We start from the raw sequence: 115,343 nt of genomic DNA, 5'->3' as shown, positions 1-115,343 counted from the left end.
GACCAGCTTGAACTCGCCGGCTGCAGCCAACCCGAAACTGACTCCAATGAGCATTGTCGTGGCCTGCGAGGAACCAGTGATGGCCAGACCTTCCACGACATAGCGCGGCCAGAGGTCCCGCTGCGTCCTGCACCAGGAGAGGGAGGCGCCGACACGAGGCATGCACCGGAGGGTGGCGAGTCCGGTCAGACCCGCGATCGTCGCTGCTCCACCCCATGCAAGGAAGAGTTGCGCGGCGGTCGGTTGAGGTGTCGCAAGGGCCAGGACGAAGCCGGGCACGAGAAGGACGGCCCAGAGCAGGTCGTTGATGAAAGCCCTCCGACCCTGCCCGAGGGCGAAGAAGATCAGCCGCACGGCATCCTGGACGAGGAGCCCCGGCAGGATGAATCCCAGCACCAGGACGAGCCCGGCCGTCGGCTCGGGCAGAAGGAACGAGCTGAGGACGAGGCCTGCTCCCAGAAGGACACCGAGGGCGGCCGTCGTGCCGAGGCCCGCTTCGAGGGCTCTTCTCGGATCGTCTCCCGGCGACGCCTTCGTGAAGCGAACGGCGAACGGCTCTGTCACCAGCGCACGGGACACTGAAAGAACGATGCAGAACAGAGCGAACACGAGCGCGTAGGCGCCGAATTCGTCGATCGGAACGGACCGCGCAATCAGGATGCCCACCGCGAAGTTCGTGAGGCTCGACACCGACTGGTCCGCCAGCCCCCAACCGATCCTGGTCACGACGCGAGGCGGCCTCACCCGGACCATGGACCTCACGGAGACCTCGTGAGTCTGGGCGGTTCCATGATCGAACGGGCGACGAAGAGTGGGATGTTTCGGAAGTACCGACGCCAGAGCCGGCGCGGTTCCTTCGCCAGACGGTAGGACCATTCGAGGCCGCTGCGCTGCATCCAACGCGGTGCACGTGCAACCGCGCCTGCATGCATGTCGAAAGCGCCGCCGACACCGATGAGGATGGGGGCATCGAGCCTGGTGCGATGGCTCGCCATCCACCTCTCCTGCTTGGGCGCACCCAGACCCACCCACACGATGTCCGCTCCACTGGTGTTAATGCGGTCCATCAGGTCCTGTTCCTCGGTATCGGACAGAGCCCGGAAAGGGGGACTGTAGTGCCCGGCGATGCGCAGGTCCGGGAAGTCCCGCCTCAGGTTGGACACCAGCGTGTCATTGGTCTCCTGGCTTCCACCCATGAAGAACGAGGACCATCCGTGACGTTCTGCCTCTTCGAGGAGGCGCGGCATCAGGTCGGGTCCGCAGACTCGCTCGATGGTGTCGGATCCGGCGCGCCGCCCCGCCCAGACGAGCGGCACGCCGTCGGGAAGGGTCAGGACCGAATCGTTGAAGACCTGCCGGAGTTCCGAGTCCGCGCTTGCGTGCAGCAGTGCGTTGACGTCGCTGACACAGACATAGCCCTTCTCGTCCGATTGGATCGCATGGGTGATGCGCTTGACGGCCATCGTCATGTCGACACAGCTGACATGCACGTCCAGGATGGAGACGCGGGAGATCGCATCGACGGTCATCCTCGCGCCTCCATCAATCCCGATGCTGCGCCCTCGTGGCGGGAGGAAGAGGCCTCCAGTGCCTGACGCAGGAGGGAACTCGAGGTGTGGAGCGTGTAGGGGAAGTACTCCACCCGCACGCCGAGTGGCTCGAACTGTCGTTCCAGGGCCTCACCCTTGTCCGTATTGCGCCAGTCGTCACCTTTGAAGAACACGTTGAACCCGAGCTGACGCCAGCTGTCGACCTTCTGGAGATTGTCGTCCGCATAGACCTGGTCGACCGTGCGGATACCTGCGACGATCCGAAGCCGTTCGGCCAGAGGGATGACGGGCGCACGGCCCTTCGTCACCATCAGGATCTCGTCCGAGACGACACCGGCGATCAGGTAATCGCAGCGCGAGCGTGCGTTCTCGAGCAGGTTCAGGTGGCCGATGTGGAACAGGTCGAAGGCGCCGGCCGCGTATCCGATACGGATAGCCATGGTTGCCCCCTTTCTAAGTCGTGGACGAGGAGATCGTCGAGTGTCTGGGCAGTTCGGCGGCCATCAGTAGGCACCATCGGGCTTCAGCATGACCTTGAAGGTCCGCCACATGATGATCAGGTCGCCGGTGACGGACCAGTTCTCCACGTAGTAGAGGTCGAGGCGGACGCTTTCCTCCCAGTCGAGGTCGGACCGTCCGCTGACCTGCCATAGACCGGTAAGACCCGGCTTGATCAGGAGGCGTCGATGTGTGTGCTCCTCGTAACCGGAGACCTCGCTGACCAGAGGCGGGCGGGGGCCGACGAGGGACATGTCCCCCCGCAGGACGTTCCAGAACTGGGGTAGTTCGTCGAGCGAGTACTTGCGGATGATTGCGCCGACCTTCGTCACCCGCGGATCCTCACGCATCTTGAAGAGGACACCGCTGCCCTGGTTCAGCTCCTTGAGCAGTTCCAACTCGTCCTCCGCGGTCGTGACCATCGAGCGGAACTTGAACATCTTAAAGGCGCCCGAATCTTTCCCTGCGCGCTCCTGGACGAACAGCGCGGGCCCGGGCGTATCGCGGCGGATGACGATGGCCAGCAGGATGAACAGTGGCGCCAGGATGGCCAGAGCAGAACCGGCGACGGCTATATCCATGGCCCGCTTCAGGACATGACGGCCACCCGTGAACTGCGGCAGCTCCACGTGCATGAGGGGGAGTCCTTCGACGGGCCTCATCGTGATGCGGGGGCCGGCCACGTTGGTCAGCGCCGACGCGAGGACCAGCTCCGTGTGTGAGGCTTCGAGCCGCCAGCCGAGCTCCCGAATGTAGGAGCTGCCCTTCCGCAGGTGGCCGGCAACGATCACTGCATCCGCGCCCGTGTGCGCCACGAAGTCCTCGATCTTCCGGAGTCCGCTCACCACCGGGACGAGTCGATCACCGGTATGGAGGGCAGCCGGGTTCGCCCTGCCCTCGTAGACCGCGCCGACGACGGCATAGGCGGCACCGGATTTCTTCGCGAGCTGTGCAGCGACATAGCGGACATCCTTGGGCCGGCCCACGACCACGACCTTCGAGAGGTGGTGACCGAGCCGGCTCTGGTGGAGAAGCCACTGCCGCCAGAGCCACCGGCTGGCGAGAAGCAGCAGCGTTCCGAAGGGCAGCGCCAGCAGCAGGAGGCTTCGGAAATGCTCGAGGTCCAGGAGGACGACGACCACCGCCGTCAGGGCGAAGGTCCCGGTGCTCGCCCGCAGGACCTTCTTGTACTCACCCGCGCCGGTGCCGACGAGCCTGGAATCCCGCGTACGGAACAGCGCCATCATCATCATCCAGCCGATGGCGATCGTTCCGCCGAGCCCGAGGATGTCGGCGATGTGCGCCGCGCTCGTGTCGAGCGTCACCAGATTGACGGTGAGGAGGATGATTCCGAGGATCAGGACCGAGTCGGTGGCGAGGAGCGAGACCTGGTATCGACGCCGCCAGGCCACACCCGACAGGGGAAGTGGTTCGTGCAGGGCCGAAAGTCCTGCCGTCGCTGCAAAAGGACCGATGGCGCTGTGTGTCTGTGTCACTGCGCGCCCCCTCTCCTGCGGGCAGCGAACGAGCTGCCCATCGGGCGAAGCTGGGGAGCCGACGACGGCTGGGGACGGACCTCGGTCTCAGAAGGTCCTGACGTCGCCGGCTCCGATTGTGGGTGCGGCGAGGCTGCAACGGCAGACCTTCCGCAGATGATCGGGCGGATCGTGACCGTAGGCCGGTCGCCCCCCGATCGCGGGAGCAAGTGGTGGAGAGTGCCTACCTGGGTGGAGTGGCTGATGCCGCAGGATGGACGACCCATGAATGAGACCCGATTCTTCAAAAATTTCCCCAGCTTTGCTGACAAAGCTCTTGCGGAAACTCTATGGATCGGTTCAGGCCCGCACACGAGTAAGCCCTACGTGTTTGCTGCACCGTGCTTACGCGTGGACTACCTGTGCACTACTCGTCCCTACTACGTGCCAGTACCCTCGCCTACGTGGATCAGGCGCTCAGGCGCCTCGTAGGTCCTCTCTACGGTTGACACCGAGCTTGGCGAAGATGCGATAAAGATGTCCTTCGACCGTGCGCACGGACACGCCCTTGGCCTGGGCGATCTCGCGGTTCGAGCGTCCATCCTTGACGAGCCCGACGATGGCCCGCTCGGTCGGGGTGAGCCTGGGCGACGTGGCCGCGGGCGAGACCGCCGCGAGCGGACGTGGTACGGGGCCCTCGCGCAGCTCGCCCAGCGTCACGATACGCCGTTGGATGGATCGTGCCCTCCGGCCGGCTCCCTGTTCGCCCATGAACTGCAGCGCGAGCGAGAGCCCTGCGAACTCGAAGGCAGTATTGCCCCGCGCCCCCGCCATGGTTGCGGCAGCAACCATGGCGTCGGCGTCCTTCGCCTTCGCGGCGGCGGCGAAGGCGAAGAGGTCCGCGGCGCCGCTGCCTTCGATCCCCTGCAGCACGGTCAGCAGAGGGTCCACGGCGCTGGTGTCGCCCAGCAGGAGTGAGAGCCGGAGCGCTGTTCCGGCAAGCTCCAGCATGCCGTCCCTCCCGGCCGTCTCGGCGATGGCGATGAGATCGGCGCGGGCACCCGGCGAATCGCCGAGCAGGGCGGCAGTCGCCGTGACGAAGACCCGTCCCCCCAACCGCACTGTCCTCGATCCACGGTCCGGAGTCCGCTCGAAGTCCGCCACGAGCGCTCGGGCTCGCTCCTGGTCACCGGCAAGTGCACTCGCGTAGGCGGCCATGCCGGTCAGCAGGGTCATCACCTGCGGGACGTCCGACTCCCTCAGCGCCTCCAGGGCGAGCATGAACCGGTCCCGAGCCTCCCGGTTCCGGGAGGCTCGCAACGCGATGATGCCATCCACGACATCCCCCCACCCTGCGAGGTGGACGATGCTCCTGGGGTGCACCCGGGAGTGGGCCCGGAGCACGGACTTCGCCTCGGCCCCGCGTCCGATGTTGGTGAGCAGGAGGACGTGCCGTGCCGCTGCGGATTCGCGGTGTCCGAGCAGCGCAGCTCCTCCGGCCTCGATGAGTTCGAGGGCAAGCGCGGAGTGCGCGCTTCCCTCCTCGGACCGCCCCATGCTCCCGAGGAGCTCGCTGAGGAGGATCATGCTGGCCACGCGGGTGTCGTCCGTACCATCCGGGTGGTTCATCACGTCCAGGAGGTCGGACTCCAGTCCGTCGAATCGTCCTTCCAGGAGCAGGACATGGCTCTCGAGCACACGCGTGCCCAGGTGGGCCTGCTCCAGCTCGGCGTCACTCGGCTGGAATCCGTCACTCGACTGCATCCGCGTGACGAGTGATCTCCAGCGATCCACGTCCACGCGCAGGTCCTCGGAGGGCGAGCCCGACTTCAGCTTGAGCTCCAACGAGAGCCGGATGGCGTCCCTCGCGACCGGGAAGTCCTTGCATGTCCGGAGGGCCTCGTCCACCAATTCGCGTGCGTGGGACAGGTTGCCGCGGCCAGCCTGGACCCGGGCGACCTCCGTCAGGACACGTCCACGGAGGCCGGGAGTCGATACTGCCCGCACCGCACGCAGCGCGAAGTCGTGGTCACGCAGTCCGTTGGCGACCATGGCTGCCCTGAGCAGCGTGGTGTCGTCCGGCCGGTCTCCGCAGTCGAGGCCCCACGAGACGGCGCGGAGGAATCCCTCCAGGGACTGATCCTCCGCGCCGAGCGCGGCGAGCACTCGCCGGCGTACGTCGATGCTTCGGGCCGCGGGCACGTGGGCGCGAAGGACGTCTCCGTAGAGCGGCTGCTCCAGCGTGACAGGTCGGCCGGGCTCCGTACCGACGGCGAGGAGGCGGTCGTCCCGCAACCGCTCGAGTGCAGTGGCATCCACGCACGCGGCGAGGGCAGCCAGGGCGATGGGCTCGGCGAGGGCAACCACCTCGAGCGCCTCCATGTCCTCGTGGCTCCTCGCCCGAAGCTGCGAGCGGATCAGGTCACCGAGGCGGAGATCGATCCTCGGCTGCTCGTTCGTCAACCGCCACACACCGTTGCGCTGCTGCAGGTATCCCTGGCTCACTCCCTGCTCGAGCAGGGTCCTCAGGAACAACGGGTTGCCGCCCGTCGTCATGGCGAGTGCCTGCACGGAGCCGGTGAGCACTGGACCGCCCAGAACCTGCGAGCACAGCTCCGTGATGTCGTCCGGGTCCAGCGCCCTCAACTCGAAGCGCTGAAGGAGCCCATCGGATCCGAAGGCCCTCAGATCGGCTGGAATGCTAGGCCTCTCCCGCATCATCACGAGCAGCTTGGCTCGTCGGGCGCTGACGAGCTGAGCGAGCAGGGCACTGGTGCTCGCGTCCAGCTCGTGTGCATCGTCGACGACGACGAGGGGCGGACGCTGCGATCGCGTGGGAGCACCGGCGGTCAGATGGCTCATGACGGCGCGCAGGATGGCCACGGGAGATTCCGCCTCGGCAGCGGAGAGCGTGTGCAGGTAGGGAGCGAGGGCTCCGAACGGAATCGCGCGGAGAGAGGCCCCACCGGTCACCCGAAGGACGGCTGCCGGCCAGCGGAGCTGCTCGAGCACTGCCCGTGCGACCGACGTCTTCCCTACCCCGGCCTCCCCGACGATCATCGCGCCGAAACTTCCCACGTCATCGAGCGCGGCCGCGACCTCCTTGAGTAGCCGTGCGCGCCCGACCAGTCCGGTCGTCGCTCCTGCCGCACTCACTGCGACTGCCCGAAGATCAACGAGAGCTGCTTGCGGCTCGAGAGACCGAGCTTTGACATGATCTGGTGCACGTGGCCCTCGACCGTCCTCGGCGAGATGTGTTCCTGCTGTGCGATCTCCTTGTTGGGCACGCCGAGGGCGACCTTCCGCGCGATGGCCCGCTCGCGTTCGCTCAGGAGCTTCCTCCGTACGTGCCTGCGGGCCGGCGTCGATGTCCGCCGGAGGATCTGCTCGGCGTGAACCCTGATCATCGGGTCGTCCGTCTCGGCGAGGTGCTCGATGCTCAGGGCGGCGATGTCTCCTGCGAGATTGTGGTTCCCGAGCTCCACCGCCCGCCGTGCCAGCTCCTTGAGCGCGGCGGGATCACGCGCGGTGAGCGCGGTGCCGAAGTGCTCGAGGAGCCGCGCGAAGGGCCCGTCCGACGCCCCTGCTGTCGTCGTCAGGACATCGGCCGACTCGTGTCCACCCAGTTGCACGGCCTGGCTCACGAAGAAGAGCTCGGCCCCCCGACGGCCCGAGGCGCCCAGTTCGAGGGCGTGCTCGCGGAACTTCGAGGCGACGTCCTCCGTGCTCTCGAGCCACGCCTCGACGAGGAGCGTGAAGTAGGTGACGGCCTCGCGGATGTGCCACGGGTACCGGTGGGCGTCCAGGTCGATCGCCTTCAGGTGGTCCTCCGCGGCATCGGGAGCATTCTCGAGTACCTGCGCGTAGGCCGCGGCGGCCTCCGCAAGCGGTAGGAATCCGTGCCGGTCACGGATGCGGAACTGGCTGATCGCCGGCATCAGGAGATTGAGCGCCTCGCTGCTGCGACCCAGGTAGGAGAGCAGGACGCCCTGCGCGAACTCCGAGACCGATCCTCCGTACAGGATGGCACCCGACCGTCCCTCCCGGCGGTTCGCGAGGTCCAGACACTCGGACCAGTACCCTGCCATCAGGAGAGTTCCATAGAGGTGGACCGAAGCGGCGTCGCGATCGAGCGGAGCGATCTCGCCGCAGACCGGTACGTCGAGCCGCGACGCGACGTTGCGCGCGATGGTCACCGCCTGTTCCTGGGATCCACGGGTCGCTTCCGCCACGCCGAGGAGGCTCCGCACCCTGATGCTCCATGGCGTGTCGTCCGCCCATTGCGCCAGCAGTTCCGGCGCGCGGGCGCAGACCGTGTCCACTTCACCCTCGAAGACGAGCAGTTCCAGCCGCACCACCTCGGCCTGCTCCCGGAGCGCGAAGGGGTCGGTCGAGGGATCTTCGCGCGCGAGCCGGGCGTCCACCTGCTCGAGCAGTTCCGCGACGTCCTGCTCCCTGCCCTGGGTGCCGGCCCTGAGGCGCGCCGCCAGGAGCCTCGCTTCCACCCATGCACGAAGCTGGGGCTCAGGCAGGTCCTCCTCGAGGAGGCCCTCGATCGTCCGGAGTGCCTCGGCGACGTGGCCGTCAGCTAGATGCTGGCGTGATCGCTCCACGACGGCCGCCGCTTCGACCACCGTTCCGGGCGCCGGGTCGACGGCATCGAGGAACCGTGCTGCCGCACCGTCGATCCGGTGATCGTTGGCAGAGCGCGCAAGGCCCACGAGTGCGGCCGAGTCGAGCTCGAGACCCTGGTCGAGCGACCAGGCCGCGAGCGACGTCCGGGCCCGCACTGTGACACCAGGTTCGTCCCGGAGGGCGCTGACCGTCTCGAGCGCATCCCTTCCGCGCTCGGAGAGCACCTGCGACCGGACGACATCGGCGAACACGTCGTAGGTCAGTCTGACCAGCGGGGTGGAGGCTCGGTCGACGGTGATCATCCGCTCCCGCTGGAGAGCGTCGATGGACCCCGGCGGCACCGCGTGCAGCAGGATCGGCACCGGGAGAGTCCCTGCCACGGCGAGGGTCTCGACCGTCGCGCGGTCCGCGCTCGGCAAGGCAACCAGCGTCGACGTCGTCCAGTCGCTGAAGGAGCGTCCGGACTCGGGGCGGTGCGTGTCCCTGCAGACCCATACGCCGTCGCGCGGGAACAGGTGACCGGAGGCGACGTCGGCCTTCGTGGCGATCTGCAGGTACTTCGGATTCCCGTCGCTGGAGAGCCACAGTTCCTGTGCCGCGGAGCGGGAGATCGGGCCCCCCAGCGCCGCAGCGAGGACTTCCGTCGTCGCGTCGAGGGTCAGTGGCTCGATGTCGAAACGGCTGAGCACCCTGTCCTTCCACAGGTCGAAGAACTCCACTGGCGCCTTCAGCAGGTCCTCGCACGTGATGAGGAGCCGCACCGCCCGGACCCGCGCCAATTGTGCGATCACGGTGGCCGACAGTTCATCGATCTCCTCGACGCCGTCGATGTGCATGAGGGTTCGCCGTTGCGTGGGATCCGTGTCGAATCGCCGCTGGAGGGCACTGAGGACGAGCAGTGGACTGCGGGCGGTGTCCTCGTCGAGTTCGGCCAGGAGGACATTGAGCGCGCCATAGGGAGTGGACGAGTGGGCGGCGGATCCGCGGATGTAGATGTGGTCCACCTGACGCGACAACGACGAGACCACGTGCTGGGCGATCATCGTCTTACCGATTCCCGAGGGCCCGACCACCACGACGCCCCTGGCCGCTTCGTCGCCGATGGCGGCGGCGATGGCGGCGGCTTCGGCATCCCGACCCGCGAAGGGCCACCGTCCGTCGACCACGGTCACAGGGCACGACCGAGGGGTTGTGCGGCCGGCTCCCATACCGGCACCACCGGTCCCGGACCGGGTTCACATCTCCACTCCAGCATGAATTGCGCCCCATAACGCTTGTCCCGAGGGGCTCACTTTACAGGCAGGCGGACCCTGCAGCCGGCTCACTGGCCTGCACGACGCGCTGTGTCTGCGCAGGATCTGCGCGGGATCTCCCCCGCATCGGATCAGCCGCCATGCTCCTTCTGAGGGTGGAAGCGTTGCTGAGCAGCGAGGAGACCGTCCGTGATGACCTGTTCGACGGCGTCTGCGGCGTCATCGACGAGGAACGGGAGGTCCTTCTTCTCCACGGTGCCGAAGTCCTTCAGCACGAAGTCGGCGGCGTCCTGGCGGCCGGGCGGCCGGCCCACGCCGACCCGCACCCTGTAGTAGTCCTTGGTGCCGAGCGCCTTGCTGATGTCACGGAGGCCGTTGTGCCCGCCCTCTCCCCCACCCAGCTTCACCTTGATCGTGTTGAACGGGATGTCGATCTCGTCGTGGACGGCGATCACGTGGTCCGGCTCGATGCCGTGGAACCGGGCGAGCCCGGAGACGGGTCCGCCCGTGAGGTTCATGTAGGTCGACGGTTTCGCGAGGACGACGCGCGGTCCGCCGAGACCGAGCCTGCCCTCGAGGGTGAGGGCCTGGACCTTCGACGTCGTGAATCTGCCACGGAGGCGTCCGGCGAGCACATTGAGGACCATCTGCCCGACATTGTGCCGGTTGCCGGCATAGCCGGGCCCGGGATTCCCGAGCCCGGCTACCAGCCAGGTGTCAGTGGACACCGTGCGGATCCTGCCTACTGCTCGTCGGCGTCGGTGATGACGGCGTCGGCGTCGGCGTCGGCCGCGGTTGCGCCCTCGGACGTGCCCTCGACGTCGTCGTCCGTCTCAGGGGTCTCGCCGAGGTCCTGGACCACGGGGGGCATGAGGTTGACGATCAGCGTCTCGGGGTCGGTGAGCAGGGTGACGCCCTGCGGCAGGACGATGTCCGAGGCGAGGACGTGCTGTCCGACCTCGCGGCCCTCGATGCTCACGGTGAGCGTCTCGGGCAGGTGGGTCGCCTCGGCCTCGACGAGGACCGTGCTGGCCTCGAGGTTGGAGACGACGTCCGCTGCAGGCTCGCCCTCGATGTGGATGGCGACATCGACCTCGACCTTCTCGCCGCGACGCACGGTCAGGAGGTCGAGGTGCTCCACGATCTGCTTGATCGGGTTGCGCTGGATGTCCTTGACGAGCGCGAGGTGGTCCTCACCAGCGACGTCGAGCGTGAGGAGGGCGTTGGCGGTGCGCACCGCGAGGGTCGTCGCCTTGGCGGGAAGGAGGACGTGGATGGGGTCCGCGCCGTGGCCGTAGATGACCGCGGGGATCATGTTGGCGCGGCGGGCCTGGCGGGCAGCGCCTTTGCCAAATTCGGTCCGGACGTGCGCTGCGAGCTTCTGGTCGGTCATGGGTTCTCCTCGGTGACATGGGCGGCAGTCCGGTGGACCGCCGTCGGGACTCAAGCCGCGGCGGGAGGAACGCGCTTCGGGCTGGTCCAGGAAACCGCTCGGCTGCTCACTGCAGTCCGGGAGACGTCGCTAGCCACCGTCGATCACGGAGTTCGCCGCACGATCGCCGGACTGACCGGGATCCGCAGGCCGCTCCCTCGCCTAGGCATCGGCATTAATCCTACCGCACGCCGCGCACCGCACCGGCCATGGGCCTGCGATACTGGTCGATGTCCCAGGGCGCCGCGACCGTCATCGCCAGCCCCCGTCCGAAGGATCACCGCACTGTCCGCACCTCTGCCCTCGGCGCGTTACCGACGCATCGCCCTGGTGGTGTGCATCCTCTGGCTGGGCGTGCTCGGGCTGGTCGTGCTCTCACCACTGCCCGTGGACCGGGATGGCGGGACGGCCCTTCGGGCAGCCCTCGCCGACCTGCACCGCGCAGGGTGGCCGTCCTGGCTCGGCTACCGATTCGTCGAGTCGACCTCGAACGTCATCCTGTTCGTTCCCTTCGGCATGTTCTTCTTCATCCTTGCGCCGCGTGGATTACGTCGATTCGGCCCGGTGACGGGCTTGGCCCTGTCGGTGGGCATCGAGCTCGCACAGCTCATCGCCCTTCCCCAAAGGGTGGCCAGCCTCTCCGACATCGCGGCGAACTCCCTCGGCGTCGTGATCGGATCAGGTGTCGCCTGGACCGCGACCAGGGTGCGCGACGGCGTGGCGGCGGACCGCACCGGGGCGCCTCCCGCTGCCACCGATGGAACTTGACCTACGCAGGCCGTCGTGTCAAGGGATCGCACCCCGCCACGTACAATAAAAATCTCACGCATCCCGGGTGCCACTTCCAGCTGGACCGACGACTAGATCATCATGGGGAACACTATGCCTAAACGCGCTCTCATCACCGGAATCACAGGCCAGGACGGGTCGTACCTCGCCGAGCTCCTCCTGCACAAGGGCTATGAAGTGCACGGGCTGATCCGAAGGGCGTCGACCTTCAATACGTCGCGTGTCGACCACCTCTACGTGGATCCACACGATCCGTCGGCCAAACTCTTCCTCCACTACGGCGATCTCAGTGACGGCTCGCGGTTGGTCACCCTCCTGGCGGACATCCGGCCGGACGAGGTGTACAACCTTGCGGCGCAGTCACACGTCCGCGTCTCCTTCGATGAACCCGAGCACACGGCCGACACGACGGGCATGGGGACGGTCAGGTTGCTGGAAGCCGTCCGACTCGCAGGTATCGACACCAAGTTCTATCAGGCATCGTCCTCGGAGATGTTCGGCGCTACTCCCCCGCCCCAGAACGAAGACACGCCGTTCTACCCGCGATCGCCCTACGGGGCCGCCAAGGTCTACAGCTACTGGATCACGAAGAACTACCGCGAGGCCTATGGCATGTACGCGGTCAACGGAATCCTCTTCAACCACGAGTCCCCTCGCCGCGGCGAGACGTTCGTGACGCGGAAGATCACGCGAGCCGTCGCCGCCATCAAGGCGGGCCAGCAGGATCACGTCTACATGGGGAACCTGGACGCGGTGCGCGACTGGGGCTACGCGGCGGAATACGTGGAGGGCATGTGGCGAATGCTCCAGGCCGACGAGCCCGACGATTTCGTCCTCGCAACGGGGGGCGAGTACACCGTGCGGGACTTCCTGCGGATCGCCTTCGAGCACGCAGGATTGAACTGGGAGGACCACGTCCGGTTCGACGAGCGCTATCTGCGACCGACCGAAGTGGATGCGCTCGTGGGCGATTCCTCGAAGGCGGAGATGAAACTCGGCTGGAAGGCCACCATCCATACCCCCGACCTGGCTCGCCTCATGGTCGACGCCGACATCCAGGCTCTCGATCATGCAGGCCGTACATGGATCGACACGGTCGACCTCGATTGCTGGAAGAACTGACATGGCCTCGTTCATCCCCCAGCCCCTCGACCGGTCGGCGGCCTTCTACGTCGCCGGCCATCGTGGCTTGGTCGGTTCCGCCATCTGGCGCAAGCTCGAAGCGGAAGGTTTCTCCGATCTCCACGGACAGTCGTCGCTCGAACTGGATCTCAAGGACCGCGAAGCCGTCTTCGAGTACATGGCGCGGGTCAAGCCGCGGTACGTGGTCCTCGCAGCAGCGAAGGTCGGCGGAATCCTGGCCAACGCCACGTACCCCGTGGACTTCCTGACCGAGAATCTTCAGATCCAGGTCAACGTCCTCGATGCCGCTCGGGAGCAGAACGTCGAGAGAGTCCTGTTCCTGGGGTCCTCTTGCATCTATCCGAAGCTGGCACCCCAGCCGATCCGTGAAGAGGCGCTGCTCACCGGGCACCTCGAGCCGACCAACGATGCCTACGCCATTGCTAAGATTGCCGGCATCATGCACGTCCAGTCGGTTCGCCGCCAGTATGGCTTGCCGTGGATCTCGGCCATGCCGACGAACCTCTATGGGCCGGGCGACAACTTCTCGAGTCAGGGATCCCACGTTCTTCCTGCTCTCATCCGCCGCTACGACGAGGCGGTGGAGTCGGGAGCCGATTCCGTCCAGAACTGGGGCACGGGTTCACCACGACGGGAATTCCTCCATGTGGACGACATGGCGGCCGCCTGTCTCCATCTGCTCGAGAACTACGACGGTGCGGAACACGTGAACGTGGGAACCGGTAGCGACATCACGATCAAGGAGCTCGCCGAGATCGTTGCTGACGCAGTCGGGTACACCGGGAGGATGCAGTGGGACACGAGTAAGCCCGACGGCACTCCGCAGAAACTCCTCGACGTCTCTAAGCTCGCTGGAGCAGGATGGACCGCGAGTATCTCCCTCGCCGACGGTATCCGCAGCACGGTGGACTGGTACCGCGAGCACAGTGGGAACGTGCGTACCTGAGGTCGCGCGCAGGACCTGTCCCCTCGCGGGCGGCCCTGCGCGTCCATCGGCGGACTCCTGAGCGCGCACACACGAATTGACCCCCTTTCTCAGGAAAGGGGGTCAATTCGTTAGCTTCACGCCTGCCGAAGACAGGATTCTGCAGATACAGTGAGTGAGGGTCGGCGGCGGCTGGGGACGAAGTCCTGGTCTCAAGAGAACTCCTACGCCGCCGACCCAGTACATGGGCGGTCCAGGGTGACCGCTGATCTCTCGGCATCCTGTCCAACACATACAACTCTAGGTCTCCGACGGAGATCGATCACGAGTAGTACCGACCCTATTCCGTCGTCGAACTACTCGTATCAATCCCCGGAATTACCTATTCGCGGCTTGTCTCCCATGAAGTGCGGACAACCTCGCCGTGGTCGGCAGTGAGTTCCTCGCGACGGCTGATGCCGAGCTTGACGAAGATGCGGTACAGGTGGCCCTCGACGGTCCGCACGGACACGGTCAGTCTCCGTGCGATCTCCCTGTTGGACAGGCCCTCGACGGCGAGGAGCACGAGCTCCCGCTCCCTGGCGGTAAGGGGTGTCACGCCGTCTGCATCGTAGGACCCATCGGCAGGGCCGCCGTCGATCCGGCTCCGTCGCCGCCGGAGAACTGTCGCCAGGGCGCGCTGGGACCGGGTATCGCCGCGTCGTGCGTACAGGTCCATAGCCCGACGGCAGGCATCGGTCGCGACCAGGTATTTCTCTCGGAGCTCGGCGCCGTCGCCCGCCGCCACCAGGGCGGACGCATCGCGTGTCACCACGGCAGACGCGTAGCCGTGAAGGATTTCTGCTTCCGCTCCCTCGAGGGATGAGGTGGTGTCCTTCAGCAGGACGGGCGCCGCTTCATCGCCGAGCACGGTAGCGAGCTCGAGGATGTCCTTCTCAGCACTGGCCCATCCGTTCCGACGAGCGATCGCGGCGAGCTCCACCAACCGGGATGCGCCGGCGTCCTGGTGGAGCAAAGAGCGGGAAGCGGCCTCGAAGGCGTGTCCGAGAAGCGCGTTCTGGCGATTCCCGTGGATCCCGACAGCCGCGAATTCCCTCGAGCACTGGTTCGCCAAGCCCGTCTCGCCGAGGGCCGCCGCGGTCCACGCGGCCACCCCCAGTGCGTAGGGCAGAAGGGACTCCTGATCCGACAATCTGAGGGATGCGAGGGCCGGGCGCAGCTGTACGAGTGCCGCGCGGAAGGAACCGCGTCGGGCCTCGAGCACGGCTCCGAGCACGGCGAACCCGCCGCCGACGAACGAGTAGTCACGATGCTCACCGGCAGCATAGGTCGCCAGGGCCCTTTCTGCCGCACGAAGATCCCCGCTGTGCACCAGCAGGTGCACGTGACGGAAGAAGGCCGTGCGGTGGAGGTCCGGCGCGTCCTGCTGGTGCCGCTCTGCTGCAGTGAGGGCGGCCGCGCCGTGCTTCTGGCCCTCGACGCTCCGCCCGAGCGCACCGAGGGCTTCAGCCAGGATCGCCCCGGCGAGGACGGTCGGACGCAGGCCGGCATCCTCCGCCGCAAGGAAGGGGCGAAGAACATCCACCGTCCTCTCGTACTGACCCAGGGCGTTGTAGGAGAAGGCCCGAGCCACGACGAGGTGGTGCTCACAGTCCCGTATCGCGTCGTCGGATGGTGTCAGCGGTCCGCACACCGCCTTCGGCCCGGACCCCGGCATGTCCTGACTCCGCCGTGGCGGGGCGATGAACTCTTCCGGCTCCCGCCGATCCTGTCGCCAGGAGCGGATACGCCTCGACCACCACTCGATGACCTCGTCGGCAGCGGCCGTCTCCTGGCCGTCGGCGACGATCAGCCGGACCTTCAAGAGCCCGGCGGCCGTCACCTCCTCCGGCATGGCCGTCGCCTGCGGATAGCCGTCCGCCGCGATCCGACACTCCTCCATGCGGCCGAGCTCCAGGAAGGCTGTGGCACGGAGGATGCGGGCCGGGTCGAGCAGGTGAACAGCCCGGACGGCACCTGCATATCGCAGGGCGGCCTGAGGATCGAGGGCGGTCAGCGCGAGCTCCGCCGCCTTGAGGAGACGCTCGTCGGCTACCGGCTCTCCGCAGTCGAGACTCCACTCGACATCCCGAATCGCAGCTGTAGCGGACAGGTCCGTGTCGGGACCCACGACCGACCTCATCTCGGCGTGCAGGATGCTACTGCGGCCGATCGGGACGAGGGACCTGCCGATTTTCCCGTAGAGCGAGTAGGCGTGCACCGCATGGGCGGGGGTCTGCTGAACGCTTCTGATGAGCCCCTCGTCGAGCAGCGCGGTCACCGCAGCCTCGCTGGTGAGCCGCACGAGGTCGGAGAAAGCCACGACACCTGCCAGCGCCACGAGATCGAAGGCCTTCCTGCCGTGCTCGTCCAGGCCGAGGGTGACCGACCGGACGAGATCGACGAGCGAGGCGGGAAGGGCGACCTCCTCGTCGTCGAGGGTCCACACCCCGTCCGGACGGGCAAGGCTTCCCCGGGCCAGTGCCTCGTCGAGGATCGCCTTGAGGAACAGTGGATTCCCTGAAGCCTCATCACGCAGGCGGTCACTCGCGCCCCGGACGATCGTGGACCCGAGCACCTGGCAGCACAGGTCGTAGGCCTCGTTCGATGCGAGGGGACTCATATCGAACCGTTCGAGGAGTCCGTCCCGGCACAGCGACGCGAGTTCATCGGAGACCGGAGTGACGGGACGGGCGAAGGCGACGAGGCTGATGGTCCTCGACGTGACGAGCTGCGCGAGGAGGTGGCAGCTGTCGTCGTCGAGCAGGTGGGCGTCGTCCAGCAGGACGAGGACTCGACGATCCGCGGCCCTGCTGCGGAAGAAGGCCATGATCCGCCGCAGGACGCCGAGTGAGGAGGCCATGTCGTCGGCCGATGCATCGATGAGGAAGGGCGCGAGTGCCCCGTAGGAGATGGTCGCCAGGGCTGATGCCGGCGTCACCAGGAACGGGATGAAATCCCCACGAAGTGACGTGACCAGATGACGGGCAATGGCACTCTTGCCCGTGCCGGTCTCACCGTAGACCAAGGCTCCGTAGACGTCGTCCTCGCGGACGGCCTGTCCGATCCCCTCGATCAGCACCGACCGGCCGACGAGCGGCACATCACCGGACAGTGCCGAGAACATCAGGAACCGATCTCCGTCGGGAACAGCTCGGCGAGTTCGGTGCGGGTGGTGATACCGAGCTTCGAATAGACCTGGTAGAGGTGCCCCTCCACAGTCCGCACCGACACGAACATGCGCTGCGCGATGGCGCGATTACTGCTGCCCTGGGCTGCAAGCGCCGCCATCTCCCGCTCCCGTGGAGTCAGCAGTCCCTGGGCCGCCACCCCCCGCCCATTCCGCAGCGCTTCGGGCAGCACGTCTCGCAGCCGGCGGTGAATCAGACGGAAGGCTGCCCGGTCGTCCTCAGCCAACGCCTGATCGCCTCCCGATCTCGCGATGTCGGCGGCCAATTGGTAGTCGCCGGATGCTGCCGCCCCCTCGACGGCCTGAATGATCAGATCGACATCCGACGCCAGGAGCGCCCGCGCGTAGAGGAGGTAGACGTCTGCGAGAGGCGCGTCGAGGTTCTTGGACAACGCCTCCAGCTCCGTGGCGGCCCGCATGCTGCCGAGCCGCAAAGCGGAGACCAGGCTGATGACGGCCCACATCGCTGCTCCCCGACCGAGATCGCCCTGGACTCGCTCCTGGAGCTGCAGGGCAGCCTCGGCGCGGCCACCGGTCAGGGCGTACGACAGCAGCTTGTAGTGCCGCACCGCGCGGCGCACCATCCAGGGGCTCCGCTGCTTCTGGCCCGACACCGGCAAATGCGACACCCGACGATCCGGTGGTCGGGTCAGGGCATGGCAGTAGGTGAGGACGGCGCCGGCCAGGGACAGCAGTCCATGGGGATCGGCGACGCGTAGCTGCTCGACGACAGGCCCGAGCAGCGCAGTCGCATCCCGCGCGCGGTCGCGTGCTATGAGATCCAACGCGACGGTGAGATCGGCGAGCGAACCGCGATGGAGCGACCATGTTCTGGAGGAAGGCCGGAAGTCGGAGAAGATCTTCCGCCCCTCAGTCCAGCTACCGGCGATGAGGAATGCGACCTCGACGCGGAGGAGCACCGCATCGGCCGCCTGGTGCGAGACCTCGGGATGAGCCAGGTTGCGAGCCAGTGCCTCGGCGAGTCGCAGCGCATCCTCCGTCGGAGCCTGCAGGACCATGGCCTCGAGCAGCAGGGATTGGAGAGCCACCTGCGACTCACACTCCTCGCGATCGCTCGACGAGGACAGTTCGGCCCGGAGGGCCCCCTCGAGGTCGGACAGATTGTCGCGGTACCGGCCCTCGAAGGACGCCAGTTCGGCACGGGCGACGCACACATGTCGACGAAGGCTCATCAACTCCGACCGGTCCCGCCCATCTACCGTGGGCTGGCCGATCCGATCGCGTTCCCAGGACACGAGCAATTCCTCGGCCCGGTCCAGCGGTGCGGCCGGTTCAGCGACGGCCTGGAGCCGACGAAGGTGACTCTCCTCCACCAGATGCCTGATCAACACCTCCCGGTCGAGTTCGTTCTCGGAAGCAGAGAGCGTCGCGGATGCGGCGGTGGCGTCCTTGAGATGTCCTTGACCGAGGGCAGCGATCATCACTTCGAGGGTGAGCGCATGTGACTCCTGTCGGAGGACGATCCTGCGGAGGAGATCGCCCGCGCGCCGGTGCTGCCCGTTCCGGTTCAAGGTCCTGGCGGCCGTGACACCCAACTGGGCGTCGACGGGGAGGCCGGCCTGAATCAGCCAGCCCACCTCGCGGGCCGGATCCTCGGCGAGAAGGCGGGCAGCTGAGGACCGGGATCGGATGTCCCGGTACAAGCTGGCCGCCTCGTCCTCGGGGACCTGTTCGGCCACCGCCTCCGCCAGGCCCCTGGTAGCGAGCAGCACACGGGGTTCGGGATGCGCCGACACCACCAGGACGCCGGCATCCTGCAGCGCGTCGAGCTCCGACGTGTCCGTGAGCCGAGCGGCGTCCCTCCACGGCAGCCCGCCGCTCAGCGCCACGAGGTCGACGATCCGCCGCTGGTTGCGGGTGAGGGTGCGCAGAAGCGGCGATGTGCTCACGACGTCGTCTTCGATCCCCTCCCGCCCGGGCAAGAGGACCCACGCCTCTCCGCGCCGCGCCAGCACGCCGCGCTGGACGAAACTCTGCAGTGCAGCTCGAGTGGCCTGCGCGTTCCCACCGCCGACGGACCACAGTGCCTCCACCCCCTCGCGGCTGACAGGAGCTCCGAGCTCCGAGGCGACGAAGAACACCGTGTCCTCGAAGGAGAGCGGCCCGAGGTCGATTCGACGGAGCGAGTTGGCCCGCCAGAGGCTCATGAAGACCGGATCCGCCCGCGCGAAGTCAGTCACGGTCATGACGGCGGAGGCTCTATTGCCGGCGAGAAGCTGACCGATCAGCGTCGATGACGCCCTGTCGAGGTGCTCGGCGTTGTCGATGGTGAAGACGATGCGCCGGCCGCCCGCCTCCTCCCGCAGATGTGCCGCGACCGCCGAGAGGACGAGCGCCGGGTGCATCACGGTACGTGGTAGCTCGGAGAGCAGGAAGCTGAGCGCACGGTAAGGGAGAGACGCAGCCGAACGCAGTCCTCTGAGGCGGACCACGTAGCTGCCCGCCAAGGAGAGCTGCAGCTGGTGCAGCAGCGCGGTCTTCCCTACGCCAGCGGCCCCCACGACGACCACGCCCGACGAACCCGGACTGCCGAGGGCCGCCAGGGCCGACTCCGTCTCCGCTGCTCGTCCGATGAAGCGCACAAGGTGCTCCGGTGGCGCCTGGACCGGGCTCTTCCAGGGCGCCCTGGCTGCAGCAGGCGGGGGGACAAGGGCGTGTACGAGACTGTGAGACCGCATGAAAGACCTACTTCTTCCCAGCTTGTGACAGATGTCAGCCTCAGCCTAGGAAGGCCAGGAAGGCTCAGCACGAGTGGGCGCTACGGGATCGTCAGCACTCTTACTTGTTTTTCACACCTAACTTTGAAGGAGCACTACTCGTCTTCCGCCATTTCCCTACGCGTTCGACCTTCTCGTCCTTGCACGTATCAGCAACGCCCACGGCGAAGCCCATCGTGGGCATCACCGGTGGACCCGGCACCGGTCAGGCGTTGCCGTCGAAGAGGCTCGTCACCGATCCGTCGTCGAACACCTCGCGGATGGCACGGGCGATCAGGGGTGCGATCGACAGGACCGTGAGCTGGGGGAAGCGCTTCTCGGAGGGTATCGGCAGAGTATTGGTGACGACGACCTCACGGGCCCCGGACTCGGCCAGTCGACGCGCCGCCGGATCGGAGAACACCGCATGGGTCGCCGCGATGATGACATCCTTGGCCCCGGCGTTCTTCAGCACCTGCACGGCCCCGGAAATCGTGCCCCCGGTATCGATCATGTCGTCGATGAGCACGCAGGTGCGGCCCTCGACCTGGCCGACGACCTGCTTGGACACGGCCTGGTTCGGAACCGTGAGATCGCGGCTCTTGTGCACGAACGCGAGGGGTGCCCCCCCGAGCCGCTCGGCCCACTGCTCGGCGACGCGCACCCGTCCGGTGTCGGGCGAGACGACCGTGACATTGTCGGCATCGACCCTCGTCCGGATGTAGTCGGCGAGGAGCGGGATGGCCATGAGGTGGTCCACGGGGCCGTCGAAGAACCCCTGGATCTGGGAGGTGTGCAGATCCACGGACATCAGGCGGTTCGCTCCCGCCGTCTTGTACAGGTCCGCGACGAGGCGGGCGGAGATCGGTTCACGTCCGCGCCCCTTCTTGTCCTGCCGCGCATAGGGGTAGAACGGCGAGACGACGGTGATCCGCTTGGCCGAGGCCCGCTTGAGCGAATCCACCATGATGAGCTGTTCCATGAGCCAGTTGTTCAGGGGCGCCGGGTGGGCCTGGATGACGAAGACGTCGGTACCACGCACGCTCTCGCCGGAGCGCACGTAGATCTCGCCGTTGGCGAAGTCGTAGGCGGAGACCGGCAGCAGTTCGGTGCCGAGCCAGGACGCGATCTCCTCGGCCAGTTCGGGGTGTGCACGCCCGGAGGCGAGCACCAGTTTCTTCTCGCCGCGTGCCGTGATCTCGCTCATGACTGACCGCTTTCCTGTGGTTCCTTCGTTGCCTGTGGGCCTGATGTGTCGGTTCCGGCCATGCTCGCGCGCGCCGCCTCGTCCGCAGCTGTGCCGGGTCGCTTCTCCGAGGTCCAGCCCGGGACGTTGCGCTGCGCCACGACGCTCAGTCCGAGCGCCCCGGCGGGGACGTCCTTGCGGATGACGGCGCCGGCACCGGTGTAGGCGCCGTCGCCCACCGTGACCGGCGCGACGAAGACCGTGTTCGAGCTGGTGCGGACGTGGGACCCGATGACGGTGCGGTGCTTGTCGACACCGTCGTAGTTGGCGGTGATGTTGCCGCAGCCGATGTTGGTGTATTCGCCGATCTCCGCATCGCCTGCATAGCCGAGGTGCGAGAGTTTCGAGCCGCGGCCCACCACCACGTTCTTGGTCTCGTAGAACGCGCCGATCTTGCCGTCCTCGCCCAGCACCGTTCCCGGCCGGAGGTAGGTGAAGGGACCGACGCTGGCCCCGTCGCCGATCCTGGCGCCGCTGCCGTGGGTCCGGGTCACGTGGGCGCCCTGCCCGACGGACACATCCGTCAAGGACGTGTCGGGACCCACGACGGCGTCCCTGGCGATCGTGGTGGTGCCGTGCAGCAGCGTTCCCGGCAGGACCGTGACATCCTCGGCCAGCTCCACGTGGACGTCGATCCAGGTGCTGCCGGGGTCGACGATACTCACGCCCGCGCGCATCCACCGTTCGAGGATGCGGCGGTTCAGCTCGGCGGCAAGATGGGCGAGCTGGACGCGGTCGTTGGCGCCCTCGACCTGCCAGCGGTCCTGCACGATCAGTCCTGCCACCCTGCCGCCGTCGTTCCGTGCGATGCCGAGCACATCGGTCAGGTACAGCTCGCCCTGGGCGTTGCCGGCGTCGATCCGGCCGAGCGCATTGCGCAGGACGTCGGCGTCGAACGCATAGATCCCCGAGTTCACCTCGCGGATGGTCCGCTGCTCCTCGGAGGCATCCTTGTGCTCCACGATGCCGAGTACCGTGCCGTCCGGACTCCGGACGATGCGCCCGTAGCCGGTGGCGTCGTCGAGCTCGGCAGTGAGCACGGTGACGGCGTTCCGGTCCCGGACGTGCACCTCGACGAGGTCCCGCAGGGTCGCGGCCTCGAGCAGGGGTACGTCGCCGTAGGTCACCACCACGGTGCCCCCGATGGTTCCCTCCCTCGCGTCCAGGGCCTGGAGGGCCACCTGCACCGCACGGCCGGTCCCCGGGACGTCGTCCTGGTCGACCAGCAGGGCCTCGGGATCGACACCCGCGACGTGCGCGGCGACGAGCTCGCGCTCGTGCCGGACGACGACGGCGAGGTGGTGGGGGTCCAGGCCCCGCGCCGCGGCGAGCGCGTGACCGATCATGGACCGACCGCCCAGCGGGTGGAGGATCTTCGGTGTGCGGGACTTCATGCGGGTCCCGGCTCCCGCGGCGAGGACGATGACCGCCGCCGGCTTCTGGGCGGTGGACGCCGCCGGCGTCACCGTCTCTTCACTCTGGGGGCTCACGAAGCGGGCACTCCTACCTGTGGTGTGGTGGCCGGATCCGCCGTCCGCGAGGGACCGGTACCGGGGCTTGCGCCGTTCCGCCCATAGGATTCGAACCTATACTCCACAGCTCCAAAGGCTGGGGTGCTGCCATTACACCAGGGCGGACCATGCGGCAGCTGGACCCCGGCGCGGGGCACCTGCGCACGGTTATCTAGTTTGCCACGCCCCGCACCCTTCGGCGAGCCGATCACCCGCCGGCGGCGCCGGCCTACTCGCCCAGGACCTCGGCGGCTTCCATCCACTGGCCTTCCAGGTCCTCGATACCGGCCTGGAGCTCTTGAAGGCGCGTGTTGAGCCCCGCGATCACCCCGAAGTCGGCGTCGGACTTCGCCCCGGCCTCCTCCATCTGTGCCTGCAGCTTGCCCTTCTGGGCATCGACCTTGGAGATCTGCCGTTCGATCCGTGCGAGGTCCTTGCGCGCCTGCCGGAGATCCGCTTCGGACGACGTCCCTGCCGATCCACCGCTGACGGCCGGGGAGGCGGCGCTGCCGGTGGCGGTCATCGGGCCCGCGGCGTTCCGCAGGTCGAGGTACTGGTCGACGCCGCCGGGGAGGTCGCGCAGGCGCCCGTCGCCGAGCAGCGCCATCTGGGAGTCGGTCACGCGCTCGAGCAGGTAGCGGTCGTGGGAGACCACCACGAGGGTCCCCGGCCAGCCGTCGAGGACGTCCTCGATGGCGGAGAGCGTGTCGGTGTCGAGGTCGTTGGTCGGTTCGTCGAGCATCAGCACGTTCGGTTCGCCGACGAGCAGGCGCAGCAGCTGCAGGCGACGGCGCTCGCCGCCGGACAGCTCGCTCACCCGCGTCCACTGCTTCTCGTTGGTGAAGCCGAGCTGCTCCACGAGCTGGCTCGCCGAGACCTCCTTGCCCCCGACGGCGAACACGCGCTTCTCCGACTCGATGACCTCGATGACCCGCAGGTCGTTCACGTCGTCGAGCTCACGGACCTCCTGCGACAGGACCGCGGTCTGGACGGTCTTGCCCTTCTTGACCTTGCCCGCCGTCGGCTGCAGTTCGCCGTTGAGCAGGCGCAGCAGGGTGGTCTTGCCCGAACCGTTCACGCCCACGAGCCCGAGCCGCTGCCCCGGCGCCAGGCGCAGGGTGATCCGGTCGAACAGCGTCCGGTCCCGGCCTTCGCCGTCGGTGATGGCGAGGCTCACGTCCTCGAGATCCAGCACGTCCTTGCCGAGCCGGGACATGGCCATCTTGCTGAGCGCCAGGGAGTCACGCGGCTCGGGGACGTCCGCGATCAGTTCGTTCGCCGCCTCGATCCGGAACTTCGGCTTCGCCGTGCGGGCCGGTGCGCCGCGCCGCAGCCAGGCCAGTTCCTTCTTGACCAGCTGCACGCGCTTGGACTCGACGACGGACGCCATGCGGTCACGTTCGGCCCGGGCGAGGACGTAGGCTGCGTAGCCGCCGTCGAAGTCGTCGACCATGGCATCGTGCACCTCCCACGTGTGGTTGCAGATCTCGTCGAGGAACCAGCGGTCGTGGGTCACCACGAGCAGCCCACCCTCGGTGGGGCGCCACCGCTGCTTCAAATGCTTCGCGAGCCAGGCCACGCCCTCGACGTCGAGGTGGTTGGTGGGCTCGTCGAGCATGATGACGTCGTCGTCACCGATGAGGAGCTTCGCGAGCGCCACGCGGCGCTTCTGCCCGCCGGACAGGGAGGAGACGCGGGCGTGCCAGTCGACCTCCGAGACGAGACCGCCCATGACATCGCGGATCTTCGGATTGGAGGCCCACTCGTGGTCCGCCTGGTCGCCCACGATCGCGCGACCCACCTCGAGGTCGCCGTCGAGCACGTCCGACTGGTCGAGGTAGCCGACGGACACGTCCCGCCGCTTGGTGACGCGGCCTGAATCGGGCACGCTCCGCTGGGCGAGGAGGCGCATGAGCGTGGACTTGCCGTCGCCGTTGCGCCCCACCATGCCGATACGGTCGCCGTCCTCGAGCCCGAGGGACACGGTGTCGAGGATGGTGCGGGTGACGAAGGCGACGCTGAGGGATTCCGCGCCGAGGAGGTGTGCCAAGAAGATGCTGCTTTCGGTTGAGCGGTGTGGTGTGCTGATCCGGGGGTGGCCCGGGTCAGCCCTGGGGGTCCTGCGAGATGCGGGCCCCGTGGGCCGGACCGTGGACGGACGTCGCCTGCAGCCCCTCCGATGCGAGGAGCACCTCGAGCTCGGCTGCGTGACCCGAGCTCTGGGTGAGGAAGGCGACGGTGGGCCCGGATCCTGACACGATCCCGGCCAGCGCTCCGGCGGTCCTGCCGGTCTCAAGGATATCTCCCAGGGCGGGAGCGAGTTCGAGCGCGGCCTGCTGGAGGTCGTTGTGCAGCAGGGGCGCCAGGCCCGATGCGTCCCCGGCCCGCATGGCGCCGAGGATCGCGGGATCGATGCCGGGCTGGGAGTCGGGCTCCACACCGTCCCGCAGCCGGATCGCGTCGAGAGTCCGGTAGACCTCCGGCGTGGACAGCCCGTAGTCGGAGGTGACGAGGACCCAGTGCAGCGGCGTCTTGGAGATGGCCGGCGTGAGCTGGTCCCCCACCCCGAGGCCGACGGCTGTGCCACCGACCAGCGCGAACGGCACGTCCGCACCGAGGTCCACGGCGATCTTCGCGAGTTCGTCCCTGGAGAACCCGCTGCCCCACAGGGCGTCACACGCGAGGAGGGCCGCGGCGGCATCGGCCGATCCTCCGCCCATTCCGCCCGCGATCGGCACGCGCTTGGTGATGTCCAGCTGCACCCCGGTGTGGCCGGGGCTCACCTCGGCCAGCAGCTCGGCCGCGCGCACGGCAAGGTTCCTGCGGTCCAGCGGGATGCTCGCCGCGGGCAGGTTAAGCGTGCCCTGCCCGTTCACGGTGACGCTGATCCCCTGACCCGGGGTCTCGGTCGCCAGCACCTCCTCGTAGAGGGAGACGGCGAGGAACACGCTCGCGATGCCGTGGTAGCCGTCCTCCCGGGGAGGGCCCACCCGGAGCGAGACGTTGATCTTGCCAGGGGCCTTCACCCGGACGGAGCGCGCACGGGCGAAGTCCGTGCGCATGTCGAGAGTTCTGTCCGAGACCATGTCCACCAACCTAGCCGACGGCGTCAGCCCGCAGCGGACGCCTCGGGTGGCCCCGGCGCGGTCGGCGCGGTCGGCGCGGCGTCGGTGTCGGGTCCGGCGTCGACTCCGATGTCGACCGTGGTGTCGACCTTGGCCTCGGCGATGCGCGCGAAAGCGGTGATGTCGAGCACCTCGCCCCGCGCGGTGGGGTCGACGCCCGCGGCGCGGAGGACCTGCTCGGCCAGCACCGGGGACCCTGCCCAGCCGGCGAGCGCCGCCCTGAGCGTCTTGCGCCGCTGCGCGAACGCCGCGTCGATGACCGCGAAGACCTGCTCCCGGGTCGCCGTCGTGACCGGGGGCTCGCGCCGCGTGAACCGGACGAGGCCGGAGGCGATCTTCGGCGCCGGCCAGAAGACGTTCATCCCGATCACCCCCGCCTTCGTCATGCTGGAGTACCACGCCGCCTTGACCGAGGGCACGCCGTACACCTTCGACCCCGGCGGGGCTGCCAGCCGGTCGGCCACCTCGTCCTGCACCATCACGAGGCCGTGCCGGAGGGTGGGGAAGCGCGCGAGGAGGTTGAGGACCACGGGGACGGCCACGTTGTAGGGCAGGTTGGCGACCAGGGCGGTCGGCGCGTGCGGCAGTGCCGTGACCCGCAGGGCGTCCTCGAGGACGACGTCGAGGGCCGCCGTGCGGTCCGGCCGCCACTGCGCGATCGTCCCCGGGAGTTTCCCGGCCAGCACCGGATCGATCTCGACGGCGACGACCCGCTCCGCGGCGTCGAGCAGGCCCAGGGTCAGGGATCCGAGCCCGGGTCCCACCTCGAGCACCGTCTCGTCCGGAGCGAGGTGGGCCGCCGTGACGATCCTGCGGATGGTGTTGCCGTCGATGACGAAGTTCTGGCCGAGGGTCTTGGTGGGGCGGATGTCCACCTCGGCTGCCAGTCGGCGGATGTCGGCGGCGCCGAGGAGGGGCGCGGGCTGGCCCGCGGCAGGGGTCGAAGTCACTCCGCCATCGTATCCGGCCCGGCGGACGGCCCGGCGGACGGCGGCCATCCGCTTCGGCACCCGCCGGTATCCGGCCCCGGGGCCGGTGGGGGCCGAAGCGGACGGTCGAGGGCGGGTGAGCGGAGATCCGGTGGAGGGAGTCGGCGACGCCTGATGGGAACCCTGGTCTCAGGAGGGTGCCCGGCGCCGCCGACCCGCTCGGGAGCGGCCTCCTCGCTGGGAAGGGAGGCCACCGTGTGCGCCGGCCCTTCCGGTCTCAGAAGAAGGGCGGCGAGGGGACACCCGCCGGCCGGCGTGCTGGCACAGGCGAGCGGGAGTCCCTGCATCGAGGCTACGGAGCGCGTGTGCGGCGTGGCACGAGTGCCGCCCACCCGCCTTCTGCGGGGTGCTACTCGGTTCGCCGGATCGGGCTACTTACGTCGATCATCCGCCGACTCCTCCGGTGATGCGACCCGCCGGCCGGGCTCGGAGCAGCATGGCCGTCACGGAGCGTCCCAGCTCCCGTACACCGCTTCGGTGTTGGCGGTGAGCCGGGAGCACAGGGCGTCCACGCCGGAGCCGACGACCTCCGCCATCGCCCGCACGGTGTTCGGCATGACGTAGCTCGCGTTCGGACGGCCGCGGTGGGGATGCGGCGTCAGGAACGGGGCATCGGTCTCCACCAGGACGAGCCCCGGGTCCGCGACGAGCAGGGCCTCCCGCAGGTTCGCGGCATTCCTGAAGGTGACGGTGCCTGCGAAGGACATGAACCAGCCCTGCTCGTTGCAGACACGGGCCAGGTCGGCATCGCCCGAGAAGCAGTGCAGCACCACGCGGTCGGGTGCCCCATCGGACAGCAGGGTGGCCACGACGTCGTCGTGCGCCTCCCGATCATGGATCTGGAGCGCCTTGCCGAGGCGCTTGGCGATGTCGATGTGGGCTCGGAAGGACCTCAGCTGGCCCCCGCGTCCCTCCTCCCCGGTCCGGAAGTAGTCCAGGCCGGTCTCACCGAGGGCCCGGATCCTGTCGCCCGCCGCGAGATGCTCGATCTCCGACAGCGCGTCGTCGAGCGTCCCTCCCTCGGCGAGGAGCGGGGCGTCGTTGGGGTGCAGCGCCACCGCGCCGAGCAGGCGGGGATCCTGCTCGACGACGGCGGCCGTGAACCGCGAGGACTCCAGATCGGTCCCCACCTGGATCGCGCCGCGGACCCCGGCCGCCTCGGCCGCGTCGAGGGCCTCGCCGATCGGGACCATGACGGCCCCGTCCCGGACGTCGAAGTGCGTGTGGTTGTCGATCACCGGTACTGCGAGCGGCTCCGGCAGGGGCGGGAAGCCACCCTTCCGTCGCCGTCGCACCTCCCCCGCGGGCTCGCCGGAGCCGGACGCGTCGGACCCGGACGCGTCGGCCTCCTCGGGCTCCCGATAGGCGGGCGGGGTCTCCCCGACGGTCAGGCCGCGGCCGGCCGCGTTCGCACTGTCACACATACCTTCAAGCCTAGCCAGCGCGCGGAACTTATCGCCCCGGGGACAAGTTGAGCTAGTAATCTGTTGAATCCAGCAGCCCGGTCTGTCCTGCCCCGCGCCGGATCGGTCGCGGCCGTCCCCTGTGTCGTCGATCCCGGCCGCCCCGGCCGACGGTCCCGGTGCAGGCTCTCGCGTGGAAGGTACCCATGGACGTCCAGCACAACATCGCCGAGGTCGCCGACGATCCGCGATCGGCGGCCCAGGACGTCCCGGACGTCTCGGGAGCAGGATTCCACGAGATCAGCACCCGCATCCTCGATGCGATCGACACCGTGATCGACGGCAAGCCCGAAGCGGCGAGGCTGGCCCTGACGGTTCTGCTGGCACAGGGCCATCTGCTCCTCGAGGACGTCCCGGGGGTGGGCAAGACCATGCTGGCGAAGACCCTGGCGCGGACGATCGACTGCACCGTGAACCGGATCCAGTTCACCCCCGACCTGCTGCCGTCCGACGTCACGGGCGTCTCGATCTTCAACCAGGACTCGCGGCGTTTCGAGTTCCGGCGCGGACCCGTGTTCGCGAACATCGTCATCGGCGACGAGATCAACAGGGCCTCCGCCAAGACACAGTCCTCGCTGCTCGAGTGCATGGAGGAGCACCAGGTGACCGTCGACGGCCACACGCACCCGCTCGGGGCGCCGTTCATGGTGGTCGCCACGCAGAACCCCATCGAGATGGAGGGCACCTATCCCCTGCCCGAGGCCCAGCGGGACCGTTTCATGGCGCGCATCTCGATGGGCTACCCCGATGCGCGGGCCGAGGCGGACATGCTGGAGACCCACCAGTCCGTCTCGCCCCTCGAGGCGATCAGGCCGGTGGCGAGCGTCGCGGACATCGCGGGCATGATGCGGCAGGTGCGCGGTGTCTATGTCTCGCCCGCGGTCAAGGACTACACCGTCTCGATCGGCCGCGCCACGCGCGAGCACCCCAGGCTGCGGCTCGGCGCGAGCCCCCGCTCCCTGCTCCAGCTCCTCCGCGCCGCGAAGGCGGGCGCAGCCCTCGAGGGGCGCGACTTCGTCCTGCCCGATGACATCGCCGCGATCGCCGACGCCGTCCTCGCCCACCGCCTCCTGCTCGACCGCAAGGCCACCAGTGCCGGAGACACCGCATCCACCATCGTCGCGGACGTCCTCGCGCGCGTCCCCGTGGCCCGCGAGGTGCAGCGGCGATGACGCGTCCGACCCCCGACTCGGTCCCCTCCTAGGTCCGGCGGATCTCCGATGGCCCTCCTCGACAAGCTCCCCTCGCGCATCCTGACCGTGCGCGGCTGGAGTTTCGTCCTCACCGCGATCGTCTCGCTGCTGGCGGCGCAGATCCTGGGCCGGCGTGACCTCCTGTACGTGGGCGTACTGCTGCTCGCCCTGCCCCTGGCCTCACTGATCGTCCTCCGGATCGTCAAGCCGCGCTTCACCGTGGCGCGACGCTTCCAGCCGCAGTCCATGGAGATCGGGGCGACGACGACCGTCACCCTCTCGCTGACCGCTTCGGTGGCCGGCGGTGCGACGGTTGCGATGGAGGAGCAACTCCCGGCCCGCTTCGGGCAGGCCCCCCAGTTCACCTATCCGTCACGCAACCCCACGCGCGACGGCGTGTCCCTCTACGAGTACCGGCTCAGATCGGCCTCCCGGGGCGTGTACGGGATCGGGCCCGTGACGGCCGAGTTCACGGACCCGTTCGGACTGTGCATCTCGCGCCATGTCCTCGGCGGCAGCGATCCGCTGGTCGTGACGCCAGCGCCGGTGGACCTGCTCGGCACCGCGCTGTCCGGCTCGCGGGGCAGTGACGGCATGGCGGCGACCAGGCGGCAGGCCAACCCCAGCGACGACGACGTCATGACGCGTGAATACCGGCACGGCGACTCGATGCGGAGGGTGCACTGGGCCGCCACCGCCCGCCACAGCGAACTGATGGTCCGGCAGGAGGAATCAGTGACCACGCCGCAGGCAACCCTGCTGATGGACCAGCGCCACCACGGTTTCGCCACGGGGTTCAGTGCCGCCTTCGGCAGCGGGGACGGCACGGGCCTGACGACGTCGCCGACGTTCGAGTGGGCGGTCACCGCTGTCATGTCCATCAGCGCGCACCTCCTCGAGCGTAACTACGCCCTGCGCTTCCTCGACCACCACGGGGCGCCTGCACTGCTGCACTCCGCCTCCGCGCCGTTCCCGTCCGACGAGGAGCACCACGGCCAGGGCGCGGTCGCCGGCATCGCCGAGGGCCTGGCCGCCCTGGAACTCGCGCCGGAAACCGGGCGGCGGTCCTCGGCAGAGGACGGCACCGGTAGCAGCGCGGTCCGGGCCGGCGAGGCCGCGCGGGCGGCGGCACGACGCATCCGGCGGTCGACGGCGGAAGCTGCCCAGACAGCCCATCACGCGGCGTACGGCGACGATCTCCTGGACAAGCTCGCCGCGACGCGGCACCGCGGCCCCCTCATCGCCGTCGTCGGGGTCCTGACGACCGAGGAAGCGAAGGCGCTCGCCTCTGCGGCGGACGGCAGTTCCCCGTCGTACGCCATCATCGCGACCGAGCGCCCCGCGGACTCCCGGAGACAGATCGACATCCTGCGCGATGCGGGCTGGCATGCGACCGCGGCGTCACCCATGGCATCCCTTCCCACGGTCTGGGCCGGTCTCGAGCAGCCCGCCGGTCCTGTTCCTTCCGGAGCAGGCGCCGCCCCGGGCGCCGGGCGCCCGTCCGAGCAGCACCGACCCGCACGCGACATCTCCAGGGGATCAGCATGACCTCGACTCTCACCCGCCCCGCGACGGCTCCGGGCACCGCGTCGGCCGTTCCCCGACGGTCGCCGTCGGCCGACCCGTGGCACTGGGCCGTGACGGGTGCCTGCCTCCTCGCGGTGCTCGCGGCGGCGACGAGCCTCAACGGTGTCGTCGAACCCTGGACGTGGCTCGCGCCCGTGGTCGGCACCCTCGTCCCCGTCCTGGTGGCGATGGCCGCCACGCGGGCGCTCCGCCTCGGCAGCATCATCACCGCTCTCGTGGGGGTTCTCGCCCTCATCGGGTCCCTGACCGCCCAGTTCTTCCCGCGCCAGAGCATCCTCGGGGTGGTACCCGGTCCGGGCACCTCGCTGGAACTGCAGCGCCTGCTCGCCCAGGCCGAGGAGACGGTGGTGTCCCAGGTCGCTCCCGTCCTGCCGAGTGCAGGGATCTTCCTCATCGTCTGCGCCGCGCTCGGGCTCATCGCGATCGTCGTCGACCTCTTCTCGACCACCCTGCGCATGCCCGCAGCCAGCGGCCTGGCCCTGATCACGGTCATGATCTCGCCGGCCGTCGTGAAGCCCACCGGTGTGGGCATGTTCGCCTTCATCACCACGGTCCTCGCGTTCCTGCTCCTCCTCGCCGTCGCGCAGTGGCGGGGGAATCGGCTCGCGTCGGGCGGGGCGCGAGCGTCCTCGGGCTTCGCCGGGCGCAGCGCGATGATCGGAGCCGCGGCCCTGGCCGTCGCCGTGGTCCTGCCGATGTTCGTGCCCGGCTTCACCTCGGGAGCCTTCCCGCAGGGCGCGCGCCTGAACCTGTGGGGCAATGCCACGGGGCTGAATCCCGCCGTCACCCTCGGCAACGACCTCCGGAACCCGACGGGCTTCGGGCGCATCGCCTACTCCACCAACGCGGACACCCCGGTCTACCTGCGGGCCGTGACGCTCGAGAACTTCAGCGGACGCCGCTGGGAGCCGGACGAGCGGAGGGGCGAACGCGAGGCGGGCGTCGAGGAGATCGGCGCGGAGACGGGGGCGCCTGCTGCTGGCGCCGGTACCGAGCAGGTCTTCACGCGCATCACGACGCAGAGCTATGCGAGCCCCTGGCTGCTGTCCCCGTACGCACCCGTCGGTGTCTCGAACCTCGCGGGCAGCTGGGCCTGGGATCCGGCGAATCTGTCCATCCTCGCGACGGATGGCGGCTCGACGGCCCGGCAGGAGTACCTGGTGGAAACCCGCTCCGCGGCGCTCACGCGGGAGGGGCTGGGGGCGATCGGGCCGTCGGACAGCGAGTCCGTTCCCGCGATCTTCAGCGAGCTGCCCGACGACACCCCGGAGATCGTCCGCACCAGGACCGACGAGATCACCGGGGAGTACGTGAACCCCTACGACAAGGCGATGGCCATCCAGAACTACCTGCGGGGACCGGAGTTCACGTACTCGGTCGAGGCCCCCGTGGAGGGCGGGTACGACGGCAGCGGCATGGATGTCATGGCCCGCTTCCTCGACTCGAAGTCGGGATACTGCGTGCACTACGCGGGGACCATGGCCGTGATGGCCCGGGCGGCCGGCATCCCCAGCAGGGTGGCCGTCGGCTACACGCCGGGAAGCCCGACCGGCGACACCGAGAAGGGCCCCGACGGCACCGAGCTCAACGAGTTCGTCGTCGACTCCCGCAATGCCCACGCCTGGCCCGAGCTGTACTTCGAGGGGATCGGGTGGGTCCAGTTCGAACCGACGCCGTCCCGTGGCGTGGTGCCGACCTACGCGCAGCGGGCCTTCTCGCCGGTGGGACCCCGTGCGGACGACTCCGACGCCCTGAACCCGGGAAGCCTTCCCCGGGTCGGAGCGGAGGCCGAAGCGTCGGCGGAACCCTCGGATGCTGCGGCGGGCGGCCCGGGTGCCGGACCGCAGAACGAGGCCTCGCCCGGCGCCGGCGCGGCCGCTCTCGGCGGGATCGCCCTGCTCGCCCTCGTCCCCCTGCTGCTGCGCACGGCCAGGACCCGGTCACGCCGCCGGACCGTCGCCGTCGCGGACGTGTCGGCCGTCGACGGAGCCGCGACCGCGGCCTGGGCCGAGACGACGGAGATCGCCGGCGACTACGGACACCCGCTCGACGAGACCGACACCCCGCGCACCTTCGCAGCCCGCCTGACCCGCGAGGCGGATCTCGCGGGCGAGCCTGCGGAGTCGCTGGCCCGGCTCAGGAATGCCTACGAGCACGAGGAGTACGCCGAACGGATCCCGGCGGCGGACGGAGCGATCCCGCCGGTCCGGCGGTTCGGCGCGGGCGGCACCGGTGGCTCGGCCAGGCTCGCGCGTCCCTCCGCACCGCGGTGGGACGACGTCGATATCGTCACCCGTGCGCTGCGGCGTGGAAGCCCCTGGTCCACGAGGGTCAAGGCCCGGTTGTTCCCGCAGTCGCTGCTCAACGGCTTCCGGTCCGGTTCGCGCCGCGGGTAGCCGGGCCGGCCCGCCGGCAACGCATCTCCCGCAGAGACGGACGGGTGGAACCGGGCCCCATGGTGACGGAGGCCGGCACCCCCTCTCGGGGAGCCGGCCTCCTGACGCTCAAGGAGCGCGGAGTCAGGACGCGTACGGGTCCGCGATACCCACGTACTGGGTGTACAGGTACTCCTCGATGCCCTCTGCGCCGCCCTCGCGGCCGAGCCCGGACTGCTTGACACCGCCGAAGGGAGCCGCGGCATTGGAGACGACCCCGGCGTTGAGGCCCATCATGCCGGTGTCCAGCCGCTCGCCGATGCGCAGTCCGCGGTTGAGGTCCTTCGTGAACACGTAGGCAACGAGGCCGTACTCGGTGTCGTTCGCCAGGTCCACGGCTTCGTCCTCGGTGCTGAAGGTGACGATCGGGGCCACCGGCCCGAAGATCTCCTCCTTCAGGATGCGCGAGGAGCGGGACACGTTGGTGAGGACGGTGGCCTCGTAGAAGTAGCCGTCACCCGTGATCGGGCTGCCACCGGTGACCGCCGTCGCCCCGTCGCCGACGGCGGAGGACACGAGCTCGTGCACCTTGTCGCGGCTCCTGCGGTCGATCAGGGGACCGAGGGTCGACCCGTCCTCGGTGCCACGGGCAGGGGTCACGGCCCCCATGCGCGCGGCCAGCGCCTCGGCGAAGCGGTCCGCGACGGACTCGTGGACGATGAAGCGGTTGGCCGCCGTGCACGCCTCCCCCATGTTGCGGAGCTTCGCGAGCATGGCGCCGTTCACCGCGGCATCGAGATCGGCGTCCTCGAACACTAGGAACGGGGCGTTGCCGCCGAGCTCCATGGAGGTCCGGAGCACGTTCTTCGACGCGGCAGCCAGCAGGCTGCGTCCCACGGGCGTGGACCCCGTGAAGGAGAGCTTGCGCAGGCGCGGGTCCTCGATGAGCGGCCCGGTGACGTCACCGGCCGTGGTGGTGTTCACGATGTTGAGCACCCCGTCCGGGAGCCCGGCTTCCTGCAGCACCGTCGCGAAGAGCGAGGACGTCAGCGGCGTGAGGTTGGCGGGCTTGAGCACCATGGTGCAGCCGGCGGCGATGGCCGGGGAGATCTTGCGCGTGGCCATGGCCAGCGGGAAGTTCCAGGGGGTGATCAGCAGGCATGGGCCCACCGGCTTCTTGCTGACCAGCAGTCGTGACCTGCCGTCCGGTGCCATCGAGTAGCGGCCGTTGGCGCGCACGGCCTCCTCGGAGAACCAGCGCAGGAACTCCGCGCCGTAGGTCACCTCACCGCGTGCCTCGGCCAGCGGCTTGCCCATCTCGAGTGTCATGAGGAGGGCGAACTCGTCCGCCCTCGCGGTCACGAGGTCGAAGGCCCGCCGCAGGATCTCCCCGCGCTCACGCGGTGCCGTGCGTGCCCACTCGGCCTGTGCTGCGACGGCGGCGTCGAGCGCGGCCATGCCGTCCTCCGGCGTCGCGTCGGCCAGTGTCAGGAGCGTCCTGCCGGTCGCGGGGTCCTCCACGTCGAAGGTGGCCCCGGACGAGGAGTCCCGCCACTGTCCGCCGATGAGGAGCCCCGTGGGCACCTTGTCGAGTACTGCCTTCTCCTGGTCGGCGGTGACGGCCATGCTGGTTCTCCTTCGCGACGGTGGGTGGGTATGCCACGAGGGGCATTCCCGCTCACGCTAGACCTGGCGTCGGAGGGGTGTCCAGTGGAGGCTGCACCCCGCTGGGGCACTTCCTTTGGACGAATGCACAGAGCTCAGCGTGCGGCGATCACGGCGGCGTACAGCTCCCGCTTGCTCACCTGTCCGTTCGCGGCCACGGCGGCCACCGCGTCCTTCAGCCGCATCCCGCCCTGGATCAGCGCATTCACACTGCCCACGTGGTCCTCGGGCCTGGTGGGCGCCGTCTCGGGAGCGCCGGACACGACGACGGCGACCTCGCCGCGTACCTCACCGGCTTGGGCCCACTGCAGCAGTTCCAGGAGCGGACCACGCACCACCTGCTCGTGCACCTTGGTGAGCTCTCTCCCGACGGCGGCCCGACGGTCCGATCCGAAAGCCTGCTGCAGGGACCGCAGCATGGGTTCGAGCCGGTGCGGTGCCTCGAAGAAGACCATGGTGCGGCGCTCACTGGCGAGATCGGCGAGCCGGCCCGCCCGCACGCCCGGCTTCCGCGGGAGGAAGCCCTCGAAGCAGAACCGGTCCGTCGGCAGACCGGACAGCGCGAGCGCCGCCAGCACCGCGCTGGCTCCGGGCACGGAAGTCAGGTCCAGCCCTTCCGCGACGGCGGCCTCGACGAGCCGGTAGCCCGGATCGGAGACGGAGGGCATGCCCGCGTCCGTCACCATGAGGAGGGTGGCGCCGTCACGCACGAGGTCCAGCAACTCCGGGGTGCGCTCGACCTCGTTGTGCTCGTGATAGCTGATGACCCGCCCGGTCACGGTCACGCCGAGCGCCTGGACGAGCCGGTGGAGACGGCGCGTGTCCTCGGCTGCGACGACGTCGGCAGTGTGGAGCAGGCCGATCAGGCGCTCCGTGGCATCGCCCATGTTGCCGATGGGGGTCGCGGCGAGCACGATCCGACCGCGGCCGCTTCCGTCCCCCGCCGTACCGCGGTACGCGGTGATGGGCGCGCGGGCCACGGTGGTCCCGTCGTCGGGCCGCGCGTCGTCGTCCTGGTCGTCCTGGTCGTCCTGTCCCTGAGGCTCCTCCTGCACGTCCTCCTGCGCGTCGGCGCCAGCTCCGGCGGACTCCTGCCCGGTCTCGTCCCGGGCGGTGTCGACGGCGATCCCCTCGGTGGCGTCGTCGGACGGGTCGGACACGGAGTCGTCGTATGGCTGGTTCACGGCCCCAGCCTAGCCGCACCGCAGAGGCCCTGACGGTGCCGCCGCGGGACGCACCACGACGGGAGATGCCGCGGTGTCCTCCGCACCTCCCGGCCTGCCGGGAGCGTGCAGGCACCGCCGGTAGCATGACAGGGTGAGCCCTACCGCCGTCCGTCCCCGAGAGGACTCTCCGCACCGCGGCGTCTCGTGGGTCAGGCCCCCGGCTCTTGCTTTCGGGTACGGCGCGCTGAGCAGCCGGCTCCTCGGCCTCGCGGCGCCCGGCGGGGCGCACCGATGGATCCTGCCCCTGATCATGGCGCTGCTCGGCGGCGTCCTCCGGTTCGTGCGCCTGGGCGAGCCCGGCACCCTGGTCTTCGACGAGACGTACTACGTCAAGGACGCCTACTCGATGCTGCAGTCCGGCTACGAGCGCGCGTGGCCCGAGGACGCCAACGACTCCTTCAACGCGGGGAATCCCGACGTCCTGCTCGACTCCCCCAACTACGTGGTCCATCCGCCGGTGGGGAAGTGGATGATCGCGTTCGGGATGCTCCTGTTCGGCTCCGACAACGCCTTCGGGTGGCGCTTCTCGGCCGCCCTCGTGGGGACCCTCTCGGTCCTGGTGCTCGCCCTGGTCGCGCAGCGCATGTTCGGCTCGGCCCTGCTCGGCAGCGCAGCGGGGCTGCTGCTCGCCGTGGATGGTCACCACCTCGTCGAGTCCCGGACCTCGCTGCTGGACATCTTCCTGAGCTTCTGGCTCCTGCTCGCCTTCGCCGCGCTCCTGCTGGACCGCGACGACGGACGACGGCGCCTCGCGCGCCGCCTCGCCTCGCTGGCAGGACAGCGCGACGACGGCGTCCCCGCCCCGCGGCACCTCGCCTACGGACCGTTCCTCGGGCTGCGTCCGTGGCGGGTTGCCGCCGGTATCTGCCTGGGCCTGGCGCTCGGCACCAAGTGGTCGGCGATCCCGTTCATCGCGGCCTTCGGCCTCCTGACCGTCGCCTGGGACATGAGCGCCCGGCGTATCGCCGGAGTGCATCACTGGGTGCTCGGCGGAGCGCTGAAGGACGGGTTGCTCGCCTTCGTGTCGCTCGTGCCGGTCGCGCTGCTGACCTACCTCGCCACCTGGACCGGATGGTTCCGCTCCACGGACGCCTACGACCGTACCTGGGCCGCGACGAACCCCGCCGATGGCTGGGGCTGGGTGCCGGACGGACTGCGATCCCTCGCCGAGTACCACCGCAGCGCCTACACGTTCCATCAGGGCCTCGGTTCCGACCACCCCTACGAGGCGAGCGCCTGGTCGTGGCTCGTGGTCGGGCGCCCCACGTCGTTCTTCTACGAGACGCCCGGCGGATGCGGCACCGACTCCTGCTCGCAGGCCGTCACCGTGCTCGGCAACCCGCTGATCTGGTGGAGCGCCGCGCTCTCCCTCGTGGTCCTGCTCTTCTTCTGGATCGGCCGCCGCGACTGGCGGGCCGCAGCCATCCTGACGGGCGTCGCTGCAGGGTACCTGCCGTGGTTCCTGTATCCGGAGCGCACCACCTTCTACTTCTACGCGGTCGCCTTCGAGCCGTTCCTCGTGCTGGCGCTCGTGTACTGCCTCGGCCTGGTCCTGGGGGGACCGGGAGCGGATGCGGCCCGACGCCGCCGGGGTATCGTGCTGGTGGGGGTCTTCCTGGCCGCGGCCGTCGCGCTGTCGGCCTACTTCCTGCCCATCTGGACAGCCGAGATCATCCCCTACGACCAGTGGCGATCACGCATGTGGCTGCCCAGCTGGATCTAGGACCGACCCCTCCCCTTGCCTGCGGAACGAAAGCGAGCCCTGGTGCGCGAAGCCATCACCGACCTCCTGGTCGACCTCCCCCCGACCGGCAACGTGACGGACCTGCTCCTGCGGACGCACGACGCCGATCCGCAGCGCCCGCTCTACGCACGGCGGACCGGTGGTACGTGGACGGACGTCTCCGCCGCGTCCTTCCTCCAGCAGGTCGCCGCGGTGGCGAAGGGCCTGATCGCGCACGGCGTCCAGCCGGGTGACGCCGTCGCCGTCATGTCGAGGACGCGGTACGAGTGGACGCTCGCCGATGTCGCCATCTGGTTCGCGGGAGCCGTCACGGTCCCCGTGTACGAGACGTCGTCAGCGCATCAGGTGGCCTGGATCCTCGAGGACGCCCGGCCCGCCGTCGTGCTCGTGGAGGACCGGGCCAAGGCGGAGGTCGTCCTCGACGCCGCGGCGCGCAGCGGCCGCACGGAGACGACGGCCGTCGTCCGGCTGACCCTGGGCGCCGTCGATCCGGGCGAAGGCGACGGCGACGCGCAGGTCGATCCTGCCACCCCGACGCTCGGCACCCTGATGGCGGACGGTGCGTCGGTTGCCGACGGACGGCTCGAGGACGCCCGCTCCTCGCGGGGTCTGGCCGATGCCGCGTCGATCGTCTACACCTCCGGGACCACCGGACGGCCCAAGGGCTGCGTCATCACGCACGGCAACTTCGCCCTCTTCGCCGTCAACACCCTCGAGTTCCTGCCGGAGTTCCTCAAGCAGGAGAACGCCCGGACGCTCATGTTCCTGCCGCTCGCGCACGTGCTGGCCCGTGCCGTCCAGGTGGTCTGCTTCACCGGCGGTATCACGCTGGCCCATTCCGGGTCGGCCGCCCAGCTGCTCGAGGACCTGACGACGTTCAGGCCGACGTTCCTCCTCGCCGTCCCCCGCATCTTCGAGAAGATCCACGCGATCGCTGCCCAGCGGGCCGAGGAGTCCGGCAAGGGCCGGCTCTTCGCTGCGGCCGAGCGCACCGCCGTCGCCTACTCACGCGCCCTCGATGCGCGCGGTCGGGGCGGTCGCGGTCCCTCCCCCCTCCTGCGCGGCTCCCACGCGCTGTTCGACCGCATCCTCTACCCGCGGCTTCGCGCCGTGTTCGGTGGCGAGGTCACCTACACCGTGTCGGGGGCGAGCCCGCTCAGCGAGCACCTGGCACACTTCTTCCGCGGCGCGGGCATCATGATCCAGGAGGGCTACGGACTGACGGAGAGCACGGCGCCGTGCACCGTGAACACGGTGGCGCTCACGCGCGTCGGGTCCGTCGGCATCCCGATGCCCGGCACGAGCGTCCGGCTCGACGACGACGGCGAGGTGCAGGTGCGGGGCGCGGGGATCTTCGCCGGCTACTTCCGGAACGACGAGGCGACGGCGGAGGCCTTCACCGAGGACGGCTACTTCCGTACCGGTGATCTCGGATCGCTCGACGAGGACGGCTTCCTCACCATCACGGGCCGGAAGAAGGACCTCCTGGTGACCGCCGGCGGCAAGAACGTGGCACCCGGTCCGCTGGAGGAGAGGCTCCGGGAGCACCAGCTGGTCGCACAGGCCGTGGTGGTGGGAGAGGGCAGACCCTTCATCGGAGCGCTCGTCAGCCTCGATCGGGATGCACTGGACAGCTGGGCCGCGGGCCGCGGCAGAAAGGGACTGACCGTCGAGGAAGCCGCACGGGACGCCGAGGTGCGCTCGGAACTGCAGACCGCCGTCGACGCCGCGAATGCGACGGTGTCACGTGCCGAGCAGATCCGGCGGTTCACGGTCCTGGCGGCGGAGTTCACCGTCGAGTCGGGCCACCTGACACCGACGCTGAAACTGAAGCGGGCCGCCGTCGTCGCCGACCACGCAGCAGCACTCGACGAGCTCTACGCGAAGCGCTGACCCCCCTTTCGGGGCCCGCGGCCCCGAAAGGAGGGGTCCGCCCTGTCCACGGCGGAGTCCGGCCGGGTCCGGCACGCGGCGTGCCACGTCCGGCGAGGACGACGGGTCAGGACTTCTCCAGCGCCTCGCGGTACCTGGCCTGGGCGGAGTCCTGGGCGAGCATCGAGCGATCACGGCGCGCCTTCGTCGGCCACGTCGCCACGAGCGTGAGGATCGTCGCCGCGAGGACGAGGACCGCGATGGTCACGGCCGAATCGGTCCAGAACTGTTCGGGGAACAGGCGGATGAGCGTGTCGTCGACCCGGAACGTCCACGTCCCGTCAGCGAAGAACAGGGCGTGCACCTGGGTGAAGAACGTCTGCCATCCGATGACCGCCAGCACCGTGAGCGCGACGATCCCGACCAGCGTCAGGACCGCCCCCGAGAACAGCGCTCGCCTGATGCCGCCCTTGTACCGTCGGGCGAGATACACGCACGCGATCACGGCCAGGACGAACATCACCAGCGCGATGAAGAAGGACAGCCCGAGGACCCCCTTCACATCGGCCATGTGCCCGACCTCCGACTCGAGGAACAGCGGTTCCCCCTCGGGCGTCACGAGCCCGCCGAGGTAGCGGGGCGGCGCGAAGTTCAGGACGTAGTCCAGCGCGTAGGAGCCGTACGTCATCCGATCGTCGAGCGAGAACCCGAACTGGTCGGCGGGGAACCCCGGCCGGTTGTACTCGAGCCACAGGAAGGACGACGTCGCGACGGCGCGGACGGCGGCAGCGACGACGATGACGGGGAAGAACAGGGCGACGACGACCTGCAGGAAGCGCGGGAGGGCCGGCTTCGCCGAGACGGCCTGGTCCCGGACCGCGGCCCGGCGGGCGACGTCCTCGTCCGGTGGCCGGACCGACAGCGCACCGGTGTCGGTCGTGGGCTCGACCCTGGATCGGGGCCGCTCCCGACCGGCCGGCGAGTCGTCCGGCGAGTTGTCCGGCGAATCGTCCGGTGCAGGCTGTGCCGCAGCCGTCGATGCACGGCCCGTGTCGGACGAGCCGCTCACGGTCCGACCTGCAGCAGACGACCCGGCGACCGGGGACCCGGTCGCAGGCGACCCGGTTGCGGGCGACCCCGCGGCCGTCGATGCACCGGCGATGGACCCTGCCGCCGCCCCTGCAGCGGTCGGAGCGACGCCGGTCCCGCCGGCCGTGTGGCGGTCGTCAGCCGGCGGCCCCTCCCGTGGGGCGTCGCCCGACGACGTTCCCTCGCCGGCAGGATCGACGGTCGGAGTGACGGCTGTCGACGGGGACGCGTCCATGGCCGACGCATCAGCCGGAACGGGGATACCGGACGCCCGCTCGCGTTCCGCCTCCCCGTCGTGGCTGCCCGGGACGTCGGGCATGGTCGACGCCCTCCGCATGGGCAGGGTGTGACGCTGGGCGATCCCGCCGGAGTGGGACACCGATGCATCGGTGGGGCCGGAACGCGGACCGGTGGACGAGGCATCGTCGGCACCGGGACCGGCGCTGCGGTCATCGCCGGCCGCGGACGAGGCCTCGTCGGTGCCGAGACCCGCCCCGGCGTCGTCGTGGTCCGGTCGCCGCTCGCCGGCCGCTGCTCGGGTACTCTCGGTCTCTGCCACTGCGCTGTCTCCTCGTTCGATGCCCGCCGGCACTCGGTCGGCGTCATCCGACCATACCGGGCATGCCCGCGCGCGGCCCGGAGACTCCCCGGCACTCCACTGCGGTGGGATCAGGCGGTGATGACGGCGTCTCCCCGGTCGACGACGCCGAGGTCTCCGCGGTGCCCGGCCGCGACGGCCCGTCGTCCCAGGATCAGCGTGTACGCCCAGTAGGCGGCGAAGACGAGGAACCCGATGCCGAGGCGGAGCCAGGCAGGCAGGGGGCTCGGTGTCACGAAACCTTCGACGAGGCCCGAGACGAGGAGCACGAGCACCAGCCCGAGCGCCACCGTGATCAGGGCGCGCCCCTCCTCGGCCAGGGCGGCGGAGCGGGGCCGACGGCCGGGTGCCACCCACGCCCAGAAGATCCGGAGGCCCGCGGCGGCGGCGATGAAGACGGCCGTGAGCTCCATGAAGCCGTGCGGCAGGATGTAGACGAAGAAGACGTCGAGCCGATCGTAGGAGGCCATCATGCCCGCGGCCAGACCGATGCCCTGGGCGTTCTGGTACAGGATGAAGGCAGGCCAGATCCCCGTGACGCCGAAGGCCACGGCCTGCAGGGCGATCCAGGCGTTGTTGGTCCAGACCAGCCCGGCGAACGAGGCCGCCGGGTTCTCGGAGTAGTAGTTGACGAAGTCCTCCTCGACGAACTGTCGGAGGTCCTCGTCCGTCCCGAGCGCGGGGATGACGCCCGGCGTGTTCACCACCCAGGCGGCGTAGAGCCACGTGACGGCGATGAAGATCACGCCCACCGCGGCGGTGAGCCAGCGGATGCGGTAGAAGGCAGCAGGCAGGGAGATGACGAAGAACTGCGCCACGTCCTCCATGACGTTCGAGCGGGCACCCGTGAAGCGGGTCCTGGCCCGCGAGAGCCGGGTCGAGAGCGCACCGGACAGCGCACTCTCCGGATCGACGGACCGGATGATCGACAGGTGCGTCGACACGCGCTGGTAGAGCACCAGCAACTCGTCCGACTCGGCCCCGTCGAGCCGCCGGCGACGCACGAGGTCGTCCAGGCGTTGCCAGTCGCTGCGGTGCACGGCGATGAATGCGTCAACGTCCATGCGCCCACCCTATAGCCCGCGGACGCGCGGGCCAGGGGGTCGCCGGCGAGGGCACGGTGGCGCCGTCGGCGGCGCCGCTAGGCTGGGTGCACACGCCGCGTCCGCGGCCGGTGATCAGGGGGTAGTCATGAGTTCGGTCGTCACCGGGGAGGCCGTCGTCCTCGAACTGAAGCCGGCAGGATTCGCGGCGCGGGGACTGAGCGTGCTCATCGACATCATCGCCCAGTTCGTCGTCGCGATCCTCCTGGTCCTCCTGGTGGGCAACGTCTTCGGGGGTGTGCTCGACGAGGCGCTGACCACGGCCCTGCTGCTCGTCCTCGTGGTCATGCTCCTCGTCGTCGTGCCGGTGACCGTGGAGACCCTGACGCGCGGCAAGTCGCTGGGTCGGCTGGTGATGGGGCTGCGGATCGTGCGCGACGACGGCGGGGCCATCCGCTTCCGGCACGCGTTCATCCGGGGCATGCTGGCGATCCTTGAGATCTACATGCTGGGTGGCTCGCTCGCGTTCCTCGTCTCGCTGTTCAACGAGCGCTCGAAGCGGATCGGTGACCTCCTGGCCGGGACCTACGCCATGCGGGAGCGGGTTGTCGCGAGGCCACGTGCCCTGGCGGTCACGCCGCCGCGGTTGCAGGAGTGGTCGGCGACCGCGGACATCGGGCGGCTGCCCGATGCCCTCGCCCGCCGGATGTCGCAGTTCCTCTCCCAGGCGCCCAAACTGACCCCGCAGGCGCGGCACACCCTCGCACTCGACCTGGCAGCCGAGGCGAGCCACCACGTCTCCCCGGCACCGCCGTCGGACACGCACCCGGAGGAGTTCGTGCACGCCGTGATCGCGGCGCGTCGGGACCGGGACTACGCCTCGATGCTGCGCCAGCGCGAGCGGGCGGAGGCGACAGCGAGAAGGCTCCACACGCTGCCGTTCGGCGAGCGCGCGGAGCCTTCCGGCAGGACCGTGGACGGGTCCTAGGGCTGGTTGACCCACTCATTCCACGGGACGTTCCAGTCGCCGAACCCGTCCCACACGTACATGGGTCCGTAGTCGGTGTTCAGGATCTGCACCACGTCGCCCGGGCCGAAGGTGTTGTAGAAGTACTCGGCGCCCTCGGGCGACATGCCGATGCAGCCGTGTGAGACGTTGATGCTGCCGAGCGCCACCTGCGCGGCGGGGAGCGCTTCGTGCACGAAGGCACCGCCCAGGCTGAGCCTGCTGGCGTGGTTCACCACCGTCGGCGGGTAGTAGGCGGGATCGCCCGGCTTCAACCCGATCGACTCGGCCGTGAACCTCGTCGACTCGTAGTGTTCCATGACCACCATGTAGCCCTCGGTGGACGGCCAGTCCTCGGTGCCGAGCGTCACGGGGAAGGTGCGGTCCAGCGTCCCGTCGAGGTAGACGTTCATGGTCTTCGTGGCGTTGTCGACGACGGCGAGCCGCGTGTTGTGGGTCTTCACCGTCATGGCGGTGTCACCGTTGCCGATCATGCCGTTGCCGAGGTCGACACCGAAGAGGTTCGCGGTGACCGTGATGGTGCTGTTCGGGGCCCAGAAGGTCTCCGGCCGGTAGCGGACCTTGGTGTCGGAGATCCAGTAGAAGGCGCCCGGCTGGCCGCTCGTACTCGTCACGGTGATGGCCTTCTCCACCTCGGCCCGGTTCACGACGGGCTCGCTGAACGTGAATTCGAGCGGCTGGCCGGTGCCGACGGTGCTGCCGTCACGCGGGAACATCGCGGCATCCGCTTCATTGGCGGGTTCGACGGTCACGAAGGACGAGGTCTGCCGTTGGGACCGGCCGGCGGAGTCGCGGACCGTGTAGGAGAACACGTACTCGGTGTTGAAGGCGAGGCGCTCGGTCGCCGTCCAGGAGCCGCCCTCCGCGGAGATCTCGCCGGCGACAGCGGTTCCGCCCGCTCGCGGGACGAGCTCGACCGCCTCCAGGGTGCCACCCGTGACGGTGATCGCGGCGACGGTGGCCGGATTCACGGAGTAGGCCTGATCGGTCGGGGTGAGACCGACGATGAGCTGCGCGGCGTCCGGTGCCGGGGCTGCTGTGGTCACCGAAGGGTCGGCGGGCTTCGGCGAGGTGCCGGCCGTGGGATCGGCACCGGCTCCGGCCGAGGTGGGCGATGTCGACGAAGGTGCTGACGAGGGGCCGGACGAGGACGACGGCGTCCCGTCGTCCCAGGGCGACGCCGTGGCGATGCCCACGCCACCGCCGATCACCACGACCGCGGCAGCGCCGATCGCCGCGACCTTCCAGCCCTTACGGCGTGCCGCATCCCTGCCGGACTCCTGTTTCATGCGCATGCGTGTGCCCCTCACCGTAGCTGCCCCCAGCGATTTTACGCGACGGCCGCTGCCGGGTTCCGCAGGTACCGGCCCGTTTCCGACAACGATTCGGCCGCTGCCAGAGCCCTCGGACTCCGGCGGCTGCCGACCCGTCGATACGCCGGACGGATCCGGCGATCAGTAGCGGTACTGCTCCGGCTTGTACGGCCCGGCGGCATCGATGTCGAGGTACTCGGCCTGGCCCTTGGTGAGTTCCGTCAGCTCGACCCCGAGTGCGTCGAGGTGGAGCCTGGCGACCTTCTCGTCGAGGATCTTCGGCAGGACGTACACCTCGTTCTCGTACTCGCGCTTGCCCTCGGCGTCATCCTGCTCGAACTTCGTGTACAGCTCGATCTGCGCGATGGTCTGGTTGGCGAAGGAGTTGCTCATGACGAACGAGGGGTGGCCGGTCGCGTTGCCGAGGTTCAGCAGCCGACCCTCCGAGAGCATGATGATCGAGTGCTGCTCGACACCCTCGGCCTCGTTCGCCGGGATGACCCACTCGTGCACCTGGGGCTTGATCTCGATCTTCTCGACCCCGGAGATGCGGGCGAGCCCGGCGATGTCGATCTCGTTGTCGAAGTGGCCGATGTTCCCGACGATCGCCTGGTGCTTCATGCCCGCCATGTGGCGCGCCATGATGACGTCCTTGTTGCCCGTGGTGGTGATGAAGATGTCGCCCTGGTCGAGGACCTTCTCGAGCGTGGTCACCTGGTAGCCGTCCATCGCCGCCTGCAGTGCGCAGATCGGGTCGATCTCCGTGACGATGACGCGGGCGCCCTGGCCACGCAGCGCCTCGGCTGCGCCCTTGCCCACGTCACCGTAGCCGCAGACGACGGCGACCTTGCCACCGATGAGCACGTCCGTCGCCCGGTTCAGCCCGTCGGGGAGCGAGTGGCGGATGCCGTACTTGTTGTCGAACTTCGACTTCGTCACGGAGTCGTTGACGTTGATGGCCGGGAACAGGAGCTTGCCCTGGGCCGCGAGCTGGTACAGGCGGTGCACGCCCGTCGTCGTCTCCTCGGTCACGCCCTTGATGCCGGCGGCGATCGTCGTCCACTTGTGCGGCTCCGACTCGAAGGTCGAGCGGACGGTGTCGAGGAAGACGGTGTACTCGTGGGAGTAGTCGGCGTCGCCCTCCTGCGGGTTGGCCGGAACCGCCCCGAGTGCCTCGAACTCCGCGCCCTTGTGCACCAGCATGGTCGCGTCCCCGCCGTCGTCGAGGATCATATTGGGGCCGAGTCCCTGCGCCTGGCCGGGCCAGGTGAGGATCTGCGTGGCGGTCCACCAGTAGTCCTCGAGGGTCTCGTTCTTCCAGGCGAACACGGGGACGCCGGCGGGCTCGTCCGCGGTGCCCGTTCCGACGACGACGGCTGCGGCGGCCTCGTCCTGCGTCGAGAAGATGTTGCACGAGGCCCAGCGGACCTCGGCACCGAGGGAGGTCAGCGTCTCGATGAGGACGGCGGTCTGCACGGTCATGTGCAGCGAACCAGCGATCCGCGCGCCGGCGAGGGGCTGCGCGTCGGCGAACTCCTCGCGGAGGGCCATCAGGCCCGGCATCTCGTGTTCCGCCAGGCGGATCTGGTGGCGCCCCGCCTCGGCGAGCGAGAGGTCGGCAACTTTGAAGTCGAACGTCATGGTCTGCGGTTCCTAGCTGTGGTTCGGAGTGTGCGGGGCCGTGCTGCTCACGGGGATGCTTCCGTCGTCAGGAGCGGGCGGCACCGTCCAGTAGTTCGGCGCGGAGAAGCACCGGGATGCCTTCGTCGAGCCCGTAGGTAGGGGTCTCGCCGTCGGGCCCCGGCGAAGCCGACCTGAGCACGTCACCGTCCTGGATGAGCTTCGCGCCCGTCACGGGACACCGGAGGACGTCGAGCAGCCGTGCTGGGAGATGCGCCATGGTTCAGCTTTCGCTCGGGGATGGAGACACTCCGTCGATTCTACCGCGGGGCCTTCCGACGGCCTCAATCGACGGACTCCTTGTCCGACGACCGCGGGACCTGCCTCAGGGCTCCCGGAGGATCCTGAGGTGGCCGCGGCGGGGACCGGCGCCCGCGGGCGGTTCCATCGGGGCCCTGCTGCCCCGCTGCTGGGGTACGGCCGGCTCGGCGGTTGGCTCCGCCGCGGCTTCGCGGACGGCGTCCGCGAGCGCCAGCAGATCGTCCGAATTGTGCTCGGGCACGGCATCGGGAAGGGTCAGTCGGACGACCTCCCATCCGCGCGGGACGGTCAGTCGTTCAGCGTGGATGGCGCAGAGGTCGTACGTGTGCGGCTCGGCGTAGGTGGCCAGCGGGCCGAGGACGGCGGTGGAGTCACCGTAGACATAGGTCAGAGTGGCAACCGCCGACCGCTGGCAGGCTGATCTGGAGCATTGACGGAGTGATCCCACGATCGGCAAGCCTACCGGCCTGCGAGATCATCGGCCGCCACCGGCGCACCCGCCCGGTGTCCGCCGACCGATGGAGTGCGGGCCCGTGATCGAAGGCTTAGAGTCTTTACATGCAGGATGAGCCCACTTTTTCGGTCAATCTGACCGATCCGTCGTCCGCCGAGGGACGTCCCGCGAGGTCCTTCTACGAACGCCGCCGTAACCGGCGGGGCCGTGGGATGCGCGGGACGCTGCTCCCGCCCCACCTCCCGGGATCACGCTCCCGGTCCGAGCAGTTCGACGACTGGGTGATGGAGTCCGCGCAGCGACTCGAGCGGCTGTGGGGCGAGCGTATCCACGACCTCCAGATCGTGGTGCAGGAGATCCCGGACGGCCTCGAGGAGATGACCGCCGACGAGCTGAAGGACCTGCTCGGCTCGTGCACCCCGGCCGCTCCCGGCCGGCCCGCCGTCATCACCATCTACCGGCACCCGGTCCTCATGGCTGCCAAGTCGCTCATGCCGGTCAACGAGCTGGTGCACGATGTCGTGGTGGAGCAGACCGCGGAACTCATGGGTCTCTCTCCCGAAGCCGTGGACCCGGCCTACGGGCGCTCGCAGGCCTGAGTCCACCGGCGCCCGGCTACCGCTTCCGCCGGCACGCGGGTCCCCCGCCGCACCCGGAGGGCGTCACCAGGACCGCTTCCGTGCGCGATCACCCGGTCAGTAGCCCAGCTCCACGGGAATGCTCAGCGGTCCGCTGGCACTGGGTGCGACGCTCGCGACCGAGAGCCCTGCAACGGCGCCCCGCGTCGTCATGACCTGCGCGCCGTACACCGGATCGCCCGTCGCGTTGATCACCACTCCCGCCGCCGTCGCGCCGAGCGCGGACGAGGGCACCGTGATCGAGGTACCCCCGGCGATGCCGATGACGATCGGCTGACCGAGCGCGCCGTCGGCCGAGACGGGCGTCAGCGTCACCTCTCCCCTGCCCGTCGGTGCCCCCAGCACCAGAGCGGTGTCGACCCCTTCGGCCAGGGCCACGGCATGGTCGCTACCGAGCCGTACGGCCGAGCGCGCTCCCGCGAAGTCGACCGCGTCGCCGTCGTCGATGCCGCGCGTGACCCTCGCACCGGCGACGATGGAGACGTCCGCGGTCACCGCGATCGTGTAGTTGCCCTCCGGCAACGCGGCGAGCTCAACCGTGGTCACGGAGCCGGCAGCGGCGGTCGCGACACCGCCGTCGGGCAGGGGCACCTCCCCGTCCGGGCCGTACACCTTGATGTCGAGCACCGCGTCGCTCGACCCCGGGACGAGCACCTGGAGCTCAGGGGCGGCGGTCGCGTAGCCCTCCTGCTCGCGGATGCGCCGGGCCGTGTCCGGATCCTGGACGACGACGCCGGGTACCACCTGCGTGACCCCGGCGGTGGCGGTCGGTGACAGCAGTTCGATACCGCCGGGCGTGAGTCCGCGGAGCACGCTCTGCTGGATGATGCCGGCGATGCGTCCGCCGTCGCTGCGGACGCGCAGTGCAACATGGTCCTGGTTGCCGGCGAGTCCCGCGAGCACGACCTGCCGTGTCTCGCCGGGGGCGACGAGCTGGCCGCGCAGGCCGGCCGCATCGATGGGGCCCTCCCGTCCGAACAGCTCGAGAGTCACCGTCGCGGGGGTGACCGTCGGGTTGGTGAGGGTGAGCACGGAGGTCTCCCCCACCGTCGTCGACGCCCCCATGAGCCAGAAATCGTTCGACGGCACCTGGCACGCGGTGGCTGCGAGGCCGCGCAGGTCGCCGTCCTTCGCCGAGTAGGTGGTGGTCGCCGCCGCGACGGGCGTGAGCCCACCCTGGGGCTGGGCCCGGAGGACCGACGGTGCGTCGACCGCCACCGCGCCCACCGTCCCAGCGATCCGGGTCGTGAGTCCGTCCTCACCGCTGCTGGCGGGCGCGTCGCCCACCTGCGAGGACTCCGACGCGAACGGCTGGATGAGCGCGAGCGGCTCCTCACCGCCCACCGGCACCAGTCCGCTTCCGGTCACGGTGGCACTCAGGTCGCTGAGCACCAGGCCCGACGCCGTGGTCTTCGCGGTCGAGGACGCCGGACTGAACTGCGGATCGCCGCCGTCCACCGTCGCCTCGAGGAGACGGGGCGGCGCCGGGCAGACGGCCGAGTAGTCGCCCGCGGGCACCGCAGCGGCCGGGACGGCCAGGGTCTGCGCCGAGGGACGCGGGAGCACGTCTCCCACGGCGCCGGACGCGATGCCAGCCGTCGCGGCCAGCAGGACGACGCCGGTCGCGGCACCTGCAGCGACCCCGAGTCGGGCCCGGCGACCGGCGGCGGTGCCGGTTCCTGCCGCCCTGTCCCGGGCGACGGCGCGCGCGGCCACCGCGGAGTCGACCGGTGGGGAGGGGGTTCCAACGGTCCGGGGCTCGACGACGGGGAGCTCCGGAGCATCGGGGGCGTCAGGGTCACGGTCGGCGACGGGCTCGACGGCGTCATCAACGCGCCCCACGGGCCCGGCGACGGGCTCGGCGACGGGCTCGGCGACGGGTTCGACGGCGGACGCGACACGGTCAGGGGAGGTGGCTGCAGGATCAGTGGCAGTGCCGTTTACCGCCGCACCAGACGACGGGATCGTCGACGCGGCCGTCGCCCCGGTGCCCGCTGGCGGGCGGTCCGCTGCTGAATCCTCGGTCCTTCCGCCAGGAGCCTGCGCATCACTTCCCGAGCGAGCGTCGCCTGTCGGCGCGGCCTGCCTCTTGCGTCCCCACATCACACGGACCCACTTCCACTGGCCACCGGCTGGACCCTGTCGTCATCGCGTCCCGCACCGTCGCCGTCGGGTTGGCCGTCGGATGTCCGGGCGTCACGGTCCGCGGGTCGGGATCCGGGGCGTCCGTCCACCGGTGGGCGGGCGGAATTCCTCCGGGCGCCGCGCGCGCTCCGGGTCTTCGTCACCGGTTGCCTCGTCGGGAGCGGGATCGCAAGGAGCAGCGTCAGGCCGATCACGACGGCCTGGACGGCTTCGGACCACGGCTGGTACGGGCTCGCGTAGGTCACCCGGAGGTCCCCGCCCTCGGCCGGCAGCGCGAAGGACTGGCGCCAGCCATCGGACGAGCGCTCCAACGGTCGACCGTCGAGCGTCGCCTGCCACCCCGGATCGGCCTCCTCCGCGATGGCGAGCGTCCTGCCCGCGGGCCCGGGATCGATGACGCCTTCTGCCTGGAGCGGGCCGGAGGGTACCGCGGCAAGGGTGAGTCCGTCGGCGTCGAGCACCCGGACACGGGCCGTGCTGCCGCCGGCATCCTCGGTCCCGTCCTCGAGCGTGGCGGGCGTGACACGCCACAGCCGGCCGGAATCCGTGTCCCCCACGGCCGTGAGGCCGGGCACGGAGTCGATCCGGGCACTCAGGAAATCTCCTGCGGTGTCGGACTGCTGGAGGACCACGAAGCCGACTCCCAGGTCCCGCAGGTCGTTCCGGGGATCCGCGCCGGTGGCGCCGACGATCATGGCGACGCTCGTGCGGAGGATCCGTGCCGACGCGCTGTCCTCGCGCACGGTGACGGGGCCGCCACCCTGCAGGTCCCTCGCGGCGTACAGCGGGTTGAGCGCGTCCAGGGTCGTCCCGGCACCACGCATCAGCGAGGCGCCCACCGTGTCGTCGTCGTCGACCGTGATGACCAGCGTGCGCGTCCGGTCGGCCCCGGTCCCGCGGTCCGAGGCAGTGGCGGGCAGCGGACGTTCGGCTGCGGATTCGAGGCCGAGCGCGGTGCCGAAGGCGGTGGTGCCCGGCCCGGGCAGCGGCGCCGCCTCGGTGGGGCTGCCCGGGATGACGACGGGTTCGACGACGCCGGCGGGTGGACCCGCGAGCTCCGGGGCGAGCCACAGCCCGAGGCTGAGTGCGGGCCCGACAGCGAGGGCGAGCCCTCCCGCGACAGCAGCGAGGCGGCGGCGTCGTGCAGACTCCTGGCGCGGAGGAACGACGTCGTCCGGCCGCCCGGGCAGGCCCGACAGGGCCGCAGCGAGCAGGCACAGGACCAGGACGGAGGTCAGCGGTCCGGGGAAGATCCCGATCAGGCTGGTCGCACCGGCGGCCACGGGCAGGGCGGACGAGGCCACCGCGAGCGCGAAGGCCAGCACCGCGAGGACCCAGAACCACCGGACCGCCGTGCCGCGTCCCCCCGGGAGGAAGAGGGCGGCCGCGGCCAGGAGCACCACCGGTGCACCGATCAGGACAGCCGCGACGAGGGCCCAGGGACCCTGCCCGAGGAGATCCGCTCCGGCGAGCGGCAGCATCGGGTCGAAGTCCACGGGGAACCCGAGGAGCTGCTGCCAGGGCGCTGCCGCCTCGAAGGGCGTGGGGACGCCGGGATCTCCGAGCAGCCCCCGGGGATCACCGATCGCCGACAGCACGTAGGGCAGATGCAGCGCGACCATCGGGAGCAGCGCCCACCAGAGCGTGCGGGTCCGTCGCCGTCCGATCAGCAGCGCACAGGCCAGTCCGACGGCCACGAAAGGAATCAGTGAAGGGGCGGACGCCGTCGCGAGCGCCAGGAGCAGACCGGTCGCCGCCCCGGCGGTCCAGCTGCGGACCCCGCCGGTCCCGGGCGCGGAGACACCCTCCGGAACAGGACGCGACCCCAGCGCGGCGCCGACGGCCCGGACCGCCCCGAGGAGCGCCAGGGGCAGCAGGATGTGCGCGATGAGCGCACCGAGGCGGCCACTGCCGAGCGCCACCTGCAGGGTCGGCGCGGCGCCCCAGAGCAGCGCCGCCCACAGCCGGAGCCCTCGTGACCTCGTGAGCCCGCCGGCGGCGAACCAGGCGGAGAGGCCCGCGAGCGGCAAGGCGCACACGACCAGGACCACCACGGCAGTGTTGGCCGAACCGAGCGCGAGCAGGGACAGCAGCCACAGCACGAACGCGAACGGGGACGCGTGGGCAGCCATGCCGGTGCCGAGGACCGTCCACCACGACGTCGCACTGTCCCAGACGGCACCCGGTGTCGCCGCGACGGGGAGCAGGGCGCCGCCGGCCAGCGCCGGGGCACCGATCAGGCTGTGCAGGCCCACGAACGCCGTGACGAGCAGCAGCACCACGGCGGCCACCGCTCCCAGGCCCACCCAGGGCCTCGCAGGGGCCGCGAGGGCGGCGAAGTCGTCATTGCTGTCGCCCGACGGGACGTACTCTTCCAGGTGCTGGGGCGCCTGCTGACCGCCGGCGGCACCGCGCGACGTGAAGGCGTCCAGAACCGATCTCCGATGGGACCAGACGTCGCGACGCGCAGTGATCAGGGGCCTGACGATGGAACGGGGCCGACGCCGCGTGCGGGCCACGGAGCGCCTCGAACGGAACAGGAGGACGGGCCGCGAGACGCCGGCGAGGCTGCCCAGCAGCTGCCCTGCTCCATGCGCCGGGTCCTTGGCCAGAAGGCCGAGCAGGAATCGTCCCACGCCGCCGAGTACGGCGCCGGCGGCGAGGAAGGGAACGGCCCAGAACGGTGCGTGCTTGAGCCTGAGGTACACCTCGGCCGAGCGTGCGGCGTGCGGCGTCGAGACGGGATGGGGCCTCGCGACCCCGTGGCGGACTGTGGCGGAGGGCACCACGACGACGCGGTGACCGGCGAGGCGGTTCCGCCAGCAGAGGTCGACGTCGTCGCCCACGCCGTGGAGTGCGGGATCGAAGCCGCCGAGCTCGTCCCAGACGTCGCGGCGGACCAGCATGCCGGCGGAGTTCACCGCGAAGACATCGCTGCGGGCGTCGTACTGGCCCTGGTCATGCTCGTCCACGTCGATCAGGGTCAGGCGCTCCGCCCATCTGCTGATGGACAGTCCGACGTCGACCAGCTCGCGTCGATCGTCCCAGGCGACCTGCTTCGCCCCCGCCACCGTCACGGACGGCGCGCGCTCGACGGCGAGCAGCATCTCGGCGAGGGCATCCGGTTCCGGGGCCGCGTCGTCGTGCAGCAGCCAGAGCCAGTCGTCATCGGCTTCCACACCGGACGGGCGGGAGGGGATCTCGGCGACCGCCGAGCGGACGGCCGTGCCGAAGCCCGCTCGCGCCGGGGCGCCGACCACGGGGCTCCCGACCGGCAGGTCGAGCTGCAGGATCGAGGCGGAGCGGTCCGTTGATCCGGCGTCGACGCCGACGCAGAAGTCGGCCGGGCGGCTTTGGCGTTCAAGTGCCTCCAGGGTCTCCGGAAGGTACTCGGCACCGTTGTGGGCTACGACAACGGCGGTGACGCGGAGGTTGTGCCGGATCAGACCGCTCGCTTCCGCAACCTGCGGCGCTCGCGCTCCGAGAGACCGCCCCAGATGCCGAAGCGCTCGTCGTTCTCCAGGGCATACTCCAGGCACTCGGACTTCACCATGCAGGACCCGCAGACCTTCTTGGCGTCACGCGTGGAGCCGCCCTTCTCGGGGAAGAACGCCTCGGGATCGGTCTGCGCGCACAGTGAGTCTGCCTGCCACGACAGCTCGCCGTCGTCGTCGACGTTGCCCGGCGCGAGGGGAAGCCCGATCCAGGTGGGGCGGGCTGCCGGTGCGGCCGACGGCGTGGCGTCCTCGCGGACGCCCGGAAGGACAGGAGAGGTGGCGGGACCCGGGGTCGGCAGGACGAGCAGGCTGCTGGGACCCTCCTCGATGTCCGGGAGGTCGGCGAGCGCCTCGTGGGCGGCGAGGAAGGCGGTGGCCTGGTCCTCCAGCGTGGACAGCGAGCCCGCCCGGTAGCGATCGCCGGCGAGCGGATCTGCGGGATCGAGGAACCAGTCGGCAGGAACACCCCTGGAGCCGTAGCGGGCAGAAGCCTGCGCTGCGATGTCTGGTCGTTCCTGTGTGCGTTCTGCCTGCCCCATGGTCAGCCTTCCCGGTGTTGCCGTTCCAACATCAAGCATGGGTCGACCCTCGCGCCCCGCTGCTGGAACAAATCCGATGTCTAATTACACGGGTGTAAGTCGATGCACGTCAAGCGACGGGGGTGATCTTATAGAGTCGGATCCGGAGAATCACGGGCGCCACGCCGACCCGACTACCTGTTCTGGCGGGCGCGTCGGACGAACGGTCCGGCCCCTCCCTGCGCCGGCCCGCCGCCGTCGACCGACCCTTCCGAAAGAGGCTCTCATGCCACGCACACCCGCCGACGTCCTGACCAGGATGCGGTCCATCAGCACCTCGTCACCCCGGCTCGTCTGGCACGGTACCGACGGCCGGATCGAGCTGTCCGGCCGTGTCTTCGACAACTGGGTGGCCAAGAGCGCCAACCTGCTGGTGGACGAGCTCGATGCCACCGCGTCCACCAGGATTGCGCTCGACCTCCCGCCCCACTGGAAGACGCTGGCGCTGGCCTTTGCGTGCTGGCAGGTCGGGGCGGTCGTCGTCCTCGGTGCCGAGGAGGCGCGCGACGGCGGTCCGGCGACAGGCAGTGGCCCGGACGATGCGGACATCGTCATGACCTCGCGTGAACGCTCGCCGCTCGATCCGCCGAGGCTGCTGGCCTGCGTCGCGCTGGGATCACTCGCCCTGCGCTGGGACGGACCGCTCCCCCGCGGAGCGGTCGACTACGCCGCGGAGGTCCGCTCCCACGGGGACGTCTTCTTCGGGGATCCGATGTCCTCGCAGGATGACGACGCCGTCGATCCCGTCCTGGTCGTCCACGCGGGGAGGGCGATCACGGCTCCGGAACTGCTGGCGCCGGCCGGCATCCCTACCGCGGACCGGTCGGCGGGCCCGGCCACGGTGCTCCTCGAAGCCGGCACCGATCCGCTGCGGTCCCTCGCCGTCGCCCTCGCGGTGTGGCAGGAGGAAGGGACTCTCGTGCTGGTGGAGGAAGGCGTCCCCGTCACCGACCGCATGCTCGCCGGCGAGCGGGTCACTGACCGGCTGGGGCCTTCCTGACCGGGCGGTGATCGCCCTGCCGGGTCGCCTCCGGGGTGGATGGGGCAGGTGCGGCGTGCGGGTGCAGGATCTCCTTGTCGTGGCTGAACTCGGGTTCCTCGTCGAGTTCGACGTTGAAGACCCAGAAGCGGTAGGCGACGAAGCGCACGAGCGTTGCGAGGACCGTGCCGGCGATGCCGACGACGAAGATGGTCCTGGTGTCCGACACCGAGAAGCCGTACTTCGCGATCGCCACGCAGCCGGCGGCGATGCCCATACCGATGACATTGATGAAGACGAACATGACGAGCTCACGCGCCGCATTCGGCTGACGCCGCCGACGGAAGGTCCAGTACCGGTTGGCCACCCACGCGAAGATCGTCGCGACGCCGGCCGAGACGAAGCGTGCCTTGACCTCGCTGCCGCTCATCGGCCCGTGGATCAGATACCAGTACAGGCCGTTGTCGATGACGAAGGCCACACCTCCGACGGCGCCGAACTTCGCCACCTCGCGCCAGAAGAGGGACGCGAGGCCCCTGATCCTGTCCATGATTCCTGCCACTGCTTACCTCCGCGGTCTGGGGACGAACACCGTGCACCGCCGGAAGCGTGCTGCTCCTGCGCTCCCCTGGATCGATCGACATGGGGGTCGGCTGGGCTGACCGCCCGGCTGACCCTTGCATGGCGTGTTTCGGACCATTTTACGGGCATCATGACATCGCCGCGTCAGGAATCGGCCGGACACCGGCTGGGAGCTCACCGGGAGCCGCCCCGCCCCCGCCCGCACTGCCGCCCTCCGACAGTGCATGCGCCGGACGCCCGATGAAGGCGTCCGAAGACTGCGTGGGTACCCTGTGATGGTGACTTTTCCCGTGATCGGCGTGGTGGGCGGCGGCCAACTCGCTCGCATGATGTCAGGCCCCGCCACAGAACTCGGCCTCGAACTCCGTGTCCTCGCGGAAGGACCGGACGTCTCCGCCGTCGCCGCCGTGGCGCGTGCGGAGATCGGCGACTACCGGGATCCTGATGCCCTCCGCTCCTTCGCCGCCGGGGTGGACGTCGTGACCTTCGACCACGAACACGTCCCGGGCGAGCTCCTCGAGGAGCTCGCCCGGGAGGGTGTGGTGATCCATCCGTCGCCTGCCGCGCTCCTGCACGCGCAGGACAAGCTCGTGATGCGCCGGGCGGTCGAGGAGCTCGGGCTGCCGAACCCGCGCTGGCGTGCGGTGACGGGAACTGCGGAGCTTGCGGCGTTCGCCGCCGAGTCCGGCTGGCCCGTGGTCCTCAAGACCCCACGGGGCGGTTACGACGGCAAGGGCGTGCTGGTCCTCCGCGACGAGGAAGCCCTGACGGCGGCGGAGCCGTGGTTCACGGGCGGGGAACTGCTCGTCGAGCAGTTCGTCCCCTTCAGCCGCGAACTGTCCGTCCTCGTGGCCCGCCGACCCTCCGGCGAGGCCGTGACCTGGCCCGTCGTCGAGTCCATCCAGGTGGACAGCGTGTGCGACGAGGTGCTCGCCCCGGCGCCGCACCTCCCCCAGGGCATCGCGGACGCCGTCACCAGGGCGGCACTCCAGCTCGCGGAACAGCTGGGGGTCACCGGGGTGATGGCGGTCGAGCTGTTCGAGACGCCTGGTACGGACCCCGGTTTCCTGGTCAACGAGCTCGCCATGCGTCCGCACAACTCGGGCCACTGGACCATGGACGGCTCCCTGACCGGCCAGTTCGAGCAGCACCTCCGCGCCGTCCTCGACCTCCCCCTCGGATCGACCGATCCGGTGGCGGAGCACACCGTCATGAAGAACGTCCTGGGCGGGGAGAACACGGACATCTACGCCGCCTACGCCTCGGCACTCTCCTCAGGACCATCCGCTAAAGTGCACTTCTATGGCAAGGGCGTCCGTCCGAGCCGCAAGATCGGCCACGTGAACGCGCTGGCGAGCCCGGGGGAACCGCTCGCCTCCGTCCGTCAGAGGGCCACGACGGTCGCCGCGATCCTCCGCGACGGCACGGCGCCGCCCTCGACCCACCAGGATTGACCGAAGGGAACGCAGTGACGAACGCCCAGGTAGGACTCGTGATGGGCTCGGACTCGGACTGGCCGGTCATGGAGGCCGCAGCGGCCGCCCTCGCCGAGTTCGGCATCCCCTACGAGGCAGACGTCGTATCCGCGCACCGCATGCCCACGGCCATGATCGAGTACGGGCGGACCGCCCACGAGCGCGGCCTGCGCGTCATCATCGCGGGCGCCGGCGGCGCGGCACACCTCCCCGGGATGCTCGCCTCCGTGACTCCCCTGCCCGTGATCGGCGTCCCCGTCCCGCTGCGGTACCTCGACGGCATGGACTCACTGCTCTCGATCGTGCAGATGCCGGCAGGGGTCCCCGTGGCGACGGTATCCATCGGGGGGGCCCGCAATGCGGGCCTCCTCGCCGTCCGCATGCTCGCGGCCGGGACCGACGCCGAGGCGCGTATGCTCCGTGACCGCCTCGTCAATTTCGCGGACGCCCTGCGCGTGAGTGCGGAGGAGAAGGGCGCCGCGCTCAGGACCCGGATCGCCGGCTCGACGGCGGAGGGCGCATGATCGCCGGGACGCGGGTCGAGGGCTCCCCCGGCACGGGGACGAGGGGGCTCACCGACCCGGTGCGGTACCCGCAGTCCGCGCCACCGGCCGTCCGCACCAAGCGGGCGTTCGTCCTGCTCGTCATGACCCTCGTCCTGCCGGGCTCGGCACAGATCGTCGCCGGTGACCGGCGGCTCGGACGCCGCTCCCTGAGGACCACCTTCGCGGCCTGGGCACTCCTCGTCCTCGGACTGGTGCTCGCGGTGACGGACCGGACCCTCGTCGTCGGGATCGTGACCCACCGCTGGTGGTCCCTCGTCCTCATCGTCGTCCTGCTCGGCATCGCCCTGGGCTGGGCGCTCGTGTTCGTCAACACGCTGCGGCTGATCCGCCTGCCCCTGCTCGAGCGCGGGGTCCGTCCGCTGGTCGCCGCCACCCTGGCGCTCCTGATGCTGCTGACCAGCGGCTCACTCCTCTACGGCGCCTATGTCCTCACCGTCGGCCGGTCGACAGTGGGCTCCATCTTCCAGTCCGGGCCGGCCTTCGACCCGGTGGACGGCCGGTACAACTTCCTGCTGATGGGCGGGGACGCCGGGGAGGACCGGACGGGGCGCAGACCCGACAGCATCTCCGTGATCAGCGTCGACGCCGAGAGCGGATCGACCGTCACCTTCAGCATCCCGCGCAACTTCCAGAACGCCCCGTTCTCCGCCGACTCCCCCCTGTGGGACGTCTACCCGGACGGGTACAACTGCGGTGACCCCTGCATCATCAACAGCCTCTACACCGAGGTGGCGCAGAACTACACGGACCTCTACCCCGACGCGGCGGACCCCGGGGCCGAGGCCATGATGGACGCCGCGAGCGGCGTGCTGGGCATCGACCTCCAGGCGTACCTCCTGGTCGACATGGGCGGCTTCGAGCAACTCGTCGACGCGATGGGCGGCATCCGGATCGATGCCGGCGGGTGGGTCCCGATCACCGCGGGCGAGATCCCCGGCACCGATCCGATCCGCCACTACCCACCGGACGGCTGGATCAAGCCGGGTGTGCAGACGCTCGACGGCTACCACGCGCTCTGGTACGCGCGGTCGCGGGAGTTCGTGACGGACTACGACCGCATCGCCCGCCAGCAGTGCGTCCAGCAGGCCATGATCGCGCAGCTCGACCCCGCGACCGTCCTGACGCGGTTCCAGTCGATCGCCGCCGCAGGGACGCAGATCGTCGAGACCGACATCCCCCAGGACCAGCTGGCGAGCTTCGTGGACCTCGGACTCAAAGCACAGGGCCAGGAGACGAGGCGCCTCACCATAGGCCCGCCCGACTTCGGCACCCCCGCGGAGAACTTCGTGACCTACCCCGACGTCGACGCCATCCACAGCCGCGTGCAGGACATGTTCGCGCAGGGGGCCGACTCCGCGGCCATGGCGCCACTCCCCCTGGAACGGGCCGTCGTCGTCTCCCGGGTACCCGCTCAGGTGCCCGCGCAGAGCACCGACGACGGCATCACCGAGGAGTATCTGCAGGAACTCGCGACGATCGGCGACGACCTCACGCTGGGCGAGCTGCTCTCGGACAACGGGCAGTGTTCCCCGGCATGACGGCCGCCCACCGCGGCATGCCCTTTCCGAGCGGCTGACCACCCGCCGCAGCCCGCAGCCCGCAGCCAGCTCAGCCGTCGTCGCCGAGACGCCGCACGACGCCGCCCGACCCACCAGCCGAAGGACCCCCGACGATGCACCTCCTCGACAACACCCTCCGGCCCTACGCCTGGGGCTCGGAGCGGGCCATCGCGGATCTGCTCGGCCGTGAGCCGTCGGGCGGCCCCGAGGCAGAACTGTGGATCGGCGCGCATCCCGACTCCCCTTCGGCCGTCGTCGGCGCGGACGGCTCGCGCCGCGGCCTCGACCACCTCATCGGCGAGGATCCCCGTGCACTGCTGGGCGACGACGTGGCGGACCGGTACGACGGCAGGCTGCCCTTCCTGCTCAAGGTGCTCGCCGCCGGCTCCGCGCTGTCGCTGCAGGTCCATCCGAGCCTCGAGCAGGCAGGCGCAGGGTTCGACGCCGAGGAGGCCGCCGGGATCCCCTCCGACGCGCCCCACCGCAACTACCGCGACCGCAACCACAAGCCGGAGATGATCTACGCACTCTCGCCGTTCGAGGCGCTCTGCGGGTTCCGGCCCCTGCCCGAGTCCGTCGGGATCTTCACCGTGCTCGCCGCCGCCGTCGCGCCGGGCTCACGCTCGCACGACCTCCTCGACGCCGTCTCGGCGCTCCTCGCCACGGGCGGCGAGACGTCGCTCCGCTCGGCGTTCACCACACTCCTCGAAGCGCCCGCGGAGATCGTCTGGGACGTCGCCGCTGCATCCGCCCGCCGGGCGGCCGGCACCGGATCCCCTGCGGAACCTGCAGGCGCGGTGGACCGCGACCTCGCGACGATCGCAGAGCTCGCGGAGCAGTACCCCGGTGATCCGGGCGTGCTCGTCGCCCTGCTGCTCAACCGCGTCTCCCTCCATCCGGGCGAGGCCCTCTACCTCCCGGCAGGGAACATCCACGCCTATCTCAGCGGCCTGGGGATCGAGGTCATGGCGTCGTCGGACAACGTCCTGCGCGGCGGGCTCACCCCCAAGCACGTGGACACCGGCGAGCTCCTCGCCACCGTGGTCTTCGAACCGCTCGCGCCGCCGTCGCTCGTGGCCGAGTTCACGCTGCTCGATCAGGAGCTGTACCGCCCGCCGTTCGACGAGTTCCAGCTCCAGCGGATCCTCCTGACCGATCCCTCGGCAGGTCCGGGAGGACGCTCGGCCGACGGCGCCGATGACGGCTCCGCCACCAGCGCGCTGCCGGCGGGCGAGAGCCTCACCCCCGCGCACGTCCCGGTCGTGCAGAACGGGCCCGTGGTGGTCCTGGCGGTCAGCGGGGCCGTCCTGCTCGACACCCCGAACGCGACGCTCCTCGTGCCCCGTGGCGCCAGCGCCTTCGTTGCCGCCGGCGAGGCCCCCCTGATCGTTCGGCCGGCCGCCGACGCCCACGGGTCGACGGACGGCCCGGTCCTCGCCTTCGCCGTCACGGTCGGAGACAGCCGGGACCTGTAGGACCTGCCGGCGGCGGGCCGCGGCGCTCTACCGGGACCGGAGGCGTCAGCCACTCTCGTCGGAGCGGATCCGGCCCAGGGAGGCCTTAGGAGCGGATCCGGAGGTCGACGGATCTGGTCCATCGCCCCGGCGCGGAGGTCCCTGCTCCTAGCGCCCGGCCCGGACCTTGCGGACCGCTTCCAGCGCTCGGGACGCCTGGCGCCGCCCCACCTGCATGCCTCGCTTGGCGAGCGGCAGGGCGCGGCTGAAGACGGGGTAGAAGGGCGAGAGCGGCAGGTCCCAGGTGCCCGCGAGCTGGTTCTCGTGACCCGCCCAGCCCATCTTGAACCGCGATACGCCGTCGTTGAGCAGCCCGTTGAAGTCGTAGCGCGTCACGCCGCGGGCCTTCATCGCCTGGATGGCGAACCACTTGAGCGCATAGTTGGCGCGGAGCCGCTCCCCCTCGTCGGTCATGCCGCCGTAGAGCTCGAAGCTCGTCGTGGAGCTCGCGGAGATCCAGAGGAACGCGACGACGTCCTCGCCCCGGAACGCGGCGTAGACCGGCGAGGCGTCGCCGAGGTTGTCGAAGATGTCCAGATAGTAGGAGTCCTCGTGGATGCCGAAGCCGGCGCGCTGTGCGGTCAGCCGGTAGACGTCGAGGCAGGCACCGAGCTCGCCGCGGCCGACCCGCCGGATGTCGAGGCCCTCGCGCCCGGACTTCCGGATGTACTGCCGGTGCTTCTTGGACATCCCGGCCAGCAGCTCGTCCTCGGTGTGCGACAGGTCGAGGATCAGGGTGCGCCCGATGAGGATGGTGTTGGTGCTGCTTCTCCACCCTGCGGCGGCCAGGCCACGCATCACCTCGCTGTCGGCGTCCCAGTCCGGTTCCACGGAGAGCGCCACGGACCGGTGCGCGGCACGGACGTATCCCGCCACGGCCAGGAGCACCTCCACCCCCCGCCCCTCGGCCGTCGCTGGGCCGCGGGGGATGTACGCGAGGCTGTGCAGCGGCACGGGCAGCTTCTTCAGGACCAGCTGCGCCGCAGCGATCACCTCGCCGCCCTCGGCGACGAGCACGCGGTCCGCGCTCCACCCGTGCGCCGCCTTGGTCCGGCCCCATCCCCACAGCTGCTGCGGGTGTCCCCCGAGGCGGTCGACGGTGGCGTCCCAGAGATCGGGGTCGGAGCAGGGCGTGACGGAAAGGCTCATCCGATCAGCCTATAGCGGCGCGGCGGCGTAGTCGGCCCGGCCCGGGGGCCGCGCCTCAGTCCCTGACGCGGGCGTAGGTCTCCCACTTGTGCGCCTGGTGCTCGCCGTCCACCACGCGGATGGTCCCGGACTTCGAGCGCATGACCATCGACTGCGTCAGCACCTTGTCCTTGCTGTAGCGCACCCCGCGCAGCAGGTCGCCGTCGGTGATACCCGTGGCGGCGAAGTAACAGTTGTCACTCGTGACGAGGTCGTTGGTGGACAGCACACGGTCCAGGTCGTGGCCGGCGTCGAGCGCCTTCTGCTTCTCGTCATCGCTGGTGGGCCAGAGCCGGCCCTGGATGACGCCGCCCAGGGACTTGATGGCGCAGGCCGCGACGATGCCCTCGGGCGTGCCGCCGATCCCCATCAGGGCGTCGACGTCGGTGCCCTCCCGGGCCGCAGCGATGGCGCCGGCGACGTCGCCATCCATGATGAACTTCGTCCGCGCCCCCGCAGCGCGGATCTCCTCGACGAGGGGCTTGTGCCGGTCGCGGTCCAGGATCATGACGTTGAGCTGGCTGACCTTCTTGTTGTTCGCCTTCGCGATGAGATGCAGGTTCTGCTTGACCGGCAGGCGCAGGTCCACCATGTCGGCCGCCTCCGGACCCGTCACGAGCTTCTCCATGTAGAAGACCGCCGAGGGATCGAACATGGAGCCCCGCTCGGCCACGGCGAGGACCGCGAGCGCGTTGTTGATGCCGAGCGCCGTCAGGCGGGTGCCGTCGATCGGGTCGACGGCGACGTCGCACTCCGGCCCGCTGCCGTCCCCGACGCGTTCGCCGTTGAACAGCATCGGCGCCTCGTCCTTCTCGCCCTCGCCGATGACGACGATCCCGTTGAAGTGCACGGTCTGCAGGAGGGAGCGCATGGCGTCCACGGCGGCGCCGTCGGCCAGGTTCTTGTCGCCGAAGCCCACCCAGTGCCCACCGGCGATGGCGGCGGCCTCCGTGACGCGGACGAGTTCGAGGGCGAGGTTCCGGTCCGGCTCGTCGTCCCCGACCGCCAGGGCCGGTGACAGCGTCGAATACTGGGCATTGGTCGCGTTCTGGGACACGTCTATCCTCATCGTCGAAGGTGGCTCGGCAGCGCGCAGGCGTGCCTGTTCCGTGGTGCCATCATAGGCGGGCCCCGTGCCTCCCACCCTGTGACGGTGGATACGTGCACCTCGGGACGCGGCGGCCGGTTAGGCGGGGCGCTCCGCATCAGCGAAAATGGATCGGTGAGCACTCAGGGCGGGGAACGGGACATCACCGGGGCCGGGAACGGTCCGGTCGAGGGACAGGACGGCGCCGGCGACCGTGCGCGGCGGGCGGCCGACGAGGCGCGCCTCGAGGCGAAGCTGAACGACGACGCACCGCCCATCACCCTCACCCCGAACCAGGCCAAGCGTGCCAGCTCGTCCGCGCGCGGGATGCTGATCGCCACGGGCGCGACCATCGCCGTCGTGCTCCCCGTCTACTTCCTCAACCCGACGTACACGGCCGAGACCTACAAGCGGGACATCGATGTGAGCACGATCGCCCGCCAGGCCGCCGGGGACGCCGGTTATCTGCCGGCCTCTCCGGATCTCCCCGAGGGCTGGTCCTCCAACTACGCGCGCTGGGTCACCGGCAGGAGCGACGGCGTCGACTTCTGGGAGGTCGGCTTCCTGACGTCCGACACGGGGTTCATCCAGCTCACCCAAACGGACGATGCCAACCCGACATGGACCGCCCAGCGGATCGGCGACGCCCAGGTCTCGGGCACCCGGACCATCGGTGGACTCGATTGGGAGCTGCTCGACGCCCCCAACGGCGACAGCGTGCTGACCTCGGAGATCGACGGGTCCACCGTCATCCTCAACGGCGAGGCGTCGCTCACGGAGTTCGACACCATGGGCGAGGCCGTGATCGACGACGTGCGGCGGAATGCCGTCGAGGAGGCCGAACGGCTGTCATCTTCGGACTCGGACGGGTCCTGAGCGCACCGCCTCGACGGGCGGACAGTACAGTGGGCGCGTGACCCAGCAACTGACCCCTGCCGCCGCCTGGTCCCGCCTCCAGGCGGGCAACGACCGCTTCGTCGCCTCGGACGTCTCGCATCCCAACCAGGACGCGTCCCGCCGCACGGCCCTGGTGAACACGCAGAACCCGTTCGCGGTGATCTTCGGCTGCTCCGATTCGCGCCTCGCCGCCGAGATCATCTTCGACCTCGGTCTCGGTGACGTCTTCGTGGTGCGGACCGCGGGCCAGGTGATCGACGACGCCGTCCTCGGCTCGCTCGAGTACAGCGTGAGCGTGCTCGGCGTGCCGCTGATCGTGGTCCTGGGCCATGACAGCTGCGGCGCGGTGACGGCCACCATGCAGGCCGTCGACTCGGGAGAGATGCCCACCGGGTTCCTGCGTGACCTCGTGGAGCGGATCACACCCTCGGTGCTCACCGCGCGGCGCGACGGGGTGACGGACCTCAACGAGACGGTCATCGAGCACACGAAGCAGACCACACAGCGTCTCGTGGACAGTTCCCGGGTGATCGCCGATGCCGTGGAGCGGGGAGAGGTGGCTGTCATCGGCGTCTCCTACCGCCTCGACGAGGGCAAGGCCGTGCTCGTGTCGGGATTTGGCGCACCGTAACGCGAACGGCGAGAATTGCGGCATGACTCCAACGCCTGCAGCCAGTCCTGATCCCAGCTCCCCGACCGGCGCGACGCCGGGTACGGAGGATGCCGCGGAGTACCGCATCGAGCACGACACCATGGGTGAGGTGCGCGTCCCGGTCAATGCCCTCTACCGCGCCCAGACGCAGCGCGCCGTCGAGAACTTCCCCATCTCCGGCACCACCCTGGAGCGTGCGCACATCGAGGCGCTGGCCCGTATCAAGAAGGCCGCCGCCACGGCCAACGCCGAGCTCGGTGTGCTCGACGAGGAGCGCGCCAGGGCCATCGAGGCTGCCGCCGAGGACGTGGCCTCGGGCAGGTACGACGGCGACTTCCCGGTGGACATCTACCAGACCGGCTCCGGCACGTCCTCGAACATGAACGCCAACGAGGTCATCGCGACGCTCGCGACCCGCGCGCTCGAGGCCGCGGGCAGCACGACGACGGTCCACCCGAACGACCACGTCAACGCGTCCCAGTCCTCCAACGACGTCTTCCCCACCTCGGTCCACGTGGCCGCCACCTCCGCACTCGTCAAGGACCTGGTCCCGGCGCTCACGCATCTCGCCGAGGCGCTCGAGCGGAAGGCCGCCGAGTTCAGCACCGTCGTGAAGTCCGGCCGGACCCACCTCATGGACGCCACCCCGGTGACGCTCGGGCAGGAGTTCGGCGGCTACGCCGCGCAGGTCCGCTACGGGATAGAGCGCATCCACGCCTCGCTCGCGCGCGTGGCCGAGGTGCCGCTCGGCGGGACAGCCGTCGGCACGGGCATCAACACCCCCGCAGGCTTCTCGGCCCGCGTGATCGACCTGCTCGCCGAGGACACCGGTCTCCCCCTGACCGAGGCCCGCGACCACTTCGAGGCCCAGGCGAACCGCGACTCCCTCGTCGAGATCTCGGGGATGCTGCGGACGATCGCGGTCTCACTGACCAAGATCCACAACGATCTCCGCTGGCTCGGCTCCGGTCCGAATACCGGTCTCGGCGAGATCGCCCTCCCCGACCTGCAGCCCGGTTCCTCGATCATGCCGGGCAAGGTCAATCCGGTCATCGCCGAAGCGGTCATCATGGTCTGCGCCCAGGTGGTCGGGAACGACGCCACCGTCGCGTGGTCGGGTACCAACGGCGCCTTCGAGCTCAACGTGGGCATCCCCGTGATCGCCCGCAACGTCCTCGAGTCGATCCGCCTGCTCAGCAACTCCACGCGGGTCTCCGCCGACCGCATGATCGACGGCATCACCGCGAACGTCGAGCGGGCCCGATTCCTCGCCGAGGCGTCGCCGTCGATCGTGACGCCGCTGAACAAGTACATCGGCTACGAGAATGCAGCGAAGATCGCCAAGAAGGCCGTGGCCGAGGGCCTGACCGTCCGCGAGGCGGTCATCGCCCTCGGCTTCGTCGAGCGGGGCGAGCTCACGGAGGAGCAGCTCGACTCCGCCCTCGACGTGCTCTCGATGACCCGCCCGCCCCAGGGCTGACCCCGGAGCTTCCATCGAAGGGGTGCGCCGCTGCTGCGGTGCACCCCTTCCCTGTCCCGCAATGATTTGCACCTTGAACTACATAGTGCAAATATGTACTCCATGCCTGACAGTGCAACAACTACGGAACCGGGACTGCGTGAACGCAAGCGCCTCCAGACCCGGTCCGCCCTGGTCTCGGAGGCCAGGGCGCTGACGCTCGAGGGCGGGCTCACGGGATTCACCGTCGACCAGTTGTGCGAGCGGGTGGGTATCTCGCGCCGCACGTTCTTCAACTACTTCCCCGCCAAGGAGGACGCCGTCCTCGGTCATTCCGAGGACGGCCGGCCGGAGGAGGCACTCCTCGAATCCTTCCTGGCGTCGGGCGGCGCCGAACCGCCCGTGCCGTTGCTGGAGGCCCTGACGCTCCTCTTCTCGGACTTCGGGGACAGGATGGCCATCTCCCGCGAGGAGTACCGCACCCTGTCCGCCGTCCTGCAGCGCGAACCGCAACTCCTCGCGAGGATGTTCGCCCGGGCCGAGGCCAAGGCCCAGCTCCTGACCGATGTCATCGTCGAGCGGGAGGGCCTGCCCGCGGACCATCCGATGCCCCGCGTGGCCACCTTCGTCCTCGGCGGGCTCGCCCGCCGGTCCCTCGACGAGTTCTTCGCCGAGGGCAACACCCACACCTACGCGACGGTGTTCCGCCGGAACATCGATGCGTTGCGCCATCTCTTCCCCCTCCAACCGATCGAGAACCAGGACCCCGCATGAGTACGACGACGGCGCCGGACGGCCCCCTCCTCCTGACGCAGAAGCGCATCTGGATCATCTTCTCGGCGCTCATCGCCGGAATGCTGCTCTCCAGCCTCGACCAGACCATCGTCTCCACCGCCATGCCGACCATCGTCGGCCAGCTCGGTGGCGTGGAACACCAGGTGTGGATCACCACGGCGTATCTCCTCGCCACCACGATCGTGATGCCCATCTACGGCAAGTTCGGCGACATCCTCGGTCGCCGGAACCTCTTCCTCTTCGCCATCGCGCTGTTCACGGTCGCCTCCATCGCGTGCGCCTTCGCCACCGATTTCTGGGCCTTCGTGATCTTCCGCGCCATCCAGGGCCTCGGCGGCGGCGGACTGATGATCCTCTCTCAGGCGATCATCGCGGACATCGTCCCGGCCAACGAGCGCGGCAAGTACATGGGCCCCCTCGGCGGCATCTTCGGCCTCAGCGCCATCGCCGGCCCCCTGCTCGGCGGGTACTTCGTGGACCACCTCACGTGGAACTGGGCCTTCTACATCAACATCCCCGTGGGGATCGCGGCCTTCGCGATCGCCTGGTTCACGCTGCGCCTGCCGTCGAAGAAGGCCACCAAGCGCATCGACGTCGCCGGCGTCGTCCTGCTGTCCCTCGCCACCACGTGCCTCATCTTCTTCACCGACTTCGGCGGCGACGCCGCCGAGGGCTGGACGTCGCCGCTCACCTGGACCTTCGGTGCCGGCCTGGTCATCGCCGTCGTGGCCTTCGTGCTGGTGGAGCGCCGCGCCGAGGACCCGATCATCCCGCTGGAACTCTTCCGGAACCGCACCTTCGTGACCAGCACGGGCATCGGCCTGACGCTCGGTCTCGGGATGTTCGCCGCCCTCGCGTTCATGCCCACCTTCCTGCAGATGGCGTCCGGCACCTCGGCCGCCGTCTCGGGGCTGCTCCTCGTGCCGATGATCGTGGGCCTCATGGGCACGTCCATCTACTCGGGCATCGCCATCTCGCGCTCCGGGCGGTACCGGAGGTACCCCATCATCGGCGTCTCCGTGACCCTTGCCACGCTGCTCTGGATGTCCACGCTGACCGCGAGCACACCGATCTGGATCATCTGCACCATGCTGTTCTTCTTCGGCGCCGGACTCGGCCTGATCATGCAGGTGATCGTCCTCGTCGTGCAGAACTCGGTGGCACCCACCATGGTGGGTGTCGCGACCAGCACGAACAACTACTTCCGCGAGGTCGGCGCGTCCCTCGGCGTCGCCGTCTTCGGCGCGATCTTCACCAGCAGGCTGTCCGAGCGCCTGAACGGGACGTTCTCAGCGTTCGGCGCGAGCCCGGAGGCGGCCGGCCAGGCGACGTCGACCCTCGATCCCGCGGCCCTGAACGCCCTGCCCGACCAGGTGCGGAACGCGGTGGTCAGCGACTACGCGGAGTCCCTGGCGCCGGTGTTCCTCTACCTCGTGCCGTTCCTCGTGATCGCCCTGGTCCTGGCGCTCCTGCTGCGGGAGATCCCGCTGTCCGCGACCTCGGGCATGGTGGCCCGCGGCGAGGCCATCGGCGGCGAGGAGGCCGTCCGGCTCGAGCGTGAGCGACTGGCGGGGGTGGCGGCGTCGAGAACCACCGCACCGCACGGGCCGGACGTACCGGATGCTCCTGCCCCGCTCACGGACCCGGCGGGCCCGCCCCACCGCTCGGACCCCTGACACGCATGAGGCGGCGCCGCCCGGCGCCGCCTCATCAGGACACGAACCGGGTTCGGCCGTCGAAGTCCCCGGCGCCCAGGACGAGGGCCCTGTGCCTCGGATTGAGGTCCGGCAGGTCGTCGAGGTGGAACCACTGCACGTCGAGTGACTCATCGTCGTTGACGCGCGCCTCCCCGCCGATCGCTCGGCACCGGAAGTCGAGGTTCAGGAAGGTGCAGACGTCCCCGTTCGGGAACGTGATGGGCCCGACGACGCCGGTGTCCAGCAGGTGCTCCACCTCCACGAGGACCCCCGTCTCCTCCTCGACCTCGCGGCGCAGGGCGACGGCGGGTTCCTCCCCCGGATCCACCATGCCCGTGATGATGGTCCACGCCCGGTTGTCGGCGCGCTGGCCGAGGAGGACCCGGCCGTCGCCGTCGAACACCACGCCGCCCACGCCGGGGAGCCAGAGCGGATCATGGCCGATCTTGCTGCGGAGGGCGAGGACGAAGTCTGGAGTGGGCACGGCTGTCAGGGTAGTACAGCCAGCGCGAGCGCCGCACCCGCGACGAGGAACGGACCGAAGGCCACCGTGGAGCGCAGCGTGGCCCTCCGGGTGACCACGAGGACAAGGCTCCACGCGCCCCCGAGGAGGAGCGCGAGGAACGGACCCCACCACACCGCGGCCCAGCCCGCAAAACCCAGGTAGAGACCGAGCAGCCCGGCCAGCTTGACGTCGCCGAAGCCCAGTCCCTGCCGGTACAGCAGGTGCAGCGCCCCGAAGGCCAGCCAGAGCACGGCCGCCCCGCCGAGCATGCCGAGCACCCGGTGCCACTCACCCGCGCTCCCACCGGCCGCTGAGAGCAGGAGGGCCGCCGCGGGGTAGGACGGCAGGACGATGCCGTTCGGGAGCCGGTGCGTGCGGCCGTCGATCACGCTCAGGCGCACGCCGACGACCACGAAGGCGGTGAGCGCCGCGACCAGCAGCCCGAAGGCGACGGGCGCGTCCCCCGGATACGCGGCGAGTGCGGTGATCACGCCCCCACGCTACGGGACCCCAGACGGCGTCGCCCCCTGCCCGCACCCTTGTGGACAGGAGGCCCGCCCCGCCACCATCTAGATCTCGGCGCCCTCGAGGAGTTCCGTCACGAGGGCCGCGATCGGCGAGCGCTCGGATCGCGTCAGGGTGACATGGCCGAAGAGCGGGTGCCCCTTGAGCGTCTCCACGACGGCGGCGATGCCGTCGTGCCGGCCGACGCGCAGGTTGTCCCGCTGGGCGACGTCGTGCGTCAGGACGATTTTGGAGTTCTGCCCGATGCGGCTCATGACGGTGAGCAGCACGTTCTTCTCGAGTGACTGCGCCTCGTCGACGATCACGAAGGAGTCGTGCAGGCTGCGTCCGCGGATGTGCGTGAGCGGCAGCACCTCCAGCATCCCGCGGTCCATGACCTCCTCGACGACCTCCTGGGACACGAGGGCCCCGAGCGTGTCGAAGACCGCCTGCGCCCAGGGGTTCATCTTCTCGTTCTCGCTCCCGGGCAGGTGACCGAGTTCCTGGCCGCCCACGGCGTAGAGCGGCCGGAAGACCACCACCTTGCGGTGTTCCCGACGCTCCAGGACCGCTTCGAGGCCTGCACACAGGGCCAGGGCGGACTTTCCGGTTCCCGCGCGGCCACCCAGGGAGACGATCCCCACGTCCGGATCCATGAGCAGGTCGATCGCCAGGCGCTGTTCCGCGGACCGTCCGTGCAGTCCGAAGACGTCGCGGTCGCCGCGGACCAGCCGGATCTGCTTGTCCGCACCCACGCGCCCCAGGGCGGAGCCGCGCGGTGAGAGCATGATGACACCTGTGTTGACCGGCTGCTCGGCGCCGGCCGGCACGAAGACGGCCTCGTGGTCGTACAGGGCATTGACCTCCTCGACGGTCGCGTCGAGCTCGGCGACGCCGGTCCAGCCGGAGTCCTTCACGAACTCGTTGCGGTACTCGTCGGCCTGCAGACCCATCGCGGACGCCTTGACCCGCATCGGCAGATCCTTGGAGATGACGGTGACGGCCCTTCCCTCCACGGACAGGTTCTTTGCCACGGCGAGGATCCGGGCATCGTTGTCCCCGCTGCGGAACCCCACGGGCAGGACCTCCGCCGAGACATGGTTCAGCTCGACACGCAGCGTGCCGCCCTCGTCGCCGAGGGGCACGTCCCGGTCGAGACCGCCGTTCGCGACGCGCAGATCGTCGAGCAGGCGCAGCGCCTTCCGCGCGAAGTACCCCAGCTCCGGATCGTGCCGCTTGCCCTCGAGCTCACTGATGACGACGACGGGCAGGATCACCTCGTGCTCGGCGAACCGCAGGACCGCGCGGGGATCCGAGAGCAGGACAGAAGTGTCGATGACGTAGCTCCGGCGTGAGGTGGAAGCGGAGCCGGTGTCATGCGCCATGTGCGCGGCGGTACCGGTGGTGGGGTCCTGCTGGGAGGTGATCGGTGTGGCCACGTGGACTCCGCTCCGGGGTGGGCACACCCCGAATTCGTAGGGTTGGGGTGGTGCGTTCCGGCCGGGAGGCCGGACGCGGCCTCCCCGACTCGTACGAGATGCCTGTCAGCATCGTCGGCGTCATCAGCGGCCTTCCGTCGACGGTTCTGGGCTGCCGTCGATGGCTCGACCCTACGCCGTCGAGCCGCGTGACACAGGTCCTGTCCAGCGTGTCGGAGGTCAAGACCCGGTGAACACTAGGATCCGAAGCGGCGCTGCCGGCGACCGAAATCCCGCAGGGCCCGGAGGAAGTCGACGCGCCGGAAATCCGGCCACAGCGCCTCGCAGAAGTAGAACTCGCTGTAGGCGCTCTGCCACATCAGGAATCCGGACAGGCGCTGCTCGCCCGACGTCCGGATCACGAGGTCCGGATCCTGCTGGCCGCGCGTGTAGAGGAAGGAGGAGATGTGCTGGTCGGTCAGTTCCTCGGCCAGGGTCTCGAGCGAGGCCCCCTTGCCCGCGGCATCGCGCATGAGTTCCTTGACGGCATCCACGATCTCACGACGCCCCCCGTAGCCGACGGCGACGTTCACGTGCAGGCCGTCGATGGTCGCGGTGGAGGCCGCCAGGCTCACGAGCTTCGCGCCGAGGTCCTCGGGCAGGAGGTCGAGCGCTCCCACGGGCTGCACACGGACACGATTGCTCTCGCCGAGGCGGTCCAGCGTGTTGGCGATGATGTCCAGGAGCTGGTCGATCTCCTCCTGGGGGCGGCCCATGTTGTCCGTGGACAGCATGTAGAGCGTCACCACGTCGACTCCGAGTTCCTCGCACCAGCCGAGGAACTCGTGGATCTTGTCCGCCCCGGCCTGGTGCCCGTGACTGGTCGGAGCCCCCGCGAGCTTGGCCCAGCGCCGGTTGCCGTCCACCATGACGCCGATGTGGTGCGGGATCCGCTCGGGAGCGAGGTTCCGCTGGAGCCTGCGCTCGTAGAAGCTGTAGCCGACCTCGGGGAAGTTCCACGTCACGCCCGGCTGCCCTCCCCTGGTCCCGCTCCGGTCCGGCCGGAGGCTGCACATCCCGCAGGACGAATCCGCCCCGCGCACCTGTCCCTACCGTACCGGCAGTTGGCTGACAAAGGGCTGCACTCCTGCCGAGCGTGGGGGCCGCGGGCAGGGCTACCGCCGGGTGGCATCAGGCGCGGTGGGCTAGAATCCGGGGATGACCCCGCGCCCTCCGGTCCCTGCCCCAGGCCCCTCGGAACCCGTCGATGCGCGTCCCTCGACCCTGCAGGACACCGTCGCCTCGGTGACCGGTCCGCTCGCCGATGCCCTGGCGACCAAGCCGCTGTGGCGGGGCTGGATCCACGCCGTCGCCACTCCGCTGGCGATCGCCGCCGGGATCGTGCTGATCACCCTCGCACCGACGCCAGGGCTGAAGGTGGCATCCGGCATCTACGCCCTGACGGGCATCCTGCTCTTCGGCGTGAGCGCTGTCTACCACCGCGGCAACTGGAGCCCCGGGGTGAGGGTGGTCCTCAAGCGACTGGACCACACGAACATCATGCTGGTCATCGCCGGGTCCTACACGCCGCTCGCGTGGGCGCTGCTGGAACGCGGCAAGGCCGAGATGCTGCTGTGGATCATCTGGAGCGGGGCGATCGCCGGGGTCCTCTTCAGGAATCTGTGGGTGGACGCACCCCGCTGGCTGTACGTGCCGATCTACGTGGCACTGGGGCTCGGCTCGGTCTTCTACATGCCGGACTTCTTCGCCGCCGACCTCGCGGCCGGGATCCTGATCTGCGTGGGCGGTGCCCTCTACATCGCGGGAGCGGTGTTCTACGGCATCAAGCGACCCAACTTCTCGTTGCGGGTCTTCGGATTCCACGAGCTGTTCCACGCCTTCACCGTCGCAGCCTTCGCGGCGCACTTCATCGCGATCATGCGCGCCGTCCTGCAGCCGGTCGGGGGCTGACCGCCACTACCCCTGGCGGTCGGGGCCGTGCTTCCCGCCGGGCATCGGCCGGTCCGGCCCGTCCCGGCGCTCAGAGGATCCGCCGGCAGGTCCCGCAGCTCCACCGGCGGGCCCGTCGCCAGGTCCGTCGGTGGTCGACGACGCACCCGGCTCTGCAGGACGATCACCGGTGCGTCCGGTGCGCTCCGCGCGCGCCTGCTCCACCTCTGCGGCATAGCGCACGCGGCGGATGCGCTTGACCATGTCCCGGATCAGGAAGATCACCAGCACCACGATGAACAGGGTCGCGAGGAAGCCGAGGGTACCCGGGGTCACCGACGCGGGGTCGAGCCCCGGCCGCAGGGTCGGGTCGCCCGAGGGCGTGGTCGTCGCGGCCAGGCGGAGATCAAGGAACACAGGTACCACTTTCGGAGCTCGCAGCGGGCCGGGGTGATCCGCCGCCTGCAATTCTATGCTCGATAGAAATTCTGCGGGGCCTAGGAACCGGCGGTGATGCCGGTGAAGAAGTCGTCCTCGGGCAGCTGCGTCTCCACCCTCGAGGTGATCAGCGAATAGTCCTCCCAGGGCCACACCTTCTGCTGCATCTCGACCGACACGGCGAAGAAGAAGCCCTCAGGATCCACCTGCGTGCGATGGGCCAGCAGGGCCCGCTCCCGGTGACCGAAGTAGTCGCCGCAGTCGATCTGCGTGGTGGTGGGGTGGACGGGGACGGGGGGCTGGTGGCCCTCGGCGTCGGCCTCGAGCCACTGCGCCAGGCGTTCCGCGTACGGCGACTGCAGCCCGGCCTCCTCCAGCGCGAAGTGCAGCGCTCGGAAACGCTCGGGGTTGAAGGCGCGGTCGTAGTACAGCTTGGACGTGCCCCACGCCTCACCGGTCCCCGGATAGCGGGCGGGATCCGCCGCGGCCTCGAACGCCTCCACGGCGACACGGTGCGCCATGATGTGGTCGGGGTGCGGGTACCCGCCGTTCTCGTCGTAGCTGATGATCACGTGCGGGCGGAACTCGCGGACCAGCTTCACCAGAGGCGCCGCGGCACGCTCGAGGGGCTGGAGGGCGAAGCACCCGAACGGCAGGTCCGGCAGCGGATCCCCCTCGGGCAGGCCTGAGTCCGTGAATCCCAGCCAGCGCTGCCGGATGCCGAGCTCCGCGGCGGCGTTCGCCATCTCGACCCGTCGCAGCCCGGGCAGATCCCGCTTACCGCGCGGATCGTCGTTCATGGCGGCGTTCAGGATGTCTCCCCGCTCGCCACCCGTGCAGGTGGCCACCATGACCTCCGCACCTGCTGCGACATAGCCGGCCATGGTGGCCGCACCCTTGCTCGATTCGTCGTCGGGGTGGGCATGGACCGCGAGGAGGCGGAAGCCCTCGCGGGACACACGGGATTGATCGTGGCTTGGCAACACGTGCTCCTGGCTCTGCGAGTGGGACGGCGACCGGATCGGGACGCCATCGGTGGGCGGTAAAATGGAGGGGTGAGCTCCTCCTATGCGCCACCACCAAGAGTAGCCAATCGCTACGGCACCCCAAAGCCGAGGAAACCCCTCGGCCGCGTGCGGACGCTGGTCGTCGCCGTGCTCCTCGCCGCCGTGGCGGCCGTCGCCGCCGTCGCCCTGACGACGGGTAGCCCCGAGGTGTCCTCCAAGGATGTGGGGTTCGCCCTGATCGGCGACGGACGGGCCAGCGTGGACTTCGAGGTCACCAAGGACCGCGCGGCCACGGCCCAGTGCGCGGTGCAGGTCCTCAGTGAGAACTATGCGGTGGTCGGCTGGACGGTCGTGACCATCGGACCGAACAGCGCGGACGACGGCGCCAACGGCGGCGGCACCACGGCGCACCGGACGGACGTGCGGACGGATTCGCCGGGCGTCTCCGGTGGCGTCAACGCCTGCTGGGTCGTCGAGGACTGAGCTAGAGACCGGCACTTCTTGGGTTCTGGCCCGCCCCGCTCTAGAATGAACGGATACGTATCGCCCCGCTTCACCGGCGTACCGGGCAACCGGTCCCACGAGGCGGGGTGTTTGCTTGCCGGGCGGTGACCCCGTGTCACCGCCGGCGGAGCGACCATGAGCCACGCCGCACCAGGCGGAGGCCGTACCTAAGGAGTTATCCGTGTCCACGAACAGCGCCGCCGCCTGGCTCACGCAGGAGTCCTACGACCGGCTCAAGGCCGAACTCGAACACCTGTCCGGTCCCGGGCGCACCGAGATCGTGGCCCGCATCGAGCAGGCCCGCTCCGAGGGCGATCTCAAGGAGAACGGCGGATACCACGCCGCCAAGGAGGAGCAGGGCAAGTCCGAGGCCCGGATCCGCCAGCTCACGCAACTCCTCAACGACGCGCACGTCGGCGAGGCGCCTGCCGACGACGGCATCGTGGAGCCCGGCATGATGGTCTCCGCCAAGATCGCGGGCGACGTCGAGAACTTCCTGCTCGGAAGCCGCGAGGTCGCAGGCGACACCGATATCGACGTGTACAGCGAGAAGTCCCCGCTGGGTGCCGCGATCCAGGGCACCAAGGCCGGCGACACCGTCACCTACGCCGCGCCGAACGGTAAGCAGATCACCGTCGAGATCATCTCCGCGACCCCGTACGCCGGCTGATCCCCGCGCGCTACCGGTCCGACGCGAAGCGGTCCGCCCCCACCGGGGCGGGCCGCTTCCGTTTGAGCAGGAAGGCCGCGATCACCCCGCCGACGGCCCCGGACAGGTGCGCCTGCCACGAGATGTTCGAGCCGACGGTCGGCAGGACGCCCCACAGGATTGACCCGTAGGCGATGAAGAGGACGACGGCGAGCAGGAGCTGCCTCCAGTCCCGGTTGTAGAAGCCGCGCGTGATCAGGTAGGTGAACAGGCCGAAGACGACGCCGGACGCACCGATGGTCAGTCCCCCGCCGAACACCCACGTGCCGAGGCCCGAGACGAGCCAGCTGATCCCGACCGCGACCACGAAACGCCGCGCGCCCTCGAGGAAGGCCAGGAAGCCGAGCACCACGAGCGGGAAGGAATTGCTCGCGAGGTGCTCCACGCCGCCGTGCAGCAACGGGCCGAAGACGACGCCGTCGAGTCCGTCCACCTCGCGTGGTCCGATCCCGAGCGTCCGCACGAGACGGTTGCCGAGCAGGAGATTCAGGAAGAACACGGCCCACATGACGCCGACGAGTCCGAGGACGGTGATCAGGCCCGTGCGGGCGCGACGCGCGAGGAGTGTCATGGTGCCGTCGATCAGCCCTGGATGACCACCGGCTGGAAGCCTTCGGCGCGCAGGTTGCTGAGGACCTGCTCGCAGTGCTCGTCGCCCTTGGTCTCCATGTTGATGGTGATGGCGACGTCGCCCATGCTGATCGACCCGCCCACGCGCGTGTGGTCCACGCCGGTCACGTTCGCATCCGATTCGGCGATGATGCGCGAGATGGTGGCCAGGGATCCCGGCCGGTCGTCGAGCAGCATGCGCACCACGAGGAAGCGTCCCGCCGCCGCGAGTCCGCGCTGGATGACCTTGAGCATCAGCATCGGGTCGATGTTGCCGCCCGAGAGTACGACGACGGTGTTCCCCGGATCGGCTCCGTCCTCGGTCAGCTTGCCGTCGAGCAGGGCCGCCACGCCGACGGCACCGGCCGGCTCGACGACCATCTTGGAGCGTTCCAGCAGGAAGATCAGGGCGCGGGCCAGGGAGTCCTCGCTGACGGTGACGACGTCGTCGACGAGTTCGCGGATGATCGAGAACGGCAGCTGGCCCGGCCGGCCGACGGCGATGCCGTCGGCGATCGTGGAGACCTTGGTGAGCGGGACGAGCGCGTCCGCCGCGAGGGACGGCGGATACGCCGCCGCGTTCTCCGCCTGGACACCGATGATGCGGATCTCGCGGCCCAGTTCCTTCGCCCGCGCCTTGACGGCCACGGCGACGCCGGCCAGCAGTCCGCCGCCGCCGACACCCATGAGGATCGTGTCGACGTCGGGCACCTGCTCGAGGATCTCGAGTCCGATGGTGCCCTGACCCGCCACGACGTCGACATTGTCGAACGGGTGCACGAACACGGCGCCGGTGGAGTCCGCGTACCTCTTCGCCTCGGCAAGCGCCTCGTCCACCGTGTGGCCGTGCAGGATCACCTCCGCGCCGTGCCCGCGGGTCGCCGCCAGCTTCGGCAGGGCGACGCCGAGCGGCATGTAGATCCGTGCGGAGATGCCCAGGCGGGCGGCGGCCACCGCCACGCCCTGGGCGTGGTTACCGGCCGAGGCGGCGACCACGCCGCGGGCTCGCTCGGCCTCTGTCAGCTTCGCCATCCGGTTGTAGGCGCCGCGGACCTTGAAGGATCCGGCGCGCTGCAGGTTCTCGCACTTGAAGGACACCGTGGACCCGGTCAGCCGTCCGAGCGCGCGTGACTGCTCGATGGGTGTGCGCGCGATGACGCCGTCGAGCGTGCGGTGGGCCGCCTCGACGTCGGCGAGCGTGACCGAGAGGGCAGGGACGGCGGCGTCGGGGTGGGTGCGGACGGCGCTGCCGGCGTGGGTGGGGTCGGGCGAACCCGGGGTGCTCGTGCGGAGGGCGACGGTCTGGTCGGTCACGGTGCGGTCTCTTCCTGGAGGAGGGGCGCCTCGGAGGCGCGGGGATCCGGGGTGCTGGCCGGCGCTGCGGGGCTCTCGTGCCCCGCCGTCGCCGGCTCCCTAATCCCGGATCCACCGGTGTACGGTCCGCCCTCCACCGTCACGACCGGATCGTACTCCCAGGCCCGGTGCGCGATGTAGCGGACGGACGTGTTGAGCACCGCGAGGACCGGCACGGAGAACAGCGCACCGGGGATCCCTGCGAGCAGCGTCCCTCCGGCCACCGCGAGGACGACGGCGAGCGGGTGGAGCGCGACGGCGGGTCCCATGATGAGGGGCTGCAGGATGTGGCCCTCCACCTGCTGCACGAGCAGCACGATGGCCAGCATGATCAGCGCGTTCACCCAGCCGTTCGCCACCAGCGCGAGCAGGACGGCGACGGATCCCGTGGCGAGCGCGCCGACGATCGGGATGAAGGAGCCGAGGAAGACCAGCACCCCGAGCGGCAGGGCGAGCGGGACACCGATGATGGCTGCGCCGACCCCGATCCCGACGGCGTCGACGGCCGCGACGAGCATCTGCACGCGGACGTAGCTCGCCATCGACGTCCAACCGCGGCGGCCCGCGCCGTCCACGGCTGCGCGGGCCCTCGAGGGCGCGAGCCCGACGACGAACCGCCAGATACGACCGCCGTCGAGCAGGAAGAAGATCAGGGCGAACACCGTGAGCAGGGTCCCCGCCGCAACGTGCCCCGCGGTCGTGCCGAAGGACAGGGCGCCGCTGAGGATCGAGGCACTGTTGTTCTGCACGGCACCGCCGAGGTCCTGGAGGTACTGGTCGATCTGCGACGTGGTGAGCCGGAGCGGACCCTGGGCCAGGCTGTCGAGCGTCTGCTGGAGACCTTCCCGCGCCTGGCTCCACAGGCTGGCGAACCCGACGGCGAGCTGCTGGCCGACGAGCAGCAGCGCACCGGTGATCACACCGAAGAAGGTGACCAGTGTCGCGCCGACGGCCAGTCCGTTCGGCAGCCGACGCCGCAGGATGTTCGTCAGCGGCATCAGGAGTGCCGCGACCAGACCCGCGATCATGAGGGGTATGACGAGCAGGGAGACCTGGCTCAGCAGGAAGATGAGCACTCCTGCCACGAGGATCACGAGCCCGAGGCGCCAGGACCAGGAGGCGGCGACGCGGAGGGCGAAGGGGACGTCGCTCCGGTCCTCGACACGCCGGGGACGCAGCCCGGTGGGAGGCTGCGGCAGGGGCTCGGGCAGTGCCGCAGCGCCGCGGCTCACAGCACGCTGGAGCACGCGCTGTGGTTTCGCTCCGGGGAGGCGCTGCATGGGGCCAATCCTTCCATAGAAGGCCGGCCCCTCCCCTATTCGAGACCTGGCAGTATGCCCCATGAAGCGGCGAAGGAGGCACCCGGCTGCAGCCACCGGAGACCCTCGCCCGAGTTGAGCGCATCGGCCGGTGCCGTCATGGGCTCGATCGCCACGGCCGTGTCCACGCCCGGGTAGCTGGTGCTGATGTACACGTGGGCGTAGGCGAAGGCGGCCTCGGCCCAGAGGGTGACGCTGCGGCCGTCGGGAGCCGAGATCACATGCTCATGACGCTCCCGCGTGGGTGCGAGGTCGGTGAAGGCGGTGTCGAAGCGGATGTCGCCGATGCGCTGCCCCTGCCGCAGGTCGTACTGGCCGGCGACGGCGACCTTGCCCGTGGGGATGGATCGCTCGTCGGTCTCGAACCGGCTGTCCGCGCGCACCGTCAGCGTCAGGTCCTCGGTGGGTACGCCGGAGATCTTCAGGTAGGGATGCGCTCCGAGTGCGAAGGGAGCGGGGGTGGCCGAGAGGTTGCTCAGGTGCTGGGTCACGGTCAGCTGCTCCTCCGTCAGCTCGTAGGTGGCGCGGTGCATCAGGTGGAACGGATACCCGTGCTGCGGGAAGATCTCCGCTTCGAGCACGGCCCTCGACGGCCCGACGTCCACTGCCCGGTAGCCGGTGTTGCGGAGCAGCCCATGGCTCGCGTTGCCCTTCGAGGGCTCCGTGATGTCGAGCCGCTGCTCCTTCCCGTCCAGCATCCAGCGCCCGCCCGCCACGCGGTTCGGCCAGGGCGCGAGGAGGATCCCGCCGCCTCCGGCCGGGATGTCGGCATCGCCCCAGGTCTCCGTCAGCGCGACGCCGTCGTACTCGTAGGAGCGCAGGGCTGCCGCCAGGCTCGCGACGACGGCGGTGGCGGGTCCCGACCGCAGGGTGACATTGATGCCGCTGGCGGGTCGGGGCGCGTGCGGGGACTGCCCGGTCGACGGGTCGGAGACGGCAGCGGAGGTGACGGCGGAGGTGGCATCGGGGGCCGGCGTGGTCATGCAGCGATGCTACTGCGCCCACCGATCCCGAGCGCCCGGCTCTGGTGGTGGCGTCACGCGTCATGATAGGTTTTGTTCGTTTCCGTGCGGACTCGTTCGGATGATCGGGAGAAAAAGGACGGGAGGAACAGTCGTGCTCGCAGCGGAACGCCACGCCATGATCCTCGACCGGTTGGTCCGGAGTCCTGCGGTCCGCGTCAGCGGCCTGGCCCTCGACCTCGGCGTGTCGGAGATGACCGTCCGGCGGGACATCGACGTCCTCGAGGCGCGGGGCGCTCTCGTCCGGGTCCACGGCGGAGCCGTCCGCCCGGGGAGCCTGAGTTCCGTGGAGGCGGGCTTCGACGTCAACAGGACCCGTGGCGGGGAGGCGAAGCAGCGGATCGCCGAGGCGGCCGTGTCCCTGCTGAGCCCGGGCATGACGGTCTCGATCACGGGCGGCAGTACCACCTACGCCCTCGCACCCCTCCTGGCCCGGGTGCCAGGCCTGACCGTCATCACCAATTCGCTGCCGCTCGCGGACGAACTGCACCGGCTCGACGCCGGAACGCCGGGCGGGGACCGGCCTCAGGTCCTGCTCTCGGGTGGCCAGCTGACGCCGTCGAAGGCGCTCGTCGGTCCGCTCGCCACGCGCGCCATCTCCTCCCTGCGGGCGGACCTCTGCTTCATGGGGGCGCACGGGGTGGACGCGTCCTCAGGCATCACCACCCCCAACCTCGCCGAGGCGGACACGAACCAGGCGTTCGCGCGGACCTGCGGAGAACTCGTGGTCCTCGCCGACGCCAGCAAGATCGGAGTCGTGAGCCTCGCGCGCGTGGCTCCGCTGAACGCCGCCGCGGTGCTCGTCACCGACCATCCGCCCGGTGACGACTACACCGCCCTGACCCGCATCCTCTTCGACCCCGTCCCCGACCCCGATCCGGAAGAACGCCCATGACCCACATCACCCCCACCCGCCTGTCCGACGGGCGCGAGCTGATCTACTTCGATGCGCGGGAGGAGAGCACCGCGCGGCACCGCGACGCCGCCGCCGTCCACGATGCCCGCGGACTCCCGCCGAGAGGCCCGTCCGGCACCGCCCGGTTCGACGCACTGTCCGGCGAGTGGATCGCCGTCGCCGCGCACCGGCAGTCGCGCACGCATCTGCCCCCCGCTGATCAGTGCCCCCTGTGCCCGACGACGCCCGCGAACCTGTCCGAGATCCCCGCCTCCGACTACGAGGTGGTGGTATTCGAGAACCGGTTCTCCTCCTTCGGCCCCGACCTCGGCCACCTGCCGGACGCACCGGAATGGGGTACGACGACGACGGCCTTCGGCCGGTGCGAGGTCGTCGCGTTCGATCAGGCCCACGAGGGGTCCTTCGGGTCGCTGAGTCCCGAGCGGGCCAGGACCGTCATCGACGCCTGGGCCCACCGGACGGAGGCCCTGTCCGCGATGCCGGGCATCAAGCACGTCTTCTGCTTCGAGAACCGCGGCGCCGACATCGGTGTGACCCTGCTCCACCCGCACGGCCAGATCTACGCCTACCCGTTCATCCCGCCGCGTGCGGCGACACTCGCCGCCCGGGCGCACGCGTTCTTCGAGGCTTCCGACGGGACGCAGACCCTGATGGGTCATGCCCTCGCGGCCGAGCGGGCATCCGGTGACCGCATGGTGATCGAGGGAGAGCACTTCAGCGCCTTCGTGCCGTTCGCGGCCCGCTGGCCCCTCGAGGTGCACCTGGTCCCCCATCGCCAGGTCGCGGACATCGCCGGCCTCACCGGCGAGGAGCGCGACGAGCTCACCACCGTCTACCTCGAACTGCTCGGCCGGCTCGACGCCCTCTACCCCACTCCTACGCCGTACATCGCCGCCTGGCAGCAGGCACCGATCGATGACCTGCTCCGCCCCGCGAGCTACCTGCACCTGCAGCTGACCTCGCCGCGCAGGGCTGCCGACAAGCTCAAGTTCCTCGCCGGCTCGGAGGCGGCGATGGGCGCCTTCATCAACGACACGACCCCCGAGAAGGTCGCCGACGCGCTCCGCGCAGCCACGCCGCTCACGCCGGTTCAGGTATCGGCACCACGCTCTGCACCAGCCCGGAAGGACCAGGCATGACCTCCACACCGCACGACCTCGCAGCTGCCTTCACCGATCGGTTCGGCACGGAGCCCGACGGCCTGTGGGCCGCCCCCGGCCGCGTCAACGTCATCGGCGAGCACACCGACTACAACGACGGCTTCGTCCTCCCCTTCGCCATCAACCACTCGACGACCGTCGCCGCGGCACTGCGCACCGACCGCCTGGTCCGCGTCGCCTCGACCTTTGCGCCGGACGAGGCGCCCGTGACCGCGGACCTCGACACCCTCGAGGAAGGCGGCGTGGACGGCTGGGCCGCCTACCCGCTCGGCGTCCTGTGGGCGATGGAGCAGTCGGGCTACCGGATCCAGGGCATGGACCTCCTGGTGGACTCGTCGGTGCCGGTGGGCGCCGGACTGTCCTCCTCGGCCGCCCTCGAGTGCTCCGTGGCCGTCGCCGCCAATGACCTCGCACAGGCCGGCATCTCCCGGCGGGAACTCGCGGGCATCGGGCAGCTCGCCGAGAACCGCATGGTGGGGGCGCCGACCGGCATCATGGACCAGTCCGCATCGCTGCTCGGCGAGGCGGGGCATGCCGTGTTCCTCGATTGCCGTTCCGGCGAATCCCGGCTCGTGCCGCTCGACCTCGAGGGCGCCGGACTGGAGCTCGTGGTCATCGACACCCGGGTCAGCCACTCGCACTCGACGGGTGGCTATGCGGCCCGCCGCCGCTCCTGCGAACTCGGCGCCGAGCTGATGGGAGTCCCTGCGCTCCGGGACCTGTCCGTCAAGGACCTCGCGGAGGCCGCGGGGCTGCTGGACGAGGAGACGTTCCGGCGCGTCCGGCACATCGTGACGGAGAACGCCCGGGTCGAGGACACCGTGAGGGTGCTCAGGGAGAAGGGACCCGCGGAGATCGGCCCGCTCCTCGTGGCGAGCCATGCATCGATGCGGGACGACTTCGAGATCTCCTGCGCCGAACTCGACACCGCCGTGGACACCGCGCTCGACGCGGGAGCCATCGGGGCGCGCATGACGGGTGGCGGCTTCGGCGGTGCGGCGATCGCGCTGGCGCGGGTCGGTGACGTCACCGCCATCCGGGACGCCGTCGAAGGTGCGTTCTCCGCCGCCGGATTCCGGTCCCCGGTGATCTTCAGCGTGCTTCCCGGCGCCGGCGCCGCGCGGGTGGCCTGAGCAGAGCAGACCCGGTCGGATCCCGGCCGGGAACGACGAAGGACCCGCACCCTCCGGTTGCGGGTCCTTCGTCGTAGGAGTGCGCTCCGGCCCCGGATCTGCCCGGAGCCAGGTGCGTGAGCCTCAGTCGCTGCCGCGGAGGATCGCGAGGACGCGGAGGATCTCGACGTACAGCCAGATCAGCGTGACGGTCAGGCCGAAAGCAGCGGTCCAGGAGTACTTCATCGGCGCGCCCTGACGGACGCCCTCACTGATCGAGGTGAAATCGATGATCAGGGAGAATGCAGCCAGACCGATGGCCAGGAGACCGATGATCACACCGACCGGGATCCCCGCGATCTCGGCGCCGCGAAGGCCCCAGGGATCGTCGGTGACGTTGAACAGCATCAGCCCGAGGTTCACGAGCGAGAACAGCGCGTAGCTGATCATCGCGATCATGAAGAACTTCATCGCCTTCGGGGTCGCACGGACCTTGCCGCTCTTGAACAGCGCGAGGGTCACGCCGAAGACCACGAGCGTGCCGAGCACGGCCTGCATCGCGATCCCGGGGAACTGGGCCTCGAGGAACATCGTGAAGCCACCGACGAAGAGACCCTCGAGGGCCGCGTACGCGATGATCAGCGCGGGAGACGGCTCCCGCTTGAAGGCGTTGACGAGCCCGAGGACGAATCCACCGAGGGCTCCGACCACCATGAGGGGGAGCGCGAGCCCGGGCAGGACGAACGCTGGGATCGCCGCACCGACCAGGACGACGCCGAGGCAGAGCAGGGTCTTCACGATGACGTCGTCGAACGTCATCCGTCCGGTCTGGGCCGGACCCGCCGACGGCTGGTTGTACATGTGCTCCAGCTGCTGCTGGTTCGCGACCGCCTGCCCGGCATAGGTCGCGGTGCCGAATCCTGCCGCCTGGTTGCCTCGGGTCGCGGAACGGAAGGTCTTTCCGTTGAAGACCGGATTACCGCCAAGTGCCATGGTGTCTTTGTCCTCCAATAGGGGGCTGCGTGGTTGTTCAACCCTACCAATGGCAACGGTCCGGCCCATTTTTTGTTCCCTCGACGACCGGCACGCCTTCCCGTCGAGCTGCGGAATTACAACAGGAAGGCTCCTTGGTAAAACTTTCGTTACCGAATCGCTACCTTGTCCCGGTACTTTTGCGAATTGTCGAAACATGCCGCTAGTAACATGATCCCCACGTCCGTGACACTCGTCACAACTGTTGCTCCCGGTGCACAGCCGCCGGGTCTGCCCCCACCGTGGAGGTTCCCATCTTGTTCACCCTATCGACGCCTGCACGGATCAGGAGGTCGTTGCTCCTGATGCTCGGTCTCCTGTTGCTCGTGCTGGTCGGCGCCCCCGCGGCGCAGGCGTTCACCCACCCGCCCGCGCACGCGATGAGCGCCACGGCAGTCCATCAGCAGACCCCTACGAGCGTCCAGGCCCAGGAATTCGACAATCGCATCAGCGGGGTGCTGCGCGGCGTCGACGGCCCCATCGCGGACGTCACCGTGACGGCGACCGGCAACGGCTTCGACGGCGAGGCCACGTCCGGTCCCAACGGTGCCTGGAGCATCGGCGTACCCGAGCAGGGGACGTACGAGGTGGCGATCGACGAGGAGACCCTGCCCGAGGGCATCGCCCTGGCGGAGGGCCAGGAGAACCCGCGTGAGGTCACCTTCGCCAACACCTCGAGCGCCTCGACGCTGTTCCTGTTCGGCGAGGGCATCGTCGCGCAGCAGACGCCGTTCCTCGAGACGCTGGCCGAGCGTGCCCTCGCGGGCTTCAGCTTCGGTCTCCTCCTCGCACTCAGCGCCGTCGGCCTCTCCCTCATCTTCGGCACCACGGGACTGACCAACTTCGCGCACGGCGAGATGGTCACCCTCGGTGCGGTCCTCGCCTTCGCCTTCGCGGCGATGGGGCTGCCGATCGCGGTGTCGATCGTCCTCGCGGTCGTCGGAGGAGGCCTTCTCGGCTACGTGCAGGATGCAGGGCTCTGGAAGCCGTTGCGCCGGCGCGGGACGGGCCTGGTGCCGATGATGATCGTCAGCATCGGCCTCGCCCTGGCCCTGCGGTACATCATCCAGTTCTTCTTCGGCGGTGCGACGCAGCAGCTGCCGGGTTCGCAGAGCCCGATCATCGACCTCGGCTCGGTGTCCATCTCCCGCAACAACCTCACGTCGCTGGTCGTCAGCCTCGTGATCATCCTGGTCGTGGCGTTCCTGCTGCTGCGTACGCGCATCGGCAAGGCCACGCGCGCCGTCGCCGACAACCCGGCCCTGGCCGCGGCATCGGGTATCGACGTCGACCGCGTCATCAGGATCGTCTGGGTCATCGGCGGCATGCTGGCTGCGCTCGGTGGCGTCCTGTGGGCCTACTACCGGCCGGGTGTCTCCTACAACATGGGCCAGCAGATCCTGCTGCTCATCTTCGCCGGCGTCACGCTCGGCGGCCTGGGGACGGTCTTCGGCGCCCTCGTCGGCTCCATCATCGTCGGCCTCTTCGTGGAGATCTCCACGATCTGGCTCGAGGCAGACCTCAAGTACGTCGGAGCGCTGCTGATCTTGATTCTCGTTCTCCTGTTCCGGCCGCAGGGTATCCTCGGCCGCCGAGAGCGCATAGGTTAGGGACTCTTCATGGACTTCGGAAACATCCTCATCAACGCCTTCGGCGAGCTGATCAGCCCGACGACGGCGGCCTACGCCCTTGCGGCCCTCGGACTCGCCGTCCACTTCGGCTACTCGGGCCTCCTGAACTTCGGGCAGGCCGGGTTCATGGCCGTCGGAGCCTACGGCTATGCGATCTCGACGCTGACGTTCAACGCGCCGCTCCCGGTGGCGGTCCTGGTGGCGATCCTCGCCTCGGTCGTCTTCGCGATCGTCCTCGGCATCCCGACCCTGCGCCTCAGGGCGGACTACCTGGCCATCGTCACGATCGCCGCGGCGGAGATCATCCGCTACATCGTCACCACCAACGGGCTCACGGACGTGACCGGTTCCGCGAACGGACTCGCGGCCTTCGAGGGCGGCTTCTTCTCCCTCAACCCGTTCTCCCCGGGCACCTACAACGTCGGCCCCCTGGCCATGAACGAGCGCGATCTCTGGATCCGCATCGTCGGCTGGACCGTCGTCATCGTCGCGTGCCTCGTCGTGTGGCTCCTCATGCGGAGCCCCTGGGGTCGTGTCCTCAAGGGCATCCGCGAGGACGAGAACGCGGTCCGCTCGCTCGGCAAGAACGTGTACGCCTACAAGATGCAGGCCCTCGTCATCGGCGGTGTGCTCGGGTCGCTGGCCGGCATCATCTTCACCCTGCCGCGCGGCGCGGTGCAGCCGGCCAACTACGCCACGGAGCTGACGTTCTTCCTCTACACCTGCCTCCTCCTCGGCGGCATGGCCACCGTCCTCGGGCCGGTCATCGGAGCGATGATCTTCTGGGTGGTCCTCTCCCTCACGCAGGGGCTGCTGTATGGCGCCATCGAGATCGGCGCCATCACGTTCCTGTCCAACTCGCAGGCGGGTCAGCTGCGCTACATCCTCGTGGGTGTGGCACTGATGCTGCTCATGGTCTTCAGGCCGCAGGGCGTCCTGGGTAACAAGAAGGAGTTGGCGTTCGCATGACCTCCGACAACGAGCACGGCAATCCCGCACCGGGCGGACCCTCCGCCGGTGGCACCCAGCCCGCCGGCGCGCACGCCGCCGACGCCCCTGTGGACGCCGTCGGTGGCGGCCACGACTACATGACCGACGCCTCGCCGATCACCGAGGAGGAGACCCGTCCGGGCTGCCGCAAGCGGGATCCCATCGTCATCGCACGGAACGTCACGCGGAGCTTCGGCGGGATCAACGCGGTCGACGTCGAGCACCTCGAGATCCCCCGCCACAAGATCACCGCACTCATCGGTCCGAACGGCGCCGGCAAGACCACGCTGTTCAACCTGTTGACCGGCTTCGACGTCCCCAACAGTGGGGACTGGGAGTTCGACGGCAAGCCGCTGGCCAAGGTCGCCTCGCACAAGGTGGCCCGCATGGGCATGGTGCGCACCTTCCAGCTCACCAAGGTCATGGGCAAGCTCACCGTCATGGAGAACATGCGGCTCGGCGCCACGGACCAGCCGGGCGAGAGCCTGGCCCGGGCGCTCTTCAAGGGCATCTGGGGTGGACGTGAGCGCGAGATCACCGAGCAGGCGGAGGTCCTGCTGACCAAGTTCAAGCTCGACACCAAGCGCGACGACTACGCGGCCTCGCTCTCCGGCGGCCAGCGCAAGCTCCTCGAGATGGCACGGGCCCTGATGGTCCGGCCGCGGCTCGTGATGCTCGACGAGCCGATGGCCGGCGTCAACCCGGCACTGACGCAGTCGCTGCTGGACCACATCAAGAACCTGAAGGCCGAGGGCATGACCGTCCTCTTCGTCGAGCACGACATGCACATGGTCCGGCACATCGCGGACTGGGTCGTCGTGATGGCCGAGGGCAAGGTCGTGGCGGAAGGGCCGCCGGACATCGTCATGAAGGACCAGGCGGTGATCGACGCGTACCTGGGCGCCCACCACGACGTCGACCTCGGTGACTCCACCGGGATCGAGCGCCTGGAGGAGGAGCTGGCCCACGACGCCGAGTCGGTGGTCGGCACCGAGGACGAGGGCATCCTCGGGCACGGCGTCACCGAGGTCGGCGGCGCGCACGCCGCCGGACCCACGCACACGGATGAGGAGACGAAGCGATGACCGAGGCAGAATTCGAGGGCGACTCCGTCGTCAAGGTCACGGACCTCGTCGCCGGCTACCTCCCGGGCGTGAACATCCTCAACGGCTGCAGCATCGAGGCCCGCCGGGGTGAGCTGATCGGCATCATCGGCCCGAACGGCGCGGGGAAGTCCACGCTGCTCAAGGCGATGTTCGGGCTCGTCAAGGTCCACTCCGGCACCGTCGTGGTGCGCGGCCAGGATCTCACCGGGCTGAAGGCGAACCGGCTCGTGAGCCGCGGCGTGGGCTTCGTGCCGCAGAACAACAACGTCTTCGCCACCCTGACCATCGAGGAGAACCTCCAGATGGGCATGTACCAGCGGCCCAAGGACTTCAAGGAGCGCTTCGAGTTCGTCGCCGGGCTGTTCCCCGAGCTGGGCAAGCGGCGAGCCCAGCGCGCCGGGTCGCTCTCCGGCGGCGAGCGCCAGATGGTCGCGATGGGGAGGGCCCTGATGATGGACCCGGCGGTGCTGCTCCTCGACGAACCGTCGGCCGGTCTGTCCCCGGTCAAGCAGGACGAGACCTTCCTCCGCGTGCACGAGATCAACCGCGCGGGCGTGTCGGTGATCATGGTCGAGCAGAATGCCCGGCGGTGCCTGCAGATCTGCGACCGCGCGTACGTCCTGGATCAGGGCAAGGACGCCTACACGGGCACGGGCCGCGAGCTCATGAAGGACCCGAAGGTCATCCAGCTCTACCTCGGCACACTCGCCGACACCGCCTAGGGCGGAGCCGAGGGGTACGGCGACGCCCTGACGGCAGGGAGTCGCCGCCCCGCGGGACGTCCGGCGGGGCGGGCGTCACGGAACCCCGGACGCCCGGTGCTTGCGGACGATGCGGCGGATGGCAAGGATGGGCGGGACCGGAGACGGTCCCGCCCATCGTCGTTCCGGCCCGCTACGTTGAAGGAGACGACAGGCGACACTTCGGGAGGGACGCCCGGCACATGGCACGGATCTTCAGCAGCGCGATCGGCACCGGCTTCGAGGTCCTCTTCAGGGGCATCAAGCAGGTGCGCAGGAATCGCCCCATCCATACGAGGGGGCTCCGGCTCGAGGGGCACGTGATGGTGCATGCACACGGGCTCCGCAGCGGTATCTCCTGGATCGACGCGCCCGGCCGGAGCCCGGCGACGGCCCGGATCTCCCGCTCCGCGGGAACGCCCGACGGGCTACCGGACGTGATCGGGCTCGCCCTGCGGTTGCATCACCCCGAGCCGGGTCCAGCACCGTCCACGTTCTCGGACGTCCTCCTGTCCTCCACGGGGTGGTCCGTCCCGGGCCGCTACCTGCTCCTCCCGCGGCTCAGCGTCTCACGGGCGCCGCTGGGCACGATGATGCCCTATCGGGGCGACGACGGCCCCGTCCTGATCGGCGCCCGTACCGTCGGCCCCGCGGGCCTTCCCTCGTCCCTGCCCGCCTTCCGCCGCTCGCTGGGATCATCGTCCTGGCACCTGGGCCTCTACTTCGCGACACCGCGTGGCCCATGGCAGCACTTCGGAACACTCACGCTGACCCTCGGTCCCGCTGCCGAGGACACGGACCTGCGCTTCGACGCCGTCCTCCACCCGCTCGCGGGTGCCCGGACCTATGGATGGGCCCGGCGGGTGCGGGAGCCCTCCTACGCCCTGTCCAGGCGTGCGCCGGGCGACGCCTGACTGCCCGAGGACATGACAGCGGCCCCGGCCGCTTCACGGAAGCGGCCGGGGCCTCTGTACTGCTGTCGACGACCGGGGCAGTGCCCCGGCGCGAACCCTAGAGCTGTCCGACCTCGGAACGGCTCGGCTGGGGGACGTTGTCGGCATCGTACTTGTAGATACCGATGGCAGCCTCGGTGGGATCACCCTTCGCGTCGAAGGAGACCGGTCCGGAGATGCCGTCGTAGTCGATGTCCTCGCCGCCGCGCAGCAGGGTGACACAACCGGCGAAGTCGAAGCACTTCGTCCCGTCCTTCGACACGCTCTCGAGCTGCTTGGCGATCTCGGCACCCTCGACGCTGCCGGCGGCTTCCGCTGCGAGCGAGATCAGGTTGACGGCGTCGTAGCTCTCCCCGGCGTAGGCCAGGCTGGTCAGGGCCGGGTCGACCGTGGCCAGGGCCTCCTGGAAGCCGGTACCGGTGAACGGGCCGGGGATGGTGCCCTGGGCCCCTTCGAGGGTTCCGGGATCGAGGTCCTTGCTGTAGTCGGTGGTGTTGCCGTCGACCATGAAGATCGAGCTCGCCTCGACGCCCTTGGCGACCAGCAGCGGGATGATGCTCTTGGCCTCGTCGAAGCTGATCAGGACGATCGCGTCGGGCTTCGCCGCCGCGATGGCGTCCACCTGGCTCGAGAACTGCGAATCACCGGTGTTGAACATCTCGTTCGCGACGACCTCGCCGCCGGCGGACTCGACGGTCTCCTGGATGTTGGTCTGCAGACCGGTGCCGTAGGAGTCGTTGAGGGTGATCATGCCGACGGTCTGGGCACCACAGGTCATGATGTAGTTGCCGAGCGTGCGGCCCTGGAGGACGTCGGAGGGAGCCGTACGGAAGTACAGTCCCTGATCGTCCCAGTCGGTGAACTCGGGCGAGGTGTTGGCGGGCGAGAACTGGATGACTCCCGCGCCGGTGATCTGGTTGATCACGGTCTTCGAGACGCCGGAGGACGCGGCACCGATGATGGCGCTGACGTCCTGGGACAGCAGGTCCGTGACGGACTGCGTGGCGATGTCCGTCGTGGTGTCACCGGAATCGCGGTGGGTGATCGAGATGTCCTGGCCGAGGACGCCGCCTGCCTCGTTGACTTCGTTGACAGCGAGGTTGACGCCGGCGATCTCCGGCGGGCCGAGGAACGCGAGCGTTCCGGTGGTGGGCAGGATGGAGCCGAGCTTGAGCGGGGTGGGGCTGGTGGTGGTGCTGGCCGGTACGGCTGCAGGGTCACCCTTCTCGCCCTGCTCCTCGCCGGTGCCGCCTTCGCTCTCGGGGCATGCCAGGGCCGATGTGGCAGCCGCAGCGGTGGTCTCGGTGTCGCCACCCTCACCCTCGGAACCCGTGGTCCCGCCGCCACCGCAGCCTGAGGCGAAGAGCGCGATACCCAGGCTCAGGGCAGCGACCTTCGCCGCGCGCGGGGCATTCTCCCCGATGCCGAACCGCGCGGAGTTGCGTGTTGCAGTCATGAATTGTTCTCCTCGACCGAAAGGCTCTTGCTGCCTTTGATGCGATCGCCAGGTGTTCCTGGCTTGTAGGAAAAGCTAATCCACATTTGTGTCTGAGGTAAGCGAATCGGGTTACATCCTTGTAACGCTCGTCACAAGCGATGATCGGCACTCTTGACAGTAGGCGCCGCCGGAGGCAGGGCCTTGCCATGGAGGGGCGCCCGCCTACCGGTCCGGGAGGAGCCTCCGGTGCCCCAGCAGGGACTCGAACCCTGACTGAACAGATTTTAAGTCTGCTGCCTCTGCCATTGGGCTACTGGGGCCGGCCGCCGGATCAGCCTACCCCGTGAGGGCGTCCGCCCGGGCGGCGCCGATCAGGCGTGCACGGCGATCGGCGGACACGGCGACGGCGGCCCCTCGGGGGGAGCCGCCGTCGCTTCATGCAGGGGTACTCGGGCCGTGCGTCAGGCGGAGGCCTTCGCCGAAGCGGCCTTGCCGGCGGGCATCGGAGGCTGGCTCTGCAGGGCGGTGTCCTTCTTCGGCGGCGGGGTGGCCGCTTCGCGGAACTGGCGCCTCGGCTCCTGCAGGTCCGAGATCGGGGCGAGGTCGCGACCGAAGAGGAAGCTCATGCTCCAGTTGATGATGACGCGCGCCTTCCGCTCGTACATCGGCATGGCGAAGCCGTGGTACCCACGGTGCGCCAGCCAGGCCGGGAAGCCCTTCAAGCCGAAGCCCATGATGTTCGCGACACCCTTGAACTGGCCGAAGCCCGCGACCGCGCCGAGGTTGGTGTGGCGGTATTCCTTGACCTCGCCGATGCCGTAGTTGGCGGCGAGGATGTTGGCGGCGAGCAGCTTCGCCTGGCGCACGGCGTGCTGAGCGTTGGGGACGCAGAAGCCCCCCACTCCCCCACCCGTGAGATCGGGCACCGCCGCGACGTCACCGGAGGTCCATGCATGGTCGATGGGTCCGTCGTCGCCGGTGATGCGCAGCTCGGGAGTGGCGCGGACGCGACCGCGCTCGTCGACGGGGAAGTCGGTGGAGCGCACCACCGGGTTGGCCTGGACACCTGCGGTCCAGATCAGGGTGTCGGTCTCGAACTGGTCGGCCGGGGTCTTGTCCGGCATGTTGATGAGCTTCAGGGTGCCGTCGACCGCGCTGGAGAGCGAGGTGTTGAGGAGGACCTCGATCTGGCGGGAGCGGAGGTGGCCGACGACCCACTCCGCCTGCTCGGCGGTGACCTCGGGCATGATGCGTCCCATGGCCTCGACGAGGACGAAGCGGAGGTCCGACCGGTCGAGCCGGGCGTTGGCCTTCACCGCGTCGCGTGCGGCGTCCTCCATCTCGGTGATGGTCTCGATACCGGCGAACCCACCGCCGACGACGACGAACGTGAGCGCACGGTCCCGCTCGGGGCCCTCGGGGAGGACGGAGGCGGTCTCGATGCGCTCGAACATGCGGTTGCGCAGGGCGACGGCTTCCTCGATGGTCTTGAGCCCGATGCCCTGGTCCTTGAGACCGTCGATGGGGAAGGTGCGGGTGATGGAGCCGGCGGCGACGACGACGTCCGTGTAGGCCAGCTCGAAGGGCTCACCGTCGCCCGTCGGGGCGATGGTGGCCGTGCGGCCCGCGTGGTTGATCGAGGTGACCTTGCCGGAGATCAACTCCGTCTTCTTCAGGTGCTTGCGGTGCGAGACGATCGCATGGCGTGGCTCGATACTGCCGGCCGCGACCTCGGGGAGGAAGGGCTGGTACGTCATGTAGGGAAGGGGGTCGACCAGCGTGACGATGCCGCCGTGGTTCTTGACCTGCTTCTGGAGCCTGTGCGCGACGTAGAGGCCTACGTAACCGCCGCCGACGACGAGGATGCGCGGGCGGTCGGAGAAATGTGGATTCGATGCCATTCCTCGATGCTACCGGACTTTGTGAAAATCTTCACTAGCTCGCGGGTGCCTCCGGAACTCCCCGGTCGGCCCGCTCGTTCGCGGCCGATCCGCCCGGCTCGGCGTCATCGGAGACCTCCTCCGGGAGGGCGGCCTGGCGCCGTCGGACGCGGGTGACGTGCAATGCCCCGGCGAGCACGACGGCGAGCGCCAGCCCGCCGTAACCCAGGACGACCAGGGCCGGTACATCGTGCATCGGACGCAGCGGGTCCTGCGCCTGCGGAGGCGCCGGGGCGGGGATGACCTCGGCCGGCTCCTCGCTCGGTGGGGCAGGTGGCGCAGTGGGCGTCAGATTGTGGCGCCGGTACAGCTCGATCCAGTCGGCCATGGTGCCGAGGCGGCTCTCCTGGGGCACCGTGATGTCCTCGCCGACCGCCGCCGCGACGTCCAGGACGCCGTAGCCGTACAGTGTGTCGAAGCCGGGCTCGCCGGCGTCCCGCGCCGTGTCGACGATCCGGTTGACCACCTCCGCAGCCGACAGCTCGGGGTACCGCGAGCGGATGAGGGCGGCGACCCCGGACACCAGCGGGGCGGCCCCCGATGTCCCGGACCAGTCGGCGTACAGCCCGCCCGGCAGCCCTCCCACGAGGTTCTCGGACGGGGCCGCGACGGCGATGCTGATGCCCTCGGACGACGCCTCGGCGCTCGCGCGGCCCGCCCGGTCGAGTCCCGCCACCGCGAGCACACCAGGGATCGTCGCCGGCGCTCCGACCTGCGTCAGTCCTCCGGCGCGGTTCCCGGCGGCGGCGATGATGACGACGTCGTTCTGCTCGGCGTACAGGAACGCCTCGTCCCAGCTCTCGGGCCACGCGGTGCTGGTACTGCCCAGGGACATGTTGATGACGTCGGCCCCGTTGTCGACCGCCCAGTGGACCGCCTTCGGCACCTGCTCGTCCACCGGGATCCCCGCCGGGTTGGGGCCGCTGCCGGGGCCCTCGATCCACAGGGAGATCGCCAGCAGGTCTGCTGCGGGCGCGACGCCGACGATACCGTCCGGACCTTCGCCGTACTGGGCGAAGGGCCCGGGCGCCGGGGTCTCCGGAGCACGGGTCGCGGGATCCTCCGCACCCCCGCCGGCGTCGTCCCGGTCATCGTCCGCTCCGGCGGTGGCCGTCGGCGCGCCGGAGCCCTCGGGTCGCGGGACGTCGGGACCGGTGGCAGCGGTGTGCCCGCGGCCGGCGAGGAGCGTGCTGACCAGGGTCCCGTGGCCCTGCACCTCGCCGAGGCCGCGCTGCCCGCCGGGGTCACCGGCACCCGAGGCGTCCGTCCCGCCCACCACCGCACCCACGAGGTCGGGGTGGGTACCGTCGACACCACTGTCGATCACGGCGACGGTGACGCCCTCCCCTCGCGTGCTCTTCCAGGCTTCTGCGATGCCGTAGTCCTCGAGCCAGTACTCCTTGGCCCGGATGTCGTCGGCGGAGGCCTGCACGGCTCCGGGCAGGAGCAGGGCGAACGACAGGACGACGGACCCGGCCGCCCGGGCTGCCCGGGTGTCCATCAGGTCACACGCCCCGCGCGGCGACGCTCAGGGCGATCCCGTCGAGGATGTCGTGCTCGCTGGTGACGGCCGTCGACACGCGGCCGGAGGTGGCCTCTGCCACCCGCTGCACGATGGACATCCAGATGAGGGCGCCGGCACCGATGACGTCCACCCGTCCTGGGTGCATGTAGGGAAGCGCCGCCCGGTCCCCGCGCGCCAGATGCAGGAGGTCCGCCGCGGCAGTGGAGATGGCGTCGACCGTCAGCTCCGCCCCGTGGATCGAGTCCGGCTCGTACGCGGGCAGGTCGAGGGCGTGCGCCGTGACCGTCGTGACGCTCCCTGCCACACCGACGAGCTTCGTGATCCGCTCGAAGGGCACCTGTGCCGCTGCCTCGTCCATGAGGAGGCCCACCGCGGTGGTCATCGACGCGATCTGCGCCTCGGCCGGCGGGTCGTCCCGGAGGAAGCGCTCGGTGAAGCGGACGCAGCCCATGTCGGTGCTGCGCGCCGCGATCAGGCCGCCTGCGGTCCCGGCCACGAACTCCGTGCTGCCGCCGCCGAGGTCGATCACCAGGACCGTCTCGTCGTCCGCCGTCGTGAGGACGCTGACCGCTCCGTCGAAGGAGAGCCGCGCCTCCTCGTCGCCCGTGATGACCTCGGGTTCCACGCCGAGCCGCTCCCGGATGCCGTCGACGAAGACCTGGCGGTTCTCCGCGTCACGGGAGGCCGAGGTGGCGACGAACCGCACCGGTGGCGCACCGTGCTGCTCGATCAGCGCCGCATACTCCTCGGCAGCGGTGAAGGTGCGCTCGAGTGCGGCCTCCGAGAGACGCCCCGTCGCATCCACCCCCTCACCGAGCCGGACCACCCGCATGAGCCTGACGACATCGGTGAGCACGCCGTCCTCGATGTCCGCGATCAGGAGCCGGATGGAATTGGTCCCGCAGTCGATGGCAGCTGTGCGCATTACGTCTCCTCAGAGGGTGCGATGGTCCCGGGTACGTCGGACGTGTCGGGGGTGTGGGTGGTGTCGGGCGCATCTGCTCCCCCGCGCCGTCGGGCGTCCCGCTTCGCGGCGAGTTCCTCGGCGGTCAGCCCCTGGGTCCGGGTGTGCCTGCTGAGGTCGGCGTCGGGAGCCTGGCCGGTGGTGTCCCAGGCACCGTCGCAGGAGCATCGCTCCCGTGTCCACCACGGGGCGATCCGCTCGATCGCCTCGTCCCCGAGGGGGTTCACTCCCGGCCCCGCGGCGAGCGCGTGGCCCACCAGCACGTGGAGGCATTTCACGCGCGTCGGCATGCCGCCGGCCGATACCCCGTCGATCTCGGGAACCGCGCCGGTCCCGGCACGCGCCCCGACGTCGTTCCGGGCCTCGAGATACGCCGCATGCGCTTTCCGGTGGCCCGCTGCGAGACCGGCATCGGCGGTGAGGCGCTCACTCATCTCGGTCATGACACCCTCGGCCTCGAGACGGGACACCGCCGCTGTCACGACGGGGTGGCTGAGGTAGTAGGTGGTCGGGAAGGGGATGCCGTTCGAGAGGCGGGGTGCCGTCGTGGCGACGAGCGGGTTGCCGCAGACGCACCGCGCGCCGATCTCCACGACGTCACGCACCGGGCGTCCGAGCTGTCGGCTGAGGACGTCGAGGTCATGCTCACTCGGGGTCCTGGGATCGTCGCGGGGTCCAACCTGATCGGGCTGCCGGGACTGTCCGGCCCGCCCGTCGGGCTGACCGTCCTGGTCGTGCTGGTCGTCGTGGTCCTGCTGGGTCACGCTGTTCCTTCCTGGGGAGCGCTCCGCGAGCGCCGATTCTCGGCCGTGCCACTTCCCGGCCGTGCCGGGTCTCCACCGTGCCGGTCAGGCACGACCGGTCCGGCCGCTCGTCCCGACGCCCGATCCATCCGGTTTCAATCCGTCGCGGCGCGCTCCACCGAGCTCCACAGGGAATCGACCCAGGGGAGATCGGCCGGCTCGGCGGCCGATCCTTCGCCCGTCCCCTTCTCGATGCCCTCGCTGCCCTTGACGAGGTAGCGGGTCTCGCCGGGCATCACGAGGAAGATCCGTTCGCGCGCCTGCTGCTTCACGAAGGCGGGGTCGTCCCACCGGGCCAGTTCCGACTGGTAGTCCGCCTGCTGCTGCTCCTGCCGGGCGATGTCCGCGCGGAGGGCATCGAGCTCGGACTGCTGCTGGACGTAACGGCTCACCGAGGGTGCCAGCAGCACGATCACGGCGATCAGGACGACGGCGAGGGCCAGCAGCCGGCCGGAGAACGACTTCGCCGGGATGGGCGTCGCCTCTTCGGCAGGCTGGATCGGCGACTCCGCGCGGCGCGATCCGAGGCGGCCGCGGCGGATGCTCGCGGCCAGCTGGGACCTCTCGGCCGCACGCACGTCCGAGGGAGTCGTCGCCGCGGGCTTCCGGGTGGAGCCTGCCCCCGCAGGGGCCGTGCCCTTCCGGGCCGGAACAGTCTTCGCAGCGTCCCGTGGATCCTTCGTCGCGGAGGGGCCCACCGTCCGCGGCACCCCGGGCGCCCGCTGCGACGATCCCCCGGACCGGGGCTCCGACCCGCGGGAGGTGGACGGATGCGTCCCCTGCCGGGAGCCGGCTCCGGGCGTGGCCACGCCGGATCGGTGATCTCCGTGCGGTGAGGTCTGGCCCTTGGCCGCTCCGGGAACCGGCCGATCGTCCGCCACTGGCGTCGGTCGGCCGGCTCGCGGCACGTTAGGGCGGCGGGCAGTCATGGAGCTCCTCGTCAGTGCAGTCGCGTCGGTTCGCGTCGGATTCCTCGCGGAACCCGTCTAACGAGGGTAACCGCCCAGCCGCTCACCCGAGGATCACCTAGGCGGTGAAACGCGGGAAGGCGGAGCGACCGGCGTAGCGTGCGGCGTCGTCGAGCTCCTCCTCGATGCGCAGCAGCTGGTTGTACTTCGCGACGCGCTCGCTCCGCGCGGGCGCTCCGGTCTTGATCTGTCCGGCGTTCGTCGCGACGCAGATGTCCGCGATCGTCGTGTCCTCGGTCTCGCCGGAGCGGTGGGAGGTGATCGTCGTGTAGCCGGCGCGCTGGGCCATCGAGATGGCGTCCAGGGTCTCGGTGAGGGTACCGATCTGGTTGACCTTCACCAGCAGCGAGTTGGCCGTCTGGTTCTGGATGCCCTTGGCCAGGCGGACGGGGTTGGTGACGAAGAGGTCATCACCCACGAGCTGCACCTTGTCGCCGATCGCGTCGGTCAGGTGCTTCCAGCCCTCCCAGTCGTCCTCGTCGAGGGGATCCTCGATGGAGACCAGGGGGTAGTCGCGGACGAGCTCCACGTAGTAGGCGCTCATCTCCTCGGTGCTGAGCGCCTTGCCCTCGAACTGGTACGCGCCGTCCTCGTAGAACTCGGAGGCGGCGACGTCGAGGGCGAAGGCGATATCGGTCCCGGGCGTGTAGCCGGCCCGCTCGACGGCGGTGGTGATGAGGTCCAGGGCATCGCGGTTGGACGGGAGGTTCGGCGCGAAGCCACCCTCGTCGCCGAGACCCGTCGCGAGGCCCTTCTCCTTCAGCACGGACTTGAGCTCGTGGTACACCTCGACGCCCCAGCGGAGGCCCTCGGAGTAGGTCTGGGCGCCCAGAGGAACGATCATGAACTCCTGGATGTCGACGTCGGAGTCCGCGTGCGAACCACCGTTGAGGATGTTCATGAGGGGCACGGGCAGCACGTGCGCGTTGGGGCCGCCGAGGTAGCGGTAGAGCGGCAGGGCGGAGGACTCGGCAGCAGCGCGGGCGATGGCGAGCGAGACGCCCAGCATCGCGTTGGCGCCCAGGTTCGACTTGTTCTCCGTACCGTCCAGGTCGATCATCGCCTGGTCGATGGCGCGCTGGTCCGCGGCGTCGAAGCCGAGGAGGGCCGGCTGGATCTGCTCGATGACGGCTTCGACGGCCTGCAGGACGCCCTTGCCGAGGTAGCGGTCCTTCTCGCCGTCGCGACGCTCGTTGGCCTCGAAGGCTCCGGTGGACGCACCGGAGGGGACCGCCGCGCGGCCGAAGGTGTCGTCGTCGAGCAGGACCTCGACCTCGACCGTGGGGTTGCCGCGGGAGTCGAGGATCTCCCTCGCGTGGATGGCATCGATGATGGCCATGGAATTGCTCCTCTTCGTTGGAGTATCGGGATTCACATCGTGTTGGGACGTCTTTGTCGGAGCAACGGAGGTGTTGCTCCCAGCCTAGTTCACGCGGCTTCCGGACGTCGGGTGGGAACCCGACGTGTGACGCGGCGCCGCATCGCCCCGTCCACGCTGCACCGCGCGTGCGGGGAACCGGTCAGGCGGCGATCAGGATGCCGCAGCGACCCGGCCGGTCTCACCCTCGCTCCGAGCCCGCCTGGTACTCCAGCACGGCCCGGCGCAGCGCGCGCTCTGGATCGAGGCCGAGGTGGACCGCCCGGCGGGTCAGCTCCAGGAGGGCCTGGCCCAGGGTGGCTTCGTCGCCGGGCGGAACCTCTCCCTGCTGCGTACCGACCGATCGGCTCTCCGGACCACCCTCCGGTCGACCGCCCGGTGCACCCTCCGACGGCCCGGCGGATTCGCCCGCCCGGGCCAGCGTCTTGGCGGCGAACGCCAAGGCGGGCAGGTGGTGCGGGATACCGTCGAACGGCGATGTGCGCGAGGGCTTCTCGCGGCGCTTGACGGCGTGCCAGGTCTCGACGATCTCCTCGGCCGAAACCGGCGCGCCCGCTGCACCTCCTGGACCCGCTGCAGTTCCCGGCAGCTCCAGGAGGGCACCGTCCGCGGTGAACACATGGGGGTTGCGGCGCACCAGCTTCGCCGTCAGGCCCGCCACGACGTCCGCCAGATCGAAGTGGTCCTGCTCGGCCGCCAACCGGGCGTGCAGCACCACCTGGAACAGCACGTCACCGAGTTCTCCGCGCAGTTCGTCGACGAGCCCGGGTGACGGCACGGACGCTCGCGCGACGTCGTCGACCGCCTCGTAGAGTTCGTAGGTCTCCTCGACGAGGTAGGCGAGCAGCGCTTCGTGGGTCAGGGCCGCCGTCCAGCGGCAGTGCCTGCGCAGGAGGTCCACCACCTCGACCAGCCGCTCGACCGCCACGCCCGGTCCGGTCGCGGCGGCCGGCGTCGACGGGGCCTCGTGCTGCACGGCGCTGCTAGGCGGATGCCTGGCGGGCAGCGGCGTCGAAGGCCTCGGCGATGTGCTCGGCGAGGGCATCGCGGTCCTCGAGCGGGAGGAACGAGGCGTCCACGGCGTTGAGGGTGAGATCGAGGAGGTCCGCGAGGTCGTACCCGAAGGTGTCCACCAGCAGTTCGAACTCGCCGGTCAGCGTGACACCGCTCATGAGCCGGTTGTCCGTGTTCACCGTGACCTTGAAACCGAGCTGGTAGAGCAGGTCGAAGGGATGGCTGTCGATCGTGGTCCCGAAGGCCTCGATGGCCCCGGTCTGCAGGTTCGACGACGGGCACAGCTCCAGGGGGATGCCCCGGTCACGGACCCACGACGCGACGCGCCCGAGGTTCGCGATCCCGATCTCCTCGCTGTCACCGGCCTGCTCGTCCTCCGACTCCTCGATCTCGATGTCCTCGGCGATGCGCACGCCGTGCCCCAGGCGCAGCGCACGGCCCGCGACGAGGGCGTCCTTGATGCTGTCCAGTCCGGCGGCCTCGCCGGCGTGGATGGTCACCGGGAACTGCTCGGAGGCGAGATAGGTGAACGCCTCGGCGAAGCGCGAGGGCAGGAAGCCGTTCTCGGCTCCGGCGATGTCGAAGCCGACAGCACCGCGGTCGCGGTGGCGGACGGCGAGTTCCGCGATCTCCTGGCCACGGTCCGCGTGACGCATGGCGGTGATGAGCTGTCCCACCTGGATGACCCGGCCGGCGGCTATCGCCGCGGCGGCCCCGGCCTCGAGGCCCTCCTGCACGGCCTCGACGGCCTCGTCCAGGGACAGTCCCTTCTGCGTGTGCTGCTCGGGAGCCCAGCGCACCTCGCCGTAGACGACGCCGTCGAGCGCGAGGTCCTCGACGAACTCGCGGGCCACCCGGATGAGTCCCTCGCGCGTCTGCATGACGGCGATGGTGTGGTCGAACGTCTCGAGGTACCGGACCAGCGAGCCGGAGTCCGCCGACTCGCGGAACCACGCACCGAGCGATTCGGCATCCGCGGCGGGCAGTTCGTGGCCGATCTCGGCGGCGAGCTCGAGGATGGTGGCCGGACGGAGGCCGCCGTCCAGGTGGTCGTGGAGGGAGATCTTCGGCAGGGTCTGAATGTCGACGGCAGCGGTGGGGACGGCGTCGTTCTGGGTCTGGGTCACGGCGACCAGCCTACGCGATCCCTTTCAGGGCGGGCTCGTCTCGCGCGCGGGTTCGGGCTCGTCCTGGTGCGCCTCGACAGCTTCCTGCAGGGGCGTCGATCCCCGCACGAGCGCGATGACCCGGTCCACGACGAACCCGATGACCACGGCGATCCCGATCGCCACCGCCACACCGAGCAGGTGATTGTGCTGGAACCACGTACCGGCGACGGCACCGATGCCCACGGAGTAGCCCGCCCAGACGATGCCGGACAGCGCGGTCAGGGCGACGAAGCGCCGTTGCGAGTAGCCGGTCGCTCCCGCGGTCAGGTTGACGGCTACCCGGCCGATCGGGATGAACCTGGCCACCAGGATGAGTGAGGCGGCACTTTTCGACAGCTCCCGGCCCGCCCAGGCGAAGGAGCGCTGCGGGCGGGGCCGCCGCATCCACCGGAACCGGGTGGTCCCGATCCCCCGGCCGATCATGTACGCGATGTTGTCACCGAGGAACGCCCCGAGGGCCGCGGCGAGGATCAGCAGCCACGGATCGGGGACGCCCTGCGTGATGACGAGGGAGGCGAGGCCGACGACGACCGACTCGCTCGGGAACGGCGGGAAGAACCCGTCGACGAGGCAGCAGACGAGGACCAGCAGATAGACCCAGGGCTGCTCGGCCGCAGCGAGGACGAACCCGCTGATGCCGTCCAGTGCGCTGATGATCTCGTCCATCCAGGGGCTCCTGCCGCTCGTCCGCCCCACCGGCGCCGTCCCGGCGGAGGATGCCGCGGGATGGTCGGGACGGGACATGGCGCCGGGCGGCGCGGCTCGGGGCGAGCCGCGATACGCTGCCGTGCGCCTGCCGTCGACGCTACCCGGGGGCCCACCTCCGGGTCGTCGCCCTTCCGGCCGACATCGGCGACGGCGAGCCTCACCCCTGGGGATGAGGCCGGCCGTCGGACCCCCTAGGGATCATCCCCGACGCGCCCCGGAGCGGGGACCAGCAGTGCTGCGTGGAGACGGGACGGGAACCGGGCGGGAACCGGGCGGGGACCCTCAGGCGATCCGGTCGATGATGAGCTGCTGGGCGGTCCGTGATCCCTTGGGGGCGATGAGGACGGCGTCGGCGAGAGCCTCGCGGGCGCGATCGAACTTGTCGGGAGTGTCGGTGAGCAGCGTCATGAGGGGTTCGCCCGCACGGACGGTGGCACCGGGCTTCGCGTGCAGACGCACACCCGCGCCGGCCTGCACCCGGTCCTCCTTGCGGGCACGCCCGGCTCCGAGGCGCCAGGCCGCGACGCCCACGGCGAGGGCATCGAGACCCACGAGGACTCCGTCGGTCGGCGCCAGGACCACCTCGGACTCCTTCGCGACCGGGAGCGTGGCACGAGGGTCGCCGCCCTGCGCCTCGATCATCCGGTTCCAGACGTCCATGGCGCGGCCGTCCTTCAGCGCAGCGGCCGGATCGGCGTCGTGCACACCCGCGCAGGCGAGCATCTCCTCCGCGAGGCGGACCGTGAGCTCGACGACGTCGGACGGACCAGCGCCCGCGAGCACCTCGACGGACTCCTCGACCTCGATGGCGTTGCCGGCCGTCAGGCCCAGCGGCGTGCTCATGTCGGTCAGGAGCGCGACGGTGTTGACGCCGGCGTCCTTCCCGAGCGCCACCATCGTCTCGGCCAGTTCACGTGCCTGGTCCACGTTCTTCATGAACGCCCCGCTGCCCACCTTCACGTCGAGGACGAGCGACCCCGTGCCCTCGGCGATCTTCTTGCTCATGATCGAGGAGGCGATGAGGGGGATGGCCTCGACGGTGCCCGTGACGTCGCGCAGGGCGTACAGCTTCTTGTCCGCCGGAGCGAGGCCGGTCCCGGCGGCGCAGATGACCGCTCCCACCTCCGCGAGCTGGCGCATCATGTCCTCGTTGCTGAGGTGCGCCTGCCAGCCGGGGATCGATTCGAGCTTGTCCAGCGTGCCACCCGTGTGACCGAGGCCGCGACCGGAGAGCTGCGGTACCGCGACACCGAAGACCGCGACGAGCGGTGCCAGCGGAAGAGTGATCTTGTCCCCGACCCCGCCGGTCGAGTGCTTGTCGCTCGTCGGCCGACCCAGGGAGGAGAAGTCCATCCGTTCCCCCGAGGCGATCATCGCGGCGGTCCAGCGGGAGATCTCGGCGCGGTCCATCCCGTTGAGCAGGATGGCCATGTTCAGGGCGGACATCTGCTCGTCGGCGATGGCGCCGCGCGTGTAGGCGTCGATGGTCCAGTCGATCTGCTCGGGCGTCAGGGTGCCGCGGTCGCGCTTGATGCGGATGATGTCGACGGCGTCGAAGGCTTCGGTCATGGTGGTGTCCTCTGGTCGAGCGGTGGTCGGGCGTGGGTCACGTGGTGCCGGCGGCCGATGGGGCGGCCGTGACGTGCGAGGGCGCGGCCGGAAGGGCCGCGCCCCTCACGGTGCTGGTCGGGCGGGGCCCGGGTCAGGCGAGATGCTGCGGCCCGAAGGCGTCGGGCAGGACTTCGTCCATGGTGCGGATGCCGCTGACGGTCATGAGCACCATGTCGGGCGCCCGGAACTCGTACAGCAACTGCCGGCAGCGGCCGCACGGCATGAGGGTGTTCCCCTCGCCGTCCACGCAGCTGAAGGCTCGGATGCGCCCGCCCCCGCTCATCGCGAGCGCGCTGACGAGGGCGCACTCGGCGCACAGGGTCAGCCCGTAGGACGCGTTCTCGACGTTGCAGCCGGAGATGATCCGGCCGTCGTCGAGCAGTGCCGCCGCCCCTACCGGGTACGTGGAATAGGGGACGTACGCTTTCGCCATCGCGGTTCGCGCGGCGGCGGCGAGGTCCTCCCAGGGGATGTCGTTCTCGGTCATGCGGAGCCTCCTAGCCCTTGATGTACGGGATGCCGCTCGCGCCCGGTGCGCGGGACCGGCCGACGAGCCCGGCGACGGCGAACACCGTCACCACGTACGGCAGCATGCGCAGGAACTGGTCCGGCACCGGGGTGCCGAGCAGGCTGAGGACATTGGAGAGGTTGGTGGCGAAGCCGAAGAGCAGCGCCGCGAAGAACGCACCGATCGGGTTCCAGCGGCCGAAGATCAGGGCTGCCAGCGCGATGTAGCCCTGCCCGGCCGTCATGTCCCGCCCGAAGCCGGAGACGGCCACGAGCGTGAAGAAGGATCCGCCGATGCCCGCCACGACGCCCGCCAGCAGCACGTTCATGAACCGCATGCGGTTGACGTTGACGCCCAGCGTGTCGGCGGCCTTGGGGTGCTCGCCCACTGCGCGGGTCCGAAGGCCCCACCGCGAGTGGTACAGCGCCACGTACACGACGGCGACGGCGATGTACATGAGGTAGCCGACGATCGTCTGCTGGAAGAGGATCGGCCCGATCACGGGGATGTCGGCGAGCAACGGGATGTCGATGACGGGCAGGCGCGGCGGGGAGTTCCAGCGCTCCGAGTCCTCGCTGAGGACGGCGGAGAACAGGAAACCCGTGAGCCCGGAGACGAGCACGTTCAGGACGACGCCGACGATCACCTGATTGACGACGTACCGGATGCTGAAGACCGCGAGGACGAGCGAGACGAGGACTCCGGCGACCGCTGCCGCGAGGAGGCCCACGAACGCGCTGCCGGAGAGCGACGCGGCGACGGCGGCTGCGAACGCCCCGAAGAGGAGCTGGCCCTCGATCGCGATGTTCACGACGCCCGAGCGCTCACAGAGCACACCCGAGAGCGAGCCGAAGATGAGCGGCACCGCGAGGGTCACCGAGCCGGCGAGGAGCCCGTACAGGGCGACATTCGGTGTCCGGGCGCTGCCGACCACCCACGTGAGGAAGGCGATCAGGAACAGGACGGCGAAGACCGCCAGGACCCAGACCGGGATCTTCCGCCCGGACCGGGTCCGGAGGATCGCGAGGACGGCGAGGGCGATCATGGCCAGGGCCGCGACCCACCCGATGACGGGCGCCGAGACGACGATCGACGGGAGGACGATCGGATCGTTCTCCTCGGACAACCGGAACGTGACGTCGTTGCCCGGCGCTCCGACGGCGAAGACGAAGAGCGCGAAGAGTGCCACGACGGACAGGATGATCGGGTTCTTCCAGCTCCGGACGGTCGCGTCGCTCGCGCTGCGCGCCGGTGCGCTGGTGGTTGCTGTGCTCATGCTGCTGCTCCGGTCGAGGCTGGCGTCGGGGTCGTGGAGGTGGAGGAGCCGCCCTTGCCGGCGCGCGTGGCGCCCGGGGCGGGGAGGCGGAAGAGCGCCCGGACGAGGGGCGGCGCCGCGATGAAGAGGACGATCAGCGACTGCACGACGAGGACGATGTCGATGCTCGTCCCCGTGGAGGCCTGCATGGCCACGCCACCGGCGCGGAAGGCCCCGAACAGGATGCCTGCCGCGAAGGTGCCCCAGGGGGACGACCGCCCGAGCAGGGCCACCGTGATCGCGTCGAACCCGAAGCTCGCCGCGACGCCCGACGTCAGGACCTTCTCGGTGCCGGAGACCTGGGCGACGCCCGCGAGGCCCGCGAGTGCACCGGCGATCGCCATGGCGAGGATGTAGCCCTTGCTGACATTCACACCCGCGGTCCGCGCGGCGCTCGGGTTCGCACCGACGGCGCGGAGCTCGAAGCCCACGGTGGACCTGTTCAGCAGCCACCAGACGAAGACCGTGGCGAGCACGGCGACGACGAAGCCCCAGTGCAGGCGGAAGGAGGCCCCGAGCAACGGCGGGTACACCGCCGTCGCGTCCAGCTGCGGACTGATGGGGTTGGTGGAACCGGGCCGCTGGAAGGCCGGTGTGCTCAGGAAGTACAGCACCAGGTTCGTCGCGATGTAGTTGAACATGATGGTGAGGATCACCTCGTGGGCGCCCGTGCGTGCCTTGAGGAGTCCGACGAGGCCGCCCCAGAGGGCACCTCCGACCATTCCCGCGAGGATCACCAGGAGCAGGTGGATCCCGACCGGCAGGTGCAGCGTGAAGCCGACCCAGCCGGCGAATGTCGCCCCGATGAGGATCTGGCCCTGCGCACCGATGTTGAAGAGGCCCGCGCGGAAGGCGAGCGCCACGCCGAGGCCCGCGCAGATCAGCGGCGTCGCCACGGTCAGGGTCTGGGTCAGCGGATAGATCATCCGGGTGAAGGTGTCGCCCTCGAAGTTGAAGACCGAGCCCTGGAAGAGCGCGATGTAGGCACTCGAGGCCGCCGTCCAGGCGGCAGCGATGGTGTCCTGCGGACGGCTGAAGAAGTACGACGACGCACTCGCCACCTCCTGGTCGGTCACCGCGATGAGCAGGCCGCCGAGGATGAGGGACAGCACCACGGAGAGGAAGGCGACGAGCGCGTTGCCGGTCATGATGCGCTGCATGAGGGGTGCCTCGGCGCCCGGACCGACCCCGAGGCCCGCCGTGGTGGCCGGCACGGCCGGGGGCGGCACCTCGCCGCCCGCTGTCTCGGCCGCCGTCTCGAGCCGGATCTCGTCCTGCCGGGCGGCATCCTTCGCGTCGCGTCGGGTGGGGTGTGCTCCCCCGCCGGTGGCCGGGTCCACCGGCCGGTCGTCCTGCGGGTTCACAGGTCTCCTCCTTGTACGTCGTGTGCCTGCGCGAGCGCTTCGTCGGCGGGCATGCCGGCCATCATCAGGCCGAGGACATCACGCGAGACCGTGCCCGGCACGATCCCCATGAGGCGGCCGCGGTACAGGACCGCGATCCGGTCGGCGAGCTCGAGGACCTCGTCGAGCTCTGTGGACACGATGATGACGGGGGTGCCGCCGTCGCGCTCGGCGACGATGCGGCGGTGCAGGAACTCGATGGATCCGACGTCGACGCCGCGGGTGGGCTGCGAGGCGATGAACAGCTTGAGGGGACGCGAGAACTCGCGCGCCATGACCACCTTCTGCTGGTTGCCGCCGGACAGGGTCCCGGCCGCGGACTGGGCGGACTGCGTCCGGACGTCGTACTCGGCGATCTTCGCCTGGGCATTCTGCTCCATCGCCGACTGCGACATCGAGAGTCCCCGGGCGAAGGGGGCGTCGTCGTACCGGTTGAGGATGAGGTTCTCCGCCACCGAGAAGGTGCCCACGAGGCCCTCGACGCTCCGGTCCTCGGGGACGAACCCGACACCGGCACGGATGACCTCCTTCACGCTGCGGCCCAGCAACTGGTTGCCGTTCAGCGTGATGGACCCGGTCACGTGGTCCTGGAGACCCATGATCGCCTCGGTCAGTTCCGTCTGGCCGTTCCCCTGCACGCCCGCGATCGCCAGGATCTCCCCCTCGGCGACCTCGAAGCTGAGCCCGTCGACGACGTGCTGCCCGTTGGGGGCCTGCACCGTGAGGTCCTGCACCCGGAAGGTCACCTCACCGGGTGTGGCCGGCTTCTTGTCGAGGGTGAGGCTCACGGACCGGCCGACCATGAGGGAGGCCAGCTCCGTTGTCGGGGCGCTCGGGTCCGCGGTGCCGACCACCTTGCCGCGCCGCACGACGGTGATGACGTCGGAGACGGCCTTGACCTCGCGGAGCTTGTGGGAGATGAAGACGATGGACTTGCCGTCGGCCTTCAGCTGCGCCATGATCCCGAGCAGTTCGTCGGTCTCCTTCGGCGTCAGCACGGCGGTCGGCTCGTCGAGGATCAGGACCTCGGCGTCCCGTACGAGAGCCTTGATGATCTCGACGCGCTGCTGCACCCCGACGGGCAGGTCCTCGACCACGGCATCGGGATCGACGTCGAACCCGTACTGGTCGGAGATCCGGCGGATACGCGTCCGCGTCTCCTGGAGGTCGAGCATGCCGCCGGCTTTCGTGGCCTCGTTGCCGAGGGCGACGTTCTCCGCGACGGTGAAGACCGGGACGAGCATGAAGTGCTGGTGCACCATCCCGATACCCGCGGCCATCGCATCCCCGGGACCCTTGAAGGTCACCGGCTTGTCATTGACGAGGATCTCACCCTCGGTGGGGTCGTACAGTCCGTACAGCACGTTCATGAGCGTGGACTTGCCGGCCCCGTTCTCGCCGAGCAGGCTGTGGACCTGTCCCGGTTCGACGACGAGATCGATGTGATCGTTGGCGACGAGCGATCCGAAGCGCTTCGTGATGCCGATCAGTTCGAGTTTCACAACTCAACCAGCCTGTTCTGTTCTGTTGTCTTCGCGTCGGAATCGAGCGGAAGTCACGTGAAGGATACCGGGTGCGGCCTGCGGACACGCAGCCGGGACAAACGCAAACCGCCTTCCTCCGGGCGGGGGTTCCGCGGGGAGGAAGGCGGTGCGGTGGTACTCGTGTGGCGCGGTCCTACTGAGGGCTGGCGGCCGAGTCGACCGCGATCTCGCCGGCGACGATCTGTTCCGTCAGACCGTCGAGCGTGGCCTGCAGGTCGTCGGGGACGTTGGCCTCCTGGTCGTGGAACGGCGCGAGGGCCACTCCACCGTTCTCGAGCGTGCCGACGTACGGCGTGTTGTCGAACTCGCCGTCGACGTCGGTGCTGATGACGTCCTCGACGGCGTCGCCCATGAGCTTCATGACCGAGGTGAGGATGAACTCCTCGCCCTTGCCGGCGGTCTCGTAGCCGTCGGAGTCGACCCAGATGGCCTTGACGTCCTTGCCGCCCGCGTTCGCCTCGATGACGGCGTCGAGCGTTCCGGAACCGACCGGACCGGCGACGGGCATGATGATGTCCGCACCCTCGTTGATGAAGTTCTGGGTGTTGGTCTTGCCGGCTGCCTGGTCCTCGAAGTTGCCGACGAAGGTGCCGTTCTGGCTCTCCTTGTCCCAGCCCAGGAGCTCGACCTCGCCGCCGGTCTCCTCGTTGAAGTAGTTCACGCCTTCGGCGAAGCCGTCCATGAAGATGGTCACGGTCGGGATGTTGATGCCGCCGTACGTCGCCACCTTCCCGGTCTCGCTCGTCGCCGCTGCCGCGTACCCGGCGAGGAACGCCGCCTGGGCCGTGTCGTAGATGATCGGCTTGACGTTGGGGAGGTCGATCGAGTTGTCGTCGACGATCGCGAAGTTCGTCTCGGTGTTCGCCTCCGCGGCCTCCTTCGTGGTGTCGGCGAGCAGGAAGCCCACCGTCACGATGAGGTTGCAGCCGCCCTGGACCATCTGGTCGACGTTGGGGCCGAAGTCCGTCTCGGCCTGCGACTCGGCCTGGTTGGTCTGGATGCCGAGGTCCGTCTCGGCCTTCTTCAGACCCTCGTAGCTCGACTGGTTGAACGAGCGGTCGTCGAATCCACCGGAGTCGGAGACGATGCAGCCGAGGTAGTCGGTGCCTGCGGCGGCGCTGCTACCGCCTGCGGCGGGGGCATCCTCGGCGGGCGGCGCACCGCAGCCGGAGAGGACGAGGGCCGAGACGCCGAGGACGGCGGCGGACAGGCCGGTTCCGCGCGAGAAGGTGCGCAGTGAGTTCTTCAAAATGCCTCCAGGAAAGAAATGCGCCACGGGGACGACTGCCAGTGAGTGTCCATCACGGGTCACGATTGATCCGAGGCTCTGTTTTCACTGAAGACCGTGGCGCCGCGACACCGTCGGTGCAGCACGTATGCGAACATCCTAAGGGCCAAGTGACGCGGAACACTACACGGGCCGTTCAGGGCGGTCGATCGTTCGGCTTTCGTTATGCGCAGGTCGCTGAGGACAGCCGGGTCCGGCGGACCTGCCGCTCCGCGCCCCGGGCGGGACCCCCGACGGAGCCCCGACGGAGCCCACGCAGCCACACAGCCTGCGGTCAGTGCTCGAGGACCGCCTGCAGGGCCGCCGCCGCCATGACCCTCACGCCGTACCCGATGGCACGCTCATCGGGCGTGTAGTCGCCGCGGTGGAGGTCGAACGTCTCACCGCCCGGGGTCCTCGTCCCGAGGCGCATCATGGCGCCGGGGACCTCCTGCGTCATCCACGCGAAGTCCTCGCCTCCCATGGACTGCGGTGTGAGCACGACGGCGCCCGACCCGAGTTCGGCCCGGGCGGCCGCCTCCAGGAGGCCGGTCTCCGCCTCCTGGTTGACCACCGGCGGGACCCCCCGGATGTGCTCGAGCTTCACGTCGACGCCGAAGGGCGCGGCGACCTCACGGACGGCCCGGTCGAGCAGCTCCCCGGCCGACTCCCAGGCCTCGCCGTCGAGGCAGCGGAGCGTGCCGGACATGAAGCCGTGCGCGGGGATGGCATTGGGCGCGGAGCCCGCGTGGATCTGGCCCCACACCACGGACACGGCGCTGCGCACGTCGATCCGGCGGGACAGGACGGCCGGCACGTTGACGGCGATGGTCGCGAGCGCGAAGACGAGGTCCTCGGTGAGGTGCGGGCGCGAGGTGTGCCCGCCGCGTCCGCTCAGCTCCACCCGGATCGTGTCCGATGCCGAGGTGATCGCACCGATGCGCGTGCCGACCAGGCCGACGTCGATCCTCGGGTCGCAGTGCAGCGCGAGGATGCGTGGCAGGCCGTCGAGCACGCCCTGGGCGATGACGTCGATCGCTCCTCCGGGCATCATCTCCTCGGCGGGCTGGAAGATGATGCGCACCGTGCCGGGGAGCGGTGTCGCGGCATCGATGTCCGCGAGGACCAGGGCGACGCCGAGCATCACGGTGGTGTGGATGTCATGGCCGCAGGCGTGCGTGACGCCCGTCGATGCGGACGCGAAGGGCAGACCGGTCTCCTCGATGATCGGCAACGCGTCGATATCGGCGCGGAGACCGAGCCGCAGGGGGCCGCTACCGATGTCGACGTACGCGCCGGTCCCCTCGAGGCGCCGGGGGGACAGACCCGCCTGCGCGAGCCGGGCCACGACGAGGTCCGTGGTGCGGTGCTCCTTGTAGGACAGTTCCGGGTGACGGTGGATGTCACGCCGGATGTCGGTCAGCTCGTCGAGCAGGGGATCGAGGGAGGCACCGACGCGGGAGGCCGGAGGGCTCTGGGTGCTGGACGTTTCCACGTCCTCAGCCTACCGACCGGTGGCGCGGCGACCAGCACTCCTGTGTCGGGGCCGCGTCATGGGACCTCCGCGCCACTCCGAGGGCCGGGGGCCGCCCGACGCCACGTCCCGGGGCGTGTGCCCCTTCCCACGGGTCACGCCGTCCGGCCAGGCCGGCCCGGTCGGGGACCTGTCCGCTACAGGACGTCGGTGTCGCCGCTGGCCCGCAGGCGTTCGACGGCCTTCTTGACCTCCTGCGCGTGCTCCTTGGTGGTCACCAGCAGGGCGTCCGGCGTGTCGACGATGACGACGTCGTCGATGCCGATGAGGGCGATCACGCGCTTGGTGTCCGACACGACGATGCCCGAGGCGTTCTCGGAGAACACGCGTGCGCCCTCCCCCATCACCGTCAGCTCGCTGTTCTCCTCGGCCGGGTTCAGTCGGCCGATCGCGGCGAAGTCGCCGACGTCGTCCCAGTTGAACTCACCCGGGATCATGGCGACGTCACCTGCCGCCGCAGCCGGTTCGGCCACCGCGTAGTCGATGGCGATCTTGGGCAGCGTCGGCCAGACCCTTCGGGCCACCTCGACGCGCTGCGGGGTGTCCCACGCCTCGGCGATCTCCATCAGGCCGGCGTAGAGGTCGGGCTCGTTCGCCGAGAGGTGCTTGAGCATGAGGTCGACCGGCGCCACGAACATGCCCGCGTTCCAGGAGTAGTCGCCGCCGGCGATGTAGCCGTCCGCGACCTCCTGTGAGGGCTTCTCGACGAACTCGATCACGGCGCGCGCGCTGGGGGCGCCGTCGATCGCCAGGGGCTCGCCGGCCCTGATGTAGCCGAAACCGGTGGAGGGGTGCGTCGGCTTGATCCCGATGGTCACGATGTACCCCTCGGCGGCCGTGTGGATCGCCTCGCGCACCGCATCCTGGAAGACCTCGACCGGGGCGATCACCTGGTCCGCGGCGAAGGATCCCATGATGATGCCCGGATCCCGCCGGTGGAGGATGGCCGCGGCGAGCCCGATGGCCGCACCGGAGTCCTTGGGCTCGGACTCGAGGACGAGGTTCATGTCCTCGATCTCGGGCAACTGCTCGAGGACGGCCCGGCGGTGGACGATGCCGGTGACGACCATGGTGCGGCCGTCGCAGAGGGGGCGCAGGCGATCGTAGGTCGCGCGGATCAGCGTGCTCCCGGAGCCGGTGAGGTCGTGGAGGAACTTCGGCGCCGCGGCACGCGACAGAGGCCACAGCCGGGTGCCGGTCCCTCCGGCGGGGATCACGCCGTGGAAGCGCTCCAACACATTGTCAGGGGTACGGGCAGCCGCCCTCTCGGTACTCATCCGTTCCACGGTAACCGACGCGCCCGGGCGGCCCGGAACCACCGGCCGCCCTCCGGTGTTAACAAGGTCACAGGTGAGGGGCCCCTAAATTGATCCAGGAGTGTCACCGGCCTAGATTATTCTTATCGAAGAGTGCTGTCGCACCGGCGTATCCCTGCGTATAGCGCGCTAACGCCCAGGCGATGCAGGGAGGTAATTTCAATGCCGAAGACACTGACTAAGTCGCTGACACCAGCGGGCACCCTCTACCGTGGCCGCGAAGGCCAATGGTCCTGGGTCGCCCACCGCATCACCGGGGTCGTGATTTTCTTCTTCCTCCTGGTCCACGTGCTGGACACGTCCCTCGTCCGGGTCTCGCCCGAGGCGTACGACGCCGTGATCGCCTCCTACAAGAACCCCATCATGGGTCTCGGGGAGCTCGGACTGGTCGCGGCCATCGTCTTCCATGCCTTCAACGGCATCCGCGTGATCCTCGTGGACTTCTGGAAGAAGGGTCCCAAGTACCACCGCCAGATGCTCTGGAGCGTCATCGGCCTCTGGGCCGTCGTCATGATCGCCTTCTCGATCCGCCATCTCTCGCACGTCTTCGGAGGTTAGTACCCATGGCTACCCCAACCATCGAGAGCCCGCGCTCCGGCCGCGTCTCCCCCGGCTACTCACGCACCCCGGGCTCCCGCGGGAACTTCGAAATGGTCGCCTGGCTGTTCATGCGCCTCTCCGGAGCCATCCTCGTGGTGCTCATCTTCGTCCACCTCTACGTCAACCTCGTCGCGGGTGACGGCATCAGCGGGATCGACTTCGGCTTCGTCGCCGGTAAGTGGGCCGACCCGGTCTGGCAGATCTGGGACCTGACGCTCCTGTGGCTCTCGATGCTGCACGGCACCAACGGCATCCGCGTGATCATCAACGACTACGCCGAGAAGAACAGCACCCGCATGTGGCTCAAGGGTGTCCTGTACACCTCGACGGTCGTCATCGTGGTCCTCGGCACCCTCGTGATCTTCACCTTCGATCCGTGCCCCGTGATCGACGGTGTGGCTCACGTCGCGGACTACTGCCCCGCTCCCTGACGCCACCCCGCAGTCCGTCCCTGCCGCAGGTCGGCAGTTCCCGCATGACAGGCCCACTGGGGCGGCCTCATGCATCCTCACCGGTTTCAACAGAAAGAGCGACCAGCATGCAGGTCCACAAGTACGACGTCGTCATCGTCGGCGCGGGCGGCGCGGGAATGCGCGCAGCCATCGAGTCCGGCCAGCGGGCTCGCACCGCCGTGCTGACCAAGCTCTACCCGACCCGCTCCCACACCGGCGCAGCACAGGGTGGCATGTGCGCCGCACTCGCGAATGTCGAGGAGGACAACTGGGAGTGGCACACGTTCGACACCGTCAAGGGCGGTGACTACCTGGTGGACCAGGACGCGGCCGAAGTCATGGCCAAGGAAGCCATCGAGGCGGTCCTGGACCTCGAGAAGATGGGTCTGCCCTTCAACCGCACGCCCGAGGGCCGGATCGACCAGCGACGCTTCGGCGGACACACCCGGGACCACGGCAAGGCACCCGTCCGGCGCTCCTGCTACGCGGCGGACCGTACGGGTCACATGATCCTCCAGACGCTCTACCAGAACTGCGTCAAGCACAATGTCGAGTTCTACAACGAGTACTACGTCCTCGATCTGCTGATGGTCGACCAGGAGGTCACCGAGGACGGTGTCACCCGCATCCAGAAGCGCGTGGCCGGGGTCGTCTCCTACGACCTCGCCTCCGGCGAACTGCACGTCTTCCAGGCGAAGTCCGTGGTGTTCGCCTCGGGCGGTGTCGGCAAGGTCTACAAGACGACCTCCAACGCCCACACCCTCACCGGCGACGGCATGGGTATCGCGTTCCGCAGGGGCATCCCCCTCGAGGACATGGAGTTCTTCCAGTTCCATCCGACCGGCCTCGCAGGCCTCGGCATCCTCCTCTCGGAGGCCGCACGCGGCGAGGGCGCGATCCTCCGCAACTCGGAGGGTGAGCGCTTCATGGAGCGTTACGCCCCCACCATCAAGGACCTCGCGCCGCGCGACATCGTCGCCCGGTCGATGGCCAACGAGGTCCGCGAAGGACGCGGAGCCGGGCCGAACAAGGACTACGTCCTCCTCGACCTGACACACCTCGAACCCGCACACATCGACGCGAAGCTGCCCGACATCACGGAGTTCGCCCGCACGTACCTCGGCGTGGAGCCCTACACCGAGCCCGTGCCCGTGTTCCCGACGGCGCACTACGCGATGGGTGGCATCCCGACGAACATCAAGGCGGAGGTGCTCTCGGACAACGACACGGTGGTACCCGGCCTGTACGCCGCCGGTGAGGTCGCCTGCGTATCCGTGCACGGCTCGAACCGCCTGGGCACCAACTCGCTCCTCGACATCAACGTGTTCGGCAAGCGCGCCGGCCTCGCTGCGGCAGAGTACGCCCTCACCGCCGACTTCGTGGAGATCCCCGAGAACCCGACCACCGAGACGGAGGAGCTCCTGAACCGGGCCCGCAGCTCGGAGGGCGGGGAGCGCGTGGCCCTCATCCGCAAGGAGCTGCAGGACATCATGGACGCGAATGTCCAGGTGTTCCGCACCGAGGAGACGCTGGTCGAGGCCCTGCGCGTGATCGATACGCTGGAGGAGCGCTACACGCGGATCACCGTGCAGGACAAGGGCAAGCGGTTCAACCTCGACCTGCTGGAGGCCGTCGAACTAGGCTTCCTCCTGGACATGGCCAAGGTCATGACTGCCGCTGCCCTGCACCGCAAGGAGTCCCGTGGTGGCCACTTCCGTGAGGACTACCCCGAGCGGGACGACGAGAATTTCATGACCCATTCCATGGCCTACAAGGACCCCCGCGCCACCGAGACCAGTGGCGTGCGCCTTGAGACCAAACCGGTGATCTTCACCCGATACCAGCCCATGGAGCGTAAGTACTGATGAGCACCGAAACGATGGAAAAGGAGCCGGCCTCCAAGGTCGAGCTCGCGCCCGGCGTCGGCGGCGGTGGAGAGATCCCCACCTTCGACATCACCCTGAAGGTCCGGCGCTACAACCCCGAGGTGTCCGACGAGGCGCACTGGGACGAATGGCAGCTGACCATGTACGGCACGGACCGCGTGTTGGACGCCCTACACAAGGTCAAGTGGGAGCACGACGGTTCCGTCTCCTTCCGCCGGTCCTGCGCGCACGGCGTGTGCGGCTCCGATGCCATGCGCATCAACGGCCGCAACCGGCTGGCCTGCAAGACGCTGCTGAAGGATCTCGACACCTCCAAGCCGATCCTGGTGGAACCCATCAAGGGACTGCCGGTGGAGAAGGACCTGATCGTGGACATGGAGCCGTTCTTCCAGTCCTACCGCGAGATCATGCCGTTCCTCGTCAGCAAGGGCCACGAGCCCACGAAGGAGCGCCTGCAGTCCGCCGAGGAGCGCGACCGCTACGACGACACCACGAAGTGCATCCTCTGCGCGGCCTGCACCTCCTCCTGCCCGGTCTTCTGGACGGACGGCCAGTACTTCGGGCCGGCCGCGATCGTCAACGCCCACCGGTTCATCTTCGACTCGCG

The 115,343-nt window shown here is 69.6% G+C and carries 94 protein-coding genes and 2 tRNA genes (2 of these 96 only partly in view); 35 read left to right on the top strand and 61 right to left on the bottom strand.

Translation table 11 applies throughout. The annotated features are described in order from the left end of the window. From ACTIMO_RS08110 to ACTIMO_RS08075, 8 genes are all read right to left on the bottom strand, one after another. On the bottom strand, positions 1 to 726 hold the 5' portion of the coding sequence (locus ACTIMO_RS08110; protein ID WP_448182074.1) for a hypothetical protein. Its footprint begins 582 nt before the window's first position; only the first 726 of its 1,308 coding nucleotides appear in the window; the start codon lies at positions 724 to 726; its stop codon lies off the left edge, out of view. A gap of 32 nt (positions 727 to 758) precedes the next feature. Further along, positions 759 to 1,529 carry a WecB/TagA/CpsF family glycosyltransferase gene (locus ACTIMO_RS08105; protein ID WP_448182073.1) on the bottom strand — a complete coding sequence of 257 codons (771 nt, stop codon included), beginning with the start codon at positions 1,527 to 1,529 and terminating at the stop codon, positions 759 to 761. Then, the gene (locus tag ACTIMO_RS08100; RefSeq protein ID WP_448182072.1) at positions 1,526 to 1,990 is read right to left on the bottom strand and encodes an adenylyltransferase/cytidyltransferase family protein; all 465 of its coding nucleotides are present in this window, start codon (positions 1,988 to 1,990) and stop codon (positions 1,526 to 1,528) included. Before ACTIMO_RS08100 ends, ACTIMO_RS08105 begins: the two co-directional genes overlap by 4 nt. A 63-nt stretch (positions 1,991 to 2,053) precedes the next feature. Then, positions 2,054 to 3,544: a sugar transferase gene (locus ACTIMO_RS08095; protein WP_448182071.1), complete on the bottom strand. Its 1,491-nt coding sequence runs from the start codon at positions 3,542 to 3,544 to the stop codon at positions 2,054 to 2,056. Between the two features lie 456 nt (positions 3,545 to 4,000). Then, positions 4,001 to 6,679, bottom strand: coding sequence for an AAA family ATPase (locus ACTIMO_RS08090; protein WP_448182070.1), 2,679 nt, complete (start codon positions 6,677 to 6,679; stop codon positions 4,001 to 4,003). After that, positions 6,676 to 9,330 (bottom strand): LuxR C-terminal-related transcriptional regulator, encoded by a 2,655-nt coding sequence (locus ACTIMO_RS08085; RefSeq protein ID WP_448182069.1) that lies wholly within the window; start codon positions 9,328 to 9,330, stop codon positions 6,676 to 6,678. The genes ACTIMO_RS08090 and ACTIMO_RS08085 overlap by 4 nt, the downstream gene beginning before the upstream one ends. A 212-nt stretch (positions 9,331 to 9,542) precedes the next feature. Then, the gene (pth, locus tag ACTIMO_RS08080) at positions 9,543 to 10,139 is read right to left on the bottom strand and encodes an aminoacyl-tRNA hydrolase (protein WP_448182068.1); all 597 of its coding nucleotides are present in this window, start codon (positions 10,137 to 10,139) and stop codon (positions 9,543 to 9,545) included. A 14-nt stretch (positions 10,140 to 10,153) separates the two neighbouring features. Continuing rightward, positions 10,154 to 10,804 carry a 50S ribosomal protein L25/general stress protein Ctc gene (locus tag ACTIMO_RS08075; RefSeq protein ID WP_055770280.1) on the bottom strand — a complete coding sequence of 217 codons (651 nt, stop codon included), beginning with the start codon at positions 10,802 to 10,804 and terminating at the stop codon, positions 10,154 to 10,156. A gap of 369 nt (positions 10,805 to 11,173) precedes the next feature. Here ACTIMO_RS08075 and ACTIMO_RS08070 point away from each other — a divergent pair, with 369 nt between their 5' ends. From ACTIMO_RS08070 to ACTIMO_RS08060, 3 genes are all read left to right on the top strand, one after another. Further along, positions 11,174 to 11,611, top strand: coding sequence for a VanZ family protein (locus ACTIMO_RS08070; protein WP_448182067.1), 438 nt, complete (start codon positions 11,174 to 11,176; stop codon positions 11,609 to 11,611). 114 nt (positions 11,612 to 11,725) lie between these two features. Next, complete coding sequence (gene gmd / locus ACTIMO_RS08065; RefSeq protein WP_448182066.1) at positions 11,726 to 12,754, top strand: GDP-mannose 4,6-dehydratase; 1,029 nt, start codon at positions 11,726 to 11,728, stop codon at positions 12,752 to 12,754. Between the two features lies 1 nt (position 12,755). Then, positions 12,756 to 13,721 carry a GDP-L-fucose synthase family protein gene (locus tag ACTIMO_RS08060; protein ID WP_448182065.1) on the top strand — a complete coding sequence of 322 codons (966 nt, stop codon included), beginning with the start codon at positions 12,756 to 12,758 and terminating at the stop codon, positions 13,719 to 13,721. 361 nt (positions 13,722 to 14,082) lie between these two features. Here ACTIMO_RS08060 and ACTIMO_RS08055 read toward each other — a convergent pair whose 3' ends face one another. The 9 genes from ACTIMO_RS08055 to ACTIMO_RS08015 form a co-directional block, all read right to left on the bottom strand. Next, the gene (locus ACTIMO_RS08055; RefSeq protein WP_448182064.1) at positions 14,083 to 16,866 is read right to left on the bottom strand and encodes a LuxR C-terminal-related transcriptional regulator; all 2,784 of its coding nucleotides are present in this window, start codon (positions 16,864 to 16,866) and stop codon (positions 14,083 to 14,085) included. After that, entirely contained in the window at positions 16,866 to 19,532 is a 2,667-nt protein-coding gene (locus ACTIMO_RS08050; RefSeq protein WP_448182063.1) for a LuxR C-terminal-related transcriptional regulator, read from the bottom strand. Before ACTIMO_RS08050 ends, ACTIMO_RS08055 begins: the two co-directional genes overlap by 1 nt. A 340-nt stretch (positions 19,533 to 19,872) precedes the next feature. Next, the gene (locus ACTIMO_RS08045) at positions 19,873 to 20,853 is read right to left on the bottom strand and encodes a ribose-phosphate diphosphokinase (RefSeq protein ID WP_055770265.1); all 981 of its coding nucleotides are present in this window, start codon (positions 20,851 to 20,853) and stop codon (positions 19,873 to 19,875) included. Continuing rightward, entirely contained in the window at positions 20,850 to 22,382 is a 1,533-nt protein-coding gene (gene glmU / locus ACTIMO_RS08040; RefSeq protein ID WP_448182062.1) for a bifunctional UDP-N-acetylglucosamine diphosphorylase/glucosamine-1-phosphate N-acetyltransferase GlmU, read from the bottom strand. The genes ACTIMO_RS08045 and glmU overlap by 4 nt, the downstream gene beginning before the upstream one ends. A 75-nt stretch (positions 22,383 to 22,457) precedes the next feature. Continuing rightward, positions 22,458 to 22,529: transfer RNA gene (locus ACTIMO_RS08035), tRNA-Gln, on the bottom strand. 103 nt (positions 22,530 to 22,632) lie between these two features. Then, complete coding sequence (locus tag ACTIMO_RS08030; protein WP_448182061.1) at positions 22,633 to 24,453, bottom strand: ATP-binding cassette domain-containing protein; 1,821 nt, start codon at positions 24,451 to 24,453, stop codon at positions 22,633 to 22,635. A 55-nt stretch (positions 24,454 to 24,508) separates the two neighbouring features. Further along, complete coding sequence (locus ACTIMO_RS08025; RefSeq protein WP_448182060.1) at positions 24,509 to 25,489, bottom strand: 4-(cytidine 5'-diphospho)-2-C-methyl-D-erythritol kinase; 981 nt, start codon at positions 25,487 to 25,489, stop codon at positions 24,509 to 24,511. Between the two features lie 23 nt (positions 25,490 to 25,512). Then, positions 25,513 to 26,478, bottom strand: a complete 966-nt coding sequence (gene rsmA, locus ACTIMO_RS08020; protein ID WP_448182059.1) for a 16S rRNA (adenine(1518)-N(6)/adenine(1519)-N(6))-dimethyltransferase RsmA — start codon at positions 26,476 to 26,478, stop codon at positions 25,513 to 25,515. Positions 26,479 to 26,960: 482 nt separating this feature from the next. Continuing rightward, positions 26,961 to 27,941, bottom strand: a complete 981-nt coding sequence (locus ACTIMO_RS08015) for a TatD family hydrolase (RefSeq protein WP_448182058.1) — start codon at positions 27,939 to 27,941, stop codon at positions 26,961 to 26,963. Between the two features lie 185 nt (positions 27,942 to 28,126). On the opposite strand from ACTIMO_RS08015, the gene ACTIMO_RS08010 reads away from it, so the two are divergent. The 3 genes from ACTIMO_RS08010 to ACTIMO_RS08000 are packed head-to-tail and all read left to right on the top strand — an operon-like array spanning position 28,127 to position 33,156. Beyond that, a complete protein-coding gene (locus tag ACTIMO_RS08010; RefSeq protein WP_448182057.1) occupies positions 28,127 to 29,152 on the top strand; it encodes an AAA family ATPase in 1,026 nt (341 codons plus the stop codon). A gap of 48 nt (positions 29,153 to 29,200) precedes the next feature. Beyond that, on the top strand, positions 29,201 to 30,721 hold the full coding sequence (locus ACTIMO_RS08005) for a DUF58 domain-containing protein (protein WP_448182056.1): 1,521 nt from the start codon (positions 29,201 to 29,203) through the stop codon (positions 30,719 to 30,721). After that, positions 30,718 to 33,156 carry a transglutaminase TgpA family protein gene (locus ACTIMO_RS08000; RefSeq protein WP_448182055.1) on the top strand — a complete coding sequence of 813 codons (2,439 nt, stop codon included), beginning with the start codon at positions 30,718 to 30,720 and terminating at the stop codon, positions 33,154 to 33,156. Before ACTIMO_RS08005 ends, ACTIMO_RS08000 begins: the two co-directional genes overlap by 4 nt. Before the next feature lie 123 nt (positions 33,157 to 33,279). On the opposite strand, the gene ACTIMO_RS07995 is transcribed toward ACTIMO_RS08000, so the two are convergent. Together ACTIMO_RS07995 and rsmI are read right to left on the bottom strand one after the other, a co-directional pair. After that, the gene (locus ACTIMO_RS07995) at positions 33,280 to 34,761 is read right to left on the bottom strand and encodes an NAD-dependent succinate-semialdehyde dehydrogenase (RefSeq protein ID WP_422391522.1); all 1,482 of its coding nucleotides are present in this window, start codon (positions 34,759 to 34,761) and stop codon (positions 33,280 to 33,282) included. A gap of 134 nt (positions 34,762 to 34,895) precedes the next feature. After that, positions 34,896 to 35,780: a 16S rRNA (cytidine(1402)-2'-O)-methyltransferase gene (gene rsmI / locus ACTIMO_RS07990; protein WP_448182109.1), complete on the bottom strand. Its 885-nt coding sequence runs from the start codon at positions 35,778 to 35,780 to the stop codon at positions 34,896 to 34,898. A gap of 496 nt (positions 35,781 to 36,276) precedes the next feature. On the opposite strand from rsmI, the gene ACTIMO_RS07985 reads away from it, so the two are divergent. Together ACTIMO_RS07985 and ACTIMO_RS07980 are read left to right on the top strand one after the other, a co-directional pair. Further along, positions 36,277 to 37,749 carry a dolichyl-phosphate-mannose--protein mannosyltransferase gene (locus tag ACTIMO_RS07985; RefSeq protein WP_448182108.1) on the top strand — a complete coding sequence of 491 codons (1,473 nt, stop codon included), beginning with the start codon at positions 36,277 to 36,279 and terminating at the stop codon, positions 37,747 to 37,749. Positions 37,750 to 37,791: 42 nt separating this feature from the next. Next, on the top strand, positions 37,792 to 39,663 hold the full coding sequence (locus ACTIMO_RS07980; RefSeq protein WP_448182054.1) for an AMP-dependent synthetase/ligase: 1,872 nt from the start codon (positions 37,792 to 37,794) through the stop codon (positions 39,661 to 39,663). Between the two features lie 106 nt (positions 39,664 to 39,769). Here the strand turns inward: ACTIMO_RS07980 and ACTIMO_RS07975 are convergent, their stop codons facing one another. Further along, positions 39,770 to 41,290 (bottom strand): TIGR01906 family membrane protein, encoded by a 1,521-nt coding sequence (locus ACTIMO_RS07975; RefSeq protein WP_448182053.1) that lies wholly within the window; start codon positions 41,288 to 41,290, stop codon positions 39,770 to 39,772. A gap of 110 nt (positions 41,291 to 41,400) precedes the next feature. After that, positions 41,401 to 42,393, bottom strand: a complete 993-nt coding sequence (locus tag ACTIMO_RS07970) for a stage II sporulation protein M (RefSeq protein ID WP_055770238.1) — start codon at positions 42,391 to 42,393, stop codon at positions 41,401 to 41,403. 127 nt (positions 42,394 to 42,520) lie between these two features. On the opposite strand from ACTIMO_RS07970, the gene ACTIMO_RS07965 reads away from it, so the two are divergent. Beyond that, complete coding sequence (locus ACTIMO_RS07965) at positions 42,521 to 43,360, top strand: RDD family protein (protein WP_448182052.1); 840 nt, start codon at positions 42,521 to 42,523, stop codon at positions 43,358 to 43,360. Here the strand turns inward: ACTIMO_RS07965 and ACTIMO_RS07960 are convergent. The 4 genes from ACTIMO_RS07960 to ACTIMO_RS07945 all read right to left on the bottom strand — a co-directional run bounded on the left by ACTIMO_RS07960 (position 43,357) and on the right by ACTIMO_RS07945 (position 47,101). Further along, positions 43,357 to 44,694 carry an Ig-like domain-containing protein gene (locus ACTIMO_RS07960; RefSeq protein ID WP_448182051.1) on the bottom strand — a complete coding sequence of 446 codons (1,338 nt, stop codon included), beginning with the start codon at positions 44,692 to 44,694 and terminating at the stop codon, positions 43,357 to 43,359. The two genes, ACTIMO_RS07965 and ACTIMO_RS07960, sit on opposite strands and share 4 nt — an antisense overlap. A 159-nt stretch (positions 44,695 to 44,853) precedes the next feature. Further along, positions 44,854 to 46,353, bottom strand: coding sequence for an adenosylhomocysteinase (ahcY, locus tag ACTIMO_RS07955; protein WP_448182050.1), 1,500 nt, complete (start codon positions 46,351 to 46,353; stop codon positions 44,854 to 44,856). A 67-nt stretch (positions 46,354 to 46,420) separates the two neighbouring features. Then, positions 46,421 to 46,612: a hypothetical protein gene (locus ACTIMO_RS07950; protein WP_055770227.1), complete on the bottom strand. Its 192-nt coding sequence runs from the start codon at positions 46,610 to 46,612 to the stop codon at positions 46,421 to 46,423. Positions 46,613 to 46,717: 105 nt separating this feature from the next. After that, complete coding sequence (locus tag ACTIMO_RS07945; RefSeq protein ID WP_055770817.1) at positions 46,718 to 47,101, bottom strand: DUF3499 domain-containing protein; 384 nt, start codon at positions 47,099 to 47,101, stop codon at positions 46,718 to 46,720. A 110-nt stretch (positions 47,102 to 47,211) separates the two neighbouring features. Here ACTIMO_RS07945 and ACTIMO_RS07940 point away from each other — a divergent pair, with 110 nt between their 5' ends. Next, positions 47,212 to 47,706 (top strand): metallopeptidase family protein, encoded by a 495-nt coding sequence (locus tag ACTIMO_RS07940; RefSeq protein WP_055770225.1) that lies wholly within the window; start codon positions 47,212 to 47,214, stop codon positions 47,704 to 47,706. 96 nt (positions 47,707 to 47,802) lie between these two features. On the opposite strand, the gene ACTIMO_RS07935 is transcribed toward ACTIMO_RS07940, so the two are convergent. From ACTIMO_RS07935 to ACTIMO_RS07925, 3 genes are all read right to left on the bottom strand, one after another. Then, positions 47,803 to 49,587 (bottom strand): DUF5719 family protein, encoded by a 1,785-nt coding sequence (locus ACTIMO_RS07935; protein WP_448182049.1) that lies wholly within the window; start codon positions 49,585 to 49,587, stop codon positions 47,803 to 47,805. 260 nt (positions 49,588 to 49,847) lie between these two features. After that, positions 49,848 to 53,333 (bottom strand): glycosyltransferase family 2 protein, encoded by a 3,486-nt coding sequence (locus ACTIMO_RS07930; protein WP_448182107.1) that lies wholly within the window; start codon positions 53,331 to 53,333, stop codon positions 49,848 to 49,850. Continuing rightward, on the bottom strand, positions 53,333 to 53,926 hold the full coding sequence (locus ACTIMO_RS07925) for a WhiB family transcriptional regulator (protein WP_082471426.1): 594 nt from the start codon (positions 53,924 to 53,926) through the stop codon (positions 53,333 to 53,335). Before ACTIMO_RS07925 ends, ACTIMO_RS07930 begins: the two co-directional genes overlap by 1 nt. A gap of 265 nt (positions 53,927 to 54,191) precedes the next feature. On the opposite strand from ACTIMO_RS07925, the gene ACTIMO_RS07920 reads away from it, so the two are divergent. Next, on the top strand, positions 54,192 to 54,965 hold the full coding sequence (locus tag ACTIMO_RS07920; protein WP_055770222.1) for a TIGR03089 family protein: 774 nt from the start codon (positions 54,192 to 54,194) through the stop codon (positions 54,963 to 54,965). On the opposite strand, the gene ACTIMO_RS07915 is transcribed toward ACTIMO_RS07920, so the two are convergent. Then, positions 54,940 to 55,494: a GtrA family protein gene (locus ACTIMO_RS07915; protein WP_448182048.1), complete on the bottom strand. Its 555-nt coding sequence runs from the start codon at positions 55,492 to 55,494 to the stop codon at positions 54,940 to 54,942. The genes ACTIMO_RS07920 and ACTIMO_RS07915 overlap by 26 nt on opposite strands. Before the next feature lie 307 nt (positions 55,495 to 55,801). Here ACTIMO_RS07915 and ACTIMO_RS07910 point away from each other — a divergent pair, with 307 nt between their 5' ends. The 4 genes from ACTIMO_RS07910 to manA all read left to right on the top strand — a co-directional run bounded on the left by ACTIMO_RS07910 (position 55,802) and on the right by manA (position 60,601). Then, positions 55,802 to 56,980: a 5-(carboxyamino)imidazole ribonucleotide synthase gene (locus tag ACTIMO_RS07910; RefSeq protein WP_448182047.1), complete on the top strand. Its 1,179-nt coding sequence runs from the start codon at positions 55,802 to 55,804 to the stop codon at positions 56,978 to 56,980. A 41-nt stretch (positions 56,981 to 57,021) separates the two neighbouring features. Then, positions 57,022 to 57,525, top strand: coding sequence for a 5-(carboxyamino)imidazole ribonucleotide mutase (gene purE / locus ACTIMO_RS07905; protein WP_055770805.1), 504 nt, complete (start codon positions 57,022 to 57,024; stop codon positions 57,523 to 57,525). Further along, positions 57,522 to 59,105: an LCP family protein gene (locus ACTIMO_RS07900; RefSeq protein WP_448182046.1), complete on the top strand. Its 1,584-nt coding sequence runs from the start codon at positions 57,522 to 57,524 to the stop codon at positions 59,103 to 59,105. The genes purE and ACTIMO_RS07900 overlap by 4 nt, the downstream gene beginning before the upstream one ends. A gap of 134 nt (positions 59,106 to 59,239) precedes the next feature. Beyond that, positions 59,240 to 60,601 carry a mannose-6-phosphate isomerase, class I gene (manA, locus tag ACTIMO_RS07895; protein ID WP_448182045.1) on the top strand — a complete coding sequence of 454 codons (1,362 nt, stop codon included), beginning with the start codon at positions 59,240 to 59,242 and terminating at the stop codon, positions 60,599 to 60,601. Positions 60,602 to 60,748: 147 nt separating this feature from the next. Here the strand turns inward: manA and ACTIMO_RS07890 are convergent, their stop codons facing one another. Together ACTIMO_RS07890 and glpX are read right to left on the bottom strand one after the other, a co-directional pair. Next, entirely contained in the window at positions 60,749 to 61,789 is a 1,041-nt protein-coding gene (locus ACTIMO_RS07890) for a lipid II:glycine glycyltransferase FemX (RefSeq protein ID WP_448182044.1), read from the bottom strand. Between the two features lie 55 nt (positions 61,790 to 61,844). After that, a complete protein-coding gene (gene glpX, locus ACTIMO_RS07885; RefSeq protein ID WP_055770177.1) occupies positions 61,845 to 62,897 on the bottom strand; it encodes a class II fructose-bisphosphatase in 1,053 nt (350 codons plus the stop codon). Between the two features lie 153 nt (positions 62,898 to 63,050). Here glpX and ACTIMO_RS07880 point away from each other — a divergent pair, with 153 nt between their 5' ends. From ACTIMO_RS07880 to ACTIMO_RS07860, 5 genes are all read left to right on the top strand, one after another. Then, positions 63,051 to 63,791 (top strand): DUF4245 domain-containing protein, encoded by a 741-nt coding sequence (locus ACTIMO_RS07880; RefSeq protein ID WP_448182043.1) that lies wholly within the window; start codon positions 63,051 to 63,053, stop codon positions 63,789 to 63,791. A gap of 37 nt (positions 63,792 to 63,828) precedes the next feature. Then, positions 63,829 to 64,443, top strand: a complete 615-nt coding sequence (locus ACTIMO_RS07875; RefSeq protein WP_448182042.1) for a carbonic anhydrase — start codon at positions 63,829 to 63,831, stop codon at positions 64,441 to 64,443. A gap of 22 nt (positions 64,444 to 64,465) precedes the next feature. Next, a complete protein-coding gene (locus ACTIMO_RS07870) occupies positions 64,466 to 65,944 on the top strand; it encodes a class II fumarate hydratase (RefSeq protein ID WP_448182041.1) in 1,479 nt (492 codons plus the stop codon). Between the two features lie 102 nt (positions 65,945 to 66,046). Further along, positions 66,047 to 66,697 carry a TetR family transcriptional regulator gene (locus ACTIMO_RS07865; RefSeq protein WP_448182040.1) on the top strand — a complete coding sequence of 217 codons (651 nt, stop codon included), beginning with the start codon at positions 66,047 to 66,049 and terminating at the stop codon, positions 66,695 to 66,697. Beyond that, positions 66,694 to 68,394 (top strand): MDR family MFS transporter, encoded by a 1,701-nt coding sequence (locus ACTIMO_RS07860; RefSeq protein WP_448182039.1) that lies wholly within the window; start codon positions 66,694 to 66,696, stop codon positions 68,392 to 68,394. Before ACTIMO_RS07865 ends, ACTIMO_RS07860 begins: the two co-directional genes overlap by 4 nt. Before the next feature lie 34 nt (positions 68,395 to 68,428). Here the strand turns inward: ACTIMO_RS07860 and ACTIMO_RS07855 are convergent, their stop codons facing one another. The 4 genes from ACTIMO_RS07855 to ACTIMO_RS07840 form a co-directional block, all read right to left on the bottom strand. Continuing rightward, positions 68,429 to 68,899, bottom strand: coding sequence for an NUDIX hydrolase (locus ACTIMO_RS07855; protein ID WP_448182038.1), 471 nt, complete (start codon positions 68,897 to 68,899; stop codon positions 68,429 to 68,431). Between the two features lie 5 nt (positions 68,900 to 68,904). Next, positions 68,905 to 69,411: a prepilin peptidase gene (locus tag ACTIMO_RS07850; RefSeq protein WP_448182037.1), complete on the bottom strand. Its 507-nt coding sequence runs from the start codon at positions 69,409 to 69,411 to the stop codon at positions 68,905 to 68,907. A gap of 78 nt (positions 69,412 to 69,489) precedes the next feature. After that, the gene (locus ACTIMO_RS07845) at positions 69,490 to 70,809 is read right to left on the bottom strand and encodes a PhoH family protein (RefSeq protein ID WP_448182106.1); all 1,320 of its coding nucleotides are present in this window, start codon (positions 70,807 to 70,809) and stop codon (positions 69,490 to 69,492) included. Between the two features lie 290 nt (positions 70,810 to 71,099). Further along, a complete protein-coding gene (locus tag ACTIMO_RS07840; RefSeq protein ID WP_055770156.1) occupies positions 71,100 to 71,867 on the bottom strand; it encodes an isoprenyl transferase in 768 nt (255 codons plus the stop codon). Between the two features lie 193 nt (positions 71,868 to 72,060). Here ACTIMO_RS07840 and trhA point away from each other — a divergent pair, with 193 nt between their 5' ends. Next, positions 72,061 to 72,813 carry a PAQR family membrane homeostasis protein TrhA gene (gene trhA / locus ACTIMO_RS07835; RefSeq protein WP_082471416.1) on the top strand — a complete coding sequence of 251 codons (753 nt, stop codon included), beginning with the start codon at positions 72,061 to 72,063 and terminating at the stop codon, positions 72,811 to 72,813. A 6-nt stretch (positions 72,814 to 72,819) separates the two neighbouring features. Here the strand turns inward: trhA and ACTIMO_RS07830 are convergent, their stop codons facing one another. Beyond that, positions 72,820 to 73,209, bottom strand: a complete 390-nt coding sequence (locus tag ACTIMO_RS07830; RefSeq protein ID WP_448182036.1) for a hypothetical protein — start codon at positions 73,207 to 73,209, stop codon at positions 72,820 to 72,822. Between the two features lie 80 nt (positions 73,210 to 73,289). Further along, the gene (mca, locus tag ACTIMO_RS07825; protein ID WP_448182035.1) at positions 73,290 to 74,213 is read right to left on the bottom strand and encodes a mycothiol conjugate amidase Mca; all 924 of its coding nucleotides are present in this window, start codon (positions 74,211 to 74,213) and stop codon (positions 73,290 to 73,292) included. A gap of 72 nt (positions 74,214 to 74,285) precedes the next feature. Between mca and ACTIMO_RS07820 the strand changes: the two genes are divergently transcribed. Continuing rightward, positions 74,286 to 74,720 carry a DUF4307 domain-containing protein gene (locus ACTIMO_RS07820; RefSeq protein ID WP_235498739.1) on the top strand — a complete coding sequence of 145 codons (435 nt, stop codon included), beginning with the start codon at positions 74,286 to 74,288 and terminating at the stop codon, positions 74,718 to 74,720. 202 nt (positions 74,721 to 74,922) lie between these two features. Continuing rightward, the gene (gene greA / locus ACTIMO_RS07815; RefSeq protein WP_055770150.1) at positions 74,923 to 75,411 is read left to right on the top strand and encodes a transcription elongation factor GreA; all 489 of its coding nucleotides are present in this window, start codon (positions 74,923 to 74,925) and stop codon (positions 75,409 to 75,411) included. Between the two features lie 10 nt (positions 75,412 to 75,421). Here the strand turns inward: greA and ACTIMO_RS07810 are convergent, their stop codons facing one another. Genes ACTIMO_RS07810 through ACTIMO_RS07795 form a run of 4 tightly spaced genes read right to left on the bottom strand, consistent with a single transcriptional unit; the run spans position 75,422 to position 79,714 of the window. Continuing rightward, positions 75,422 to 76,021, bottom strand: a complete 600-nt coding sequence (locus ACTIMO_RS07810) for a rhomboid family intramembrane serine protease (protein WP_448182034.1) — start codon at positions 76,019 to 76,021, stop codon at positions 75,422 to 75,424. An 11-nt stretch (positions 76,022 to 76,032) separates the two neighbouring features. Continuing rightward, the gene (gene ilvA / locus ACTIMO_RS07805) at positions 76,033 to 77,373 is read right to left on the bottom strand and encodes a threonine ammonia-lyase (RefSeq protein WP_448182033.1); all 1,341 of its coding nucleotides are present in this window, start codon (positions 77,371 to 77,373) and stop codon (positions 76,033 to 76,035) included. Then, positions 77,370 to 78,692, bottom strand: coding sequence for an AI-2E family transporter (locus ACTIMO_RS07800; RefSeq protein WP_448182032.1), 1,323 nt, complete (start codon positions 78,690 to 78,692; stop codon positions 77,370 to 77,372). The genes ilvA and ACTIMO_RS07800 overlap by 4 nt, the downstream gene beginning before the upstream one ends. A gap of 35 nt (positions 78,693 to 78,727) precedes the next feature. After that, positions 78,728 to 79,714 carry an aldose 1-epimerase family protein gene (locus ACTIMO_RS07795; protein WP_448182031.1) on the bottom strand — a complete coding sequence of 329 codons (987 nt, stop codon included), beginning with the start codon at positions 79,712 to 79,714 and terminating at the stop codon, positions 78,728 to 78,730. Positions 79,715 to 79,847: 133 nt separating this feature from the next. Between ACTIMO_RS07795 and ACTIMO_RS07790 the strand changes: the two genes are divergently transcribed. From ACTIMO_RS07790 to galK, 3 genes are read left to right on the top strand one after another with little or no spacing between them, the layout of a single operon-like run. Beyond that, positions 79,848 to 80,648 carry a DeoR/GlpR family DNA-binding transcription regulator gene (locus ACTIMO_RS07790; protein ID WP_448182030.1) on the top strand — a complete coding sequence of 267 codons (801 nt, stop codon included), beginning with the start codon at positions 79,848 to 79,850 and terminating at the stop codon, positions 80,646 to 80,648. Next, the gene (gene galT / locus ACTIMO_RS07785) at positions 80,645 to 81,808 is read left to right on the top strand and encodes a galactose-1-phosphate uridylyltransferase (protein ID WP_448182029.1); all 1,164 of its coding nucleotides are present in this window, start codon (positions 80,645 to 80,647) and stop codon (positions 81,806 to 81,808) included. Before ACTIMO_RS07790 ends, galT begins: the two co-directional genes overlap by 4 nt. Continuing rightward, positions 81,805 to 82,962: a galactokinase gene (gene galK, locus ACTIMO_RS07780; RefSeq protein ID WP_448182028.1), complete on the top strand. Its 1,158-nt coding sequence runs from the start codon at positions 81,805 to 81,807 to the stop codon at positions 82,960 to 82,962. Before galT ends, galK begins: the two co-directional genes overlap by 4 nt. Before the next feature lie 123 nt (positions 82,963 to 83,085). Here galK and ACTIMO_RS07775 read toward each other — a convergent pair whose 3' ends face one another. After that, positions 83,086 to 83,934 (bottom strand): Bax inhibitor-1/YccA family protein, encoded by an 849-nt coding sequence (locus ACTIMO_RS07775; RefSeq protein WP_422391484.1) that lies wholly within the window; start codon positions 83,932 to 83,934, stop codon positions 83,086 to 83,088. A 344-nt stretch (positions 83,935 to 84,278) separates the two neighbouring features. Here ACTIMO_RS07775 and ACTIMO_RS07770 point away from each other — a divergent pair, with 344 nt between their 5' ends. From ACTIMO_RS07770 to ACTIMO_RS07750, 5 genes are all read left to right on the top strand, one after another. Continuing rightward, the gene (locus ACTIMO_RS07770) at positions 84,279 to 85,583 is read left to right on the top strand and encodes a branched-chain amino acid ABC transporter permease (RefSeq protein WP_082471469.1); all 1,305 of its coding nucleotides are present in this window, start codon (positions 84,279 to 84,281) and stop codon (positions 85,581 to 85,583) included. 9 nt (positions 85,584 to 85,592) lie between these two features. Next, positions 85,593 to 86,573: a branched-chain amino acid ABC transporter permease gene (locus ACTIMO_RS07765; RefSeq protein ID WP_055770127.1), complete on the top strand. Its 981-nt coding sequence runs from the start codon at positions 85,593 to 85,595 to the stop codon at positions 86,571 to 86,573. 119 nt (positions 86,574 to 86,692) lie between these two features. Beyond that, a complete protein-coding gene (locus ACTIMO_RS07760) occupies positions 86,693 to 87,679 on the top strand; it encodes an ABC transporter ATP-binding protein (protein WP_082471468.1) in 987 nt (328 codons plus the stop codon). Further along, the gene (locus ACTIMO_RS07755) at positions 87,676 to 88,422 is read left to right on the top strand and encodes an ABC transporter ATP-binding protein (RefSeq protein WP_055770124.1); all 747 of its coding nucleotides are present in this window, start codon (positions 87,676 to 87,678) and stop codon (positions 88,420 to 88,422) included. Before ACTIMO_RS07760 ends, ACTIMO_RS07755 begins: the two co-directional genes overlap by 4 nt. 221 nt (positions 88,423 to 88,643) lie before the next feature. After that, entirely contained in the window at positions 88,644 to 89,354 is a 711-nt protein-coding gene (locus ACTIMO_RS07750) for a hypothetical protein (RefSeq protein WP_448182027.1), read from the top strand. Between the two features lie 97 nt (positions 89,355 to 89,451). Here ACTIMO_RS07750 and ACTIMO_RS07745 read toward each other — a convergent pair whose 3' ends face one another. From ACTIMO_RS07745 to ACTIMO_RS07655, 19 genes are all read right to left on the bottom strand, one after another. Continuing rightward, a complete protein-coding gene (locus ACTIMO_RS07745; RefSeq protein ID WP_055770121.1) occupies positions 89,452 to 90,849 on the bottom strand; it encodes an ABC transporter substrate-binding protein in 1,398 nt (465 codons plus the stop codon). A 229-nt stretch (positions 90,850 to 91,078) separates the two neighbouring features. After that, positions 91,079 to 91,151: transfer RNA gene (locus tag ACTIMO_RS07740), tRNA-Leu, on the bottom strand. Between the two features lie 141 nt (positions 91,152 to 91,292). Continuing rightward, entirely contained in the window at positions 91,293 to 92,732 is a 1,440-nt protein-coding gene (locus ACTIMO_RS07735) for an NAD(P)/FAD-dependent oxidoreductase (RefSeq protein WP_448182026.1), read from the bottom strand. Positions 92,733 to 92,766: 34 nt separating this feature from the next. After that, on the bottom strand, positions 92,767 to 94,272 hold the full coding sequence (locus tag ACTIMO_RS07730) for a S8 family serine peptidase (protein WP_448182025.1): 1,506 nt from the start codon (positions 94,270 to 94,272) through the stop codon (positions 92,767 to 92,769). Positions 94,273 to 94,276: 4 nt separating this feature from the next. Continuing rightward, positions 94,277 to 95,221 (bottom strand): Ppx/GppA phosphatase family protein, encoded by a 945-nt coding sequence (locus tag ACTIMO_RS07725; protein WP_448182024.1) that lies wholly within the window; start codon positions 95,219 to 95,221, stop codon positions 94,277 to 94,279. Then, positions 95,221 to 96,024, bottom strand: a complete 804-nt coding sequence (locus ACTIMO_RS07720; RefSeq protein WP_448182023.1) for a DUF501 domain-containing protein — start codon at positions 96,022 to 96,024, stop codon at positions 95,221 to 95,223. Before ACTIMO_RS07720 ends, ACTIMO_RS07725 begins: the two co-directional genes overlap by 1 nt. A gap of 134 nt (positions 96,025 to 96,158) precedes the next feature. After that, a complete protein-coding gene (locus ACTIMO_RS07715; RefSeq protein ID WP_422391478.1) occupies positions 96,159 to 96,872 on the bottom strand; it encodes an FtsB family cell division protein in 714 nt (237 codons plus the stop codon). 217 nt (positions 96,873 to 97,089) lie between these two features. After that, the gene (gene eno, locus ACTIMO_RS07710) at positions 97,090 to 98,370 is read right to left on the bottom strand and encodes a phosphopyruvate hydratase (RefSeq protein ID WP_055770108.1); all 1,281 of its coding nucleotides are present in this window, start codon (positions 98,368 to 98,370) and stop codon (positions 97,090 to 97,092) included. A 220-nt stretch (positions 98,371 to 98,590) separates the two neighbouring features. Beyond that, complete coding sequence (locus ACTIMO_RS07705; RefSeq protein ID WP_235498737.1) at positions 98,591 to 99,385, bottom strand: MazG nucleotide pyrophosphohydrolase domain-containing protein; 795 nt, start codon at positions 99,383 to 99,385, stop codon at positions 98,591 to 98,593. A 7-nt stretch (positions 99,386 to 99,392) separates the two neighbouring features. Then, entirely contained in the window at positions 99,393 to 100,550 is a 1,158-nt protein-coding gene (locus tag ACTIMO_RS07700; RefSeq protein WP_055770105.1) for an adenosine deaminase, read from the bottom strand. A 24-nt stretch (positions 100,551 to 100,574) separates the two neighbouring features. Then, positions 100,575 to 101,258 (bottom strand): DedA family protein, encoded by a 684-nt coding sequence (locus ACTIMO_RS07695; RefSeq protein WP_448182022.1) that lies wholly within the window; start codon positions 101,256 to 101,258, stop codon positions 100,575 to 100,577. Between the two features lie 324 nt (positions 101,259 to 101,582). Further along, on the bottom strand, positions 101,583 to 102,869 hold the full coding sequence (locus tag ACTIMO_RS07690; RefSeq protein WP_448182021.1) for a thymidine phosphorylase: 1,287 nt from the start codon (positions 102,867 to 102,869) through the stop codon (positions 101,583 to 101,585). Between the two features lie 133 nt (positions 102,870 to 103,002). Continuing rightward, the gene (locus tag ACTIMO_RS07685) at positions 103,003 to 103,398 is read right to left on the bottom strand and encodes a cytidine deaminase (RefSeq protein ID WP_055770097.1); all 396 of its coding nucleotides are present in this window, start codon (positions 103,396 to 103,398) and stop codon (positions 103,003 to 103,005) included. A 10-nt stretch (positions 103,399 to 103,408) separates the two neighbouring features. Further along, positions 103,409 to 104,695 carry an ABC transporter permease gene (locus tag ACTIMO_RS07680; protein WP_422391477.1) on the bottom strand — a complete coding sequence of 429 codons (1,287 nt, stop codon included), beginning with the start codon at positions 104,693 to 104,695 and terminating at the stop codon, positions 103,409 to 103,411. Continuing rightward, positions 104,692 to 106,098: an ABC transporter permease gene (locus ACTIMO_RS07675; protein WP_448182020.1), complete on the bottom strand. Its 1,407-nt coding sequence runs from the start codon at positions 106,096 to 106,098 to the stop codon at positions 104,692 to 104,694. Before ACTIMO_RS07675 ends, ACTIMO_RS07680 begins: the two co-directional genes overlap by 4 nt. Further along, on the bottom strand, positions 106,095 to 107,639 hold the full coding sequence (locus ACTIMO_RS07670; RefSeq protein ID WP_055770091.1) for an ABC transporter ATP-binding protein: 1,545 nt from the start codon (positions 107,637 to 107,639) through the stop codon (positions 106,095 to 106,097). The genes ACTIMO_RS07675 and ACTIMO_RS07670 overlap by 4 nt, the downstream gene beginning before the upstream one ends. Before the next feature lie 175 nt (positions 107,640 to 107,814). Further along, positions 107,815 to 108,930: a BMP family lipoprotein gene (locus tag ACTIMO_RS07665; RefSeq protein WP_055770089.1), complete on the bottom strand. Its 1,116-nt coding sequence runs from the start codon at positions 108,928 to 108,930 to the stop codon at positions 107,815 to 107,817. 313 nt (positions 108,931 to 109,243) lie between these two features. Beyond that, complete coding sequence (locus ACTIMO_RS07660) at positions 109,244 to 110,443, bottom strand: amidohydrolase (protein ID WP_448182019.1); 1,200 nt, start codon at positions 110,441 to 110,443, stop codon at positions 109,244 to 109,246. 176 nt (positions 110,444 to 110,619) lie between these two features. Next, the gene (locus ACTIMO_RS07655; RefSeq protein ID WP_055770083.1) at positions 110,620 to 111,759 is read right to left on the bottom strand and encodes a mannose-1-phosphate guanylyltransferase; all 1,140 of its coding nucleotides are present in this window, start codon (positions 111,757 to 111,759) and stop codon (positions 110,620 to 110,622) included. Positions 111,760 to 111,960: 201 nt separating this feature from the next. Between ACTIMO_RS07655 and sdhC the strand changes: the two genes are divergently transcribed. The 4 genes from sdhC to ACTIMO_RS07635 all read left to right on the top strand — a co-directional run. Next, positions 111,961 to 112,356 carry a succinate dehydrogenase, cytochrome b556 subunit gene (sdhC, locus tag ACTIMO_RS07650; RefSeq protein ID WP_055770080.1) on the top strand — a complete coding sequence of 132 codons (396 nt, stop codon included), beginning with the start codon at positions 111,961 to 111,963 and terminating at the stop codon, positions 112,354 to 112,356. A 5-nt stretch (positions 112,357 to 112,361) separates the two neighbouring features. Further along, positions 112,362 to 112,829, top strand: a complete 468-nt coding sequence (locus tag ACTIMO_RS07645; RefSeq protein WP_055770077.1) for a succinate dehydrogenase hydrophobic membrane anchor subunit — start codon at positions 112,362 to 112,364, stop codon at positions 112,827 to 112,829. 107 nt (positions 112,830 to 112,936) lie between these two features. After that, positions 112,937 to 114,715, top strand: coding sequence for a succinate dehydrogenase flavoprotein subunit (sdhA, locus tag ACTIMO_RS07640; protein ID WP_055770074.1), 1,779 nt, complete (start codon positions 112,937 to 112,939; stop codon positions 114,713 to 114,715). Next, positions 114,715 to 115,343, top strand: the 5' portion of a protein-coding gene (locus tag ACTIMO_RS07635) for a succinate dehydrogenase iron-sulfur subunit (protein WP_055770072.1). Its footprint extends 160 nt past the window's final position; the window shows 629 of its 789 coding nt (coding positions 1-629); the start codon lies at positions 114,715 to 114,717; its stop codon lies off the right edge, out of view. The genes sdhA and ACTIMO_RS07635 overlap by 1 nt, the downstream gene beginning before the upstream one ends.

This window comes from Arthrobacter sp. CP30 (genome assembly GCF_053470025.1).
Note: the sequence above shows the minus strand (reverse complement) of the source record. Positions and strands in the feature narration are given on the sequence as shown.

Excerpts from the sequence above, each read along its gene's own strand:
- ACTIMO_RS07890 (WP_448182044.1), bottom strand. The coding sequence starts at position 61,789 with ATGAGCCTTTCCGTCACGCCCTGCTCCGACCCCGATCTCTGGGACGCC.
- ACTIMO_RS08100 (WP_448182072.1), bottom strand. The coding sequence starts at position 1,990 with ATGGCTATCCGTATCGGATACGCGGCCGGCGCCTTCGACCTGTTCCAC.
- ACTIMO_RS07970 (WP_055770238.1), bottom strand. The coding sequence starts at position 42,393 with ATGGACGTTGACGCATTCATCGCCGTGCACCGCAGCGACTGGCAACGC.
- ACTIMO_RS07865 (WP_448182040.1), top strand. The coding sequence starts at position 66,047 with ATGCCTGACAGTGCAACAACTACGGAACCGGGACTGCGTGAACGCAAG.
- ACTIMO_RS07735 (WP_448182026.1), bottom strand. The coding sequence starts at position 92,732 with ATGGCATCGAATCCACATTTCTCCGACCGCCCGCGCATCCTCGTCGTC.
- ACTIMO_RS08010 (WP_448182057.1), top strand. The coding sequence starts at position 28,127 with ATGGACGTCCAGCACAACATCGCCGAGGTCGCCGACGATCCGCGATCG.
- ACTIMO_RS08015 (WP_448182058.1), bottom strand. The coding sequence starts at position 27,941 with ATGTGTGACAGTGCGAACGCGGCCGGCCGCGGCCTGACCGTCGGGGAG.
- ACTIMO_RS07810 (WP_448182034.1), bottom strand. The coding sequence starts at position 76,021 with ATGACACTCCTCGCGCGTCGCGCCCGCACGGGCCTGATCACCGTCCTC.
- ACTIMO_RS07795 (WP_448182031.1), bottom strand. The coding sequence starts at position 79,714 with ATGACCACGCCGGCCCCCGATGCCACCTCCGCCGTCACCTCCGCTGCC.
- ahcY (WP_448182050.1), bottom strand. The coding sequence starts at position 46,353 with ATGACGTTCGACTTCAAAGTTGCCGACCTCTCGCTCGCCGAGGCGGGG.
- sdhC (WP_055770080.1), top strand. The coding sequence starts at position 111,961 with ATGCCGAAGACACTGACTAAGTCGCTGACACCAGCGGGCACCCTCTAC.
- galK (WP_448182028.1), top strand. The coding sequence starts at position 81,805 with ATGACCTCCACACCGCACGACCTCGCAGCTGCCTTCACCGATCGGTTC.
- ACTIMO_RS08055 (WP_448182064.1), bottom strand. The coding sequence starts at position 16,866 with ATGTTCTCGGCACTGTCCGGTGATGTGCCGCTCGTCGGCCGGTCGGTG.
- ACTIMO_RS07770 (WP_082471469.1), top strand. The coding sequence starts at position 84,279 with ATGCTCGGTCTCCTGTTGCTCGTGCTGGTCGGCGCCCCCGCGGCGCAG.
- ACTIMO_RS07965 (WP_448182052.1), top strand. The coding sequence starts at position 42,521 with ATGAGTTCGGTCGTCACCGGGGAGGCCGTCGTCCTCGAACTGAAGCCG.
- ACTIMO_RS07765 (WP_055770127.1), top strand. The coding sequence starts at position 85,593 with ATGGACTTCGGAAACATCCTCATCAACGCCTTCGGCGAGCTGATCAGC.
- ACTIMO_RS07655 (WP_055770083.1), bottom strand. The coding sequence starts at position 111,759 with ATGAGTACCGAGAGGGCGGCTGCCCGTACCCCTGACAATGTGTTGGAG.
- ACTIMO_RS07680 (WP_422391477.1), bottom strand. The coding sequence starts at position 104,695 with ATGAGCACAGCAACCACCAGCGCACCGGCGCGCAGCGCGAGCGACGCG.
- sdhA (WP_055770074.1), top strand. The coding sequence starts at position 112,937 with ATGCAGGTCCACAAGTACGACGTCGTCATCGTCGGCGCGGGCGGCGCG.
- ACTIMO_RS07695 (WP_448182022.1), bottom strand. The coding sequence starts at position 101,258 with ATGGACGAGATCATCAGCGCACTGGACGGCATCAGCGGGTTCGTCCTC.
- ACTIMO_RS07745 (WP_055770121.1), bottom strand. The coding sequence starts at position 90,849 with ATGACTGCAACACGCAACTCCGCGCGGTTCGGCATCGGGGAGAATGCC.
- ACTIMO_RS08005 (WP_448182056.1), top strand. The coding sequence starts at position 29,201 with ATGGCCCTCCTCGACAAGCTCCCCTCGCGCATCCTGACCGTGCGCGGC.
- ACTIMO_RS07870 (WP_448182041.1), top strand. The coding sequence starts at position 64,466 with ATGACTCCAACGCCTGCAGCCAGTCCTGATCCCAGCTCCCCGACCGGC.
- ACTIMO_RS07925 (WP_082471426.1), bottom strand. The coding sequence starts at position 53,926 with ATGGGGCAGGCAGAACGCACACAGGAACGACCAGACATCGCAGCGCAG.
- glpX (WP_055770177.1), bottom strand. The coding sequence starts at position 62,897 with ATGAGGATAGACGTGTCCCAGAACGCGACCAATGCCCAGTATTCGACG.
- ACTIMO_RS07725 (WP_448182024.1), bottom strand. The coding sequence starts at position 95,221 with ATGCGCACAGCTGCCATCGACTGCGGGACCAATTCCATCCGGCTCCTG.
- ACTIMO_RS08105 (WP_448182073.1), bottom strand. The coding sequence starts at position 1,529 with ATGACCGTCGATGCGATCTCCCGCGTCTCCATCCTGGACGTGCATGTC.
- ACTIMO_RS08075 (WP_055770280.1), bottom strand. The coding sequence starts at position 10,804 with ATGACCGACCAGAAGCTCGCAGCGCACGTCCGGACCGAATTTGGCAAA.
- ACTIMO_RS07920 (WP_055770222.1), top strand. The coding sequence starts at position 54,192 with ATGCCACGCACACCCGCCGACGTCCTGACCAGGATGCGGTCCATCAGC.
- manA (WP_448182045.1), top strand. The coding sequence starts at position 59,240 with ATGCACCTCCTCGACAACACCCTCCGGCCCTACGCCTGGGGCTCGGAG.
- ACTIMO_RS07750 (WP_448182027.1), top strand. The coding sequence starts at position 88,644 with ATGGCACGGATCTTCAGCAGCGCGATCGGCACCGGCTTCGAGGTCCTC.
- ACTIMO_RS07960 (WP_448182051.1), bottom strand. The coding sequence starts at position 44,694 with ATGCGCATGAAACAGGAGTCCGGCAGGGATGCGGCACGCCGTAAGGGC.
- ACTIMO_RS07995 (WP_422391522.1), bottom strand. The coding sequence starts at position 34,761 with ATGGCCGTCACCGCCGACCAGGAGAAGGCAGTACTCGACAAGGTGCCC.
- ACTIMO_RS08045 (WP_055770265.1), bottom strand. The coding sequence starts at position 20,853 with ATGAGCGAGATCACGGCACGCGGCGAGAAGAAACTGGTGCTCGCCTCC.
- ACTIMO_RS07760 (WP_082471468.1), top strand. The coding sequence starts at position 86,693 with ATGACCGACGCCTCGCCGATCACCGAGGAGGAGACCCGTCCGGGCTGC.
- ACTIMO_RS08000 (WP_448182055.1), top strand. The coding sequence starts at position 30,718 with ATGACCTCGACTCTCACCCGCCCCGCGACGGCTCCGGGCACCGCGTCG.
- ACTIMO_RS07985 (WP_448182108.1), top strand. The coding sequence starts at position 36,277 with ATGGCGCTGCTCGGCGGCGTCCTCCGGTTCGTGCGCCTGGGCGAGCCC.
- ACTIMO_RS07685 (WP_055770097.1), bottom strand. The coding sequence starts at position 103,398 with ATGACCGAGAACGACATCCCCTGGGAGGACCTCGCCGCCGCCGCGCGA.
- ACTIMO_RS07845 (WP_448182106.1), bottom strand. The coding sequence starts at position 70,809 with ATGGCGCATGACACCGGCTCCGCTTCCACCTCACGCCGGAGCTACGTC.
- ACTIMO_RS07910 (WP_448182047.1), top strand. The coding sequence starts at position 55,802 with ATGGTGACTTTTCCCGTGATCGGCGTGGTGGGCGGCGGCCAACTCGCT.
- ACTIMO_RS07800 (WP_448182032.1), bottom strand. The coding sequence starts at position 78,692 with ATGCAGCGCCTCCCCGGAGCGAAACCACAGCGCGTGCTCCAGCGTGCT.
- ACTIMO_RS07645 (WP_055770077.1), top strand. The coding sequence starts at position 112,362 with ATGGCTACCCCAACCATCGAGAGCCCGCGCTCCGGCCGCGTCTCCCCC.
- ACTIMO_RS07915 (WP_448182048.1), bottom strand. The coding sequence starts at position 55,494 with ATGGACAGGATCAGGGGCCTCGCGTCCCTCTTCTGGCGCGAGGTGGCG.
- ACTIMO_RS07950 (WP_055770227.1), bottom strand. The coding sequence starts at position 46,612 with ATGGCGCATCTCCCAGCACGGCTGCTCGACGTCCTCCGGTGTCCCGTG.
- trhA (WP_082471416.1), top strand. The coding sequence starts at position 72,061 with ATGACCCCGCGCCCTCCGGTCCCTGCCCCAGGCCCCTCGGAACCCGTC.
- ACTIMO_RS07860 (WP_448182039.1), top strand. The coding sequence starts at position 66,694 with ATGAGTACGACGACGGCGCCGGACGGCCCCCTCCTCCTGACGCAGAAG.
- ACTIMO_RS07940 (WP_055770225.1), top strand. The coding sequence starts at position 47,212 with ATGCAGGATGAGCCCACTTTTTCGGTCAATCTGACCGATCCGTCGTCC.
- ACTIMO_RS07755 (WP_055770124.1), top strand. The coding sequence starts at position 87,676 with ATGACCGAGGCAGAATTCGAGGGCGACTCCGTCGTCAAGGTCACGGAC.
- gmd (WP_448182066.1), top strand. The coding sequence starts at position 11,726 with ATGCCTAAACGCGCTCTCATCACCGGAATCACAGGCCAGGACGGGTCG.
- ACTIMO_RS08025 (WP_448182060.1), bottom strand. The coding sequence starts at position 25,489 with ATGGTCTCGGACAGAACTCTCGACATGCGCACGGACTTCGCCCGTGCG.
- galT (WP_448182029.1), top strand. The coding sequence starts at position 80,645 with ATGACCCACATCACCCCCACCCGCCTGTCCGACGGGCGCGAGCTGATC.
- ACTIMO_RS07690 (WP_448182021.1), bottom strand. The coding sequence starts at position 102,869 with ATGACCGAAGCCTTCGACGCCGTCGACATCATCCGCATCAAGCGCGAC.
- ACTIMO_RS07775 (WP_422391484.1), bottom strand. The coding sequence starts at position 83,934 with ATGGCACTTGGCGGTAATCCGGTCTTCAACGGAAAGACCTTCCGTTCC.
- ACTIMO_RS08060 (WP_448182065.1), top strand. The coding sequence starts at position 12,756 with ATGGCCTCGTTCATCCCCCAGCCCCTCGACCGGTCGGCGGCCTTCTAC.
- eno (WP_055770108.1), bottom strand. The coding sequence starts at position 98,370 with ATGGCCATCATCGATGCCATCCACGCGAGGGAGATCCTCGACTCCCGC.
- ACTIMO_RS07730 (WP_448182025.1), bottom strand. The coding sequence starts at position 94,272 with ATGGACACCCGGGCAGCCCGGGCGGCCGGGTCCGTCGTCCTGTCGTTC.
- purE (WP_055770805.1), top strand. The coding sequence starts at position 57,022 with ATGGGCTCGGACTCGGACTGGCCGGTCATGGAGGCCGCAGCGGCCGCC.
- ACTIMO_RS07900 (WP_448182046.1), top strand. The coding sequence starts at position 57,522 with ATGATCGCCGGGACGCGGGTCGAGGGCTCCCCCGGCACGGGGACGAGG.